Here is a 115,343-nt window from a genome sequence, read left to right on the forward strand (position 1 = left end):
CCAATCCGGTCGCCCAGGCGAAGCTGATTACCGAAGTGCACCGGGAAGCGGGCGTGAGCCCGGATAGCATCGATTACGTCGAGGCCCATGGCCCGGGAACCCCGCTCGGCGACCCGATCGAGATTTCCGGCCTGAAGCAGGCTTTCGCTACCTTGGCTGAGGAAAACGGCGTCGCCTACAAGGGCGAGAGCTGTGGCATCGGCTCGGTCAAGACCAACATCGGCCATCTGGAAGGCGCGGCCGGTGTGGCCGGCATCGTCAAGGTTCTGGCGGCCCTGAAACACAATCGCTTGCCTGCCAATGTGGGCTTCGGAGAGCTGAACCGGCTGATCGACCTGTCCGGGACGCCGTTCCGCATCCAGTCGGAAACGACCGAGTGGCGGCACCGGGACGGTCATCCGAGGCGGGCCTGCGTCAGTTCCTTCGGTTTCGGCGGCAGCAACGGCCACGTCGTACTGGAGGAGCCGCCGATCCGGAAGCCCGTCGCGGCCGACGGGGAAAAGTCCCTCCAGGTGGTTCCCCTGTCTGCGGCGAACGAGGCGCGTCTGTCCGAATATGCAGCCACGCTCCTGCGTTTCGTCGAACAGGCCGATGGGGACAACATCTCTCTGGCCGATCTCGCCCGCACCTGTCAGGCCGCGCGCGAACCGCTCGAGGCCCGCTGTGCCTTCGTGGTCCAGACCCTCGAAGGCCTCGCCGACGCACTACGCGCCTGTCTGATCGGCGACAGCCTTACCGGTTGTCTTTTCCCGATAGGCATTGACGATACCGATAGTCATAAGCCGGCTAAGGAAGCGAATCTCGCCCGCCGCTGGATCACCGGCGAAGACGTCGACTGGCCGACCGGCGGCAAGGCCGAAGGAAGCCGGATCCATGCTCCGGTTTATCCTTTCGAGCGGGAACGTCACTGGATGGATCTGTCGCTCGGGGCCAAGGACCAGGAGCCGGTTCCCCATCCGCTCCTGCACCGGAACACATCCCGGTTTGACGGCTGCAGCTTCAAGACCCGCCTGACCGGCGACGAATTCGTTCTCTACGATCACCATGTCGGCGACAACCAGGTGCTGCCCGGCGTGGCTTGCCTGGAAATGGCGCGCGCGGCGGCCGATGTCACCGGCGGCCTGCAATCGCCCGCCTTTGCGATCGACGATGTGGTCTGGAGCAAGCCGATCCGGATAATAGACCGGCGCGCGGTCAACGTTGAAACCAGGTTGCAGCGCCGCGAGCCTGACCGGGTCGGATTCTCGATCCGGACGGCTGACGAACCTGGCGACCGGGCATCCAATGTGCCGAACGCACAAGGGACACTCTTCGCCTTGCCGGAAGCTCCGGCAACGTCTGTGAACCTGGACGAGCTGAAAGCCCGCATGTCCGGACGGGTGGAGCCGCAGACCTGTTACGACCGGCTTCGGACCAGCGGTGTCGATCACGGGCCTTCCTTCCGCGCGTTGGCGCAGGTCCATCGCGGTGAAGGCGAGGCCTTGGCCAAGTTGAAATTGCCGCGCCGCCTGCTTGCCTCGCTGGACGCCATGCCGCTGCATCCGGTGCTGCTCGACGCGGCCATTCAAGCCTGGGTCGCGGTCGGCGACGACACGCCGTCCGGCGCGGCCGTGCCCTTCTCCTGCCGGCACATCGAAGTCCTTGGCGCCTGCGAGCCAGTCATGTGGGCGCATGTGCGCCTGACCTCGGGTGCAGCCCCGGATGCGCCGATGCGCCATCTCGATATCGACCTCTACGACAGGCACGGTATCAAAAAGGCCGCCTTTCACGATCTCGCCTTACGGGTTTTGAAGCCGGGTGTAGACGTCGCGGTCGAAACGACGGAGGACGGTGCAGAGCCGTCCATGTCTTTGGTCGTCACCGACGGCGAATGGCAGGAAGCGCCGCTTCAACTCAAGGCCGGCGACGCAACCGGGCAAACCCGCATCCTGCTCGCAGGTGCGTCTGCCGAAACCGCGGCGATCCTCGGCGAGCGCACCGGCTGGAGTGTCGACCTTCTCCCGGATGTTTCGGAAAGCGGGATCGCCGAGGCTGCGGAAACCCTGTTCATCGCTGTCCACGGAATCGTCGCCGATATCCTGCGCTCGCGCCCTGCAGAACCCGTGCGTATTCTCGTTATGGCAACGGACATGGTTCCGGTTCCCGCCATTGCGCCTCTTGCCGGGCTTTTAAAAACAGCGGCAATCGAGAATCCGAAAATCAGCGGCCGGGTCATCACGCTGGCCGGCGACGGCTCAGCGGACCGGCTGAGCTCCATCGCCCTGGCCGAAGCCCGCGCAAGCGACACGCTGACCGAACTGCGCTACAGCACGGCCGGCATGCGTCAGGCCTGGATGCCCGTTTCGCAAACGTCCTTGGCCGAACCGGAACCCTTCGCCATCGATCCGGACGGCGTCTACTGGATAACCGGCGGTCTGGGCGGCCTCGGCCTGATCTTCGCCGACTGGCTGGTCGCCAAAGGAGCGCGCAAACTGGTGCTGACCGGGCGGCGGGAGACCCCGGACCGTGACGGGCAGATCCGGCTGGAAGCCTTGCGCGGAAAAGGCGCGGATGTCGCCTACCTCGCCTGCGACATCGCAAAGCCGGAAGAGGTGGAAGACGCCGCCCGGATCACACGGGACCAGGGGCCGCTGATGGGCATCATCCATACGGCGGGCGTTCTGGACGACGGCTATATCCTGACCCAGGAGGCGGTAAAGGCGGCCGGCGTGTTCGCGCCGAAGGTCGCCGGTACGGTCAATCTGGACCGGGCGACGCAGGACCTGCCGCTCGACTTCTTCGTGCTGTGCTCGTCGATCGCCTCTGTCTTCGGCAACGCCGGGCAGGGCGCCTATGCCGCCGCCAATGCCTTCATGGATGCCTTTGCCGAAATCCGCAGCGCGGAGGTCGCCGCGGGCAAGCGCAAGGGCAGGACGATCGCCGTCGCCTGGCCGCTGTGGAGCGAAGGCGGCATGTCGGTCGACATGGCGACGCTCGAGGCCATGAAACGCCGCCTCGGCCTGACGCCGCTGCCGACCGAGGCGGGGCTCGCAGCACTGGAGACCGTTCTCACCGGCAACGGCTCGCCGCGCAGCACCGTGCTGCACGGCGATCTGGACCGGATCGACGAGGTGCTCGCCGGATTTGGGCAAAGCCCAGACGTTGAAGAGGCGGACGCTCCACAGGATCGGGTCGCCGAACCGGCCAAAGCTGCCGCGATCGACGATGCCGCGCTGAGGCGAAAGACCGTCGGCTACGTCCGCGATATCCTGGCCGATGTTCTGGAGATGGATGCCGCCCGCATCCGCGCCAACCGCAAGCTGGAGGAATACGGACTCGACTCCATCGCCATCGTCGAGAGCACCAACCGGCTGGAGGAGGCGCTCGGGCCGCTATCGAAGACCCTGTTCTTCGAATATGTCGATCTCGAAGGCGTGGCGGAACATCTGGTCGCCGAACACAGGCCGGCGCTTCTGAGCCTCTTTGCCGAGGACGAGCCTGCCGCTGTTGCAGAGGAAACATCTCCGCCCCCGGTCCAAAAGGCCGCTGCCATGGAAGCCCGCCCGGCGGACGTGGTGGTGTCCGCGCCGGTGCGGGAAGAAAGCAGCCAACGGCCTGCCGAACCGGCACGGGACGACCGGCACGACATTGCCATCGTCGGCCTGTCGCTTCATGTCTCGAAGGCCGACGATCAGGACGCCTTCTGGAAAATGCTGTCGGAGGGGATCGACGGCTTCGAACCGGTCCCGGCCGAGCGCTGGGACAATAGCGCGCTGCATCACGGCGAACGGGACGTGCTCGGCAAGACCGTGGTCAAGACCGGCGCCTTCCTGAACGATATCGACAAGTTCGACCCACGCTATTTCCGCATCTCCCAGGCCGAAGCCGAACTGATGTCGCCGGAGGTGCGGCTGTTCCTGCAGGCAAGCGTCGAGGCCTTCGAGGACGCCGGCTATTCCCGCGAGACCATGGCCCGGCGCTATGGCGGCGACGTGGCGGTGATCGTCGGCTCGATGACCAACGAGTACGACCTCTACGGCTTCCAGAACATGTTGATGCGCGGCTCGCTGGCAAGCGGCAGCTACACCGGCACCGTGCCGAACATGGTCTCCTATTATTACGGCTTCACCGGCCCGTCCTATTTCCTCGACACCATGTGCTCCGCCGCTTCCACCTGTGTGCATGAAGCGGTGCACATGCTGCGCGCGGGCCGCTGCAAAATGGCCCTTGCCGGCGGGGTCAGCCTGCTTCTTCATCCGCAGAAACTGATCGCCACCTCCCAGGAGCATTTCACCACCAAGTCCGCCGATGTCATCCGCGGCTACGGTCTCGGTGCGGAAGGCACGATCCTGGGTGAGGGCGTTGGCGCCCTGGTGCTGAAGCCGCTCGTCGATGCGGAGCGCGATGGCGACCACATCTACGGCGTGATCACCGGATCGGGCATCAGCAACGCGGGCGTACGCAACGGCTTCACCGTGCCCAATCCGAACCAGCAGGCGGTCGCCATCGAGCGGGCGCTGGACGATGCGGGCATCAGCCCGAAGACCATCGGCTATATCGAGGGCCACGGCTCCGGCACCGCGCTGGGCGACCCGATCGAGGTCAAGGCTCTGACCCAGGTGTTCCGCAAGCACACCGACGCTGTGCAGACCTGCCCGATCGGAACGGTCAAGAGCAATGTGGCCCATCTGCTTGGCGCTTCGGGTCTGGCCGGCATCGTCAAGGTGCTCGCCCAGTTGAAGCACGGCCAGCTTGCCCCGTCGCTCCATGCCGAAACGCTCAATCCGGATATCCCGTTCGCGACCTCGCCCTTCTATGTCCAGCGCGAGCTGTCCCCCTGGACACGGCTGAAGGACGAGGCCGGTCGGGAGTTGCCGCGGCGCGCCGGCGTGACCTCCATCGGCGCCGGGGGCATGAACTCCCATATCATCATAGAGGAATACCGGGCGCTCGCCCGTCCTGCCGAGCGGAAGGAACCAGAACTGCTGGTGTTCTCCGCACTCACCCCCGACCGTCTGCGCGCGGTTCTGCAAAGGTTCAGTGCGCATCTGCAAGGACATCCGGACGACCGGCTTGCCGACATCGCTTACACGCTCCAGACCGGCCGGAACGAACTCACCTGCCGACTGGCGCTGGTCGCTGGGGACAGGCAGGCGGCGCTTGCCGCCATCGACGCTTTCCTGACGAGCGGCGAATGCGCGCCGGGCATGGTCTACGTGCCTTCGATCCTGGACTGCGATCCGCCGGAGGATCGCGATGCGCTGCTTGCCGATTGCGAAGCCCGTCGCCTGGAGCCGGTCGCCTCCGCCTGGTGCGCCGGTGCATCGGTCGACTGGGATGTGGTCAACAAGGGCCGCGACCTGCGCCGGGTGTCGCTGCCCGCCTATCCGTTCGAGAAGATCCGCTGCTGGTACCAGGAGGAACCGGACGCACCATCGGTGGTCAATCCGATCGGCGCCCGCTCGAAACTCCATCCCTTCATCGGCCTCAACCGCTCCGATGTGACCGGCCTGCGCTACACCACGGCGATCCACCTGACGGAACTGCGCGACTACGTCTACACCACTGGCGGACGGGAAACCGTTCTGCCGACCGTGGCCGCCGAAATCGTCGCCGCCGCCGCGCGTGTTGCAGGCGTGGCGGTGCATCCCGTCGTCGGAGATTTGCAGATTGCCGCAAGCCCCGACTGGCCGGAGGTCCGGGAACTCGAAATCGCGGTGGAGCCGGGAGCGTCAGGCAGCGCCGTTCGCGTTGAGATTGTCTCGCAGGTTGATGAACGGACGCCGTGGCTCGGGGCAACCGTCGTCGAAGCGGCGGGACGGGCAGAGCGGATCATCGATCCGGACGCCTTGCGTCGCGAGGCTAGGGAGGTTCTGGACAGCAAGGCCGTCTACGAAACTTTGAAAGCCCGGCGGCTTGCCTTCGGGCCCTATCTGGAAAGCATCGATCAGGCTCGGCGTCTGGCCGATGGCGGAGTTCTGTGCAGCCTGCGTTCCGATCCGCCGCAGCAGGATTTCTTCAAGAAAAATACCCTCTGTTCAGCACCGGCGTTGGGCGCGGCATACGAAGCCCTGCTGCTCGCGGCCCCGGATCTTGCCGACCACACGATCCACGCCATCCAAAGCGCGGAGCTTGCGAATGGCGACATATCAGACGTCCTTTGCCGGCCTGAGGCAGACGGCCGGTTCAGCCTGAAGTTCCTCGACAGCGCCGGCCGGATCGTGGCGGACATGTCTGGTGTTGCGTTTGGCGGGCAGGCTATTGCGCGACCCGCCGAATCTCGTGCCGACGACACGTCGGCCTCTCATGACCTGTCCGCGCAGCTCCAACAGGACCTCCGCGAAATGGCGGCGACGATCCTGAAATTCTCCCCGTCCGATCTGGGCGCGCGCGAAGCCTTCCACGACCTCGGCTTCGATTCCATTTCGCTGACCCGCTACGCCAACGACATCAGCGCAGCCTTCGGCATCGACCTGTCGCCGGCGATCTTTTTCGAATGCGAGCATATCGAGGCCCTGGCCGAGCATCTAGTGAAACGCCACGGTGTCGTACCGGAGGCGCCAAAGACAGAGGCCGCTCCGTCTCCGGCAATACCGGCTCAGGCTGCGGCGAATGTGGTGTCCTCGCCACTTCAGCCTGCCCCCGTCGAAGCTCCGGCGCCAAAGCGAAGCGGCGGTCCCGCAGACGACCGGATCGCAATCATCGGCATGGCCGGACGGTTCCCGCAAAGCCCCGACGTGGAGAGCTTCTTCGACAATCTGCTCGCCGGACGGGACCTGACCTCCGACCTGCCGCTGGAGCGCTACTCGCCGGCCTATGTCGAGCGCCTCCGCAAGGCCGGGTTTACCGGCCACGGCGGTTTCCTGGAGGATGTCGACCGGTTCGATGCCGCCTTCTTCAAGGTCTCGCCGGTCGAGGCGGAGCGAATGGACCCGCAGCAGCGCCTGCTGCTGGAAACCTCCTGGCGCGCGCTGGAGGATGCCGGCTACACACCGGAGGAGCTGCCGCGGAGGACCGGCGTCTTCGTCGGCATCACCTCGCTCGATTATGCCGAACTGTGGCGTGCCGAAGGACTGGCGGCGGATGGGTATGTCGCCACCGGCAATTCGCTCGCCATGGCCGCGAACCGCCTGTCGCACCAGTTCAATCTCAACGGCCCGAGCCAGGCGATAGACACCGCCTGTTCCAGCTCGCTGGTCGCCCTCCTGCGCGCCCGCGACGCGCTGCGCGCCGGCCAGTGTTCGGCGGCCCTGGTCGGCGGCGTCAACCTGTGCCTGTCGCTGGATGGTTTCGAGGGGCCTCATCAGGCAGGCATGCTGTCGCCGACCGGCCATTGTCACACCTTCGGCGATGCAGCCGACGGCTATGCCCGCGGCGAAGGCGTGGCGGTTCTGCTCTTGAAGCGCCTGGCGGACGCGGAACGCGACGGCGACCGGATCCTGGGCGTGATCGCAGGCGGTGCGGAAAACCACGGCGGCCGCTCCGGCGCGCTGACCGCGCCCAATGCCAAGGCCCAGGCGCAACTGATCGTCGATGCCATGAGCGGCATCGACCCAAGCACGGTCAGCTATATCGAGGCCCATGGTACGGGCACCGAACTGGGCGATCCGGTCGAAATCAACGGCCTGCGCCGGGCCTATGCGGAATTGACTGGATCCGAACGGGTGTCCGCGCCGACCATCGGGCTTGGCACCGTCAAGTCCAGCATCGGCCATCTGGAGGCTGCTGCCGGGCTGGCCGGTGTCATCAAGATCCTGATGGCCATGCGCCGCAACGAACTGCCGCCGACCCTGAACAGCATACCGCTCAATCCGCATATCGATCTGGACGGCAGTCCGTTCCGGGTCGTGACCGCACGCGAACCCTGGCCGGCGGGTAATGCGGCAGCCCCGCGCCGCGCGGGCGTCAGCAGCTTCGGCTTCGGCGGCACCAACGCCCATGTGGTCCTGGAAAGCTACGATGCACCCAGCGGCCGGTCCCGGCACCCGCTTGCGCCGCACGGCTGCGCACCGACCCGATTCTGGCTGCCGACCGTCAAACCGGCGCAGATCGAACGGGACAGGATGCTATTCGCAATGGACTGGGTTCCGGCTGAAGCAAGCGGTTCGCCCTTTGCCGGACGCCGGCTTGCCGTCGGCTGCGGCGTGCGGATTGCCGAAGGTCAGGACGCGGAGATCGTCCACCTCACTCCGACAGGGCATGGGATCGGCGAGCGCTATTCGGATGCGGCCCGCCAGCTTATGGAACTGCTGCAAGGGGAAATGGCGTCCGCGAACCGCGACGACCTTCTGATCCAGCTCGCCGTTCCCGCAGACGGCGACGGCGCGCTTTATGCCGGCCTGTTCGGCATGCTGATGACTGCCTCACAGGAAGAGCCGCGCATCAAAATTCAGATGCTCGAGGTTCCGTCAGCCGCTGCCGCAGAAACTGTGGCGGAATGGCTGTTGGCCGAAACCGGGGCGCCGGGCGGGACCCACAGCCGCTATGAGAACGGACAACGTTTTATCCGCACCTGGCGGGAACTGCCTGACAGCGCGCCACAACACCGCTGGCGCGACGGCGGTGTCTATCTGATCGCCGGCGGCATGGGCGGCCTTGGCCGTCTCGTCGCCGAGGATATCGCCCGGACCGCAAAGAGCGCCGTTCTTGTGCTGAGCGGGTCGAAACCGATGGATGGCGACCGGTCTGAGTTTCTGAAGAGCCTGCCCGCCCTCGGAGCGGTGACCGCCTATCGTCAGGTCGACATGGGTGATGCGGCGGCGGTCAAGGCATTGGTCAGACACATCGTCGAAGTGCATGGCGGTCTCAACGGCGTGATCCATTGTGCAGGCACCCTGCGGGACGGTTTTTTAGCCGGCAAAACGAATGCGGATTTGCAGGCGGTGCTCGCACCGAAGGTTGCCGGCGCGCTCGCCCTGCGCGAGGCCTGTGCGGGGCTCGAGCTCGAAGACTTCGTCCTGTTCTCCTCCCTTGCCGGACCGTTCGGCAATCCGGGGCAGGCCGACTATGCGGCAGCCAACGGCTTTCTCGACGCCCTGGCCCGAACCTCCGGCGGCACCATCAAAGCCGTCAACTGGCCGCTTTGGCAAGACGGTGGCATGCGTGTCGACGCGGCAACCGAAGAGGCGCTTTTCCGCAGGATGGGTCAGCGACCGTTGAAGACCGCGGCCGGTCTTGAGGCGCTGCATCTGTGCCTTGGTGCTCGCGCCTCGCAGATTGCCGTGGTCGCGGGCGAGGAAACCCGGATCCGGAATTTCTTTGCATCAAGGCAGGCGGAGACTGCCAAGAACCCGCAGGTCCAGCCTTCGTCGATCGAGACAGCAAACGTAACGGTTCCTTCCGCAGCACTCACAGCCCGGACCCGGTCGAAGCTGAGCGGGTTGTTCGCCCGCATCAGCGGCTTGGCCGCAGAAGCCATCGACCCGCAGGCGCCGCTGGAAGACTACGGCATCGATTCCCTGATGATCACCCGGCTCAACAACGAGCTGGGCGACATTTTCCAGGATCTGCCCAAGACCCTGTTCTTTCGCCATCGCACCCTTGCGGCCGTGAGCGATTACCTGGTCGAGACCCAGCCGTCGGCTTGCTTGGAGTGGACCGGGGTATCCGAAACCGCTGCCGCGCCGGTCGAACAAAAGCTCGCTCCAGCCTCCGTCGTCGGTGCGCCAGCACAACAATCCCCGCACCCGGCACAGGACGAACCCATCGCCATCATCGGTATCAGCGGTACCTACCCGGACGCGCCGGATCTCGATGCCTTCTGGGACAACCTGCTCGCCGGCCATGATGCGGTCCGCGAGATCCCGGAAGACCGCTGGTCTCTGGACGGTTTCTTAGAACCGGATCCGGACGAGGCGGTGGCGCAGGGCAAGAGCTACTCCAAGTGGGGCGCGTTCCTGGACGGCTTTGCCGAGTTCGATCCCCTGTTCTTCAAGCTGTCGCCAAGGGACGCGGCGGCAATGGATCCGCAGGAACGGCTGTTCCTGACAAGCGCCTGGCAGGCGCTGGAAGATGCCGGCTATACCCGCGACCGCCTCAAGGCAGCCGCGGGAACTGAGCACGGCGGTGCGCGGGTCGGCGTCTTTGCCGGGGTCACCAAGACAGGCTACGCGCTCTATGGTCCGTTCATGACCGAGGGCGGCGCGCGGGCACGGCCGTCGACCTCATTCGCCGGCATGGCCAACCGGGTGTCCCATATCCTCGATTTGTCCGGCCCGAGCATGCCCGTCGACACCATGTGTTCCTCGTCGCTGACGGCGATCCACGAGGCCTGCGAGCATCTGCGTGCCGGAAGCTGCACCATGGCGATTGCCGGCGGCGTCAATCTCTATCTGCATCCGGCAAACTATGCGGAGCTGAGCGCGGCCCATATGCTGAGCCCGTCCGGCCAATGCCGCAGCTTCGGCGAGGGGGCTGACGGCTTCGTGCCCGGCGAAGGCGTCGGCTGTGTCCTGCTCAAACCGCTGTCGCGCGCGGTTGCCGACGGCGACCGGATCCATGCGCTGATCAGGGCCAGCGCGGTCAATCACGGCGGGCGCACAAATGGTTATACGGTGCCCAGTCCGGCGGCCCAGCGGGACGTGGTGCGCGCGGCCCTCGACCGTGCCGGTCTGAGCGCCCGCGACCTCGGCTGCATCGAGGCCCACGGTACGGGCACCGATCTCGGCGATCCGATCGAGGTCGATGGCCTGACCCAGGCCTTTGCGGCCGATACGACCGACACCGGCTTCTGCGCGCTCGGCTCGGTGAAATCCTCGATTGGCCATCTGGAAGCGGCCGCCGGCATCGCCGGGCTGACCAAGGCCGTCCTGCAGATGAAACATCGCATGCTGGTGCCGAGCCTGCATGCGGAACGGACAAATCCGAATATCGATCTGTCGAAATCCCCGTTCACCCTGCAACGCGACGCGGCCCCGTGGGTCTCTGCCGAACCGCGCCGGGCGGGGATATCGTCCTTCGGCGCCGGCGGCGCCAATGCGCATGTGATCGTGGAGGAATGGAACGAGCCGGAGGCCGGTGGCAAGACCGGCGCGACCGGAACCGGACCGCAAGCGATCATCTTGTCGGCCCGCGATGGTGATCGCCTCAAGGACGCTGCCGAACGGCTGCTGGCCTATCTGCGCAAGACCGGAACGGCGGAGCAGACGGACCGCGCGCCGGATCTTTCCGCAGTCACGACGGACCTGTGCACGAAGCTCGGAAACCTATTGGATGTCGATCCCGCCGACATCGATCCGGAAGAAAGTTTCGACGCGCTCGGGGTCGACGCGTCTCACGCCTCAGCCCTGACAAGATGGATCGGCAGTTCGTTTGGGTCTTCGCTGAGCCTTTCCGATATCGAGCTGGCCGGCTCGGTCAAGGGACTGGCGTCGCTTCTCTGTTCGCACGGCGGACAGGGCGCACTGCCGACTGGTGCGCTTGATCTCGCCGACATCGCCTACACGCTTCAGGTCGGCCGCGAGGCGATGGACTGCCGGCTCGGCATTCTTGCAAGCGACACGGGCGAGTTGGCGGATATCCTGCAAGCCTGGATTGCCGGTCAGGACCGGGACCTGCCGGTCTTCGTCAGTCAGCCCCATGGCAAACGCGGCGTGCTGTCTTCCTTAAGCGACGACGAGGTCATCGCCGAAGTCGTCGCCAGGGCTTGGGAGACGAACCGTCTCGAAACCGTGCTCCGGCTCTGGGTCGAAGGTGTCGACATTGCCTGGTACGCGCTGCCACGTAAGCAACCTGCGCAGATCGGTTCTCTGCCTACCTATCCGTTCGAGCGGACCCGGTATTGGATCCCGGCCGACCTGCGCGGCGGGCTCCGGACCAATGCAGAAAGCACAGGACTCCGGCAAGCGGTCGAGACCCCTGCCGGCGATCCCGCGTTGTTGGCCGAACAGAACACGCTGGAAACGGCGGTCGCCCGTGTCCTTCGGGCGGTTCTGAGCGAGATCCCGGAGACCGAGGTCATCTCGACCTTCTGGCCGTGGCTGGAAGCGGCGAAGGCGCTGCTCGGCACGCAAGACCGCGACTACGCCGTGACGAGCGAAGGAGCCGGGGCAGCGTGGCAGGCGCAAAAACAGGCCGGCCGTTCGCTGGCGCAGATGGAGCTTGCGGAAACAGCGCTCAAGGCCTTGCCGGAGATCCTGACCGGCCGCCGCCGCGCGACGGACGTGCTCTTCCCCGACGGCCGCCAGACGCTGGTCGAGGCGGTCTACAAGGAAAATGCCGTTGCCGCCCGCTTCAGCCGGACCGTGGCGGAAGCCGCGGCACAGGTCGTCGCTGACTGGAAGCCGGCACACGACAAGCTGCGCATTCTGGAAATCGGCGCCGGCACCGGCGGCACCAGCGAGCCGGTCTTCGAGGCGTTGCGCGCTCATGCCGGCCGGATCGACGAATACGCCTATACGGACGTTTCGCGGGCCTTCCTGATCCATGCGGAACGTTCATACGCCGACAAAATACCCGGCCTGACGACCGCGCTGTTCGATGTCGAAAAGCCGCTCGCGGACCAGAAGATCGAGCCGAGCCGCTATGATCTGGTCATCGCCGCCAACGTCCTGCATGCGACCGCGGACATCGGGCGGACGCTGGCGCGGGTGCGCGAGACCATGGCACCGGGCGGCATCTTGCTGATGAACGAGACCAGCAAGCCGACCCTCTTTACCCATGTGACCTTCGGCCTGCTGGAAGGCTGGTGGCGGTTCACCGATCCGGACCGCCGCATCCCGGGAACACCGTCACTGACGCCGGCAAGCTGGCGCGGCGTGCTCGAACAGACCGGCTTCGCCTGGGTCGCGGGCTCGTCCGGACCGGAACTGGCGCTCGGCCAGCAGATCATCGCCGCGCGCGCCGCAGGCCCTGCGGTAACGGAAGCGGTTTCGCCCATGACAGAGGCGGTCAAGGCGGCCGCGAATGATGCGGGCCCGGTTGTCACCGAAGTGCCGGCCCGTCCGTCTTCGGATACGCCCCTTCGCACGATCCTGCTGACAGCCCTTGCCGAAACGCTCAATGTCCCGCCGTCGGCCATCGACGTGGAGCGAAGCTTTGCCGATTACGGGCTGGATTCGATCCTTGGCGCCGAACTCGTCCATCGCCTGCGCAAGGCGCTTGGCATCGATCTCGACCAGACCGCCCTGTTCGATTTCACCAATGTCGTCCGGCTGGAAGGCTACCTGTCGGCTGAATTCCCCCAAGCTGTTTCCGGTGTGCAGGTCACACCGGAGGAACCGCCGACCGCGCCGCCAAAGACATCGTCCGAACCGCGCCCGCAGCCGCAGCCTTCCCGCCATGGCAACCGCCGCGAACCCATCGCCATCGTCGGCGCCAGCGGCCGTTTCGCCAAATCGGAAACCATCGATGAACTCTGGGCCCATCTGGCGGCAGGCGACGATCTGGTGGAGCCGGTCAGCCGGTTCGACCTGGCGCCGTTCTATGAAGATGCGGAACCGGGCAGCTATGGCCGCCATGGCAGTTTCCTGGACGGCATCGACCGGTTCGATCCGGTCTTCTTCGGGATCTCCGGCCTCGAGGCCACCTACATGGACCCGCAGCAGCGGCTGTTCCTGGAGGAGGCCTGGAAGACGCTGGAAAATGCCGGCCATGCGGGAGACGACATGATCGGCCGCCGCTGCGGCGTCTTCGTCGGCTGCGCCCATGGCGACTATCAGGACCTCTTCACCGAACAGCCGCCGGGCCAGGCCTTCTGGGGCAACACCACCTCGCTGATCCCGGCGCGGATATCCTACTGGCTGGATCTGAAAGGCCCGGCCGTCGCGGTCGATACCGCCTGTTCCAGTTCCCTCGTCGCACTGCATCTGGCCTGCCAGGCGATCCGCAACGGCGAGTGCGTGATGGCGCTCGCAGGCGGCGTCTTCGTGCAGTGTTCGCCGCGGTTCTTCCGCTATGCCAATGCGGCGCAGATGCTGTCGCCCTCCGGTCATTGCGCCGCCTTTGGTGCGGATGCCGACGGTATCGTGCCCGGCGAGGCGGTGGGCGCCGTGCTGCTCCGGCCGCTGGCCGATGCCCTTGCCGACGGCGACACCGTGCTCGGGGTAGTTGCCGCCTCCGGCACCAATCAGGACGGCACCACCAACGGCATCACCGCGCCAAGTGCGGCCTCGCAGGAGCGCCTGATTCGGCAGGTCTATGACGACTTCGGCGTCGACCCGGCAAGCATCGACTATGTCGAGGCCCACGGCACCGGCACGGTGCTCGGCGATCCGATCGAACATGCCGCGCTTGTCCGCGCCTTTGCGGACGCGGATCTGAACGGACATGAGATTTTCCTCGGCTCGGTGAAGTCGAACATCGGCCATGCCACCACGGCGGCGGGCATCGCCGGTCTCGCCAAGGTGCTTTCGAGCCTGAACCATGAAACCATCCCGCCGACGCTGCATTTTGCCGGCGGCAATCCGGCCATCGACTTCACCAAGGGCCCGTTCCGGGTCAATGACGCCCCGGTTTCATGGCCGGCCCGGCCTGACACCAGGCGGCGGGCGGCGATCAGCTCCTTCGGCTTCAGCGGCACCAATGCCCATGTCGTCATCGAGGAAGCGCCGGAGACAGTGTCCGTTCGCGAACCGGCACGCGGCCAGTTGTTCGTCCTTTCGGCCCGCACGCCGGAGCAACTGAAGACCCAGGCCGACCATCTCTTGGCTCATCTGGAGGCAAATCCCGAGCTGCTGCCGGAAGATGTTGCCTTCACGCTGATCGCGGGCCGCCGGGCCTTCGCGCATCGGCTTGCCCTGGTTGCCGGGGATCTGCGCGCGTTGATCACGGGTCTGAAGGCCTGGCTTTCGGGTGAAACGGGTTCCGGGGTCGAAACGGGTGAAGCCGGTCCGTCGGTCGAAGCGGCCGGACGGCAAATTTCCGAAGCTGTGACCGTCGCCGACGAAGGCCAAAGAGCGGACCAGCTGCGCGCCCTTGGCCGCAAATTCCTGGCGGGCGGTCGTCTCGATCTACGGGATCTTATCTCCGAACCCCGCCGCCGTGTGCCTCTGCCGACCTATCCCTTTGCCGGCAAGAGCTATTGGGTGGGCGCAACAAAACCGATCGTGGATCAGCGCCTCGAACCTAAGCCCGAAACCCTGGCTCCCGTTGCGCCGCAGGATGTTCGCACCGCACCGCGTGTGCGTCTTTCTGCCCCTGCTGCCATGGCCGCTGCCGTCACTTCGGACGACGTGGTGCGGTCGCCGAGGGTGACCCTGCCGCCCATCGGAAGGGCCGAGACACCGGCGGAGCCCGCCGGCGATGTGACACGCGGTACGGACCGGGATGGTGTCCGGCGTTTGGACCTCACCGGAGCGTGGGGCAAGCCGCTAGCATCCAGGCTCACGGAAGAACTGGAAGCGGCTAGCCGGGACGAAACCGTTCGCGCGGTCGTCCTGACCGGCGATACGCCGTGGCAGGCCGATGGGCGGACCGTCGAAGGTTTTGACCCGGAAGCGATCCTGAACTGTGCCGTTCCCGTCATCGCCTCCGTTCGCTCGAAGGCATCGGGGCAGGCGGCAGCAACGGCGCTGTTGTCCGATTTCCTGGTGACGGCCGAAGCAACGCATTTCGAGGATGTGCCTGCATCCGCATCAGAACTCGCCGGGGTCCTCCGTGACCGCCGCCTGGGCAAAGACCGGGACGGCATCCTGCGTGTCCCGGTGGGCCAGGAAGACGAAGCGGCCCTGCGCCTTGCCGGGGAAATCGCAAACGGACCGCGCGAGGCGCTTGGTCTCCTGAAAACACACATGCGCCGCGAGTTGCCGGTCCTGCTCGCCGATCTGCCGAAAAAAGAACTGCAGCTGGATTTTGCCGGCGGACCTCAGCCCTTTGCCGGAACTTCGCGAAAGGTCCCGCTCAAGACCGGCGTCATGGAGCTTGAACTCTTCGACGACGGCGTCGTGCTTCTCAGGATGATCGAGCGCGACGGCCGCAACATGTTCACTCCCGCCTTCATGGACGGGCTGGAGGAAGCCTTCGCGAGGATCGCGGGACTGCCGGAGGCGAAGGTCATCGTTCTGACCGGTCACGACACCTGGTTTGCCTGCGGTGGCACGGCGGACGGCCTGGCCGATCTGCAGCAGGGCGGCAGCCGGTTTACCGACCGGCGCATCTACTCGCTGCCGCTTGAATGCGGCCTGCCGGTGATTGCCGCCATGCAGGGCCACGGCATCGGCGCCGGCTGGTCGCTCGGCATGTATTGCGACCGCGCCATCTTTGCCGCCGAGGGCATCTATCACAGCAATTATCTCTGGTACGGGTTCACGCCGGGTGCCGGTGCGACCCTGATCTTCCCCCATCGGCTCGGCGACGATCTCGGCCGGGAGGTGCTGTTCACCGCCCGCGAATACCGGGGCCGGGAGCTTGGCGAACGCTCGGAGCGCATAACGGTCAGGCCTGCGCGGGAGGTTCTCGGAACGGCCCTGCGCGCGGCCCACGCCCTGGCCCGCCGACCTCGTGCCGAGCTCCTGGCATTGAAGGCGGACCTCGCCGCGCCGCTGCGGGCCAAACTTGACGCTGTCCTTCAGCGGGAACTGGCGATGCACGAGACAACCTTCATCGGAAACGACAGCGTCCGTGCCCGCATCGCGGAGAAATTCGGGGAGGCCGATCGGATGACGGAAACCACCGGACCTGCGAAGGCGCCTGCCATCGATGCTTCTGCCCTGCGCGCGGACCTCATCGCGTCCCTTGCCGAAGACCTGATGATCGATGTCGCCGACATCCGCGACGGCGACAGCTTCCTCGACCTCGGCCTGGATTCCATTCTCGCCGTAACCTGGATCCGCAAGCTCAACACGACCTACGGCATCGAGCTGCCTGCGACCGCCGTCTACGCCCACCCGACTGTCGGCGCCCTTATTGCCCATGTGGCGGAGCTCGTTGGAGAGCGGCCTGTTGCGGAAACGGCCGCGCCCGCACCGGTGCAGTCCGAGCCGGTTCAAGCGTTGGCCCTGCCGAGAGTAGCCGCCACCAGCGACCATCGCCAGAAGTTGCGCGAAGAGATCGTGTCCTCCCTCGCCGAGGACCTGATGATCGAGACGAGTGAGATTGCCGACGGCTCCGGTTTCCTGGATCTCGGTCTCGATTCCATCCTGGCGCTGACCTGGATCCGGAAACTCAACACCCGCTACGGCATCGACCTGCCTGCCACCGCCGTCTATGCCCATCCCACCGTCGGCGGCCTGGTGGATCATGTCGCGACGCTGGTGCCGGCGGCGGCAGCGCCAGCGATAGAGGCCGAGCCTGTTGCCGCCGAAGCCGTTCAAAGCCCGGCGGCCGTTCCGGCCGTTTCGGCCACAGCCTCGACCCAACCAGCGGAAGACCGCCGCCCGTCCACGGACGCCATCGCCATCATCGGCGCGTCCGGCAAGTTCCCCAAGGCGCGGGACCTTGGCGAATTCTGGGAGAACATCCGCTCCGGCCGCGACTGTATCGACGAGGTGCCGCCCTCCCGGTGGGATATCGACAAGTACTACGATCCGGACCCGCAGGCGCCGAGCAAGAGCTATTGCAAGTGGATGGGCGCGCTCGACGGCGCCGGGGAGTTCGACGCCCGGTTCTTCAACATCACGCCGCTCGAGGCGGAGCTGATGGATCCGCAGCAGCGCCTGTTCCTGGAGACCGCGTGGCATGCCATCGAGGATGCCGCGATCGATCCGGCAAGCCTTTCCGGCAGCCGTTGCGGCGTCTATGTGTCCTCCGGCCCGAGCGGCTACGAGGACCTGATCAGCGAGCGCAACACCTACAGCCTGCTCGGCAGCTCCGGCTCGATCCTGGCGGCGCGCATCTCCTATTTGCTCGACCTGCGCGGCCCCTGTCTTTCCATCGATACAGCCTGTTCCAGTTCGCTCGTCGCCCTGGCCGAGGCCTGCGAAAGCCTTGTGTCCGGAGCCTGCGACATGGCGCTCGCCGGCGGGGCCTGTGTGCTGGTGGGACCGAACATGTTCATCGACACCGCCAAGGTCAGCATGCTTTCCGCCGACGGCCGCTGCTTCTCCTTCGACGAACGGGCCAACGGTTTCGTACCGGGTGAAGGCGTCGGTGCGGTCCTTTTGAAGCGCCTGGCCGATGCGGAGCGGGACGGGGATCCGATCCACGCGGTGATCAGGGGCTGGGGCGTCAACCAGGACGGCCGCACCAACGGCATCACCGCGCCGAACCCGAAGGCCCAGACCGCCCTTCTGAAAGACGTCTACGAACGCTTCGGGATCGACCCGGCGACCATTGGCCTGATCGAATGCCACGGCACCGGAACCCCGCTCGGCGATCCGATCGAGGTCGAGGGTCTGACCGATGCCTTCGAGGGCGTTCCGGCGGGCGACCGCTGCGCCATCGGCTCGGTGAAGAGCAACATCGGCCACCTGCTAGCCTCCGCCGGCATCGCCGGTGTGCTGAAGGCCATGCTGGCGCTGGAACACCGGCAGGTGCCGCCGTCGATAAACGTGGAAACCCTGAACAGCCATATTCCGTTCGAGCGCACGCCCTTTGCCGTCAGCCGATCCCTGCGTGACTGGGACGGACTTTCCGGTACCCCGCGCCGCGCCGGTGTCAGCGCCTTCGGCTTCAGCGGCACCAATGCCCATGTGGTTCTGGAGGAATATGGGACGGAACCGGTCGCGGCAGATCATGGCACGCCGAAGATCTTCGTCCTGTCGGCCCGCAACCGGGATCGCCTGACCGACTATGCCGGCGACATGGAGCGGTTCATCACCGCCAGACCGGATCTGGATCTGGATGCGCTGGCGCACACGCTGCAGACCGGCCGCTCGCAGTTCAGCGAGCGTCTGGCCTTCACATTCACCGGCCGCGACGACCTCCTGCGCAAGCTGGCGTCGGTCGTTGCCGGCACGCCGCTCGAGGGAGTGTACCTGTCTGGTGGCGATGCGGACGCCGCCGCGCTTTTCGGCTCGGACGACGATGCCAGGGCGCTCGTTGAAAAGTGGCTCCGGTCAGGAGAGGCGACCGGCCTCAACAAGGTGGCAGAACTCTGGGCCAAGGGGCTGGTGGTCGACTGGCCGGAGAATTCCGCAGCCGGGCTGCATCTGCCCGGCTATCCGTTCGAGAGGACCAGTTATTGGGTGGAACCGGCCGAAGACGCGGAGCCGTCCGGCGGTACTGAACTTCGCCCGGTGCAAGGCCCCCTTCTGGGCAAGGCGCCGCAGGAAGGCGAGATCGGCCAGGTCGCGGTGCGCATCAACGGCGACGAGCCGTTCCTGACGACCCACACAAGTGGGACGGAGCGGCTGATGGCGGGGCTGTTCCTGCCCGAGATCGCGCGTAATGCACTGGAGCGTCTCTCCGGCAAGCCCGTGCGCAACCTGCAGCATCTTCTCTGGGGCAGACCGGTGCCGGTCAACGGCAAGCCGCGCGACCTCACGGTGATCGGCCTATCCGACAGCGAAGGCCTGCTTTACCAAGTTGAAGCCGACGGCGAGGAGGGACGGCCCTGGCACCTCGGTACCGTCGGAGCAGAGCCCGACAGCCTTGGCGAGCGCAAGTCCCTTGAGGTTGCCAGTCCGCTTCCGGGTGTGGACATTACGCCAGCGTTCCGGGACTTCGCTGAGCTCTGTGCGATCCATTCCGGTCCACCGTCTGCCGAAATGGCGACGGTGAGCGAAGTGCGCCGTGAGGGAGATGCCCTGCTGGCACGGCTGGTCCTGCCGCGCGGATCGGCGGACGACCGGCAGGGCCTGCTGTTCGACCCGTTCGTGCTGGATGCGGTCTGGCGGCTGCTGACGTTCCGCGTCGGCGGATGGGTCGCGGATGCGGGGGCGGGCAATGCGCTCGCCTTCCCGCTGAGTATCGAGCGAATGACCGGCTTTTCCTCGCTCGAGGATAAGGTGATTGTCAGGATCGATGGCGGGTCTGATTCTGTAGGCCTCAGGGTGGAACTCTATGGTGCCGACGGCCGGGAGTGTCTGCGCCTGGAAGGGGTCAGGTTGACGAGACTGGAGCAAAGCACGGACATTCGGATCGGGGAGGAGGCGCAGCCATGAGCAGCTTGCCGCAGAAGGTGGCGATTATCGGCGGCGGCCCGACCGGCATCGGCGTGGCGCGCGAACTGATCGAAGGCGGCATCACGGTCGACCTCTACGAGGCGGAGTCCGATTTCGGCGGCGTGTGGAACGGCGATGCGCCTTGCGGGCGGGCCTACGAATCCCTCCACCTGATCTCGCCGAAGTTCAACACCCAGGTTCCCGATTTCCCGATGCCGGAGGACTATCCGGCCTATCCGAACCACCGTCAGATGCTGGCCTATATCCGCTCCTACGCGAAGGCCTTCGGGGTCTACGAGCGGGCGCATTTCAACGCAGGCGTCGAGACGCTGACACCGGAAGGCGACGGCTGGCGGCTGAAAACCAGTGCCGGGGACAACGAGGTCTATCCGCTGGTGATCGTCTGCAACGGCCTGCAGCGGGTGCCGCGCTATCCCGAACCGCCCTATCCGGGGAAGTTCGATGGCGAGGTCATGCATGTTCGTGACTACAAGTCGGCGGAGCAGCTCAAGGGCAAGCGCGTGCTGGTGGTCGGTGGCGGCAATTCCGGCTGCGATATCGCAGTCGATGCGATCCGCACGGCGGCTTCCGTCCTGCACAGCACAAGGCGCGGCTACTATTACCAGCCGAAATTCATCGACGGAAAGCCGACCCCGCAATGGATGATGGAGCTTGGCAACAAGTTCGCCACCAAGGAGGAAACCCTCGCCTATATCGAGGAGGTGTTCCGGCTCGCCGGCTATGACGGCGCCGATTACGGCCTGCCGCGCCCGGACTATCCGCTCGACGGCGCGCACCCGGTGATGAACTCGCTGCTGCTCTATCACATCGGTCACGGCGATATCACGCCGAAGGGCGATATTGCCGGCTTTGAGGGCAAGACGGTGCGGTTCAAGGACGGAAGTACGGCCGAGGTCGATCTGGTGCTTTATGCGACCGGCTACAGCCGCGACTTTCCCTTCCTCGACAGGACCCTGCTGGAATGGAAGGGCGATATTCCCGACCTCTTCCTGCATTCCACGCCGCGCAACCTCGACAACATCCTCTTCATGGGCTTCATCAACGCCGCCGGCGGCCTGGGTGACGGCCTGAAGACCCAGGGGCTGTTCGTCCTGAACTACGCACGGGCGCTCTTCGGCAAGACCCGGGGGCTGCAGCGCTTCCTCGCCGCCAAGAAGGCCGACACTCCGGATCTCGGCCAGACCTATTTCATCGACAGCTACCGCCACCAGTGGGAAGCCGATCTCTGGAAGCTGCTTGGCCACATGCGCCGCTACCGGGACATGCTCGCCGACACCGCACCTGCGCAACAGGAGGAGCCGGCCGAATGAGCTCTGGCCCCCGCGACGACCTGCGCGCCCGCATGGCGCAGCTTCTCGACCGGGAACTGGTCGAGCGGGCCCGCGCGCATCTGTCGGCGCAGGCGCAGCAGGCGGGGGCACAGGCAACGCCGGAAGAACCGAAAACGGAATTGAGCACGCAGGACCGCTTGGCCCGCGACGTCTGGCAGATCGCCGCAAAAGCCCTGCGCATGCCGGAGGATCAACTCGACCCTGAGGAGAACCTCGCCAATCTCGGCATCGATTCCATCGCCATCACCGAGGTGATGGTGCAGATTTCCCGTCACTTCGGCATATCCGTCGCCCCGACGACCTTTTTCGAGGCCAGGCATCTCGACGATCTGAGCGCGATCCTGTTCGACCGCCATGGCAAGGCCATTGCCGGACATTACGACCGGCTGGCTGCAGAAGAGGCTCCGGAACCGGCGCCGGTTGAAGCCGCAAGCGGTCCGACCGAAACCGGGGGACAGGAAGAAAGCTGGACCGCCCGCCATCGGGCCGCTGCCCTCCGGCGCCCGGCGAAGGCTTCATCGGTCAAACCGGTCACAAGCACTGAGCCAAAGTTTTCCGATGAGCCCGGTAAAGCCGTGCCGATCGCCATCCTGTCGATGGAAGGCATGTTCCCGCAAAGCCCGGACCTGGAAACCTTCGAGGCCCATCTGGCGGCGGGCGACGACTGCATCGAGGAAGTCCCGGCCGACCGTTGGGACTGGCGCGCGGTCTTCGGTGACCCGAAGAAGGGCGCCTTCACGGATGTGAAATACGGCGGCTTCGTGCCGCAGGTCGACCGGTTCGACGCCGCCTTTTTCAACATCTCGCCGCGCGAAGCGGAGTTGATGGATCCGCAGCATCGCCTGTTCATGGAGTGCGTCTGGAGCCTGGTCGAAAAGGGCGGCTACGCGCCCGGTTCGCTCGCCGGTAAAAACATCGGCCTGTTCCTCGGCATCAACCTGCTCGACTATACGGACATGGTGAACCGGGCCGGCATCATGGAGGCCCAGCAGCTGACCGGCCTCGGTCATGCCTTCTGTCCGAACCGCCTGTCCTTCCTGCTCGACATTCACGGGCCGAGCGAGGTGATCGACACCGCCTGTTCCAGTTCGCTGGTGGCGATCCACCGGGCGGTGATGAGCATCCGCCACGAAGGCTGCGAGATGGCCATTGCCGGCGGGTCGAACCTGATGCTGTCGCCGACCCAGCATATCATGTTCTCCAAGGTCGGCATGATCGCTCCGGACGGCCGCTGCAAGACATTCTCGAAAGACGCCAACGGTTATGCCCGCGCCGACGGGGTCGGTGCCGTGCTGCTCAAGCGGCTAGATCTCGCGGAGCGGGACGGCGATCCAATCCTCGGCGTGATCCGTGGGTCTGTGGAACACCACGGCGGCGGCGCCACCTCGCTGACCGCTCCGAACCCGAAGGCCCAGGCGCGCCTGATCGTCGAGGCACACCGGCAGGCCGGCACCGATCCGCGCAGCATCGGCCTGATCGAATGTCACGGCACCGGCACACCGCTGGGCGATCCAATCGAGATCGAGGGGCTGAAACTCGCCTTCGACGATCTTTACCGCGACCGCGATCTGGAATCGCCCGGGGAACCGTCAATCGGCCTCGGCTCGGTCAAATCCAACATCGGTCACGCGGAAACGGCGGCAGGCGTCGCGGGCCTGATCAAGGTGCTGCTCGCGATGAAGAGCGGTACCCGCTACCGGACCCTCCATTGCGCCGAGCCCAACCCGCTGCTGGAACTCGCCGGCAGCCCATTCCATCTGCTCCAGCAGGCAACGCCCTGGCAGCGGCCGGTGGTCGATGGCTCCGAACACCCCCGTCGGGCCGGTCTCAGTTCCTTCGGCGCCGGCGGCGCCAATGTGCATCTGGTGATCGAAGAATACCGGCAGGCGCGGAAGAGCGACGCTGTCGTTCCGGACCATCCTGTGGTCGTGCCCGTGTCGGCGAAGGCCGACGAAGCTCTCAGGGATGCAGTCGCCCGCTTGCGGAAAGCCGCCGCCACGGCCGATCTCGCCGAACTGGCCTATACGCTGCAGGTCGGCCGGGACGCCATGCGCTGCCGGGCGGCTTTCGTTGCCAGGGACGGGGATGATCTTCTGCGCAAGTTGGATGCATTCCTTGCTGGCGACAGGGCCGTTGCCGCCACCGGCGAGATCCCGCCGGGCCGCCGGGAGAAGTCGGACACGCTCGATCCTTCGGCCAAGGCCGCCGCTGCCGTTGCCGAGCACTGGGCCGGAGGCGGCCACGTCGACTGGCTCAGGCTTTACGGCGACAACCGCCCGCATCGCATCGCCCTGCCGGGCTATGCCTTCCAGCGCAAACGTTTCTGGCTGCCGGAAGAGGCAAAGCCGGTACAGGCGCAGACGGCCTTGGTACCATCACCTGAGGATGAAGGCCGGTATGGGCTGAGACTTACGGGACAAGAGACCTTCCTGGCCGATCACAGGGTCGGCGGAACGCCGGTTCTGCCGGGCATTGCCTATCTGGAACTCGCCCGGTCCGCCGCCGAACAGGACGGCATGGTCCATCCCGAACTCCGTCAGGTCGTCTGGATGACGCCGCTCAAGGTAGAGCAGCCTGTCACGGTGACTTGCGAATTGACTCGTCTGGATGATGGCGGTGCCCGGGCGGAAATCGTCACCCGGACGGAAGAAGGCGACCGGGTCGTTCACGCGCAAATGCGGATTGCGGCGGGCGCGGAACCGGCTGGCCGAACGGTGGATCTCGAAGCCCTCCGGAACGCGGCGGCGCGCCACCCGCCGGCATCCGAAATCTATGCCGCCTTCGACGCGATGGGCCTCGGCTACGGGCCAGGCCACCGGGTCATTTCGGATCTCGCGGTCGGCTCAGAGGTCCTTGCCCGGCTCGAGCTGCCGGAAGCCCTTCGGCCTGCGCTTGCCGACTATGGACTTCATCCGAGCCTGATGGATGGCGCCCTGCAATCCGCCATCGGCCTGGCATTGGATGCTGCGGGCGGCGCGCCCAAAATCGCGGCCCTGCCGTTCTCCGTCGACGCGGTCGAGATCCTCGGCCCGTGCGAAGCGACCATGTGGGCCCATGTCCGGGGCGGCCCGGCAACCGGGTCCGGCCTGCGCAAGATGGATATCGATCTGATTGCGAATGACGGCAGTGTGCGCGTCGCCCTGCGCGGCTTCACGACCCGGGCGATTGAAAAGGCGGACGATGCGGATCTGCTCTGCTTCGAACCGGTCTGGCGCCCGCTCGCCGGCGCCAATGCAGCGACAGACGGCAGTCGGCGGATTGTTCTTCTGACCGCCGGAACAGGCGACGCCGATGCCTTGGGCGGAAGACTGCCCGACTGGGATTGCCGGCAACTGGATGACCGGCCTGACCTCCCGCTGGAACAGCGTTATACGAGCCTTGCCGGTCAAGTCCTGACCATCGCCCAGGAGGAATTGAACAAGGGTTCGGTCTCGCTTCAACTCGTCCTGTCGGAAGGAGACGGGTCGGAAACGCTCAGTGGCCTCGGCGCCATGCTGCGCAGCCTCCACCGCGAGCATCCGAAGACCGGCGGTCAGGTCCTCACCATCGACGCGGAAACGGATGCGGACACGCTTGTCCGGCTCCTGCGCGACGCTGCGGCGGCCCCGGCCGGGGCACATCTGAAGGCGAACGGTGGCTGCCTGTCGATGGAAGTTTGGGAAGAGGTCGCGACGCCTCCTGAAACACCTTCCGCTCCCTGGCGTGTCGGCGGTGTCTATCTGATCACCGGCGGCACCGGAAAGCTCGGCCGGCATCTGGCCCGCGACATTCTGGAAAAGGCCCCGGGCGCGACAGTCATCCTCGCCAGCCGTAACGATCCGGACTCTGAAATTACGGCTTGGCTCGAGGCCGAACCGCGCCTGCATCACTCGCGCGTCGATCTGACCGACGAAAGCGCCGTTGCGGAGTTGGTCGAAGCGATCCGACAGGATCATGGCAAGCTTGATGGCGTCATCCACGCAGCCGGTGTGGTGCAGGATGACGCCTTTGTCCGAAAGACGCCGGACCAGGTCGCAGCCGTCTTCGCGCCCAAGGTGACGGGCGCGGTGGCGCTGGACAGGGCCATCGGCGATGCACCGCTCGATTTCCTTGTCTTCTATTCGTCGATCTCCGGCGTCACCGGCAATACCGGTCAGGCGGACTACGCCGCCGCCAATGCCTTCCTCGACGGCTTCGCCGAAGCGCGCGAAGCCCGGTGCCGGAAGGGTCTGTGCCACGGCAGCACGCGTTCCATTGCCTGGCCCCTCTGGCAGGACGGCGGCATGGGGCTCGATCCGGCCCAGCAGGATCTCATGCGCCGGACCACCGGGCTGGTCCCTCTGCAGACCGAGCAGGGCATCGAGGCGCTTTATGCGGCCTTGGAAGGGACCTCGTCCCGGCGTCTGGTCACGGTCGGCAACCCCGAACGGATCCGCCGCTTCATCGGCAGCTTGCAGGAACAGGACGCTGCGCCCGCGCAACCAGCCACTACTTCACCGGTCAAATCCGCGCCTGCACCATCCGCCGACCTGCGCCGTCTCGTGCTGGCAAGCCTTGTCGACGAAGCCAGTGTCCAGCTCAAGGTCTCGGCCGACGATCTCGACCCGGATGTGGAACTCACCGAATACGGTTTCGATTCCATCGGCTTCACCCAGTTCGCCAATCGGTTGAACGACCGCTTCGACCTGGATCTGACCCCGACCCTGTTCTTCGAGTATCCGACCCTCGATGGCCTGGCAGGTCATCTGAGCGAGGAAGAAACCGGCGCCATGGCCGCAACGCTGGGCGCGGATCTACCGGTCGAACCGGAGCTGGCAGAGCCAACCCTATCGCCTGAATCGGGGCCGGAACCGCCGGTCCGCCGCGCCATTGTCGGACCGGGACCGACTGCGCCCGTTGCGAAACGGCCGGCAGACGATCTCATCGCCATCATCGGCATGAGCGGACAGTTTCCCGGCGCGCCGGATGTGGATGCCTTCTGGCAGGTGCTGAAGGACGGCCGTGACTGCATTTCCGAGGTACCGGCGGAGCGCTGGGACTGGCGCGCCTATTGGGGCGATCCGCTATCGGAGCCGGGCAAAGGCAATGCCAAGTGGGGCGGCTTCATCGATGGCATCGCCGCCTTCGATGCGCCGTTCTTCGGCATCTCGGCGCCGGAAGCGCGGATGATGGATCCGCAGCAGCGGCTCCTGCTCACCCAGGCCTGGCGGGTGATGGAAGATGCCGGCTACGCGCCCTCGGCGCTCGCCGGTTCCAAGACCGGGGTCTTCATCGGCACGGCGGACACCGGTTACAGTCGGCTGATTTCCCAGGCCGGTGTCGGCATCGAAGGCTATTCGATGACGGCGCTCGCCCCGTCGCTCGGCCCGAACCGCATCAGCTATGTATACGATTTCCACGGTCCGAGCGTGGCCGTCGAGACCGCCTGTTCCAGCGCCTTGATCGCCGTTCACCGGGCCGTCGAGGCGATCCGCTCCGGCCATTGCTCCGTTGCGATTGCCGGCGGCATCAATGCGCTGCTGCTGCCGGAAGCCTTCGTCGGCTTCTCCAAGGCGGGCATGCTGTCGCCGGAAGGGCACTGCAAGCCGTTCTCTGCCCAAGCGGACGGCTACACGCGTGGCGAAGGCGTCGGCCTGGTATTCCTTAAATCCCTTGCCGATGCCGAGCGTGACGGCGACCGGATCCTGGCCGTCATCCGCGCCAGCGCGGAAAACCACGGTGGCCATGCGGCCTCTCTGACCGCCCCCAATCCCAAGGCCCAGGCGGAACTGTTGCGCACCGCCTATGCCCGCTCCGGCATCGATCCGCGCACGGTCGGCTATATCGAAGCTCATGGCACGGGCACGCCGCTGGGCGATCCGATCGAGGTCGAGGCCCTGACCAGTGCCTTTACGGATCTTGCCCGCGAGGCGGAAGCGACCTTCGGTCCCGCTCTGGCGCAAAGCTGCGCCATCGGTTCGGTGAAATCCAATATCGGCCATCTTGAACTCGCCGCCGGCATTGCCGGGCTGATCAAAGTCCTCCTACAGATGCGCCATGGCGAAATCGCCAGGACGCTCCATTGCGAAGACCTCAATCCCTATCTGAAGCTGGCCGGCAGCCCGTTCCATGTTGCGCAACACGAATCTGTCTGGTCCCACCTGATCGATGCGGACGGCAATATCCTGCCGCGCCGCGCCGGCGTCAGCAGTTTCGGCTTCGGCGGCAGCAATGCCCATGTGGTGCTGGAGGAATATCCGGCTCCGGGGGACCAGGCATCCGCTTCCGAATCGTCGACCGATCCGGAACTGATCGTTCTGTCTGCAAAGTCGGAAGCGCAACTCAAGGAAATGGCAGACCGGCTCGCGACGTTCCTGTCGGGACCCGGTGAGGCGGCAAGCCTGTGCGATATCGCCCATACGCTCCAGATCGCCCGCGACCCGATGGAATTCCGCCTCGGCTTTGTCGCGCAAACCAAAACGCAATTGCTGGAGCGTCTCAACGCCTGGCTGGCAGGGGAGACGGCCAAAGGCATCCAGACCGGCCGGGTGAAGACCAACCGCAAGACCATGTCAGTGCTTGAAAGCGACGGACCGTTGCGCGAAGCGGCCGCCGGACTTGCCGACAGGGGCCGGGCGGAGGATCTCCTGGCGCTCTGGGCCGGCGGCTTCAACGTCGATTGGCAATCGGTGCGAAACGGTCGTCCGGGAAAACGGATTTCCTTGCCCGGCTATCCTTTCGCCAGAACGGAATTCTGGGTCGGCAAGGGGCGGCAGGCCGCAGCCGAAAAAACGGCCGCTCCGACTTCCTCTACGTTTGAGCTCGACGGCGCGGAAAGTTTCCTGCGCGATCATCTGGTCGATGGCGTCCAGGTTCTGCCGGGCGTGATGTCCTTTGAGCTAGTGTATCAGGCGCTCGCACGCACCGGTGCGGGATCGGAGCGATTCGAACTTATCGGGCACACTTGGACCAGCCCGGTCTCCGTGACCGCCGGACCCGAACGGCTCGAAATCTCGCTGCAGGCGGAACCGGCCGGCAAATTCCGGTACTCCATTTCCGCCAACGGGCCGACGGGAACGCGTGCGCATGCGCAGGGCATCGTCCGTGCACTCGGGGAGGAAGTAGCGCCGAATATCGACCTTGACGCCGTCCGGGCTTCGGCGCCCCGCGCGCTTGATGTGACGGACATCTATCGTCGCTTCGAGAGCCTGGGACTGCGCTACGGCCCGGCGCAGCGCGCCATCACCGGCCTGTGGCAGGGGCCCGGTGTTGCCGTCGCCCGGCTGGAGCTTCCGGCCGAAGCCGACCGGGACCCTGAACTGAACCCGTCCATTCTCGATGGCGCCTTGCAGGCGTTGATCGGGCTGGAAGGGAGCCAGTCTAGCGGGCCGGCTTTGCCTTATTCGGTGCGCCGGGTTGCCGTCCATGGCAGGACCATTGAGCGGATGTGGGCCGTCGTTCGGGCCGGAGACAAGGGTGCGTCCATCGATGTCTGCGATGACGACGGCACGGTCGTGGTCCGGCTGGAGGATTTCGCGGTCCGCGCCGTCGAGCAGTCCGGCAAGCCTGAACCTGTGAGCCAGGCCACAGAGGTCGTCACCGCCGTAAGCGATGAGGCGAGACATTCCGCAACACTTCGGCTTGTCACCGGCATTGCCGCACGCACGCTGGAGGTGGACCCTTCGGAACTCGACGTTGAAGCCGAACTTGGCGATTTTGGCTTCGACTCGGTGACGATGACTGCCTTTGCCTCGCGGATCAACGCGGAGCTCGGCCTGTCACTGACGCCGGCCGATTTCTTTGAATATGCGACCCTGGAACGGCTCGCGCGCCACATCGCCGTCGACCTGTCGGAGGAACAACTGGGCATCGCGAGCGATGCTGAAAATGCGGGCGAGGCGGAAAAAGAAGCGGCCGTGCTAGCCACTCCTGCGCAAGTCCCCGAAACAGGTTTTGGCGCTGATCGGCGGACCGCGCGTGAAGACGACGATCCTGTCGTCATTGTCGGCCAGAGCTGCTGCTTCCCGATGGCAGAAGACGTGGATGCCTTCTGGACCAATCTGATTTCCGGCCGCGACTGCATCACCCGCATCCCGGCCGACCGTTGGGACTGGCGGGAGATCGACGGCGACCCGAGGCAGAACCCGGGCAAGACGAACATCCACTGGGGCGGCTTCATCGACCGGGTGTTCGAATTCGACCCGCTGTTCTTCGCCATCTCGCCGCGCGAAGCCAAACTGATGGACCCGCAGCAGCGGCTGATGCTGATGCATGCCTGGAAGGTGATCGAGGACGCGGGCCATTCGCCGAAGAGCCTTGCCGGACAGAAGGTCGGTGTCTTCGTCGGCACGTCCTCCAGCGGATATTGCGAGAGGATCGGCGAGGATACCGGCGGCGAGGGCTATGTCGCGACCGGGTCCGTGCCGTCCGTCGGTCCGAACCGGATCAGCTATTTCCTGGATCTGCATGGGCCGAGCGAACCGGTGGAGACGGCCTGTTCCAGTTCGCTCGTCGCTCTGCACCGGGCGGTCCAGGCTATCCGGGCCGGCGACTGCGACATGGCGCTGGTCGGCGGCGTCAATACGATCATCACGCCCGACGCCCATATCAATTTCGCCAGGGCCGGGATGCTGTCGCCGGACGGCCGCTGCAAGACGTTTTCGTCTGAGGCCAACGGCTATGTGCGCGGCGAAGGCGTCGGCATGTTGTTTCTCCGCCGCCTGTCGGATGCCGAACGCGATGGCGACCCGATCTTAGGGCTGGTGCGTGGAACGGCGATCAATCACGGCGGCCACGCCAATTCCTTGACCGCGCCGAACACCGAAGCCCAGGCGGACCTCCTGCGCACCGCCTATTTACGGGCCGGGATCGACCCGCGCTCGGTCGGCTATATCGAGGCCCATGGAACCGGAACCGCCCTAGGCGATCCGGTCGAGATCAATGCCCTGAAATCGGCCTTCCGGTCGCTTCCGGAAATGGAAGGCCGTCTTGACGGTGACGGCTGCCTGCTTGGCTCGGTAAAGACCAATATAGGACATCTGGAACTGGCCGCCGGCGTCGCCGGAGTGATCAAGGTGCTGAAACAGATCGAGCATCGGCAACTGGCGCCGAGCCTGCACTGCGAGACCATCAATCCCTATATCGATCTGAGCGACAGCCCGTTCGAGATCGTTCGCAGCGTGCGTGATTGGACCCCGGTCCGGGACGAAACCGGCAATCCGCTGCCGCTCCGCGCCGGCATCAGCAGTTTCGGCTTCGGCGGCGTCAATGCCCATGTGGTGCTGGAGGAGTACCGGCCGGCGAAGGTTGTCGCGCCTGCGCAGTCGGAACCCGGCGGTCCTGCCGTTGTCGTGCTCTCCGCTCGTGATCCGCGCAGCCTCAAGAGGAGTGCCCGCAATCTGCTGGACCAGCTCGAGACCGGCCAGGTCGTGAACCGGGATCTGGGCGATCTGGCCTTCACGCTGCAGACCGGCCGTGCCGAACTGGCCGAACGGCTGGCAATCGTCGCCTCAACCGTTGACGAGCTTGCCGAGCGCCTGAAGACCTTCCTGGACGATCGCGCCGCACCGGGTATCTGCCGCGGCCATGCCAGATCGGGCAAGGATACGGCGAACGCACCTGTCGGCGACGCGGGGCCACACGGGATCGCGGAACAATGGGTCACCGGCGGCAAGGTCGATTGGGAAAGTCTCAATACCGGTCCCCATCGGCGTCTGAGATTGCCGACCTATCCGTTCGCGCGCGATGTCTATCGTATCGATGGGTCAAGCCGACCGAAGGTAATGGCGCATCACATGGCGACACCGCGATCAGTCGTCGTGTCCGGGGTCGGTGACAACGAGGCACACGAAGATTTCCGGGTGCATCTGAGCGCCGACGCCTTTTACCTGCGCGACCACCGGATCCGTGGAAGGCGGATCCTGCCCGGAGCCATGAGCCTCGAAATCGCCCGCGCGGCGGCCTCGGCGAAAATCCAGGCAAATGGCCTGCCGCTGGTTCTCTCCAACGTGACATGGCGCAGGCCGGTGGAACTGGACAGCGGTGAGATGGATCTCCGCGTCGTGCTGAGCGAAGCCGGCGAACAGGCCTGGTCGTTCCGGCTGTTTTCCGATGACGATGCGCAGACCGATTACATGCGGGGAAACATCGGTTTCGCCGATGCGGCCGGCCCGTCGCCGCACATGGATCTGGAGACCCTGAAACAGTCCTGCCCGACGGAACACGACCCGGACTGGCTCTATGCCTCCTATGCCGCGCTCGGCATCGACTACGGCCCGGCCTTCCGGGCGGTTGCCGAACTGAAGTCCGGTGGCGACGGTGTCCTTGCGCGCCTGCAACTGCCCCGGGCAGCAGTTGCAGAGGGTGGGGACTTTGTCCTGCATCCGAGTCTGATCGATGCCGCCTTTCATGCCGCGCTCGTTTCCTTCTCAGGTGAAGGCGCGACAGGCCCGGCGCTTCCCTTCGGCATCGACCGGATGGATATCCTCGGGCCGACAGCAAAGACCATGTGGGCGCATCTGCGCACCGTGTCGTCTGCCAACGGCATCCACAAACTGGATATCGATCTTGCCGATGACAGCGGCCGGGTCTGCGTCCGGATCGCGGGCTTTTCCCTACGCCTGCTGCCGCAGGCGTCCGGGGATCGGCCGCTGCGCACGGAAAAAACACCGGAGGCGGTTCCCTTCAGGAACGCCGCAGAGCGGTATTTTATCCATCTGGTCGCGCGCGAAACGGAGATCGACGCCTCTGCCATCTCCCTGTCGGCACCACTCGAGGACTACGGCATCGACTCGGTCCTGATCATGCAGCTGACCGACGTTCTGGAGCGCGATTTCGGGCCGCTGTCGAAGACCCTGTTCTTCGAACACCAGACCCTTGGCGCCCTGTGCGATTATTTCCTTGAACAGCACGCCGAACGATTGAGCGCCATTGTCGGCCCGGCGGAACAGGCCCCTGTACAGGCCATCCCGGCTGAGGCGCGCGCAGGAACAAGGCGCGGTCCGGTTGCAGCCGATGAACCGATTGCGATCATCGGCGTTGCGGGCCGCTATCCCGGTGCGCGGAACCTGCCCGAATTCTGGCAGAACCTGGCGGCCGGCCGCGACAGCGTCACCGAGGTGCCGGCCGGCAGATGGGACCACAGCCGCTTTTACGATCCGGTCCGGCAGCCGGGCAAGACCACCTGCAAATGGGGCGGGTTCGTTGAAGGCCACGACCGGTTCGATCCGATGTTCTTCAACATCGCGCCTCGCGAAGCACAGCTGATGGATCCGCAGGAACGCCTGTTCCTGCAATGTGCCTGGGAAACCTTGGAGGACGCCGGCTATACGCGGGCAACCGTGGCGCCTGACAGGGAAGGACTTCCCGGCGGCGATGTCGGCGTCTTCGTCGGTGTCATGTGGGAGGAATACCAGCTCTACGGGCCGGAACGTCAGGCGCAGGGTCAGCCGCTTGCGATCGGCACCAGCCCGGCCGGGGTTGCCAATCGGGTGTCCTATTTCTGCAATTTCCACGGGCCGAGCATGACGGTCGACAGCATGTGCTCGTCTTCCCTGACGGCGATCCATCTTGCCTGCGACAGCCTGCGCTCGGGCAGTTGCGCGATCGCGCTGGCCGGCGGGGTGAACCTGACGCCCCATCCGAACAAGTATCTGACGCTGGCGCAGGGCCGGTTCCTGTCCACCACGGGGCGCTGCGGCAGTTTCGGCGAGGGCGGCGACGGTTACGTGCCGGCGGAAGGCGTCGGGGCTGTGCTGCTCAAGCCCCTGAGCCGGGCGGAGGCCGACGGCGACCGCATCTACGGCGTGATCCTCGGCTCGGCGCTTAATCACGGCGGCAAGACCAACGGCTACACGGTTCCCAATCCGGCAGCCCAGACGGCAGTTATCGAAAAGGCCATGGAACGCGCCGGAGTTTCTCCGGAGGACGTCAGCTACGTCGAGGCCCACGGCACCGGAACAACCCTGGGCGATCCGATCGAGATCGCGGCGCTGACGAAGGCCTGGCGCAAACAGGGCGAAGGCGAAACTGCCTGCGCCATCGGTTCGGTGAAGTCCAATATCGGTCACGGTGAAAGTGCCGCAGGAATTGCCGGTCTGACGAAAATCCTGCTGCAGCTGCAGCACGGACAGCTCGTCCCGTCGCTCCATGCCGAGACGCTCAATCCGAATATTCCCTTCGAGACCTCGCCCTTCCGGGTCCAGCGCCGGCTGGAAGCCTGGCCGCAGCCGGTCTCCGGCGACAGGCCGCTGCCGAGGATCGCGGGCCTGTCGTCCTTCGGTGCGGGCGGTTCGAACGCGCACATCGTGATTGCCGAGCACCTCGACCAGGCGCGGCCGGCCGTTCCCGCCGGTCCTGCGATCTATCCCTTCTCGGCCCGCGACCCGGAACGGCTGCGGGTTCTGCTCGCGAACTTCCGTTCGGCTCTCGATGATTTGAGTGAAGCAGACCTGCCGTCGATTGCCTTCACGCTGCAGGAGGGCCGGGAGGCATTCGAGGAACGTCTGGCAATCGTCGCAAAAGACAAGGCGGATCTGGCGGCGAAGCTGGAGCAGGCTCTTTCCGGGCAGAACGGTGCTGATGGCATTTTCCGGTCACGTGCCACACCTGGCCAACCTGCCGCAGACCTTTCTTTCCCGCTGGCCGCCATTGCTGAAAAGTGGGTCCGGGGCGCACCGGTTGATTGGCCGGCGTTACGGTCGGGGCCAAGGCCGGCACCGATCAGCCTGCCGACCTATCCCTTTGCCGAAGACTATTGCTGGCTGCCGGAAATGGAGGCAACGGCAAATCCCCCGAAACCGGAGATGAAGCCGGAGCCGGTTCCGCTGCCGCTTATGTTTGCGCCGGTCTGGCGTGAGCAGGCGTCCGGGTCAGGTATAATTTCGCCGGCTAAGGAGTGTGTTGTTGTCCTGTGCGGCTCTCTCGCTTCAAAACCCGGCCTCGCAGGTCATCTGGAAGGGCCCGATACCGAGGTTGTTGCGTTCGAAGCGCCGGCCGGCCCGGTCGACAGTCGTTATGAATTCCATGCCGTACGACTGATGAAATTGCTGCAGGACCTCGCCCGGAAACGACCCCAACAGGCCGTCGTGCAGGTTGTCGTTTCCGCAGATGGCGATGACAGCCTCCTGGAAGGTCTCGGAGGCCTGTTGCGCTGTGCGGCGATGGAACACCGGACCCTGTCCTGCCAGCTTGTCGCGGTGGAAGACGATCACGATCTCGCGGTTCGTCTTTCGGTGGACGCTACCTGCGCCGGTGAACAGAATACGATCCGTTACCGGCAGGGCCGCCGTCTGGTTCGGTCATGGAGCGAGGTCTCCGTAAAGACGGGAACAGGTCGCTCGCCCTGGAAGCAGGATGGCGTCTATCTCCTGACCGGCGGTGCCGGCGGCATCGGTCTTCATGTAGCAGAAGCGATTGCCGCAAGCGGCGTGCGGCCTTCGCTCTGGTTGACCGGACGGTCTCATCTCAAGCCGGACGTCGAACAGCGCCTGAGAGAAATCGAGGCGTTGGGGGCGACGGTTCACTACCGGCGCGTCGATGTGACGAGCAGGGATGCCGTGACGGATCTCCTGAGCGAGATCGACGTCATCGACGGACGCCTGGACGGCGTCTTCCATGGCGCCGGCATCACCCGCGACGGCCTGCTTGCGACCAAGGACGAGGCGACGCTGCGCGAGGTTCTGGCGCCCAAGGTGACCGGCACGCACATTCTGGATGAGGCGCTTGGCAACCGGCCGCTCGATTTCCTGGTGCTGGTCGCTTCAGCGGCAGGCGCGCTTGGCAATCCGGGCCAGTCCGACTACGCAGCGGCCAATGCCTTCCTCGACCGTTTCGCAGGCCTGCGTAACGCACGGGTTGCTGGTGGCGCGTGTCATGGCCGGACGATTGCCATCGACTGGCCCTATTGGCGCGACGGCGGCATGCATATGGATGCCCGCACCATCGAGACCATGGACCGGGAGGCAGGCGTCCGTCCGCTGGAAACAGGTCCCGCAATTGCAGCTCTGACTGCGGTCCTGTCCGCGTTGGACGAGGACCAGGTTCTAGTTCTGGAAGGCGACCATGATCGCCTACGTCGCCTGATAGCGCCGCCACAGCCTGTCGCCGCCAAGCCGCAGCCGGCACTGGCCGAAGCAAGGACAGAGGACGTCCGGCGCTCCGAACCGGTCGAGGCGTCCGGTGCGCGTGAAGAGGTCGTTGCACAGATCAAGGCCTGCTTTTCGACCTGTCTCGGAATTCCTGCCGACAAGTTGGCGCCGGACGACACCATCGACCGGTTCGGCGTGGATTCCGTGTCCTCGCTGGAGATTGTCGAGGCGCTTGAAGCGGCGTTCGGCCCGCTGCCGCAAACGATCCTGTTCGAGTTCCAGACCATCAACCGCCTTGCCGATGAACTGATGACGCGGCAAGCCCCGGAGCCCGTCGCGAAGGAAGACCCGCTCGCACCGGTATCGCCGCCGCCAACCTTCGCGTCGGAAAAGGCCGAAGAACCGGAGCCCGTTGCCGACAGGAACGACCGCGACATCGCGATCATCGCCGTCGCCGGCCGGTATCCGGGCGCGGACACGATTGAGGCCTTCGGAGACCTTCTCCGGGAAGGCCGCGACTGCGTCACCGAAATCCCGGCAGACCGCATCGACCTGCTGCCGCGCTATTCGCCGCGCAAGGGCGAGCCCGGCGCCAGCTACTGCAAATGGGGCGGTTTCCTTTCCGATGTCGATTGCTTCGACTCGGAGTTCTTCGGTTACTCGCCGCGTGCCGCCGATCTGGCCGATCCCCAGGAACGGCTGTTCCTTGAAACCGCCTGGCATCTGTTCGAGCGGGCAGGGCATACGCGCCCCTATCTGGCCGAGCACTACGACAAGCGCGTCGGCGTGTTCGTCGGCTCCATGTACCAGCAATATCCCGGTCTGGCCGCTGATCCCGACAGCCGGGCACTGCTGGCCTTGTCGTCTTATTCCGGCATCGCCAACCGGACGTCTTTCTTCTTCGACCTGCAGGGGCCGAGCGTTGCCGTCGACAGCATGTGTTCCTCCGGCCTGCAGGCGGTTCATCAGGCCTGCCAGAGCCTGCGGGCCGGCGAATGCCGGCTTGCGGTGGCAGGCGGGGTCAACCTCTCGATCCACCCGGCCAAATACGAGGCGTTGAGCCGTGGCGGTCTTGTCGGCAGCAGTTCGACAAGCCGCGCCCTGTCCGGTGGCGACGGTTATCTGCCGGCCGAAGGTGTCGGGGCGGTGCTCCTGAAACCGCTCGGCGATGCGCTTCGGGACGGAGATCGCGTGCTCGCGGTGATCAAGGGCAGCCTTGCCAATCACGCCGGTCATTCCGCCGGCTATGCCGTCCCCAATGCGGATGCGCAGGTCCGTTTGCTCGAGGATGCCTTTCAGTCCGCCGGCGTCGAGCCGTACACCATCGGCTATGCCGAAGTGGCGGCCAACGGCACGCAGGTCGGCGATGCGATCGAACTGCGTGCGCTCGGCCGGGTCTATGCGGACCGGCCGGGAGAGGAACCGCTTGCCGTCGGTTCGGTCAAGAGCAACATGGGCCACGCGGAAGCCGCCTCCGGTCTGGCGCAGCTCACCAAGGTGCTGTTGCAATTCGAGCGAAGGGAACTGTTCCCGTCCTTCGGCACATCCGCTACGGAGACCGCCCATCTGCTTCAGGGAACACCGTTCCGGCCGCAGACCGTGCTGGAGCCCTGGAGCTTACCGGTCGCCGGCGACAAGGCGCTGCCCCGCCGGGCAACGGTCAGTTCCTTCGGGGCGGGCGGGTCGAATGTGTTTCTCATTCTGGAGGAAGCCCCACCGGTCCCGGCGCAGCAATCGTCGGCGGAACGGCGGCCGCGCCTGTTCCCGGTTTCCGCCCGAACCGAAGACCGGCTGGCCGAGTTGCGCAAGGCTCTGGCCGCTTATGTGCGGCAGGCGGAGAACCTCGACATGGCAGCCCTGTCGCGCACGCTGCGGTTTGGCCGGGAGGCGTTTGCCTGCAGTATCGACATCGTCGCAACGGATCGGGACGAACTGGCAGCAAAGCTTGAAGATCTGAGCTACCGGGAGACCCCGTCCCCTGCGATGGCATCTGTTGATGAAGACGAAACGCGCACGGGTCCGATGCTGGTCCTGCCCGGGTATCCGTTTGCTCAAGAACGACACTGGCTGCCGAAGGGATACGCCCCGGAAGGTTTAGCGCAAGCGCTGCCGGAGGCGGCTCGGGCATCCGAAACGGTCCAGGATACGGAACGTTCTAAATCCGCGCTTCAGCTTATCTCCCGGACACTTGCCGCCGAACTGGGGTGCCCGGCGCATGAGCTCGATCCGCAGATGTCCTTCGAGGATCTCGGCGTCGATTCCATGGTCCGCATGCGGCTGATCTATGCGGTCGAGGAAGCCTTCGGCCGGGTTCTGTCGCAAAAACTGCTGGAAGCCCATGCGACGCCGCAGGCACTGACCCGTTTTCTGGAGACGGAAACGGATGACTCCGTATCGGCGCCCGCGCAGGTGGAGCCGAAAGCGCCCGTTGCCGGTCCCTATCGCTGCCCCCTCGGTGAGGCGCAGAAGGGACTGTGGGTGCTGCAATCCCTTTACCCCGAAAGCGGCGAGTACAATGTCCCGCTGGCCTTCCGGGTGAAGTCCGCCGACGGTTCGGCCCTTGCAAAGGCACTGGACCGGCTGGTGGCCGAATATCCGATCCTCGGCACCCGGATTGTCGAGGAGGACGGCGATCCGGTGCTTTACGCCAGGCCGGAAGGCGTGGAACTTCAGTCGCTCGTCATGCCCAAGGAGGTCGAGACCGCCGGCTTCCTGCGCCAGCGCGTCCTCCTGCCGTTCGATCTCGCAACAGGTGTCTTCCGGGTCGAGCATCTGTCCGGCGGCAAGCTGGGGCCGGACGAGAGCATCGTCCTGCTGAATGCCCATCATATGGTCACCGACGGCATATCCTCCGCGGTGATCACGCGCCGGTTCTGGTCAGCTTACGAGCGTTTCTGCCGGTCGGAGCAGGTCCCAGCAAAGAGCGACAGTGCGGACTATGCCGACTTTGCCGCCTGGGAGGCAGCGTTTGCAGCCTCGGACGAAGGACAGGCACAAAAGCACTACTGGCTGGAGAAACTGGCTGATCCTGCGCCTGTCCTGAAACTGCCGGCAAAGACGAGGTCCAGCGGCGCATCCGCATCGAACGGACAGGATCTGGAAATCCGGCTGCCCGAGGATCTCACCTCAAGGCTTCGCGACTTGGCGAAAAACGAGGGCGTCAGTCCGGCCTCGATCTATCTCACCGCCTTCGCCACGCTCCTTTACCGCTATACCGGCGAGGAAGATCTCGTCGTCGGTGTGCCGACGCTCCGTCGTCCATCGCGTCGTTTCGAGGAAACCGTCGGCTATTGCGCCAACATGATCGCATTGCGCCTTGCCGTCGATCCGGATCTCTCCTTCGGCCCGTTCTCGAAGGATATTCATGCGGCGCTTGGCGAAGGACTTGGCAACAGCGACATCCCGTTCACGACCGTCGCCCGCGAACACGGTGGGACGGCGACCGGGGAACCTCCCTATCAGGTGAGTTTCGCCTATCAGAATTTCGTCCTCGATGCGGCGGAGCTGGATCTCTTCGCGCGCGAAGACGTGACCCTCCTTTCCGAGATCCGGCAGACCGGCGGCGCGCAACTCGGCATCGAGGTTCAGGACGACCCGAAAGGGGCGTCGGTCATTGCCGGCTATGACGGCGACCGCTTTGACCGCGGCACCATCGAACGCATGCTTGCCCATTTCCGACAGCTTCTGGAAGCTGCAGTAACCGAGGCTGAAGCGCCCGTTTCCGCGCTGCCGATGCTGACCAGGCCGGAACTCGATCGGGCGCTGCATCACTGGGCCAGGGGAGAACGCCTTCACGCTTCCGGGCAGCTTGCCCACGATCGGGTCTTTGCCGCAGCGCAGGACCACCCGTCGGCCACAGCGATTTTCACCGGCGGCAAACGCCTCAGCTACCGGGACCTTGTCCTCCGGTCGAAGCAGATCGCCCTTGCGCTGACGGAACACGGGGTCAGCACCGGTGACCGGGTCGCCGTTCTTCTGGAACGGGAGCCGGACGGCATCGCAGCGCTGCTTGCTGTGATCGCCACCGGCGCCGTCTGGGTGCCGCTCGATCCGGATCATCCGGACGAGCGTCTCGCCTATATCCTGCGCGATGCCGAGGTCGCACTGGTCCTGAGCCGAGGGGCCCTGGCAAACCGTCTGCGCGACCTCAAGGATCGGCCGGCGGATGTCATCGATCTGGACAGGGCGCGTTACTGGATGCGCAGCCGGTTTGCCCGGTTCCCGGAAGCTGAGATCGATCCGGATCATCCTGCCTATATCATCTACACCTCAGGCTCCACGGGCATCCCTAAAGGGGTCGTCGTTTCCCATGGTGCGCTTGCCGCCCATTGCCAGGTGATCATCGGCGAGTACGGCCTTTCGGCAGGCGACGCGGTGCTGCAATTCGCGCCGACCGCGGTCGATACCGCGATTGAACAGATCCTGCCGCCGCTGTCCGTCGGTGCCCGGCCGGTGCTGCGGTCTCCCGATCTGCAGACGGCGGATGAATTTCGTCGTTTCCTGAGTGAGGCGGGGATCACCGTCGCCGACCTGCCGCCTGTCTACCTGCATGAATTGCTGCGATCATGGGACCGCAGCGGCGCCGATCTGTCCGGTTTGTCCCTGCGGCTCATGATCGTCGGCGGAGAGGCGTTGACGCCGGAGGTGGCCGCGGCCTGGCACCGGAGCAGGCTTTCGGGGAAACGACTGGTCAACGCCTATGGGCCGACGGAGGCGACGGTCACCGCGCTGGTTCACACGGTGAAGCCCTCCGACGGTGACGACACCATTCCGATCGGCCGGCCGTTGCCGGGAACGGAGATCTACATTCTCGATCCGTGTGGAAACCCGGTGCCGGACGGTGTGATCGGCGAACTTTGTATCGGCGGGGGACGCCTCGCGCTTGGCTATCACCAGCGCACGGATCTTACCGAAGACCGCTTCCGCATTCATCGCCTCGGACAGAAGGAGATCCGCCTTTACGCCACCGGCGACCTTGCCTGTTTCCGTCCCAACAGCGGCGGTGTGGTCGAGTTTCACGGCCGGGTCGACGATCAGGTGAAGATCCGTGGTCACCGTATCGAACTCGGCGAGGTGGAAGCAGCACTTGCCGCCTGCGGAGTGGCGGAATGTGCTGTCCTGGTCGAGCGCAACAAGGCGGGCGATCCGGTGCTGACTGCCTGTCTCGGTGGAGAGGCGGAACCGTTCGACGATGCCTTTCTGCGCAAACAGCTTGCCAACCGGCTGCCCCCGCATATGGTGCCTTCGGTCTGGGTCCGGTTGGGTAAGCTGCCGAAAACCGCCAGCGGCAAGATCGATCGGCGCGCCCTGCAGCGTGCGGAACGCGAAGAAAAGACGGCGCGCGACGAAAGCCGGCCACCACGAGACCGGATCGAGCAGCATCTTCTGGATGTCTGGATGGAGGTGCTTGGCAGGGACTCTCAAAACGGAACGGTCGGCATCGAGGAAGACTTCGCGGACGCCGGCGGTCACAGCCTGCTTGCGGTCCGTCTCCTGAACCGGATCGAACAGACATTCGGCTGCAAATTGTCCGTGACCGATCTGGCGCAGGCCGGAACGATCGCAATGCAGGCGCGGTTGCTCCGCCAGCGGGGAATCTCGGGGGGCATCTCCGAAGACGGCGCAGCAGGGAAAGCGGTGGACGCGAAAGACGCCTCGCTGCTCGTTTCTCTGAAACAACCCGCGCCTGGAGGCGAGGGGGAGAGCCGCCCACCGGTGTTCCTGGTCCATCCGATCGGCGGAACACTCACCTGCTATCAGGCCCTGGTCGGCGAACTGAACCTGGCTCGCCCGGTCTACGGTATCCGGGCGGAAGGATTGGAGCCGGGAGAAGCCTGCCGCAAATGCGCCATCGAGGATCTCGCCGCCCGCTATTGTGGTGTCATTCGGGAGGTCCAGCCGCATGGTCCCTACACCCTTTGCGGCTGGTCCTTCGGCGGAAACGTCGCCTGGGAAATGGCCCGGCAGTTTGTCGGGCGGGGGGAAGAGATCGCCTTCGTCGGCCTGATCGACAGCTATGCGCCGGAAGAGGTTGCGCGCCTGGAGGATGCGTCCGGCCTGGCCGATGCCGATTTCGGCAGCCGGTGCGGACAGGCCTTCCTCCGGGACCTGTTCGGTGCAGACGTTTCGGTGACGGGAGACGAAGACATCCTCGAACGGGTTATGACCCTGCCGCAACTGGAAGCCGTCCTGCCCGGTGCGACGCGGGATCAGCTTCAGCGCCTCTATGGTGTCTTCGCCGTCAATTATAAGGCCTTTTTGGACCATGTTCCCGGGACGGGCGATGTGCCGGTCACCCTCGTGCGCGCAACGGTACCGGGCGCGGTGGAGAGTGCCGGGCACTGGAAGGAAATTGCCGGAGCGTCCCTGGTCGTTCGCCCGGTGGAGGCCGATCACCACAGCCTTCTCCGGCCTCCTCATCTCCAGGAATGGGTTTCGGATTTTTGCAGGGACATCGAGAGGACGGACAGGCCGGATAATCGAGAGAGCGATTCGTCGGCGAAGGCGGGTGGAAATGCTTGAAATCGATTTGGGCAAAGCGGGTTACGCACTGGAATGCCGCTATGTCCCGCCGTATAGTCCGGGTTCGCCCGGGGTTCTGGAGAGGTGAGTCGGCCGAATGGCTTATGACGACGAATTCGACGACTACGAAGAGGTGCTGCGAGGTGAACGCCGGCGTCGCATTCAGCTCTATTTGCTGATTTTCCTCATTGGCCTCGGGGTCGGCCTCGCCCTGCTCTGGAACCGGGTCGTCATCACCGTCCAGTCCGGTGAGGCGGGCGTCCTTTACCGCTGGGTGTCGGGCACGGAGATGAACCGGATCTACGGCGAAGGGCTGCATGTCATCTGGCCCTGGAACCGGATGTATATCTACAATGTCCGCCTGCAGACCAAGGAACGCAACTATACGATGCTGACCCAGGGCGGTCTGCCGATCGATCTGCAGATCGCGGTCCGTTACCGGCCGGATCTCCGGCTGCTGCCGCTGCTCCATGTGACCGTCGGCCCGGAATATCTGGACAAGGTCGTCTTTCCCGAAACCGAAGCGGTTCTGCGCCGTGCCGTCGGCCAGTACACGCCCGAGCAGGTCTACACCAGCAAGCGCGGCTTTCTGGAATCCATCGTCGTCAGCAGCCTGACCAACGTCGAGAACCGCTATGTGATCGTTGACGACGTGCTGGTCAGAAGCGTTGAACTGCCGCCCGCGGTCCGGTTGGCGGTGGAGCGGAAGCTGACCCTGTCGGAAGAGGAAAAGGCCTACAAGTACCGCATCGGGATCGAGAAAATGGAGGCGACGCGCAAGGAGATCGAGGCCAATGGGATCAAGAAATATCAGGACATCATCAAGCAGAGCCTCACGGAGGATCTGCTGCGCTGGCAGGGTGTTCAGGCCACGAAGGATCTGGCCACGTCGCCCAACTCTAAGACCGTAATCATCGGTTCCGGCAAGGACGGGCTGCCGCTGATCCTCGGAAGCGACCGATAACGCGATGGCCGGAGAAGAACCCATAGCTTCCGAAGAGAGAGGGGAGCGGCGCCTCAGGCGGAAAGGCGTGATCGCAGGCCTGCTCCTGCTGGCATTCGGCCTGGCGCTGTTCACGGTTTCCGAGGTCAGCGGCAGAAGCGCGATCGTCTCGGGCCTGATCAAACGTGTTGCCGCCCTGATAGAACCGGAGCCGGATGACAGCCTGAGGCTTGTTGCCGTCTTTTCCAGGGATGTTACCGACAGCACATTCGTCAACGGTGCCCGGATGGCGGTCGCACGGGTCAACGCGGATGGCGGGATCCTGGGCCGGGAATTGAAACTGGACCTAGTTCCGGAATCCGGCTTCACCGAAAAGACCGCATTGGAAACGACCGTCTCCAATACCCTGAAATTGTCCGGGGATGTCGCCCGCACGAAGAATCTCCTCGGGGTCATCGGTCATGAGTGGTCGGATACCGCGGTGACGGCGAGTTCCATCTACGGCCGCAATGACATTCTTTATGTGGCAACCCATGCAACCGCGGCTGCCCTGACCAACCACGGCTTCAAAACCGTCTTCGCCCTGCAGCCGGATAATGCCTCCAATGCGCAGATGATTGCCAATTATGCGATGAGACAGGGCATGCGACGGTTCATCGTGCTGTCGGACAAGTCGGACTACGGCAAGGAATGTGCGAGTTTCTTTTCCGCAGCCATCACCAGCAACGGTGCCGACCTTGTCTACCGCGGGTACCTGTCGAGCGGCACCCAGTCGATCGACCAGCTCCTGATGTTCATTCTCGACAACAATCTTTTCAAACGATCCGACTTCGACGCCTTTTTCATTGTCTCGTCCTCGATTCCCGAGACGGTCGAGTTCATCAAGCGTGCGCGTTATCTCGGGCTCGATGGACCGATCCTCGGAATGGAGTACATGTTTTCAGCCTCCATCGAGAAGGCCGTTGGCAAGGAGGACATGAAGGGGGTTACCGGCGTGTCGCTTTACGATCGCGACGCCCTTTCGGAAACTGCTCTCAAGTTCGTCTCGGAGTTTCGCGACACTTATGAGCATGTACCGGACCTCGATGCGGCGCTTGGTTATGACGCGGTGACGCTCGTTCGGGATGCGACCAAGCGCGCGGAAACCCTCGATGCGAAAAAACTGTCCGATACGCTGAAGGTGGCGCGCTACAAGACGCCTTTTGCCGGAGTAACCGGACCGATCGCATTCGACCGGAACGGCCTGATAACCGATACCAAGGTGTTCATCGTTCGCCATGACGGTAAGGAATTCCATACGGTCGGCAGCTATGAGATCCCGGCAAATTGGGATAACCTCAACGAAAGCGCCCAGCAGAAAACAGGCAGCGAAAACGCCCCGCCCTCCGAGCCAGGCTCGACGGAACAGGAGAAGACCGGCCAATGACCATATTAGTGAATCCCTGGATATTCCTGATCTGGGTGGTTGCCAGCTGGATCATCGGAATGCTGGGCCGGGACACCCGCTTCGGCTTTGCGGGGAACTTCCTGGTCTCGTTTCTGTTCAGTCCGCTGGTTGGGATCATTGTGTTGCTGGCATCGGACCGCTGGCGTCGTCCCCCGCCGAAACGGCGCAGCCGTTCCTGACGACAGGCATTGCACCCATCGGGAAATGATCTGCTTAAGGACATAAAAATACCGCCGGTGCATGAGCACGGCGGTATTTCATTTTGACGAATTGGCTGCCGACTTTACCGAAAGGCAGTATTCAGGGCTTCAAGCCTGATCAGGACGCCACTTCTTCCGCGACGGTCTCGGCTTCGGATTTGGCCTTGTTCTTGACCTTGCGGGCCAGTTCCTTGCCTTTTTCGAACTGCTCCTTGTAGAACTCCCGCATCTTGCCGGCGTTGAAGTCCATCAGGGTGCCGCCGTTCTCGTAATGGGAGACAATCGACCGGCCGACCGCAAAGGTGGACGCACCTGCCACCACGGGAAGCGAGACCATTCCGACCATCCAGCCGATGCCCGGGATCATCTTGGTTGCGCTTGCGGCAACCACGTAGCCCGCGCCGAAACCGAGCACGCCGCCGGCCAGCGCGTAAATCACCTTGCGGCCAAGACGTTCGGAGAACGGCTTGCCGTAAAGCTGCGACAGCTTCTGGATCATCCGGAGCTGGATGGCCACCACTGCGGCGATGTCGAAGAACGCGACCGGCACGATGCTGGCTGCGACCGACGCAATCACATAATCCTTGATGAGGTTGTCAGCCGTGAGATCACGGGTGACGTCGAATTCCGCATCTTCCTCGACGCCTGCAGCTTCCGTTTCCGGTTCCACCGGCTCGTCCGCCTTGCTTGCGGTAGTCTTGGTCGCCATCGAAAATCTCCTGAGTTTCCTTAAGGCCCCGCCACGGGAGCCCTGTCGGATTGAGGGTGGCCTAAATTCCCCAACGGCATATAGCTCGGCAATGACGGTACCCTTTCAAAAGGTAAATGAAAAGGGTTAGCGTCGGCGAAACGTCATTTTTGCTGGGGCGCCAAGTATTTCCGCATGGAATAAAGAACAAAGCCGCACCGTGGAAACGGGTCGTCTTTCCGGGAAAGCACAAGCATCCCGCGGAAGTTTTACCCCGAAACCCTCAGGCCGGAACAGCGTCCGCGCCATCGAGGCCGGCCTGCAGGCGGGTCAGGTAAACATCGCCGATCACGCGGATGAAGATCACTGCCGACGCCGATGTGATCGCCATGTTCAGGATTTGCGAGCCCGGCGCCATTCTGAGCACCGCCGTCGTCGTGATGCTTGCCAGGCCCGGCGCGGCAAGACCGGTCAGCATCGCCAGCGCCAGCCGTTTGCCCTGGTCCTCGGAAAGGGACCGGCCGTAGAGGCGGGTCAGCTTGCGCAGCATGCGTTCCGCGATCACCGCGATGGCGGCCAGATCGACAAAGGGCATGGGCACCAGTCCGGCAAGGGCCGCGAAATTGGCGTGCCGTTCGATGATCAGCCGCCCTGTGGCTTCGCGGAAGGCGGCCTTGCTCGGGCGTTCGCTTCGAACCATGAGGGACCCTCCGACCGGTTCAGCTTTTGCAGGCGTCGAGGCGGCCGGTTCGGGCATCTTCTCCGGTTTCGCGGCCTGTTCGGACGCAGCCGCGGACACGGACGGGCCTTGCCGTGGTCCCGCATCGCTCCGCCGCGGGGGGCTGGACCGCCGCTTCGGCTGTTCGGCATCGAGAGCCTGGCTTGCCGCCTTGCGCAGATCGTCAAGGGTCCGGTTGGAGGTTCTGGGCAGTCGCTTGCTCATGCTGTGAGCGCCTTTTTGGTGGCAAGCAGCGCTTCGGCTTCCGTGGCGATTGCCGAAATGTCCTGCGATGCCGGGCCGTCGGGCATGGTCAGGCTCGGGGTTGCCCCGAACAGCCCGGCTTCCGCATAGGCGACCCGGTTCGGCATGTCGTTGGCGAGAAGGGGAAAGCCGCCTTCCTCCAGTTCCGCGCGCACGTGGCGGGAAATCACGCTGCCGCGAATGGTCTGGGTCAGCACACAGCGGAAGGTCGGAGCCCAGCCTTTCACGCCGCTCATCAGCACCTTGACCGTATCCATCATGCGGTCGACGTCGAGGGGCGAGGCCTTGACCGGGATCAGAACCAGATCGGCCACCGCAAGGGCTGCGACCGTGATGTCGCTGTCGAAGCCCGGCGTGTCGACGACGGTCACACCGTGGGTGCCGCTTTGGTGCTTGATGGTGTTCCAGACACTGGCATCCGCCTGTTCGAGAAGCTCGACGCCGCCGAGTGCCTGATCCCGTTCGGCAAGCCTCATGACGGATTTCTGCGGGTCGGCATCGATCAGAAGCGGCTTGTAGCCCTTGAGATGCCAGTGGACCGCAAGGCAGCAGGCGAGCGTGGTCTTGCCGCTTCCGCCTTTCAGGGACGCAATGGTGACAACAGATCCGCTCATGTGCCGCAACCCCCGCTGATTTCAGGCTCAGAGAGCGAAATGTTAACAAAAAAGAAACGGAAAGCCATGGCGTTGCGTAAACGCGAAGGACTTACGCACCTTTATCGGGCCCGTACTCCCTAATGCGGCCTCGAGAGATACGCCTCGATCCGTTGGGCAGCGTTGGCCCTGATGTTTTCAAAGAACAGGGAGTAATCGTAGCTGTGATAGACCCCGGCCGGGAAAAACGGGCTCGCAAGCAGGCTCGGATCCTTCGGCGTGACCACCAGCCCGCCGTCGGCAATCTGAGCGGACGTGAAATGGGGCAGGGTCTTGGACGATTGGTCCTTGTTGAAGAAGGTCGAGCCCCGGTTGAGGCTGGCGGGAGCAAGAGCCGTGTCCCGGGTCCATGTCAGCGGATTGACGACAACGGCGCCCGGCAGGATCATCGGAGCGTCTTTCTGGTGTCCGGCGGCAACGGAATTGTAGCTGATGAAACAGCCGGTCTGATGCGGCTCGTCACAGATGGTGATCTTCGGATTGGCCTTCAGGTCGTCGTCCGTGATCGACCAGCCGATCGCATAGGCCGCGATCATGCGGTCCTCGTGTCCGATCGTGCCCCAGTGGTCCAGGGCGAGCTGGGTCAGCACATAGGAGCCCTGGCTGTGGGCGGCGATGATGAACGGGCGTCCGTTGTTATGGTGATCCAGATAATATTTCAGCGCCCTGCGGACATCCTCCTCGCCATAGGCGACGATCTTGTCTCGTTCCTTGTCGGGCAGGTTGAAGCCGGAAAGGTTCATCTGCCGGTAGAGCGGCGCATAAAGATTGGCCAGCCCCGAAAAGGAATGGGCTTCGGTCGCAACGGTTTCCTGCGCGCCCGCGATCAGGTCCTTGCGGGTGATGTCCATCAACCAGGCGGACTCGTCGTAAAGCACGGTCGGATAGATCCAGACTATATCGACGGCGAATTGGTCGGGATCTTTCGGTCTGGCGAGCCAGCTTGCATCATGTTCGTAATCGGGCGCCGGCGGCACGTCCGCCGTTGTGAACGGAGGCAATTCCGCCGTGCCGGCAAACGCGGTTTGACTCTCCCACTGCGGAAGGCCGGTGAACAGGAAGCCGGCGAGAAGCAAAATCGCCGGAAGAGGAAGTCTCTGGAACTGTAAGCGTTTCCCGACGAATCTGTGCATGGCTTTCCTGGAGGTTCTGCATGACGCTACGTGATGAGTCGCATCAAGCTACTCCAGAGGGATCATGTAGAGCAACGCCTGCGCGCGTTTTCGTCCGTTATCTCTTAAGGTCGAATTCAATTAAAAAACGGCCCGGAAAACCGGGCCGCCGGAATTTGATAACAAAGCCCTATTTTGTCATCCCGGACGAAGCGTTAGCGGAGATCCGGGACCGGCGAGCTACAAGCAGTGTCAGGCCAACCCATTCGTAGTCGTCAGGCCTCTGCCTCTCCGGTCCCGGGTCTCACTGGCGTTCGCCCGGGATGACGGTGGAGAGGGTTTTTACGGTGCGATACGGCCCGGAAAACCGGGCCGCTTCAAGCGTTGTTTCTACATCGACGAGCGTCCGCTCAGGCGTTATCCATTTCTTCCGCCTTCGCGCCGCCGGCGACCGAGTATTTGATCGGCACCTTGCGGGTCTTCATGAATTCCTCCAGCGTCTCGCCGCGCATGCTGGCATAGACTTCCGGGTTGGAGACGCCGACCACGGCGGCCATCTTTTCCAGAACGAAGAAGCTGACGCCCTTGCGGATCATTTCGATCCATTTGCGTTCCGAAATCAGGCTGCGTTCTTCCGCCGTCAGCTTGTACTGGTCCGCCAGGGCGTCGAAGTCGTTCAGGAACCGTTCGCGGTGCTCGGGAATGACCAGCCGGTGCAGGAAGTCGTTGATGCGGAAGCATTTCAGGCTGCGGTCGAGTGTGAACGGATAGGTGCCTTGCAGGGTTTCCGCCCCGGCAAGCTCGTAGCCCATGTGTGCGCGGTAAGCTTCCAGGTCTGCCTTGTCCGGCGTGTCGCCCTCGTCCTCGAAGACAACCGTTGCGATGTTGGTGACGGACGGGGCGTAGGTCATGGAATGGACCTTCGTCACCTTGTCCGACAGGGCGCCGCGCATGACCAGCCACATAATGACCTCGGCCCCTTCCATGCCGCCGAGCACCGCATAGTCGGCAAGGCGTTTTTCGACCAGCTTTTCCGGCGCGGTTTCAAGAAGGTTCAGGAACTCCTGGTCCCAGTCCTCGTTGACGAAGCCGGCGCGTTCGCCGTGGACCTGGTGCGACAGGCCGCCGGTCGCGACGATCGCCACGCGCAGGCTGTCGTCCGGGAAACTCTGGATCGCCTTGCGCAGGGACTTGCCGAGCTTGTAGCAGCGGCGGGCGTTCGGGATCGGAAACTGCAGGACGCCGACCTGAAGCGGGACGATGCTGCCGCCCCATGTGCCGGTCTCGTCGCCCATCATCGACAGCGGCGACAGGCAGCCGTGGTCGAGCGGCTTGCCCTGGAAGAAGGACATGTCGAATTCGTCGGCCACAAGGGCGGCCGCCACATGCTGTGCCAGTGCCGCATGGCCCTTCGCCGGCGGCACGTTACGCGGTCCGCCGCCTTCATCGGCCGGGTAATAGGTATCGTCAACGCCGAGCGCGAAAGCCGAATAGTGGTCGAAGAAAAACGAGGTGATGTGATCGTTGTAGATCATGAACAGGACATCGATGTCCTTGCGTTTCACCCAGTCGCGCACCTCGGCGAAACCCTCGAAGATCGGCGCCCAGGCCGGGTCGTTCTGCTTGTTGGTGTCCCTGGCGAAGCCGATGGTCGGTGAATGGGAGGCGCCGATGCCTCCGACGATTTTTGCCATGTCCTCAAATCCTCTAGTGCCTCGGAGAAACGCCGTCCGGCCGGGCACGCGCGGCGCCGCAGGGCTGCGCCGGAGCCGGCATGTCTCCTCCATCTGATCGGCAGAAACGATACGGGATTTTGAAAATTGGACAATCCGTGAGATATAGACACAACGTTTCTAATTTTGGACAATGCGAGACGACATGAAGTGGACGATCGATGATGTGCCGGTCTTCGTTGCGGTGATCGACCACAATGGCTTCACCGCCGCCGCCCGGGCGCTCGACATGCCCAAGTCTACGGTCAGCAAGGCCGTCAGCCGGCTTGAAGAGGCACTTGGCCTGCGCCTCCTGGACCGGAACTCGCGCAGCCTGCGGATCACCGCGGAAGGCGAGACCTTTTACCGGCAGGCGCTGCTGATCATGGAACAGGTCAGGGAAACCGATGCGGCCATGGCGGGCCTGAATGCCGTGCCCTCGGGCCGGCTCATCGTCTCCCTGCCGCCGGCCTTCTGCCAGGAAATCGTTTCGCCGAATCTGGCCGCCTTTCACCGGGACTATCCGCAAGTCGATCTCGAACTGGTCATCACCAGCCACGGGACCGATATTCTGCGCGATCAGATCGATATCGCGGTGGTGGTTGGCCCCCAGGAGGATTCGGATCTGATTTGCAGGACGCTTTTTGCCGGACCTCTGATCTGGGTGGCAAGCCCGGACTATCTGAGCCAGTGCACCCTTGGCGACAGCCCGGACGACCTTCTCAAGCACATTCGGATCTGCGAAACCCGCTACGGGTTGCGGCGGGTGCCCTTTCATCTGAACGGCCAGGCCGATCATTTCGATTTGGCGCGTGGCATCACCCATGTGAACGACCCGCTGTCCGTGCGCAAGGCCATCGTCTGCGGCGCAGGCGTTTCGCTCCTGCCGGAACTTTATTGCCGCCAGCAATTGCGCGACGGCAGTCTTGTGGAGGTTTTCAGGAATATCTCCCTCGACCTGTCTGCCTCGAAACTTTCCGTGGTCTATCCGAGCAGACGGCTGATGTCGCCCAAGGCACGTGTTTTGCTCGAATTCCTTGACCGGATCTGCAAGGCCTGACCGGTCGAGCGGATATTTTCGCCGGTTTTGCCTTCCGATTTGATTGAGCGCATGGTCTTATCCCGCCGGTGCGACAAGGATGGCGGCATGCAGAGCCCGATTACAGAAAATGCCGATGCGCGGCCGGCGGCGACCGGCGGGAGCGCAAAGACAACCCTCTCGGCCCGCAGCCTGTCAAAGGTCTATGGCTCTGGAGCACTTGCGATCCGTGCTCTGAGCGATGTCGACCTTGACCTTTACGAGGGCGAACTGGTCGTTCTTCTCGGGGCTTCGGGCAGCGGCAAATCCACCCTGTTGAATATCATCGGCGGACTGGACCGGCCGAGCTCGGGCCAGGTGTTTTTCGACGGCACCGAAATCACAGCCTACGATGACGCGGCGCTGACCCGCTACCGGCGCGATCATGTCGGTTTCGTCTTCCAGTTCTACAATCTCGTGCCCAGCCTGACGGCGGAGGAAAACGTCGCGCTGGTCACGGAAATCGCTGTCGATCCCATGTCGCCGGCGGACGCCCTGCGTTTGGTCGGGTTGGGCGAGCGGCTGACCCATTTCCCGGCCCAGCTCTCCGGCGGCGAACAGCAGCGCGTGGCGATCGCCCGCGCCATTGCCAAGCGGCCGCGGGTCCTTCTGTGTGACGAGCCCACCGGCGCCCTCGACAGCCAGACCGGCGTCATCGTTCTGGAAGCGGTGGAACGGATCAACCGGGAACTGGGCACGACCACGGCGCTGATCACCCACAACGTCGGCATTGCGGCGATGGCCGATCGGGTGATCCGCCTTGCCGACGGCGCCATCCAGGACGTCAGCGTCAATCCGGACAAGGTCGCCGCTTCCGGGATCCGGTGGTAGAGGACGACAGGCACTGCCATGCACCCGCTGGACCGGAAACTGTTGCGCGATCTCTGGCACCTGAAGGGTCAGGTGCTGGCGATTGCCGTGGTGATTGCCACCGGTGTCGGGGTGATGGTGCAGTCGCTGGGCGCGATCCAGTCCCTTCAGGCAACGGCCGATGCCTATTACGAGCGTTACCGGTTCGCAGACGTCTTCTGCCACCTGAAACGCGCGCCCAAGTCGCTGGTCCCGAGGATCGCCGACATCCCCGGCGTGCAGACCGTCGAGACGCGGATCGTCGAATATGCAACGCTGGACATTGCCGGCTTCGAGGAACCGGCGACCGCGCTTCTGTCCTCCCTGCCGGAGCGGGGTAAGCCGCTGCTCAATCAGCTCGTCCTGCAGAGCGGGCGACTGGTCGATCCGGCCAAGCCGGAGGAAGTGGTCGTCAACGAGAAGTTCGCGGCGGCTCAGGACCTGACCCTGGGCGATACCGTCAAGGCCGTGATCAACACCCAGAAACGGACCCTGCGCATCGTCGGTATCGCTCTGTCGCCCGAACATACCTATGCCATCGGCCCGGGGGCGCTGATGCCGGACGACAAGCGCTACGCCATCTTCTGGATGGGGGAACGTGCGCTTGCCGGCGCCTTCGATCTGGACGGCGCCTTCAACGACGTTACCCTGACGCTTCTGCCTCATACGCCTCCTGAAGGCGTCATTCAGCGCCTCGACCGGATCCTGGCGCCCTATGGCGGTAGCGGCGCCTTTGCCCGCAAGGACCAGATTTCCAACTGGTTCCTGATGAGCGAAATCGACCAGCTGTCCACCATGGCCCGGCTGCTGCCGTCGATCTTCCTGATCGTGGCGGCCTTCCTCACCAACATGGTGGTCGACCGGCTGATCGCGACCGAACGCGGGGTGATCGGTCTTCTGAAGGCCTTCGGCTACTCGGATCTGGAGGTCGGCTGGCATTACATGAAACTGGTCATGGTGATCGCCCTGATCGGCGTGGTGATGGGATCGTTCCTGGGCGCGGGACTGGGCCAGTGGATCACCTCCATCTATGCGCAGATGTACAGCTTCCCCTTCCTGCTGTTCCGCCCGCTGCCCGACAGTTTCCTGATCGCGGGCGGCCTGAGCCTGCTCGCGGCCATGGTCGGCACGGCAAGCGCGGTCCGCCGTGCCGTCCGCCTCGCACCCGCCGAAGCCATGCGCCCGCCGGCGCCGCCGTCCTTCTCCCGCTCCTATCTGGCCGGGACCGGACTTGCCCGGCTTCTGGACCAGCCGACCCGGATGATCTTCCGTCAGGTGTTCCGCTGGCCTTTGCGCTCAGGGATGACCGTGATCGGCATCGGCATGTCCGTCGCCGTCCTGATCATCGCGCTGCAGTGGCTCGATTCCATCAACCGGCTCATCGACGTCTACTTCGTTGCCTCCCAACGGCAGGACGTAACGGTCAGCCTGACCGAAATCCAGCCGCAGTCGGTGCTCCGGGATTTTGAAAATCTGCCCGGCGTTCTGGCGGTGGAAGGTCAGCGCAATCTGGATGTGCGCGCCCATCTGGGACCACGGAACAAGCGCCTGCAGATTTCCGGCCTGCCGGCCAAGCAGGGGCTTTATCTCGTCTATGACGATGCGGGCGGCGCCATCGACCTGCCGCCGGACGGTCTCGTGATTTCGACCAAGTTGGCCGAGATCCTGGGCGCGAAGACCGGCGATCGCATCGAGCTGGAGGTTCTGGAAGGCCAGAGGCCGGTCGTCGAGGTGCCGGTGGTGCGTGTCTTCAACACCTATATCGGCTATCCGGCCTATATGCGTGCTGAGGCGATCAACCGGATGATGCGCGAGACCAATGTCGTCAATACCGTGCATCTGCGTATCGATCCGAACAGGCAGGCGGCGCTTTTCGCCAGGCTCAAGGATACGCCGCATGTCTCGTCGGTCACGCTGCGCCAGGCGGCAATCGATATCTTCAACGAAACCATGGCCAAGACTGTCCTGGTTTTCATCGGCATGTTTGCCGGCTTCGCCTCGGCTTTGGCCATTGGTGTGGTCTACAATTCCGCGCGCATCGCCTTGTCCGAACGCGGGAGGGAACTTGCCACCCTGCGGGTGATCGGGTTCACCCGCTTCGAGATTTCCTACATCCTGCTCGGGCAGAGCCTGCTTCTGACGGTGATGGCGCTGCCCGTCGGCTGCCTGATCGGCAACTGGCTGGCACTGGGCATGGCGAAGTCCTTCGATACCGAGCTTTACCGGATACCGGCGGTTATCGAGCCGTCTTCCTTCGGCTATGCCATGCTGGTAACCCTTGGCGCCGCCGCAATATCGGCCCTGATGGTGCGTCGCCGCCTCGACCGGCTGGACCTGATTGCAGTTTTGAAGACGCGAGAGTGACGGAAAAGAACCATGAGCATCACCTTTCGCCGCATGATTATCTGGGGCCTTCTTTTATTGGCGGTCGCGCTGGGTGTGGCCTATGCCCTGTGGCCGCGCCCTGTGGCCGTGGATCTCCATGTCCTGACACGCGGTCCCCTGACGGTCAGCGTCGACGAGGAAGGCGAGACCCGGATCGAGGATATCTACGAGGTCAGCACGCCTGTGACCGGTCGGCTGTTGCGGATCGACAAGGAGGCCGGCGATGAGGTCAAGGCGAAAGTCGACGTCATCGCCGAATTGCAGCCGATCGATCCGGAATTCCTGGACCAGCGCACGGAAGCGGAAATGCGCGCCTCCGTCCAGGCGGCAAGGGCCGCGCGCGACCTGGCCGAGGCGAACATATCAAGAGCGCGCGCCGAGCTCGAATTCGCCAAGGCCGACCTTGCCCGGGCGCAGGAACTGGCGGGCCGGGAGACCGTTTCCAAGCGTCAGCTGGACCAGGCGAAGCTTGCCTTCGATACCAAGAAGGCCGAACTGGCAACGGCCGAAGCCACCCTGGATATGAGGATCCATGAGCTGGAGCGTGCCCGGAGCCAACTGATCTCGCCGGCCGAACTTGTCAATCAGCGGGACGCCTGTGCCTGTATTCCGATTTACGCGCCCGTCGACGGCAAGGTCCTGCGCGTGCTGAAGAAAAGCGAAGGCGTGTTGCAGGCCGGAACGACGATTGCCGAGGTTGGTGATCCGCGAAACCTTGAAATCGTCGTCGATCTTCTGTCCGCGGATGCGGTCAAGGTCGCGCCGGGGCTGAAGGTGGCCATCGACGACTGGGGCGGCGACACGCCGCTGAACGGCGTGGTCCGCCGGGTCGAACCCTTCGGCTTCACCAAGATCTCGGCGCTGGGCATCGAGGAACAGCGGGTCAACGTGGTGATCGACCTGACAGACCTGCCGGAGGCCTATGCCAGGCTCGCCCACGGTTTTCGCGTCGAAGTCTCGATCATCCTGTGGCAGGGCAGCGATGTCCTGACCCTTCCGTTGACGGCCTTGTTCCGCGAGGGCGAAGACTGGGCGGTGTTTGCGGTCGAGGACGGACGCGCCAGGATCCGCAAGATCAAGGTCGGGCACGCCAACGGCCTCACGGTCGAGATATCCGACGGCCTGAAGGCGGGCGATACGGTGGTGCTTCATCCGGGCAACAACGTGGAAGACGGCGTCGCTGTAACCGCACGCTGAAGCTCCTGTTGCGTCACTTTTGTTGGTCGCGGTCTCATAGCCTGCACAGGGCTTGGGCACCGGCTGGCCAACTTGCCACAGTTTCGGATGAATTGCCGATTTTGCGTGAAATGCGGCGTCATCAGGCGTAGTGTCCCGACAGCACGGGCTGCCCGGCTCGTTGGTTGAACCAATCCACAATACCGTTTGATACTCCTTGAGGATGACGATGACCCATCTGCCCAATTCCATTGAAGCGCGCGATATCGCCTACCAGCTTCACGCCTACACGGACGCGCGCAAGCACGAAGACATCGGTCCGATGGTGATCGAGAAGGGCGAGGGGATCTACGTCGAGGACAACAGCGGCAAGCGCTATATCGAGGCCATGGCCGGTCTGTGGAGCGTGGCGCTGGGCTTTGGTGAAAAGCGTCTGGTGGAGGCAGCAACCCGCCAGATGGAGAAGCTGCCCTTCTACCACACCTTCTCCCACAAGACCCACGGACCGTCGGTGGAACTTGCCGAAATGCTGGTGAACATGGCGCCGGTACCCATGTCCAAGGTCTATTTCACCAACTCCGGTTCGGAAGCCAACGACACCGCAATCAAGCTGATCTGGTACCGCTCCAACGCGCTCGGCCAGCCGGAGCGGAAGAAGATCATCTCCCGCGTCCGCGGTTACCACGGGGTGACGGTCGCCTCCGCAAGCCTCACCGGCCTGCCGAACAACCACCGCTCCTTCGATCTGCCGATCGCCAACATCCTGCACACCACCAGCCCGCACTACCGCACCATGAAAAAGGACGGCGAGGACGAGGCAACCTTCGCCAAGCGCTGCGCCCAGGATCTGGAAGACCTGATCCTGGCGGAAGGCCCGGAAACGATCGCGGCCTTCTTCGCCGAACCGGTGATGGGCGCCGGCGGCGTCGTCATCCCGCCGGACGGCTACTGGGAAGCGGTCCAGCCGGTCCTGAAGAAATACGACATCCTGTTCGTCGCCGACGAGGTCATCTGCGGCTTTGGCCGGACCGGCGAAATGTTCGGCACCAAGACCTACAATCTTGAGCCGGACATGATGACCCTGTCGAAGCAGCTGTCCTCGTCCTATCTGCCGATCTCCGCGCTCATGGTGAACGAGAAGGTCTACGGTCCGGTGGCCGACGAAAGCCACAAGATCGGCGTCTGGGGCCACGGCTACACCGCCAGCGGCCATCCGGTTGCCGCCGCAGTCGCGCTTGAAAACCTGAAGATCATCGAAGAGCGGGACATCCTGTCCCACATCAAGTCGGTGAGCCCGAAGTTCCTCTCCCGTCTGAATTCCTTCAACGATCATCCGCTGGTGGTCGAGACCCGCGGGATCGGCCTGATCGGCGCCATCGAACTCGGCCATGAGGAACTGTCCAAGACGCCGGGCGCGCTGGGTGCCAGGGCCAATGCGGAATTCCACGCCAACGGTCTGATTTCGCGCAACATGATCGACGCGCTCGCCTTCTGCCCGCCGCTGATCATCTCCGAAAAGCAGATCGACGAAATGTTCGATATTGCCGAGGCGTCGCTGGAAAACATGTCCAAGGCGCTCTGACCATGTGGTCCGTGGTCGGCACCATCAGCGGCACGTCAGCCGATGGCATCGACCTTGCCGAAATCGAAACGGACGGCCGCTCGGTCGCCCGTTTCGGGGCTTCAGCAACGGCAGACTATGCCTATGAAACCCGCGCGGCCGTTCTGGAAGCAATCGCGCGCGGGCCGGGGGATCGCTCGGACTGGCCGGAAATCGCACGGCTCGTCACCCGGGACCATGCGGACGCGATCCGCGCCTTCATTGCCGAACACGGGCTTGGCGTGGACCTCGTTGTTTTCCACGGGCAGACCGTCTGGCATGACCCCAAACAGGGTGAGACGATCCAGCTCGGCGACCCGCAGGGATTGGCCGACGTTCTCGGGATCCCGGTGGTCGGTGATCTGCGGCTGGCCGACATGGCCGCAGGCGGGGAGGGGGCGCCGCTGGTGCCCGTCTACCATCAGGCCCTGTCGCTGGGTCTTCCCCAGCCGCTTTGTTTCCTCAACATCGGCGGTGTCTCCAATCTGACCTATGTCGACGGCAGTACGCTGATCGCTTTCGATATCGGGCCGGGAAATGCGCTGCTCGACGACTGGATCCGCCGGCACCAGGCCGGAGATCATGACCGCAATGGCGAGATTTCGGGGAAAGGCAAGGTGGACCAGAGCTGGCTTGAAAAAGCGCTCTCCCATCCCTTCTTCGATCGGCCGGGCCCGAAGTCCCTCGACCGGAACGCCTTCGCGCTCGACCTGGGTCCGCAAACGTCCCTGCAGGACGGCGCGGCCACGCTGGCTGCCTTCACCGCAGCGGCGGTCGCCAGATCCGTCGCCCTGCTGCCGTCCGATCCGAAGCTCTGGATCGTCTGTGGCGGCGGGCGGCTGAACCCGACCCTGATGCGCGAGCTTGACGAGCGGCTTGCCGGTGAAGTGGTACCGTCGGACCGTTTCGACATCGATGGCGATGCGCTGGAGGCCCAGGCTATGGCGTTTCTCGGCGCGCGCCTGAAAGCGGGCCTTCCGACCAGCTATCCGGAAACCACCGGCGCGCGCGAACCTGTTGTCGGCGGCAGGCTTTTTGCGCCAAAGTCCCAATCTGTCTGAAAAGGGATTCGGGCCGCCTGAAAAGGGATTCGGGTTGGAGGAGCGCAGAAACGTGGTAACACCCGTCGTCATGAATGGATCTGAAATCTATCGCAGGCTGATCGGCCTGATCGAGGACCGCGTGCTCAAGCCGGGCGACCGGTTGCGGGAGGCCGAACTGGCGGAGGAATTCGGCGTCAGCCGCACGCCGATCCGCGAAGGCCTGAAGCGTCTGGAAGCACAGGGGCTTGCCGTCCATGAACCGAACCGGGGCATGGTCATTCCGACCCTCGATCACGGACAGATCAACGAGGTCTATTACATGCGCGAGGTGCTGGAGGGCACGGCCGCCGGCCTGGCCGCCAAACACGCCTCCAAGCCGGAAGTGGAAATCCTGCAGGATCTGGTCAAGGCGGACCGCAAGCGCATCGAGGATCAGGACAGCCTCGTCCGCTCCAACCGCGAGTTCCACCGCCGCCTGTGTCTCGCCTCGCACAACCGCTATCTGGTCGACCTGATCGACCACCTGCGCCTGTCGCTCATCCTGATGGCGGGCACGACGCTGGACACGCCGGAACGCCGCGAAACCGCGGTCGAGGAACACGCGGCCATCGTCGATGCCATTGCCGCAGGCGACAGCGAGGCCGCCACGGCCGCCGCCAAGCGCCACATCGCCCACGCCCACAAGACGCGTCTGAAGCAGAACTAGAGAAACGCGCCTTAGGCCTCTCCGCTCAGCACTCGACGACATTCACGGCGAGCCCGCCGGTGGAGGTTTCCTTGTATTTGTCGCCCATGTCGATGCCGGTCTGGCGCATGGTCTCTATGCAGCCGTCCAGGGGAACGAAGTGGCTGCCGTCGCCGCGAAGCGCCAGGGACGCGGCGGTGACCGCCTTCACGGCGCCAAGCGCGTTGCGCTCGATGCAGGGCACCTGAACAAGCCCTCCAACGGGATCGCAGGTCATGCCGAGGTGATGCTCCAGGGCGATTTCGGCGGCGTTTTCCACCTGTTCGTTGCTGCCGCCGAGGGCGGCGCACAGGCCGGCGGCGGCCATGGCCGAGGCGGAGCCGACCTCACCCTGGCAACCGACTTCAGCGCCGGAGATCGAGGCATTGGCCTTGATGATGCCGCCGATGGCGGCCGCCGTCAGCAGGAAGGTGCGAATGCCTTCCTGGTCCGCGTGCGGGCAATGGTCGAGATAGTAGCGGGTGACGGCGGGGATGACGCCGGCGGCCCCGTTGGTCGGCGCAGTGACGACACGTCCACCACTGGCGTTTTCCTCATTGACCGCCATGGCATAAACCCCGAGCCAGTCCATCACCGTGTGCTCGTAAGGCTGATTGGTGCGGCCTTCGCGGATGAGCTTCTGGTAGATCTCACCGGCCCGGCGCTTCACTTTCAGACCGCCCGGCAGGATTCCGTGTCCGGAGATGCCCCGGTTGATGCAGGCGTCCATGGCGGACCAGACCCGGTCCAGCCCCGCATTCACTTCCTCGGGTGAGGCTTCCGCGCATTCGTTCGCAAGCTTCATCTCCGCAATGCTGCACCCGGCCCGCTTGCCCATTTCCAGCATCTGTTTTGCCGATGCGAACGGGTAGGGGACGTCCTGGTTCTTCAACTCGTCCCGGGCGTTACGGGTGTTGCGCATCTCCGCTTCGGTGACCACGAAACCGCCACCGATAGAGTAGTAGACGAATTCGTCGATCATCTCGCCGTCCACCCCGAGAAGACGAAAGGTCATGCCGTTGGAATGGGCATCGAGCGGCGGGCCGTAATCGAAGATGACGTCCGTCTCCGGATCGAAATCAAGCGGCGGCAGGCCGTCGGGGTTCAGCTTTTTCTCCAAGGCCAGCTTTTCCAGCATCGGCGCGACCGCGTCCGGATCGAGCGTGTCCGGCGTAGCGCCCATGAGGCCCAGGCACACCGCGTGATCGGTGGCGTGGCCTTTGCCGGTAAAGGCCAGCGATCCATGCAGGGTGACGGTGATCCGCCTGGCCCTGGCTTCCACCTGCGGCAGGTCGGCAAGGCGGTCCAGATACCGCCGGACCGCGACCATGGGGCCGACCGTGTGAGAGCTGGACGGGCCGATGCCGATTTTGAAGATGTCGAAGACGCTGATGAACATACACGACCATTTCACGCAGAAACGTTCCTGCAATCATGGCCCGGTTTCGATCCGGCGTCACCCGCGAAGAGCGGACATTTCTTGTCCGCAGGCGACATCGGTCGCAAGAGCGGGGGCATCGGGCCGGTTATTTGGTGAGAATGAGTTTGCCTAGCTTGGTGATGGTCAGGCGGTAGGTTTCCGAATTGTGCTGAATTTTCAGCTCCCGCCGGCCCTTGAAAAGGGTTCTGGTATCCAGCATGTCCGACCCCGGTTGGCTGGTGGCATCGGACGCCCTGCGGGGGGAAGGAAGCGAGAGCTTTTCACGGCGAGGTTTCGTGGTCTGCATCGAAAATACCCGATATTTCAAAAGTTTAGAACGGTTCTAAAGTTGAGTAAATTACTCAGCTTTATACTTGACACAGATACTCAAGTTTAAGTATGAAGGCAATGCCTGATTTGCGGCGAAGCGGAATTCGCGTCCTCTGCTAGTCGCTCAGGTCGGCTGAACAAGCCGAAATGTCCGGCAAGCCAACCGCCCTCTCCTCTCCCTCAGCGGTAAGCCAGCCAGGACATTTCAGTTCAAAGCGGGAAGGTCGGCTCATGCGGCCGCGACAAGACGCAAAAAAACCCGCCGCATCGTGTGCGGCAGGTGACCTCAAAACAATCCGGAAATTGGAAAGCCCTAGTTGGCGGCAGCCATCGGCTGGGCGACTTCGATCTTGAGCAGATCGCGCATGCTCATCCGGTCTTCGGCCAGGTCGGCGATCGTCTTGGTGTCGAGCACGTCCATGAAGGCTTCGAGGGCTTCATGTAGCAGGCCGTTGAAACCGCACGACAGGATCAGCGGACAGTCCTTGCGCCCGCTGTCGAAACACTCGGCCAGCAGGAAGCTTTCTTCCGCCGCGCGGACAACCTCGCCGACGGTTATTTCGGATGCCGGCCGGGCCAGCATGACACCGCCGTTCCGCCCGCGGATGGTCTTGATCAGATCCGCGTCGACCAGCACCTTCATGATCTTGAACAGGTGCGTCTCCGACATGTCGAAGCTGGCCGCAATATCGGCAACCTTGCTCGGCTTGTCGTTGTTGACCGCGCAGTACATAAGGGCGCGAACGGCATAGTTGGTTTGTTGAGTCAGGCGCATGACAATAGATATGGTCACTCAGTTCGGGATCGTCAACGATTATATTTGAGTGTGAGACGCTACTTTTAGCCTAAAGTCCCGAAATTTCGAATATTCCGTCTTCTTATGACGTCCTTTGCAATAACCGGCGTCTAGGGTTGGTCCGGCAGGTTGTCCTTCATGAAAATGTCGATGCCGATGGTCTCCTGGTCGTCGAGAATGGGCGTGCCGTCGCAAAGCGCCTTCAGGATCCGGGTCGCGCTGCGCACTTCGTGCCCTGCGTTCTGGGCAATGAGCGCATCCATTGTCCCGCTGATGAGTGCGGCACGGGTGTAGGGCGTCAGCTCATGGCCGACGAAGGTGATGTCCCCGGCTCGATTGCTCTTTTCCAGGGCCGCGATCACACCGCGGTTACCGGCGCCGATGTTGTAGAGGCCGGCGAGATCCGGATGTTCCAACAGGAGCTTGCCGACGGTATCCTCGTTCTTGCCGTTATCGTCGCGTCCCTCGCGGACCTTCAGAATATTCAGGTGCGGAAATGCGTCTGAAAGCACTTGCGTGAAGCCGCCATGCCGTTCCGCATGATCGCGCAACCCGAGAGATCCGGCAATCACGGCGATCTTGCCCGGTGTCCCGGGAAGAAACCGGCCCATGAGCCGCCCAGCGGCGCGTCCGGCCGCCATATTGTCGATGCCGATGAAACGGCGGCGCATGGAGGCGGGATGGTCGGACACCAGCGTAACCACGTGAACGCCCCGGTCCTGCAGCCGGTCGATGGCGGCGCGCACTTCCGGAAAGGCAGGCGCGACCACGGCAACGCCATCGCAGACCGACTTGTCCAGGATCGCCAGCGTTCCGGCAACCCGGTGCGCGTCGAATGCGTCGATCGGCTCGATGTGAATGTCGACCCGTTCGCGGGCAAGCGTTTCGGTATGCTTGCGCGCTTCCCGGCAGAGGTCTTCCATGAAGGCGTTCGGGCCGTCAGGGATCAGGAACTGGAACCGGTAATTGCGCTTCTTGGCGAGATTGGCGGCGAAGATGTCCCGGGAATAGTTCAACGCGTCGGCAGCGGCCTGCACCTTTTCGATGGTGATTTTGCGCACGCCGGAACGACCGTTCATGACACGGTCGACGGTGGCAAGGCTGACACCGGCCTTTGCCGCCACATCGTGGATGGTTACCCGCCTCATGAATGCTCCCAACTACACGCCGTTTTTTGCCGAGTATAACGGCATCTGAGGAACGGTCATCTTTTTATTGTGCAGAGCAGCATTTTGCTAGACGGCCTGTCCTGCTGCATGCCCCGAGGACCAGGCCCACTGGAAATTGAAGCCGCCGAGGTGCCCGGTGACGTCGATGACTTCGCCGATGAAATGAAGCCCCGGAACCTTTGCCGCTTCGAAAGTCTTCGACGACAGCTCTTTCGTATCGACGCCGCCGAGCGTGACTTCCGCGGTGCGGTAACCTTCCGTTCCCGCCGGCACCAGTTGCCAGCGGTTGAGGAGATCTCCTGCCCGGCGAAGCGCCTTGTCGGAGCAATCCGCCAGCCGGCCGGAGAGCTTGAACTCGGCCGCCAGTTCGTCGGCCAGGCGTTTCGGCAGGAGGGCTGCGAGCGCCGTTTTCAGATCCTGCTTCGGCGTGTCTGTCCGAGCCGCCCGCAGGGTTTCGAAGACGTCCCGGTCAGGGGCGAGGTTTACGGTGATCGGTTTGCCTTCCTGCCAGTAGGAGGAAATCTGCAGGATCGACGGGCCAGACAGCCCCCGATGGGTGAAGAGCAGACCTTCGCGGAACAGGGTCTTCTGGAAGGACACGACGGCATCGACGGAAACGCCGGCGAGCTTGGCGCAAAGCGCCTTGTTGGCGTCGGAAAAGGTCAGCGGCACGAGGGCAGGGCGCGGCTGGACCACGTTCAGTCCGAAGCGTTTGGCCACGTCATAGCCGAAGCCTGTCGCACCCATCTTCGGGATCGACGGTCCGCCGGTGGCGATCACCAGCGATGTCGCCCGGATGGTTTCCGCGCTGGTCTCGATGGAAAACCTGTCGTCGGGCTTCCTAATGCCGGTAACGCTAGTTTCCAGCTTCAGCGTCGCGCCAGCTCTGCCGAGTTCTGAAAGCAGCAGCTCGATAATATCTTTGGCGCTGTCGTTGCAGAAAAGCTGACCAAGGGTCTTTTCGTGCCAGCCGATACGGTGCCGCTCGACGAGGGCCAGGAAATCGTGCTGCGTGTAGCGCTTGAGGGCGGAGACGCAGAAGCGCGGATTCAGCGACAGAAAGTTCCGCGGCTCGCAGTGAAGATTGGTGAAGTTGCAACGGCCGCCGCCCGAAATCCGGATTTTTTCGGCCGGTTTTTTCGCATGGTCGATGACGAGCGTGCGGCGTCCGCGTTTTGCTGCCTCGATGGCGCACATGAGCCCGGCCGCACCGGCCCCGATTATCAGGACATCCAGATCTCGCATGAGGACGGCTTATAACCACCCGATGCGGGAAAGGCTGTAAAATTTTCGACAGGGGTGCGAGGGATAGTTGGCGTAAGGTGACAAATAACTTGTCGAGACGCGCCATATTGTTTGACATCCGAACAGGCGCGGGGCTAGCGTCCCTATACCACTGCAGTCTGATCCGCCGCCGGGGGAGCGTATGGCCAAGTCACCTGGAAAGATTTACGCGCAATTGCTCGTAAACACCCGGGCGCAGGCGGAAGCCCTTGGCTTTGACTGGTTCAGGATGGCAAGGGAGATCGGGTTCGACCCGAAGGTCACCGATGATCCCGAAGGGGCGGGGCCCTCGGAAGTCTACCTGGAAATTCACGAGTATCTCGCCAGAAAAACCGGCAACGACGCCATGGGCGTGATCCTCGGGTCCCAGGTGAAGATGGGGTCGATGAAGGTTTTCGACTACGTCGCCCTCACTGCGCCCACGATTGCCCAGTCGCTTGAGAACTGGCGACGATTCGAGCGCATCCTCTCAAACATCACGCAGATTTCGCTCAATGACGAGGACGGAAAACGCTATCTGTCCTGGCACATCAGCAATCTCTACGGTCCGCATGTTCAGGTGACGGCAAAGGCAATGTCGTTTTCGGCAAGCCGCCTCCGGCACATGCTGGGCGGAAGGGAAGTGGATTTGACCTTCGAATTCACGCAAGGCACGCCCCGCCAGATCGAAACCTATTACCGGATCCTGGGAAGAAACATCCAGTTCGGCTGTGAGCAGGACCGGATCGGCATTCCGCTCGAGGTGATGGATGTTGCGCCTCTGGGGTCGGAGGAGCATCTCTATGCGCTGATCGAGAAGACGGCGCTTGCCCGGCTCGCCAGCAACCAGATTGAAGACAATGATCTGGACAATATTTCCCGTGCAATCAACGAAGCCTTGAAGGAGGGCGATCCGTCTCTCGAAGCCGTCGCCCGAAAAATGGCCATGTCGAAACGGGCGTTGCAACGGAGAATGGAAGAAAACGGCCTGACCTTCCGCCAGGCCGTCGACCGGGTGCGCAAGGCCCTGGCCGAGCAGTATCTCATGGACGGCAAGTTGCAGCTGAGCGAGATCGCCTATCTGCTCGGCTATTCCGAATTGAGCACGTTTTCACGGGCGGCGAAGACCTGGTTCGGGGTGTCGCCGAAAGCCTACCGGCGCGGGGAAACACCATCCACGCCTGACGATCACCGACCTGCGGCCCTTCGTGCGGGATAGTCTCGCCAGTCGTGACCTGGGCATTTCAGCCTAGAACGCCGCTTCCACCCCACCCATTTCCACATAGACGCTCTTGATCTGGCTGTAATGCTCTATGGCAGCGTGGCCGTTTTCGCGACCCATGCCGGATTTCTTGTAGCCGCCGAAGGGCATCTCGATCGGCGTCAGATTGTAGGTGTTGATCCAGCAGGTGCCGGCCTGCAGGGCATCGATCACCCGGTGGGCCCGCTGGATGTCCTTCGTGAACACACCGGCGGCCAGGCCGAACTCCGTGTCGTTGGCACGCGCGATCACCTCCGCCTCGTCGGTGAAGTCGAGCACGCACATGACCGGTCCGAAGATCTCTTCGCGCGCGATCCGCATGCCGTCGCTCACGTCGGCAAAGACGGTGGGTTCGACGAAAAGCCCGTCGGGCAAGGCCGGTACATCGGCCCGCCTGCCGCCGCAGACCAGCCGGGCGCCTTCTTCCTGGCCGAGCATCATGTAGCCCAGCACCTTGTCCAGCTGCGGTTTGGAGACCAGCGGCCCGATGCTGGTCGTCTCGTCGAGCGGATCGCCGAGAACCGCATTGGCCGTCCGCTCGGCCAGCCGCGACAGGAACCTGTCCTTGATTGCCGTATGCACGAAGACGCGTGTGCCATTGGAACAGATCTGGCCGCTGGAATAGAAGTTGGCGTTGATCGCGGCCGAGACCGCATTGTCGAGATCGGCATCGTCGAAAATGATCAGCGGCGACTTGCCACCGAGTTCCAGCGTCGTCTTTTTCAGGTGCTCACCGGCAAGGGCCGCGACCTTGGCGCCGGTGGGAACCGAGCCGGTCAGCGACACTTTGGCGACAGCCGGATGCGAGACGAGCTGCGTTCCGACATCGCCGTAGCCCTGCACCACGTTAAAGACCCCGTCCGGAAGGCCCGCCTCTGTCAGAATTTCGGCAAGTTTCAAGGCGGAGAGCGGCGTGACTTCGGACGGCTTGAAGATCATGGCATTGCCGCAGACCAGGGCGGGCGCGGCCTTCCAGCAGGCGATCTGGATCGGATAGTTCCAGGCGCCGATGCCGATGCAGATCCCGAGCGGTTCCCGCTTCGTGTAGGCGAAAGAGCCGCCCAGATCGATATGCTCGCCGGTCAATGTGGCGGCTAGTCCGCCGAAATACTCAAGGCAGTCGGCGCCGGACGCCGCATCGGCAATGAGCGTTTCCTGCAAGGGTTTGCCGGTGTCGAGCGTCTCAAGGATCGAAAGCTCGCGGTTGCGCTCGCGGATCAGGTCCGCCGCCCTGCGCAGCACGCGCCCGCGTTCTGCGGGAGCCGTGGCCGCCCAGACTTTCTGCCCCTCAACGGCAGCACTGACGGCTGCTTCGACCGTTTTTTCGTCGGCGCCATGAAGCGACGCGATCGCTTCTCCGGTTGCCGGATAGATCGACGGGAAGGGATGCCCGTCCGGGCTCTCGACATAGCGTCCGCCGATATAGTGAGAGGCTTTGGGCTGTGCGCGCATCTGCGTCCTCTTGCGTTCTATCGCTGGTGTGTTTTCCATTCCGGATGGATCCAGGGTTCCGCATTGGAAGCGGGCAGAGGATCCTTGCCGAGAATGTGATCGGCCGCCTTCTCGCCCACCATGATCGACGGGGCGTTCAGGTTTCCGTTGGTGATCTGGGGGAAGATCGAACTGTCGGCAACCCGAAGTCCGTCCACACCGATCACCCGGCATTCCGTATCGACGACGGCCATCGGATCGCTCGCCTGTCCCATCCGGCAGGTGCCGCAGGGATGATAGGCGCTTTCCACGTGTTCGCGGATGAAATCATTTAACTCATCGTCGCTTTGAACGGCGGCACCCGGCTGGATTTCCTTGCCCCGGTAGGGGGCGAAGGCGTCCTGGGCGAAGATTTCCCGGGTCAGGCGGATGCAGGTTCTAAAATCCTGCCAGTCGCTTGCCTCGGACATGTAGTTGAACAGGATCGACGGTTTGGCCAGCGGATCGGCGGAGGTCAGCCGGACCCGGCCACGCGACCTCGAACGCATCGGGCCCACATGGGCCTGGTATCCGTGACCCTCCGCCGCCGCCTTGCCATCGTAGCGCACGGCGAAGGGGAGGAAGTGGAACTGTATGTCCGGATAGTCGACGCCCGCCTTGGAGCGGATGAAGGCGCAGGATTCGAACTGGTTGGAGGCGCCGAGCCCCTTGCCGGTAAACAGCCACTGGGCGCCGATCAGGGCCTTGGAGACCAGGTTCCAGTGCTTGTAAAGCGTGATCGGCTGGATGCAGGCCTGCTGGATATAGAGTTCCAGATGGTCCTGCAGGTTTTCGCCGACACCGGGGCGGTCGGCGATCACGTCGATCCCGTGTTCGCCGAGTTGGGCGGCAGGTCCGATGCCGGATTGCAGCAGCAGCTTGGGCGAGTTGATCGCGGAGGCGGATACGATCACTTCGCGCCGGCAGGTGACCGTGCCGACGGTCGTGCCCTTCTGGTATTCGACGCCCGTTGCCCGTTTGCCGTCAAACAGGATCCTGCGGGCCAAGGTGCCGGTCATCAGGGTAACGTTCCGCCGCTTCAGCGCCGGTTTCAGGTAGGCGTTCGCGGCGGACCAGCGCCGGCCCTTGCGGACCGTCATCTCCATGTCGCCGAAGCCTTCCTGTTTCTGACCGTTGTAGTCGGGCGTGGTCTCGTAGCCGGCTTCCGCGCCGGCCTGGACGAAGGCGTCGAACAGCGGGTTCCATTTCGTCCCCCGGGTCACGTGCAAGGGTCCATGCGTGCCGCGCCAGTCGGAACTGACCCCATGAGCATGTTCCAGGCGCTTGTAATAGGGCAGTACGTTCTTGAAGCTCCAGCCCACCGCACCCAGTTCCTCCCAGGTGTCGAAGTCGCGCGCGTGGCCGCGCACATAGACCATGCCGTTGATCGACGAGGATCCGCCGATGACCTTGCCGCGCGGTGTTGCAAGCCGGCGTCCGTCCAGATGGGGCTCGGGATCGCTTTCGTAGCCCCAGTCGTAGCGGGCCATGTTCATCGGATAGGACAGGGCCGCCGGCATCTGGATGAACGGCCCGGCATCGCTTCCGCCGTATTCCAGCACCAGGACGGAAACGGAAGGATCTTCCGACAGCCGGTAGGCGAGGGCGCAACCGGCCGACCCGGCGCCGACAATGACGAAGTCGAACGTGTCGCTCATCGGGAGGTTCCACTTGCCCCTGAGAGGTTTGGCCGGAGGGCGGAAATCTGTGTCTCGACGTAGTCTTCCACCATGCGGATTGCGGAGACCGGGTCCGGAGCGCCATCCTTCAGCGCTCGCCGGATCCAGACGCCGTCGATCATCGAGGCGGTGCCCTCGGCGACCCGTTTGGCATCCCTGGCGGGCATGAAGGCCTTGAGGTTGAAGGTCAGGTTCGAGGCAAGCCGGGCGGCATAGATCCGCAACAGGCGCCGGCTCGTCTCCGTCGTCTGGGCTTGAACGTAGAAAGCGAGCCAGGCGGCAATGACCGCCTCGCGGAACTGCTCGGGTGCGAAATTGCCCGTGATGATGGCCGAGATGCGCTCGCGCGGCGTTTCCGCCTTGGCAAGGCGCGAGCGGATCTGCTCGCCGAGGTCATTGAGAAGATGGCGCATGGTGGCCGCCAGCAGCTGGTCCTTGGAGCCGAAATAATGGTGGGCGAGGCCGCCGGAGACACCGGCACGGCGGGCGATCTGGGCGATGGTGACATCGCAGAATCCGTTTTCGTGGATGGCATCCACGGTTGCCGCAATCAGGCTGCGCCGGCGCTCTTCTTCCATACCGATCTTGGGCATCTGCGATCTCCCGTATGATCCGTGCTTAATTTTAATTGAACAACCAATCAATGAAAACTTGTAAAAAATAATGGATGATGTTTCATTTGTCGCAATTCGAAGGAGCAAGCGCGGGAAAACGCGCACATTCGAAAACAGACCATTGTTTCCGGCGGGCATCTTGCTGTCCAATAGCGGAAACTGGGCATGCAAAAAGGGGATCAAACCATGAAAAAAATTGTTGCATTTCTTGGAGGTCTTGCGCTGTCGGCCATGGTTGCAGGCACGGCATTTGCCGCAGAGCCTGACAGCTGCAAGACCGTTCGCTTCTCCGATGTCGGCTGGACCGACATCACCGCGACCACGGCGGCCACGACGACCATCCTGAAGGCGCTCGGCTATGACACCGAAATCAAGATCCTGTCCGTGCCGGTGACCTATGCGTCCCTGAAGAACAAGGACATCGACGTCTTCCTCGGCAACTGGATGCCGACCATGGAAGGCGATATCGCGGCCTATCGCGATGACGGCTCGGTGGAGACCGTCGGCGTCAACCTGGAAGGTGCCAAGTACACGCTCGCCGTGCCGAAATACACTTTTGACAAGGGCCTGAAAACGTTCGCCGATATTGCCAAGTTCAAGGACAGCCTGGACGGCAAGATCTACGGCATCGAGCCCGGCAACGACGGCAACCGCCTGATCATCGGCATGATTGATCAGGACGCCTTCGGCCTGAAGGGCTTCGAGGTGGTCGAATCCTCCGAGCAGGGCATGCTGGCCCAGGTGGCCCGCGCCACCAAGCGCGACGAGGACATCGTCTTCCTCGGCTGGGAACCGCATCCGATGAACGCCAATTTCGACATGGCCTATCTGGGGGGCGGCGACGACTATTTCGGTCCGAACTACGGCGGCGCGACCGTCTACACCAATGTGCGGGCCGGATACACCGAGGAATGCCCGAATGTCGGCAAGCTGCTGAAGAACCTGAAGTTCTCGCTTGCCATGGAAAACGAGATCATGGGGGCGATCCTGGACGACAGCGAAGAGCCGGCCGATGCGGCCGCTGCGTGGCTCAAGGACCATCCGGCAACTTTCGAAGCCTGGCTTGATGGCGTCACCACCCGGGACGGTGGCGATGCATTCGCAGCCGTCAAAGGCGCTCTCGGCCTTTAAGCCGAACGTCGACGCCGGAGGCTGACTGTCTCCGGCGTTTTTCGTATTTCGATTTAAACTGACATGGCACGGGCGGGGACATCTCATTGGAATGGCTGACCGACCATAAAATCCCGATCGGAAAGGTGGCCAAAGCCATCGTCGATTGGCTGACCGACAACGCTGACTGGTTCTTCGATGGCATATCCTATGTGCTCGAAACCATGATCGACGGGATCCTGTGGGTGTTGCAGACGCCCCATCCGCTCTTCGTCGTCGCCTTCGCGACCGGCCTTGCCTGGTTCGTCCGCCGCAACATCTCCTTCCCGCTGTTCGTTCTGGCGTCCCTGCTCTTGATCATCAATCAGGGCTACTGGGAAGAAACCACGGAAACTCTGGCGCTGGTGATCGGCGCGTCGGTCGTATGCATGGCGGTTGGTGTGCCGGTCGGCGTGGCGGCGGCGCACCGTCCAAGACTTTATGCCGCCCTCCGGCCGATCCTGGACCTGATGCAGACGATCCCGACCTTCGTCTATCTGATCCCGGCGCTGATCCTGTTCGGGCTCGGCATGGTGCCCGGCCTGATCGCAACCGTGATCTTCGCCATTCCTGCACCGATCCGCCTGACCCAGCTTGGTGTCTCGTCCACGCCCACCCAGCTCCTCGAAGCCGGCCAGGCCTTCGGCGCGACCAAGTCCCAGCTTCTTTGGAAGGTGGAATTGCCCTATGCGCTGCCACAGATCATGGCCGGCCTGACCCAGACGATCATGCTGTCGCTCTCCATGGTCGTGATTGCAGCCCTGGTCGGAGCGGACGGTCTTGGCGTGCCGACGCTTCGGGCGCTGAACACGGTCAATATCGCCAAGGGGTTTGAGGTCGGTGTCGCCATCGTCCTGGTCGCTATCGTGCTCGACCGGTTCTTCCGCTCAGGGCCCGGCGAAGGAGGACGCTCATGACGGCGCCGGTCGTTTCCTTCAAGAATGTCGATATCGTCTTCGGCGACAAGCCGCAGACCGCCCTGCCAATGATCGATTCCGGCAGGAGCCGGGCGGAAATCCAGGCAGAAACCGGGCAGATCCTCGGTGTGGCCGGTGCGACGTTCGATATCAACGAAGGCGAGGTGATCGTCCTCATGGGCCTGTCCGGATCGGGCAAGTCGACCCTGCTGCGGGCGGTCAACGGCCTCAATCCGGTGATCCGGGGCGAGGTACAGGTTCGCGACGGCGACAAGACCATCAATCCGGCTGCCTGTTCGGAAGAGGAACTGCGCCGGTTGCGCCGGCACCGCATCGCCATGGTGTTTCAGCAATTCGCGCTTCTGCCCTGGCGAACGGTGGCGGAAAACGTCGGCTTCGGTCTTGAACTGTCCGGAATGGGCCAGGCGGAACGGCGGGCAAAGGTCTCGCATCAGCTGGACCTCGTCGGCCTTCAAGGGTGGGGCGACAAGCAGGTGCACGAGTTGTCCGGCGGCATGCAGCAGCGGGTCGGCCTGGCGCGGGCTTTTGCCACCGAGGCACCGGTCCTGTTGATGGACGAACCCTTTTCCGCCCTCGATCCGCTGATCCGCGACCGTCTGCAGGACGAGCTTCTGGATTTTCAGGCAAGCCTCAATCGCACGATCATCTTCGTCAGTCACGACCTGGACGAAGCCGCCAAGATCGGTTCCCGGATCGCCATCATGGAAGGCGGCCGGGTCATTCAGCTCGGCACGCCGCAGGAGATCGTCAAGAAACCGGCCAACGACTATGTCGCCGATTTCGTCGGTCACATGAATCCGCTCAATGTGCTTCGGGCCAGGGACATCATGTCCGCCTGCGACCGGACTACTGTTCCGGAAGGTGCTGTGACCTGTCTGTCCGCGACCCCCTTGCGCGATGTCATCAAGCTGAAGCGCCAGTCGGAAACCGAAATCCTGGTCGCCGAGCAGGGCCGGGTGCTGGGCCGGATCGGCGAGGGCGAATTGCTCGACAGTATGATTTGAGCAACCGGACCCGTCGCGCTCGTCAAACCTGCGCCAGCGCGGCTTATTGCCCGGCCGGGCCCGGTTCGTCGGCCGCGTCCTCCTCGCCCGGCAGGTTCACCCGTTCGACCGCATAGACGAAGATCGGCTGGGACTTGCCCTTCACGTTGATCGGGGCCAGCGGTGCGAAGCCGAATTCGGTCATGTGCTTGATGTCGTCGTAAACCGCGTCTGAAATCATGGTTTCTTTCGGCGCGGCAGCGGAGCACAGGCGTGCGGCGAGGTTCACGTGGTCGCCGAGAACCGTGTAGTCCATCCGCTCCGGGCTGCCCATGGCGCCGACGACGACGTCGCCCACATCGATGCCGATGCCGATATCGAGTTCCCAGTCCGGGTTTTTCTTGGAGGAGGCCTCCATGATGTCCTGGATCTCGGACGCGCAGCGCACCGCATCCGCGCTCATGTCAGGGCCGTGGAACACGGCCATGATCTGGTCGCCGACGAACTTGTCGATGTCGCCGTTGTTGCGGGCAACCGCCGCGCCCTGATAGGCGAAATAATGGTTCAGAACATCGACGACCACCTCCGGTTCGCGGCTTTCGGAAAAGGCCGTGTAGCCGCGAATATCGGCAAACAGGATCGCCGCCCGCTTGCGGGAACCGCCAAGCTTCACACTGCCGTCGCTGGAATCCTGGATGGCGTCGATGGTGCCGTGGGATACGAATTTCGCCAGCTGGAACCGCTCGTTGATCTGCACGATCATCTCATTGATGCGCCCGGCAAGTTCGCCGATTTCGTCCCGGCTCTTCACGCCGACGACCCGTGCCTGGAAATTGCCCTTCCCGACCTCGACGGCCGCCTGGCCGATTTTCAGGATCGGCCGGGAAATTCCGAGCGAGAAGAAGATCGCCCCCAGCCCGGCAACGACCAGTCCCGCGCCCACCCAGATGAGCAGGTTCCGGGTCATGACGTCGATGGTGTAATAGGCTGCCGCCTCGCTCTTTTCAGCGATCACCGCCCAGTCGAACGGACTGGGGAAGGAAAAGGCACCCAGCATGACCTCGCCGTCCGGACGGGCATAGGGTTTGATACTGATCACCCGGGTCTGCAGGGCAAGCAGGCTGGTTGCCTCGTTGACGATGTCGGAGTCGGTCAGGTCGTCCTCTCCTGAGGCAAAGATAGGCTGGCCGCGTTTGTCGACGATCGTAATGGTGCCGATCTTGGTGAAGGCGTGGGCGTCTATGAAGTCCTTGATCCGGCTGATGTCGATCCGAGCGGACAGGGTCGCCGACCGGCCGTTCAGCGGATTCTGCAGCGGCAGAATAATGGAGGCGAGCCAGATGCCCGTTCCCTCAAGATGCTGGACCTGGCGGGCAAGACCATGGTTGCCTTTACGGTAGTCTTCGATCGTCGCCGGACTGAGTCTTAAGGCGGCCTTGGGCTCGAGCCCGGCCTCGCTGAGTTTCTTCGAAAAGCCCTCCCGCGTGACCAGAAGCGGCCGTTGGCTGCCTTCCACCGTAATCTGCAGGGCGACGATATCCGGCAGTTCGGCGATGCCGAGGGTCAGGAGCGCGATCTTGGCGTCGACGCTGAGCTTTTCATTGTCGACACCGTTGGCGATCAGCGACAGGGGGGCGGCCCAGGCGTTGCTGTAGACGCTGTTGATTTCCGTGGTGACCTGGCGGGCGGTTTCCGTCAGCTGGTCATTGGCCGAACTCTTCAGCTCATCGCGCGCGATGCGAATCAGGGTCTGACCCGCAATCAGCAACGGCAGAACCGCAATCACCGCGGCAAATATCAGGAGCTTCTTGCGAAGTGTCAGTCGCATGCCAACGGGTCCCCACCACAGGGGCGGGACCCAAACGGAAGCTCAGGGCTGGTTCCCTAGTAGGCTTCTCTTTCCCGCACCTTCACCCTGATCGTATCAGATGCCGTGCCGCAGGAAAGGCCGGAACCGTCGGAAACCGTCAGCTTGACCTCGTAATCGCCCGGCGCCGAGAAGCTGTGCGCCACCCGTTCACCCGACTGCTGGCCGTCCGGACCGAAGCCCCAGGTGTGGGACAGATCCGTCCCGTCCGCATCGTAGGACCGCCAGGCGCTGAAGACCTCCGCGTCGTTCGCACCGCCGGTGAAGACTTCCCGGTCGGGGCCCGCATCGGCCGCCGGCGGCGTGTTGACGACGACGGTCATCCTGTCTTCGCGAGCATTACAGGACGAGCCGGAATCGTCGATCACCTTCAGTGTGACATCATAGGTGCCGGGGCTGGCGTAGGTATGTTCCGGGGTCATGCCGACCGCGGTATCGCCATCGCCGAAGTCCCACTCGACCCTGGAAATCCTTCCGTCCGGATCGCTGGACGCTCTGGCGTCGAAGGCGACGGCCACGCCCGGGCAGGCGGCGAGATTGCGACCTGCAACCGCAATGGGCGGCTGATTGACCAGGATGACCTTGGAGGCCTGCCGCTGGCTGGAGGTGCGTCCCTTGCCGTCGTCGACCAGCACCGAGACATTGTAGCGCCCGGGAGAAACGAAGCGCTTGATGACTTTTTCCGCGTCGGCGGTGGTGCCGTCTCCAAACGACCAGCTGAACGCGCTGATCGGCGCGTCCCGGCTGGTGGAGCGCGCTGCGGAAAGGGTGACCTGCTCGCCGACGCAGACCGCATCAGGCGCATCGAGCACCGCTGTCGCGCCATCGCTGACGATCACGGTCACCGTATCGGTCGCGCTGGAATTGGAAAGGCCTGCCGTATCGGTCACCGTCAGCTTGACCTCGTAGCGTCCGGGCTCGGCGTAGCGGTGGCGAATGGCGACGCCTTCCGCCGTCGTGCCGTCGCCCAGGTCCCAGACGTGGCTGGCGATGGCGCCTTCCTGGTCGCTGGAACTGGAGCCGTCGAGTTCGAACTCCTCGTTGATGCCGACAACGATGTCTTCACCGGCATCGGCGACCGGTGCCGCGTTGACCGTGATCAGGTGATAGCCGGTGATCATGTGGCAGTCGTTGGACTGGGCCGTGCTGTCGACCGTCAGCGCCACCCGGTAGGTGCCGGCCTTTTCAAAGATGTGTTTCTGCAGGGCGCCGTCGGCCAGGGTGCCGTCGCCGAAGTCCCAGGACCAGCCGGTGACCGTGCCGCCGTCCAGATAGGAACGCGAGCCGTCGAAGCTGATCGGTTCACCGACAGGAACGGCGGATGCAGCGTCGATCAGCGGCACGGGAGCGGCGATCACCTCCACATTGACCTCGTCAGTGGCGCGGATGTCGCACTGTCCGACCCGGTCGCCCTCGATGGTGAGCTGCGCCCGGTAGGTTCCGGCCCGCCGGTAGGTGTGTTTCGGCTTGTCGCCACCGCTCGATCCGCCATCGCCGAAGTCCCACTGGAACCGGTTGACGACACCGTCCGCGTCCCACGACTTGGACCCGTCGAAGGTCGCTTCCGTATTGGCGCAGATCCGGATGTCCGGGCCGGCATCCGCGACCGGCGCCTGATCGACGGTGACAGCGATCTGGTCACGCGCGGTGGCATTGCCGAGGCCGGAATCGTCGGTCACAGCCAGCGTGACCGAATAGACGCCGCCGCGCCGGTAGGTCTTGGTCGGATTGACGATCTCGGAACCGGAGCCGTCGCCGAAGTCCCAGGCGTATTTCAGGACACCGCCATCCGGATCGGACGACTTGCTGCCGTCCAGGACCAGAATATCGCCGGTGCACAGGCGCTGGTTCTCCCCGGCAACGGCGACAGGAGCATGGTTGATCGTGACGGTGAGCGCGTCCCGGTTTGTGCCGTTGGCAAGCCCGGTACCGTCGCTGACGGTCAGGATGACCGGGAAACTGCCGCCGGTGGCAAAGGTGTGCGCGACCTGCGCGCCGGTCGCCGTGGTGCCGTCCCCGAAGTCCCAAGAGTAACTGAGGCCGTCGCCGTCCGGATCCGACGATGCGCCGGCGTCGAAGATCACCAGGCTCTTGGCGGTGAAGACGTCCTGTCCGGCATCCGCCGTCGGCTGATGGTTGACGCGGATGGTGACCTCATCCTCCGCCAGGCTGTTGTCCGCGCCGCTGTCGTCCGACACCGTCAAACGGGCGGTGTAGGTGCCCGGTTCATCGAACTTGATCTCGTGGGTTTTCGCATAGACAGGCTCGTCCAACCCGGCAATGTCCCAGCGGAAGTCGGTGACAGTCCCGTCGCTGTCGCTCGACCGGCCAGCATCGAGGGTGAACAACTGGCCCGGGGCCACCCGGATATCGTCGCCGGCATCGGCGACCGGCGGGGCGTTGATGATGACCTCCGCCTCGTCATAGTCCACGGCCCTGACCTGGCCGGTATTGTCGGTCACTTTCAGCCGGACGAAATACCGACCCGGCTTTTCGAACGCATGGGTCGCGATTTCGCCGGTTTCCAGGGTGCCGTCCTTGAAGTCCCATTCGTAAGCCGCGATGTCTCCGTCCGGGTCGATGGAGCGGTTGCCCTGGAACGTCAGCTCTTCGCCGGGCGCGCCGATCAGATCGGGGCCCGCATCCGCGATCGGCGGCGTGTTGATCACAACCTGCATGGTATCGGAGGCTGTGTTGCGGATGGTGCCGGACGCGTCGGTGACCGTCAGGCGAACATCATAGGTTCCGGGCGTCTTGTAGACATGGGCGGGCGCCGCGCCGCTGCCGGTCGTGCCGTCGCCGAAATCCCAGCTGTAGCTCGCGATGCTGTCATCGGCATCAGACGAACCCGATCCGTCGAAATGGACCGCGCTTGCCGTCACAAGCTGATCGTTGCCGGCCACTGCCACCGGCGGTGCATTGACGCGTACCGACAGCGTGTCCGACCGTCCTCGGGTCTTTGTGCCGGAATCGTCGGTCACCGAGAGGCGGACCTGATAGGTGCCCGGCTTGGCGAAGGCATAGGTGATTTTTTCGCCGTTCGCGCTGGCGCCGTCGCCCAGATCCCAATGGTAGGAAATCAGCTTTCCGTCCGGATCGCGGGAGCGGCTGCCGTCGAACGTGATCACCTCGCCGGTGGCAACGCTCAGATCGTCGCCCGCGACCGGGACCGGCGGCGCGTTGACGACCACCTGGGCCGTATCGGTGGCCTTGCTGTTGCTGACGCCGGCGTCGTCCTGAACGGTCAGCTCGACATTGTAGGTGCCCGGCGTCGTGAAAGCGTGCTCGACGCTCGCCCCGTCCAGGGCGTTGCCGTCGCCAAAGTCCCAACGATAGGAAACGATCTTGCCGTCGGTGTCGTAGCTTCTGCCCGCGTCGAAGCTCAACTGCGCACCGACGTCGGTGCGCCGGTCCGCTCCGGCCTCGGCGACCGGCTGCGCATTGACCCGGATCGGAATTTCGATGGTGCCGTTGTCGCACGGATGCCCGGAATTGTCGGTGACCGTGAGAGAGACGAGATAGTCGCCGGGTTGGTCGAAGACACGTGCCACCTTCGAACCCTGCGCCGTGAACCCGTCGTTGAAATGCCAGTCGAAGCGGGCGATATCCGCCGCTTCGCTCGACGAGGTGTCGGCATTGAACAGAACGCTCTCACCGGTTCCAACGATCGCAGGCGCATTGATCCGGGCGACCGGCGGATGCTTGACGAAAACATCCAGCGTCTTGGCGCTGCCGTTGCCGATCTGGCCGGAATCGTCGCGGACTTCGAGCCGTTCCTTGAAATGCCCGGTCGTGTCGTAATCCTTCACCACGGCCGGGCCGTCCATGACCGTGTCGTCGGAGAAGATCCACTTGAACGACAGGCGATTACCGTCCGGATCCCGGGTCTGCGAGGCGTCGAAGGCAACGGCGCGGCAGCCGTCGAGGAAGGTGGCCGTGGCGCTGATCTCCGGCCGGCGGTTCGGGATCCAGTTGAACGGCGGCAGGTCGAGCGGCAGGAACCTGTCCGCCTTCACCGTGATGTAGAAGGTGGCGTCATTGGGAATTTCCGATCCGCCCTGCAGGGTGATTGCCGCCGGCTGGCCCTGTTCGTCGGGCTGCAGCTTGACGGTTTCGCTGCGCCACTGGTCCTGGCCGGACGGCTTCAGCGGCACGGAGCGGAAGGCGGTGGTCAGGTTCAGCTTGCCATAGGCCGCATCGAAATTGTCGATGGAAAGCTCGGTTTCCCGGTCCGGCACCTGGAACCGCAATTCGGTCAGGGTCGTCGTGTTGGGGACCCGGATTGTCGGCGCATAGGAGAAGAGCTTGACGCCTTCAGGCGGCACGGCGCGACGGTCCCGCAGGCTGATGGCGACCCCGTAGAGATTGCCGTCGTTGCCGCTCGTGCCCTCCACGTTGAGGCGGAAGATCCGCTTGTCGCCGCGCTTTTCCCCCTCAGAGGGAGAAAACAGCGCCATCGTGGTCCACTGGCCGTCGGTGCGCGCGTCGTCGGTGTAGGCCTTTTCCGCGAGCAGTGTACCGCCGGCGATTTCCACCGGTTCGCCGTCGTCACCGATCGTGCGGTCGCCGGCGAAGGCGCCGTCGCCGCCGAAAAGCGCGAAGCGGGTCTCGGAATTGGCCGGCCCGTACAGAAGGTCGTGATCGCCGCCGCTTTCCGGGTCGAACAGGCGCAGATAGACCCGGTCCTCCAGCGTGTCGGGAAGTTCGATATAGATGATCTGCCGATGGGTGGGATCGCCCTCGCGGGTCGGGGCGTCGGCGCCGTAGGTGACCAGGAGCGGCACGTCGATCGGCTTCGCCTGTTGTGCGGCAGCCGGCGCGACCGTCGCTAGCAGAACGGCAGTGGCAAAAGCCTTTTTCTTCCTGCAGATATTCCTAAAGCGGCGCGCTTCGACTGAAAACATTCCCGCGACTATCCCCGTCATTTCAACCGGACCCGGATCCGGTTTCCGGCATCGTCCTGCAGCTCGATGCCTGCAAGACGAACCCCCGAAATATCAGCCGAGGCGACCGCCACTGCGCCCCTGTAACTTCTGCTGAGCTTGTTGTAGCGCAAGAAGCCGTCCACTTCAGTTCCATTCGACAACAAGGTAAATGGCGCGGCTTTCGCCAGACCGCTTGCGTCCTCCGCCTTGACTTCGACTGTCACCCGGCCGCCGCTGCCGGGTTTGATCGTATGGCTCACATAGCTCGGCGGGCTCTGGTCGAGTGTCACGGTCCAGGTTTCGACCGTGACGTTGCCGGCCAGATCGCCCGCCGACATCTCGATGGTGTTTTCACCCTCTTTCAGGGTGATGACCTCATCGAAGCGTGTGTCCTTGAGCGGAATGACCCGCCCGTTGAGCTTCACCGTTTGGCTGTCGGTCACCGTACCGCGCAGCGCCAGGAACTCCGTCGAGGTAAGGCGGGGCAGGGGCATGTCGAGGTCGATCGTGGGCGGGTCCCGGTCGATGCTGACCATGAAATTGTCCCGGCTGGAAAATCCCGACGCGCTGGTCACGTTGACCTGGAAGTCGCTTTCGTCGGCGCTGAGCGGAAGCGTGAAAGCGAAGGCGCCGTCGCCGTCGGTCGATGCGCTGGCGCGGATGCCGCCGTCCGCACCGAGCACCTGCAATTTCGCGTTCTTTTCCGTTAGTCCGGACAGGGAAATCTCGCTGCCGTTTGCGACGAAGTGCCTGGCCGACAGCCGCGGGATCGCGGCATTGAAGGTGATTTTCGCCGTCGCATCCGGCATATGAACCACTTCCCGCGCCACTTTTGTTTCATTGCCGGCGGCATCCCGGGACAGGACCGTCAGCATGTTCATGCCCGGCTTCAGCGGAACAGTGAGAGTGTAGTGCCCCAGTTCGTCGACCGTGGCCGCGGCCCCGTTGACCGAAACGTGCGCGCCCGGCTCGCTTTCGCCCCTCACCTCGACGGAGGCTTCGCGGTAGATGTCACTGCTCACCGGTGCATCGAGCCGCAGGTAGGGCGGTGCGTTGTCGATCCGCATGTCGAACCGGTGAGAGAGGCTGCGCGGTCCCGGCAGACCGAACTGGTCGAGGGCCGAAATCCGCCAGTAGTAGATGCCGGTATCCAGGTTCTTCAGGGTGAACGCGGTATCGGGCAGGGCCGATACGGAGTCCACCATGTGATTGAAGTTCGCATCGCGGGCGACCTCCAGCCAGTAACCGGCGGCGTCCTTTACCGGGCTCCAGGAGAGATCAGCCATCCGGTTATAGACCTCACCGTCGTCTGCGGGGGCCAGCAGGTCCGGTGAGCTCAGGAGTTCGACCTTTTTACGCGGGGCTTCACCGGAACGGATGACCACACCCTCATTGCGGCCGAGATCGACCCGGTCGCCCCGGGCAGCGATTTCGACGCGCCGGTCATCGTAGTTGGTGAACTTTGCGCCGCTGACGTCCTGACGGACCCAGAAATCGCCGGAGTCGATCTGAGCGTTCACGTCCGGCACGTCGACCTGCAGCGTCTTTCTATCGGAATCGCCGCCGAGCAAGGCATAGAAGTCGCCCTCGACCAGAGAGACTTTGGCGTCTTCCCGCTTCTTCAGCGGGTCGACGCGCATGCGTTGGATAACGGCATGGGAATTGGCGTTGAGCCGAAGCCGGCCTGTATCCCGAAAGGTGATCTGGGCGGTGGAGCGCGACAGCGTGCGCACCTTTTCCTCTTCGATCAGAACCGCATTGATCTCACGATCCTCCCAGCCGAGTTCTTCCGGGCGCTGGCCTTCGACCCAGCCCTGCCGGTCGCTGAGGCGCGCCTCGGCTGCCTGGTCCCGATTTTTCTCCGCCAGGGCATAGGCCTTGGAAGCCAGGCCTTCAGCGGCAACGGCAAGTTCCAGGGTTTTGCGCCATTCGCCGGCCTTCTGCTCGGTCAAGGCGTCATCGTGCAAGCGGATGGCCTTGTCGATCTCGTCGAAGGCGAAGACCTGCGCACCGGCGGCGTTCGCATCCTGAATCCGGGCGTTGGAACTGTCGAGCGCGGTGCGTGCTGCGGCAACTTCTGTCGTCGGAACGGTCAGGCCTTGTCCGGGCAGCAGGTCGGTAATCCGGTCGACGCCGCTCGCCTTCAGGATGGAAGGCCAGAGATCCGCGTCGCCGAGATAGGTTTTGGCGATCTGGCGCAGATCGGCAGCCGGGTCATAGGGAATGGTAATGGCGGCCAGGGCGGGGGGCGCAAGCAACAAGGAGGGCAGAAAGACGAGCGCAATTGTCACCGCGGTTCTTCTCAGAAAACGCGAATGCTTGAATTTTCTCCCTGGAAACCCACTACCCCACCCCATGTAAAATCCTGGATCTAGGCAATTTTCCGTAGTCAATCATAGCAGAACTCTTCCGCTGCGGCATCTGCTGGAGCGTAATATTTAGAATTGGTTAATCACGATGGATCCGGATATTTGACGGATCGTAAAAATTACGAATGGCGATACGTCTCCCGAAAATAGGGCAGCCATGTGACCGGGTTCCCGAAAGCCGAAAAGAGAGGTCAAAACGGTTTGAAAAAATTGAAAGATCCGGTCCGCTACTTATGGTTTTGTGACAAGGCCTTCAAGGTTGGCTAATACGGTAAGACCCGTTTGTAACAAAGAGATCGAGGCTTTCATTCCGAAATGCAGGACGCTGCGAACCCGTTCCGTCACCATCCGAACCTTGCGACCAAGATTATTCCGGCGAACGAGTCCCGTTTCCGCACGCTGGACCTGAGCCATATGGATCGCCAGATGCGCTCGCTGGGGATGCCGGAAAACTGGCGCAGAAGCGATGAAAACCGGGAAGCCTCAAGATTGGAGACGCTTGACGGTCGCTGGGGAGAGGACATGTGGGTCTTTGCCTATGGGTCCTTGATGTGGGATCCGGCATTCCATTTTACGGAGGTGCGCCGCGCGCGTCTGGAGGGGTACCACCGCCGCTTCTGTCTGCTGTCCGAGGTCGGCCGCGGGACGCCCGAGCGACCCGGCCTGATGGCCGGGCTCGATACCGGCGGCATCTGCAACGGGCTGGTGTTCCGGCTGGCCGCGGAAACCCTGGAAGAGGAAAGCAGATACCTGTGGCGCCGGGAAATGATCCTGCGGTCCTACAAGCCGGAGTTCCTGACGCTTGAGACCGCCCACGGACCGGTTGAAGCCATGGCCTTCCTGGTCAATCGGGACAATCCCCTCCTGCTGCCGCCCATGAGCCTGGAGGAAACCGCAAGGCGGATCGCCGCCGCCGAGGGCTATCTCGGTCCGAACATCGACTACCTGGAAAATCTCGCCGACTATTTCGAACTGCTCGGCCTGGAAGACAACGAGCTTTTCCGGCTTCGGGATCTCGCAAGAACCTTCCGCAGCGGTTGAGGAGGCCGCCCGCCTTCCAGGAACGCGGGCGGTTTGTATTCAGCGCTTCACTTGAGAGAGGGCGAAAATCACGTCGCGACCGCTCTTGTCATTGGCACTGGCGACCTCAAGCAGGGTCTGGTCCGGAGAGGTGACGGTCAGGCCCTGGCTCTTGAGTGCGTCCATCATGTCTTCCGGTGTCTTGCCGTAAAGCGCGGCAACGGCGGTGACCGGCGCGTTCTGGACAGCGCCGGCGACGGCGACCAGAGGGTTGCCGCCCGTGCTCCCGCTGGAGGACGGTATGGCAAAGGGGATCGAAACGGCCACGGACAGGGCAAGCGCGATCGCCATCGGCCAGCGCTTGAAATAGTTCAGGAACGGCCGCCAGTTTTTCCAGATATGGGCGATAAACGGCACGATCAGAACCATGCTCAGCCATTCGTGCATGCCGTGGAATGCGGCTCCGCCGACATGAAAGAACAGGGCGATACCGGACACCAGGGAAACCATGAACAGTCCGGTGATCAACGGGGTGGCATAACGGGAAACAAAGGAGGGCATTGGTGCAGGACTCCAGGGAGGATACGTCTTGGGAGGCCTTGAACATAGTCCATGTTTCTCGGTGTGTCCGTTGAGATAGATCAATAATTACAATCTGTTACACTTTGGGAATGGTCGGTTACAGATCCGGTGGCATAGGTTCCGGGCAAGTGAGTGCAGAGCCGGAAGCGGCCACATGAGTTTATTTACTGCAGATTAACCACGTCTTGGGGAAAGCGTCCGGTTTCAGTGGATGTCCGGCATGCTTAAGGCAATCGAAACAGGTCTGCGGACATTCTCATTCTTTACGCTTCGTAAACGTCGCCGGAAATGGCAGGCCAAAGGATGCACCTCGACACACTCACGTTCATGGTATCAAACACCCTGTTCACGGCCTTTGCCAGCCTGTGTCTGTTCGGAGCGTGGTTTCAGTTCAATCGGGTTCCGGCACTTTTATGGTGGGCCGTTGCCCACGGCGTGAATACCGTTGGCCTCACCCTGCTGATCTTCGGATTTGCCTATCACAATCCGTCCCTTCCCGCGCTGGCTGGAATTCCGCTTACTTTTGCGCCGGCGTTGGTCTGGGCAGGCGTGCAGTCTTTCTATGGCCGGCGTGTTCCCGTGGCGGCTCTGGTCGCGGGAATGAGTGCGTTCATTGCCATCTCTCTCCTTCCCGGCGACATCGATCATCGGAAGTGGTCGGTCGCAGTCCAGTTCGGCGTCTGGACGGTCTATCTCTTGCTGGCGGTCGCGAGCCTGTGGTCGAATGGTGAGGAAATGCTCCCCGGACGGCGTGCGTTGATGGTTCTCCTGTCCGTACATGCGGTCATATTCCTCGGCGGCTTCTATGAACAGCTTACCGGTACCTTCGACGCTACCGCGCCGCCGGATCTCCTGACCTGGTTCGGGATTATCCACTTCGAGAGTATCTTCTATGCCGGCGGCACCGCCGTCGTCGTGATCCTGATGACCAGGGATCGCAGGGAGCAGAAGATCCTGGAAACCGCGAAAACCGACAGCCTGACCGGCGCGGTGAACCGGCAGGCATTTTTCGAAGATGCCGAACGGCTTCTTGAACGGTGCCGAAAGGACGGCTCGCCCTATTCCATGGTGATGTTCGATCTGGATCACTTCAAGAATATCAACGACACCCGGGGCCATCAGGCGGGCGACAGGATCCTGGCGTCCTTTGCGAACACCGTCCAGACCGCCTTGCGCCCGAATGACCTTTTCGGCCGCTATGGCGGAGAGGAGTTTCTGGTGGTCCTGCCGGATGCCTCGGTCGAAACGGCTTATGTCGTTGCCGAACGGGTGCGCAAGGCCTTCGCGGAGAACCACAGGTTCTTCAATGGTTCACCGCTGAACGCCACCGTCAGTGCGGGGGTGGCATCGATATCGACGACCAGCGATATGAACGAAATCGTCGCGTCGGTCGATCGGGCCATGTATGCGGCCAAGCACAATGGCCGGAACCGCGTCGAATGCGCGATAAACCACGACACGGTCGGTCCGTGCCGCAACATCGTGAAAATAGCCTGAGGCCGCGTCGCCGCGGCCTCCGCTATCAATACTCTCAGACTTCGCCCGAAAGCGCCTTGTCGAAAATTTCCAGCGCGCCTTCCCTGGTGAGTTCCACCGGATTGCCGCCGGCGGTCGGGTCGACCACGGCCATTTCCGCGATCAGTTCCCGCTTCTCCCCATCCACATTGATGCCGGCCAGCGTGTGCGGCACGCCCAGGTCTTCGCGCAGCTTCAGGATCGCGTCGAGGACGCCCTGGTAGCCGCCCTTGAAACCGAGGAACCCGGCCAGCCGCTCGAATTTCTGTTCGATGGCCGGCTTGTTGTATTGCAGCACATAGGGCGTGAACACCGCATTGGTCATGCCGTGGTGGGTGTCGTAGATCGCGCCGACCGGGTGGGACAGCGAATGGATCGCGCCGAGGCCCTTCTGGAAGGCGACCGCGCCCATGGCGGCGGCACTCATCATGTGGCCGCGGGCTTCCAGGTCCGACCCGTCCGCGACGACCTTCGGCAGGTTTTCGAAGACGAGCCGCATGCCTTCCAGCGCGATGCCTTCGGACATCGGGTGATAGAACGGCGAGGAATAGGCTTCCAGGCAGTGGGCAAGCGCGTCCATGCCTGTGCCCACGGTGATCATGCGCGGCATGCCCACGGTCAACTCCGGGTCGCAGATCACGGTCGCCGGCAGCATCTTCGGGTGGAAGATGATCTTCTTGGTGTGGGTTTCCTCGTTGGAGATCACACCGGCGCGGCCGACCTCGGAGCCGGTTCCGGCCGTGGTCGGTACGGCAACGATCGGCGCGATGCCGGCTTCATCGGCCCGCTTCCAGTAGTCGCCGATATCCTCGAAGTCCCAGACCGGGCGGGTCTGGCCGGACATGAAGGCAATCACCTTGCCGGCATCGAGACCGGAGCCGCCGCCGAAGGCGATCACGCCGTCATGAGCGCCGTCCTTGAAGGCGGCCACACCGGCCGCAATGTTGCTGCCGAGCGGGTTCGGCTTCACATCGGAAAAGACGGCGGCCTCAAGGCCTGCCTCTTTCAGGCTGGCGATGGCGTCGGCGACCATCGGCAGGCCGGCGAGGCCCGGATCGGTCACCAGCAGCGGATTGCGCATGCCGGCGGCCATCACCGCTTTGGGAAGTTCCTTGATGCGGCCCGCGCCGAAACGCACGGACGTGGGATAGGACCAGTTGGCGGAAGGAAGTGAGCTCATGTTGGTCTCTTTGAGTTAAGAGGGAAAACAATTCGGGCGCCGGAATGGGCTCCGGACGCCAATTTCGGGATGTGAAGACCGAGCGGTGCCGCAAACGCCCTTCTCCCCCCTTGAGGGGGAGATGTCGGCAAATGCCGACAGAGGGGGGTGAACGGCGTCTCGGTAACTCGGGAAGTTTGAAGATGCGGAAAGGCGGCTACCCCCTCTGTCTCCTGACGGAGGCATCTCCCCCTCAAGGGGGGAGAAGGGAGATTGACGAGAGCCTGTTGATCCAGACGGCCAGTCACGCCGCATCCTTTCGGTCTAGTGCTCGATCCGGAAGTGATAGGACTTGGGCCGGGTCAGGTTGTGGAAGCCGACTTCCGAAAGGGCGGCGCCCTTGCCGGTGTCCTTGACCCCGGTCCAGACAAGGCCCGGGTCGACATAGTCGCAGCGGTTCATGAACACCGTGCCGGTCTCGACCTTGTCGCCGATCTCGGCGGCCGCCTCGGCGTCTTCCGTCCAGATCGAGGCGGTCAGGCCATAGGGGCTGTCATTCATGAACTGCAGGGCTTCCGCGTCGTCCTTGACCTTCATGATACCGACGACCGGGCCGAAGCTTTCCTCGCGCATCACCGACATCTGGTGGTTGACGTCGGTCAGCACCTGCGGCGCCAGATAGGGCGTGCCTTCCTTGTTCGCCGGGAAGGCGGACATGTCGATATGGGCCTTGGCGCCCTTGCGCAGGGCTTCGTCGGTCTGTTCGCGCACCCAGGCGGCAAAGCGCGCCTGCGCCATCGGCCCGAGGGTGGTTTCCTCGTCCAGCGGATTGCCGAGCTTGTACTGGCTGGTCAGATCGACGAAGCCATCCACGAAACGGTCGTAGAGGCTTTCCTGGACATAGATGCGTTCGATGCCGCAGCAGCACTGGCCGGCATTGTAGAAGGCGCCGTCGACCAGGTTGCCGATGGCGTAGTCGAGATCCGCGTCGGCGCGGACATAGGCCGGATCCTTGCCGCCGAGTTCCAGGCCGAGCGTCGCGAAGGTACCCGCGGCCGCCTTCTCGATCGCCCGTCCACCGGCAACGGAGCCGGTGAAGTTGATGTGGTCGATCAGGCCGGAACCGAGCAGCTTTTCCGTGCCCGCGTGGGTCAGCACGATATTCTGCAGCACGCCCTTGGGCAGGCCGGCCATCTCGAAGGCCTTGGCAAGCCGCTCGCCGACCAGAAGCGTCTGGGCGGCATGTTTCAGGATCACCACGTTGCCGGCCATGAGTGCTGGCATGATGGTGTTGATCGCCGTCATGAACGGATAGTTCCACGGCGCGATCACCATGACGATACCGAGCGGAACATGCTTCAGATAGCGGGTGAAGCCCGGCTTGTGGGCGGGGATATGGTCGGCAAGTGCGGCTTCCGCGATATCGGCCATGTAGCGGGTACGCTCATCGACGCCGCCGTATTCGCCGCCGAAGCGAACCGGGCGGCCCATCTGCCAGGCGAGTTCGGGAACGATCTCGTCGTTCATCGCCTTCAGCGCGTCCAGCGCCTTCAGGCAATATCCGACCCGCTCGGCAATGGGCGTGTTGGCCCAGTCGATCTGGGCCGTGCGGGCAAGCGAGACCACTTTCTCCACTTGGGGCTCGTCCAGTGCGGGACGTTCCGCATAGACCGAGCCGTCGACGGGAGAGACGAGCTTGATGACTTCAGACATGATGCACCTCTAAAAACCGCAAACATTGCGGCTATGGCAGTTCAAGAGTTTGGGCCGCTTACCCGGGCCTCGGGGCCGGGGTCAGGCGCGTTCGAAGCCCCGGGCGATCTCGTAGTCGGTCACGACGCGGTCGAATTCCTCGATCTCCCATTCCGCCGCCCGGGCGTAGTGGTCGACGACTTCGTCGGAAAAGGCTTCGCGCAGCATCTTCGACTTGCGCAGCGTGTCGCGTGCGTCGCGCAGGGTCCCCGGGATCTCCCGCGCGCGCTTTGCCTCGTAGATGTCGCCGGAGACGGGTGGGTCGAGGTCCAGTTTTTCCTCGATCCCCCGGATGCCGGCGGCAAGCTGGGCGGCCAGCGCAAGATAGGGATTGAGGTCGGATCCGCCGATCCGGCACTCAATCCGGACTGCCTTGGTGCCATCGCCGCAAAGCCGGAACCCGGCCGTGCGGTTGTCGACGGACCACACGGTCTTGGTCGGTGCGAAGGTGCCCTTCTGGAACCGCTTGTAGCTGTTGATATAGGGTGCCAGGAAATAGGTGTAGTCGGGCGCGTATTTGATCAGTCCGGCCACATACTGGCGCATCAGTTCGGACATGCCGTAGTCGCCGGAAGGATCCTGGAAGGCGTTCTCGTTCTTCTCGTTCCAGATCGACTGGTGAATGTGGGTGGAACTGCCGACCTTGTCGGCGCGCCACTTGGCAAGAAAGCTGGCGGAACGTCCGTTGGCCCAGGCGATTTCCTTCACCGCATGCTTGGCGATGGTGTGATAGTCGGCGCAGTTCATCGCTTCCGAATAGCGGATATTGAGTTCTTCCTGGCCCGTCTCGGCTTCGCCCTTGGTGTTTTCGACCGGAATGCCCGCCTTGTAGAGGTGATTGCGCACCGGGCGCATCACGGCCTCTTCCTTGGTGGTCTGCAGGATGTGGTAGTCCTCGTTGTAGCCGGATATCGGCTCCAGATCGCGGAAGCCGGACTTGCGCATGTCGTCGAAGCTTTTCTCGAACAGGAAGAATTCCAGTTCGGTCGCGCATTTGGCCGTGTATCCGAGCTCCTTCAGCCGGGCGATCTGCCTCTTCAGCATCGTGCGCGGTGCGTGGGGCACTTCCTCATGCGTGTGGTGATCGAGGAGATCGCACAGGACCATGGCCGTGCCTTCCAGCCACGGCACCAGCCGCAGGGTCGAAAGGTCGGGCTTCATCACGTAGTCGCCGTAGCCGCCGGCCCAGCTCGTCGCGGCGTAGCCTTCGACCGTATACATCTCCAGGTCGGTCGCCAGCAGGTAGTTGCAGCAATGGGTTTCTTCCCACGCACTGTCGATGAAGTGCTGCGCATGGAACCGCTTGCCCATCAGCCGGCCCTGCATGTCGACGATACACGTGAGGACGGTGTCGATTTCGTCCTTGGAAACCGCAGCCTTGAGCGCATCGAATGTCAGATTGCCAGCCATTTGGATCTTTGTCCGTTCTGAAGATAAGACTTGTCTTTATGTCAGGGAACCGGTCCGGAGCAATGCCCCGGACCGGCAGTTTTGAGGAAGGCTTAGCCGTAGCGGTAAGGCCGGCCGGCCTTCTGCATGTCGGCGTTGTACTTCTTGAAGATCTCGACGACCTTTGCCTTGGTTTCGGACTCCGCGGCGATTTCGTCCCAGAACTTCACCGCGGCTTCTTCGACCGTCGCCCATTCGGCATCCGGAATGGAGGTCAGTTCCATCTTGGTGCCGTTGACGCGAAGCGAGGCCTCGCCGCCCCAATACCACCACTGGCGATAGTAGTGCGAAGAATCCATCGCGAGCTGGAGCAGGGTCTTCAGGTGATCAGGCAGCTCGTTCCAGCGCTCCATGTTGGCAAAGAACGATCCGGCCCACGCGCCCGAGATGTTGTTGGTCAGGAAGTAGTTGGTCACATCCGCCCAGCCGACGGTGTAGTCCTCGGTAATGCCCGACCATGCGATGCCGTCGAGCTCGCCGGTCTGCACGGCGACCTCGATGTCTTCCCAGGGCAGGGTGACCGGCACGACGCCGAACTGGGCCATGAAGCGGCCGGCCGTCGGGAAGGTGAAGACGCGCTTGCCCTTGAGGTCGGCGAGGGAGCGGATCGGGTCCTTGGTCGCGAAGTGGCACGGATCCCATGCGCCGGCGGAAATGTGCTTCACGCCGACCTTTGAGTATTCCGCGTCCCAGATTTCGTTCAGGCCGTACTGGTTGAACAGCACCGGCACGTCGAGCGAGTAGCGCGAGGCGAACGGGAAGTAGCCGCCGAAGACGGTGACCTCGGTCGGGGAGGCCATGGAGTCGTCGTCGGACTGAACGGCGTCGATGGTGCCGGACTGCATGGCGCGGAACAGTTCGCCGGTCGGAACCAGCTGGTCGGCCGTGTAGAGCTCAATCACCATTTCGCCGTTGGCGGCCTTGTTGAAGGCATCGATCGACGGCTTGATCACGTGTTCGGCAAGGGCCGGTCCCGCATAGGTCTGCAGGCGCCACTTGATCGGTTCCTGACCGAGAACCGCCGGGGCGGCAAGCGTGGAGGCTCCGGCGGCAGTAACCGTTCCGAGGCCGGCTTTTTTAAGAAAATCGCGTCTATTCGTCATTTTCAGATACTCCCCTTTCGAGTGATCCTTTGTGGCTCTTCTTGCCTTCTGGCGATTGATTATCGAAGCGCCTGTTACAAATTCGATATTCCAAGTTATTGTTATTGTTGGCTAATTCGCACTAATGATTGTACACGTAGTTTGGCAGCATCAGCGCGATTTGCGGAAACACCATGACCAGCACCAGCGCCAGGACCATCACCAGAACGAAAGGCGTGATCGAGGAGTAGATGTCGCGCATGCTGATTTCCGGTGGAGCCATGGCGCGCATCAGGAACAGATTGTACCCGAATGGCGGTGTCATGTAGGCAATCTGGGTGGTGATCGTGTAGAGCACCCCGTACCAGATGAGGTCGAAGCCGAGCGCGCTGACCAGCGGCACGTAGAGCGGTGCGACGATCACCAGCATGGCGGTGTCGTCGAGGAAGGTGCCCATGATCAGGAACGACAGCTGCATCAGCACCAGGATCATCCAGGGCTCCAGGCCGAGTTGTTCGGTGAACAGGTTCTCGATCGCCTTGACCGCGCCCAGTCCGTCGAACACGGCGCCGAAGCCAAGGGCCGCCAGGATGATCCACATGAACATGCAGGAGATGCCAAGCGTATGCCTCAGGCAGGTGATCAGGATCTCCCAGGTCATCCGGCGCTTGACGATGGCGGCCAGGAACGCGGTCAGGGCGCCGATGGCGGAGCTTTCGACCAGGCTCGTCCAGCCGTTGACGAAGGGAACCATCATTGTTGCGAAGATGACGACCGGCAGGATCCCGGAGGCCAGAAGCCTGTATTTCTCGCCCTTGGAGGCTTCGCGTTCTTCCTGTGACAGCGGCGGGCCGAGTTCGGGCTGGAGCCTGCAGCGGATGGCGATGTAGATGACGAACAGGCCAGCCATCATCAGACCCGGCAGAACACCGGCCAGCCAGAGCTGGCCGACCGGAGCCCGGGCGATCATCGCATAAAGCACGAGGACCACGGAGGGCGGCACGAGAATGCCGAGAGATGACCCGGCCTGGATCACCCCCGATACCATGCGTTTGTCGTAGCCGCGTTTGAGGAGTTCCGGCAGGGCGATCGTCGCGCCGATGGCCATGCCGGCGACCGACAGGCCGTTCATGGCGGAGATCAGGACCATGAGAAAAATCGTGCCGATGGCGAGCCCGCCGGGAACCGGTCCCATCCAGATGTGGAACATCTTGTAAAGGTCGTCGGCAATCCGGGACTCCGACAGGACATAGCCCATGAAGATGAACATCGGCAGCGTCAGCAGCGGATACCATTTCATCAGCTTCATGGCGGCCGAGAAGGGGATATCCTCCCCGCCGGTCCCCCACAGGGCGAGGGCGGCAATGGCCGCTATGCCGCCGATGGCACCGAAGACGCGCTGCCCGGTGAGCAGCATCACCATCATCGACGAGAACATGAGAAGAGCGATCATCTCATAGGACATCAGATCTCTTCTCCCTTGATGCGGGCGATGTCTTTTATCAGTTCCGAAATGGTTTGCAGGAGCATCAGGATGAAGCCGAAAAGCATGATGAATTTCACCGGCCAAAGATAAGGTCGCCAGGCGGTCGGGCTGCGTTCGATGTAGCCCATGACCTCCTTGGCCGCATCAGGTCCGCCAGTGACAAAGGCGACGATCAGGTCCTTGAAGAATGTGAAGCCGTCCTTGCCGAAATAGCCCAGCGAATAGGCGGTCGAATTGACGGCGCCGACCAGCAAAACCCCGAGATAAAAGATCAGCAAAAACACGGTGAAGGCGTCGAACCAGGCTTTCTTCTTCAGCGACCAGTCCGCATAGAACAGATCCATGCGGACATTGGCGCCGAGCTGGATCGAGTAGGGGCCGCCGAGAACGTAATAGGCAACCATGGCGAACTGGGCGACTTCCAGTGTCCAGAGCGAGGGCTGGAAGAAGGTCTTGGAGATCGATGACCAAAGCAGGATCCCGGCCATCCCGAAGACGCCCCACATCATGATCCTGCCGAGACCGCTGTTGAAGCCATCCACGATGCGGATATACGCGCGTGCGGCTCTAGGCATTCATGCCCCCTGCGTTTTCCAGCGAAACGTTTTTCAAGGCGTCCGTCAGCACACCGGCGAGAAGCTGCGCCCAGGCCTTTTCCGCATCGGGAGTTTTTACCTTGTCGTTCCGGATCTCGATCATCAGCGGCACCAGGCCCCGGTTTTCTCCGTGCCGGGTGAGCGTGTAGTAGACGCCGTCGGCCGGTGAATACGGGTCGTTGTCGCCGACCTGCCAGCCCGATCTTTTCTTCAAAAGGGCGAGGGCAGGGTCCGCGAGGCGCCGGTCCCTGTCCGAGATCAGGCCGATTTCGCAGTCGCGATGGACGCCCTTGTAGACCGGCGTGAAGGTGTGAACCGAGACAAGCGCCGTCGGCCGGCCGAGACGGTGCCGCTCATCCAGCACCGAGTCGATCGCGGTGTGAAACGGTGCGTGCGCCAGCGCGATCCGGCGCGCGCGTTCGTCCGGGCTAAGGTTCTGGTTGCCCGGAATGACGGTCTGTTCGCTGATTTCCGGTATCAGGTCGACCGCCGACTGGTCCCGGTTGCAGTCCACCAGCAGGCGGGACAGCGTCGAATGGATCAGGGGGGCGTCAAGGAGGCGGCTGAGTTCCTGGGAAACGCCGAGTGCGCCCGGATCCCATGCGATATGAGCCTCTCGATCCGCATCCGACAACCCCAGGCCGCCAAAGACGGGAGGCATCCGGTTACTGGCATGGTCGCACACCAGCACGAATGGTCCGGCGCCGTCGGGATTGTCCACGACGACCGGCGCATCCTCACCTTCGACCGGCAGAACCATTGCCATCAATCAAGTCCCCTCGTGAGGTTTACGCGACTGTTAACGTTTGTATTTTTTGTTACAGGATTGCGTCAACAGTCAAACCTTGTATTATTTGATACACACTTTGCGGTGAAGTCAAATGGAAATCTTGGGCACGCGGAGTGGGAGGGACATCATGATACCATCCCTGCTGGACGAGATCCGCGAGCGGCTTGACGAGTTCACGGCGACGGAGCGCAAGGCCGCTCACGCGCTGCTGGCAAATTACCCGATGCAGGGTCTTGGAACCGTGGCCCAGTTCGCCCAGGCCGCCGGGGTCAGTTCACCCACGATCTTGCGGTTCGTCGCCCGGCTGGGGTTTCCGGGCTTTGCCGATTTTCAGGCGCGTTTGCGCACGGAGCTGGAAAACCAGCTGAACTCGCCGCTCGCCCGTAGCACCGTCATGGAAACGGATGCCTCCATCGACGGAGATCCGCTGATGGACAAGCTGGTCGACAATGTACGCGAAACCTTCGCGCATCTGCCGCGCAGCGAGTTGCAGAGCCTGATCCGGATCCTGGCCGACGAAAAGCGCACCGTCTATCTGCTCGGCGGACGGTTCACCGATGCGCTGGCCCGCTATACGGCCGCGCACCTGAGGATCGTTCGCCCCGGCGTGGTTCATGTGGCAGGTCAACAGGGCAACTGGCTCGACCAGCTGATCGGCATGGGGCCGAAGGACGTGCTGGTCGTCTTCGATATCCGCCGCTACCAGGCGGAAATCGTCCGCTTCGCGGAAGCCGCGGCCCGCCAGGGCGTGACCGTCGGCCTGATCACGGACAGCTGGCAGTCGCCGATCGGCCGCGTCGCGGCCCATGTTCTTCCCGCCCGCGTGGCGGTGCCGTCGCCCTGGGATTCCAGCACGGCGCTGATGGCGATTGCGGAGCTTCTGATTGCGGGTGTGACCCAGGAAAATGCCGAACGCAGCCAGACGCGCATGAAGGCGCTTGAGGATCTGCGCAACGCCTATGATCCGAAGCGCGCCGGCGATGATCTCTTGTAGACTGTCATGAAAACAAAAACGCCGGCGCAATTGCGCCGGCGTTTCGTCAATCCCTCAGGATCGAAAACCCATCGGGTTCGAAATATTTGGCCGATCAGGCCATTTCGAGCTGGGCAGCCTGCTTGCCGCGGCCGCGACGGTCGTCTTCGGTCACATAGGTGACCTTGGCGCCTTCTTCCGGTGCCGGGATGCCGGCCTGTTCGAAGGCGGTGATGTGAACGAACACGTCCTTGCCGCCGTTTTCAGGCGTGATGAAGCCGAAGCCACGGTCGTAGTTGAAGAATTTGATGGTGCCGTTTTCGCGCATTTGGAAACCTTTCCGTTAAGTGGTGCGAGCCCCCTAGCCATGCCGCAAGGCTCACAAAAACGAGCAGTCAGCTAGAAACGGAAAAGCGTCGAAATTCAGAGCAGGATGGCGGGTTGCCGCCATGTCCTACCGAAAACAGTCTTTACCGGGTCTATTTCGTGTCCCGATCGGCAATTCAATTGCCGATGATCGAAATGTAAGGCGACCGGCGCGTTATTACAAGCACCTGGTGTCCGAATTCCGCTGCGGAAACCCGGCAGGCGGGCCGGATTCAATTCCCCTGAGGGGAGATGCATTCGATATGAAGCGTATGTTTTTATAAGGAGAGGGGAAGAAGACGTAAATAAAGGATCCTTGTGATCGCTGTCACAGATTCAATTGAGAAATTTTTTTAAAGTCAAAATCATTGATGGAAGGTCCCATCCTTGAGATGGAGTGAAGGGAATATAGCGAAAAAATATTGGAGTATGAAAATGTTCAGTAAGATTGTTAAAACAACTACGATCGCTGCTGCAATTGCGGCTTCAGTTCTTGTGTCCGTCGGCGCGTCCACGGCTTCTGCCGGTGGTGGCTATCACGGTCATAAAGGTCACCATGGTCACCGTTGGCATCATGGGCATCGCTGGTACCCTGGCATCTACGTCGGTCCGTTCGTTGGCGGCCCGCGGTATGGCGCTCGGGTCTACTACCGCCCGGCCCCCTGGACCCCGCAATGGTACCGGTACTGCTCGTCCAAATACCGGTCGTTCAACCCGAGCACCGGCTATTTCGTGACCTATTCCGGCCATCGCAAGTTCTGCCGCTAACCGGCGTCGGTCACTTCAAGCAACAGCCTTTGCCCCTGGCGCCGGTCGCTTTGACCGCGCCGGGGGCAAGTCTTTTGGACGCAGCGCAGGTGACGGCTGTGCGGCCCGGTTGCCCACGCCCGGTTTCCTGTCCCGATGCTCCTGCCGCGGGAATTAACCGTCCGCTAACCCTGCCATCAATTTCCGGGACTTTTTTCAGAAGCCGCCGGCTTGTGACACCCATCACAGCCTGTGGGCGCATCCTCGCCTAAAGTCATCTTCATCGACGGAGACACCGTCCAACGCATGAAAGCAGGAACGCAAAGACAGCGTTCAAGACACAGACCTACAGAGGAGCAATACCATGTTCAAGAAAGTTGCAGCTACCACCCTGGCCGTCGCCGTTATCGCAACGTCCGCAATGACCGTTTCCGTGCAGACCGCGGATGCCAAGAACGGCCGCAATGGCGCCTTTGCCGCCGGTGCCGTTATCGGCCTGGCAACAGGTGCGATCGTAGGGTCGCAGTACCAACGCCGGTACTATGCGCCGCCGCCGGCCTACTATCCCGCTCCGGCACCGGTCTATTATGCTCATCCGGAGCCGTGGACGCCCGCATGGTACCGCTATTGTTCGTCCAAGTACCGGTCGTTCAACCCCAACACCGGCTACTTCGTGACCTACTCCGGTTACCGGAAGTTCTGCCGCTAGACAGAGCCAGCCAAGCACGGGCGCAAACCGGCTTGCCCCCGGCGACGGTCGAAAAGACCGCGCCGGGGATTTTTTATTCCGGTGCCATGCGCTTCGCTGCCCGCATGATGGTCTCGAGCTGATTGAGAAAGCGGGACCGATCGGCCTTTGTAAACGGCGGCCCGCCTTCGCGGATCTCTCCGGCTTCGCGCAGATGGGTGTTGAGGTCCCGCATGGCCAGCCGCATGCCGATGCCGTCCTCCCGAAACGGCTTGCCGCTCGGCGAAATCACCAGCGCGCCGGCCTTGACGCAACGCGCGGCGAGCGGAACGTCGGCCGTCACAACCACATCTCCCGTGCCGGCCCGCTCGGCAATCCAGTTGTCCGCTTCGTCGGGGCCTTCGGGAACGATGACCCGTTCGACAAGATCGCTCTCCGGCAGCCGCATCCAGCTGTTGCTCACGATCCTGATCCTGGCTCCGTGGCGCTCGCCCACGCGGACCGATTCGTCCTTTACCGGGCAGGCATCGGCGTCGATATAAAGGGTAGTCATGCGGTCCTTGTCTCTTTCCCGGTTTTCAAAAACGCCAGAATGCCTGTGGAGGCCCGTTCAGACATGGAGAAACAAGCCTGGAGCAGATAGCCGCCGGTTGGTGCTTCCCAATCCAGCATTTCGCCGGCAGCAAAGACACCCGGCAGTTTCTTCAGCATCAGGTTTTCGCCGACCTCGCCAAGCGCGATTCCGCCCGCGGAGGATATCGCCCGGTCGATGTCATAGGGCGCGCTGACGGCAATGGGGACCGATTTGATCAGCCGGGCCACCGCTTCCGGATCGTCAGGTATCGGGCCGGGTTCCCTGAGGAGGGCTATCTCGGCGGCGGACAATCCGGCCGCCTTACGCAAAAAGTTCGACAGGGACTGTTTTCCCCGTCCCGCCGACAGTCGTTCGACAAGTTTCTCAATGGGTGTCTGCGGCTTCAGGTCTGCCTCGAGAGCTGCTTTGCCGGAGGTCTCGAGCGCGTCCCTGATGTCGGCGGACAAGGCATAGACCGCCCCGCCTTCAATCCCCTGTTCGGACAGCAAAGCCTCCCCGAGGACGGTCCGGTCGCCAAGACTCAGGCGAATGCGCTTGAGCGGCGTGCCGGCAAATCGGTCGGCGAGATGAGAACTCCAGGACACCCGGAAGCCGCAATTGGCCGGCCTGAAGGGGGTGACTTCGATGCCGTGTTTCTCCATGGCCGGAACCCAGGCCGCATTCGAGCCGAGGCGCGGCCAGCTCGCGCCGCCAAGAGCCAGCAGGGTGGTTCTGGCACGGATCTCGTGGACGGCGCCGGTCTCGCTGATGAACTGACTTGTGCCGTCCTTTGCGATACCGGACCAGGTCCATCGGGTCCGAAGGGCGGCTTTGTTCCCCTCTAGCCGTTTGAGCAGGGCACGCAGAAGCGGCGAGGCTTTCATCTTTTTCGGAAACACGCGTCCGCTGGTACCGATGAACGTGTCTTCTCCCAGGTCCAGACACCAGCGCTTCAGGCCCTCGGGGGAAAAGGCATCCAGCATCGGCGCCAGGAAGGGCTCTGCCTCCCGGTAACGATGTTTGAAATCATCGAGGTCCTCACTGTGAGTGAGATTGAGGCCACCGCGTCCCGCCATCAGGAATTTGCGGGCCGGAGAAGGCATTCTCTCCACCACGAGCACGGAATGACCTTCGGCCGATATCCGGTCAGCCGCAAACAGACCGGTCGGGCCGGCGCCGACGATAAGCACATCCAACATGCGCGCCTTATAACCGAAATCGCGCCGAAACAAAGCGAAAGGTAATTTCCGGTGCAGTGATTTTAATTAAAGTTTATTGTTATAATTACGAAGGAATAACTTGTTTAAAAATATTGAAAACACAATTTTTTAGTAATTCTTTCCGTATAGAAAGATAGAGAAAATATAAATCGAACTTAAGCTGTCTTAAGTCGTCCTCGCGGTGCTTACACCGGCCTTGTGTCGGAAAGCGCCCGAATCCGGAGCGACAGCTTGGGAGGTCGCGGATGGAACGCAGAAGCGTTGATAAGATACTGGTTGTCGATACCGACGCCAAGGTCTTGGAGGCTTTCGTCCGCCTGTTTCAGGACAAGGGCCAGGTCATCACCTTTTCCGAAACGGAAGGTGCCCTCAAATGGCTCAAGGAAAACGGCGGCGTTTCGGTGATCGTCACGGCTCTCAATGTTTCGGGTCGGGGCGGTTCGGCGTTTCTTCAAGCTTCCGAGGCGTTCGCGCCCCATGCGTCGCGCATCATCCTGACCACGGAGACGTCGGTCGACCGCCTGAAGGAGGCGGTCAATGAGCGCCACATTTTCATGTTTCTCAACAAGCCGTGTTCCGCAACCGAACTGACGGCGGCCGTCGATGGCGCACTGGCTCACCATGCCCAGCTCACCTATGAGCGCCACATGCTGGAAAAAACCCTGTCGGGTTCGGTCAAGCTCCTGATCGAGATGCTTGCCCTGTTTCACACCGAAGCCTTTCGGCGCACGCCGATCATGCGTGCGCAGGCGTTGAAGATCGCAAAGAGACTGTCGATCAAGCGAACCTGGGAGCTTGAAATGGCGGTGATGTTCTCGCCGCTGGGCGAAGCGCTGTTGCCGCGGGAAATCCTGGGGCGCTACCGGGCGGCGAAAACCCTGACCGATCAGGAACGGCGCGTTCTGGCTTCCGCACCCGCCCAGACCAAGCAGCTTCTGAAGAACATTCCCCAGTTGGAGAAGGTCGCGGAAGTTCTGTATCTTTCCGGGCGCGGTTTCGACGGGTCGGGCTTTCCCGAAGACGGGCCGACCGCCAAGGACATTCCGCTGAATTCGCGCATCATCAAGGTGCTGACCGATCTCTGGTACGCCAGTCCGGAAACCGGTGTGGATGCGGCGGCCTTCGAGGCGCTGGCGATCAATCACAAACAGTACGATCCGCATCTGCTTCAGATCGCCAAGGCCTGCCTGCTCGACGAATTGGACGCGCCGCAGGAGCGCAAGATCTCGGCTTGTTACATCCGGGCGCTGAAGCCGGGAGATATCCTGATCGACGATGCCCTGACAGAAGGCACTCACGAACTTGTTCTGTCGAGCGGGCACGAATTGACGGAGACGACGATCCGCAGGCTGGAACAGTTCGACAAGATCTCGGGTGTGCGCCAGCCGATCCGGGTGCACCGTGCGGTCAAGCTGGAAGAGCCCCCCAAAGCGGTGAATGCCTGAGGCGGTTCACCGGCCGGAGCGATCCGACCTTTCGACCAACTCGGCCTCGTAGTCCTTGGCAACGCGCAAAAACCGCGCATGGGCGTAATTGACCGACAGGATCAGTCCCCACCAGCCGTAGCGCCAGTAACGACGAAGCGCATAGGCCTTGAAGAAGGCGACCGGGAACTCGCTCAGGAGCCGCCATCGGGAAAGCCTGCGGCCGCGGCCGCGCATCTCGGCGACCTGCATGTTCGAATAGCGGTTGTATTTTCCGACCTGAAAATCCAGAGACCGGATCGACCGGTGCGCAATGATCCCGTCCAGTGACCGAATGACCGACCCCGGATCCGGGCGCACCGTGTCATGCACCGTGGAGGCTGAAAACCGCCCCTTTGCGCGGTTGTAGAGCCTGATCTGGTGATAGCCGTAGGCCCAGGGAGCCGGCGCGTCTTCGTGGGCATAGACGTCGCGGATCATGATCCGCCATCCGTCCGCATCGCGGTAAGAGCCATTCGCAAACTTCGCCCGGATTTCCTCCGCCAGATCCGGGGTGACCTCTTCGTCCGCGTCCAGGTTCAAAAGCCAGTCGTTCCGGCACTGGTCTTCGCCGAACCGTTTCTGGGGCCCGTAACCCGGCCAGTCATTTTGGACCACGCGCGCGCCCAGGCCTTGCGCGACACCGACCGTATCGTCGGTTGAGCCGCTATCGACGACGATGACTTCGTCCACCCAGCCGGAAACACTTGCAATCGTACGTCCGATCCGGTCGCCTTCGTCTTTCGCAATGATGAAGACGGAGAGGGGAAGGGGAGACGTCATCGGGGAAGAGATCCCTGTTTTCTGTCGGGCGCGTTGAACTGTTTAAAGGCGGCAGTATCGTCCGGGGGCCCGGTTGGAAACTCCGGCAGCGTCTCTTTAGAATCCCGGGGCCGAATTTGAAAGCGGTAATCACCGCGCCGGACCGATGGTTTGCGGCCGAACGACGTAAGGGCGTGACGTCCGGGTAGGCAGGTGAGGTCCGAGAACTGTTCGAGTGACGCAAGGAAAAATGGCCGACCTCTAAGAGAGGCCGGCCTGAACTCTGAAAAGTCGCAAAGAAAATTCTTTTTGCAACGACGCAAATATGAACGGTCTGCATGACAGTGTTGTGAAGACACTGTTAACGCCCTGCAGGGCAGCCGGCAATCGGGCGGCAGAAGGTCCGCGGAGCACGGGTTGTGATGTCTATTTTGTGAGTTAATATATTGAAAAATAAAGAGAAAAATAAATAAAATGACCTTTTGGTAACTTGGCTCTTGTCAAGTCCCTCTCAAGATGGAAATCTCTGCCCTGATTGATGCAACGCAGCATGGACGTTTTCCAAAACCGGTATCATGCTGCAATGAGCTTTTGTGAGCCATGTTGTCCGTCGACAACGAAACGGGAGGATATACGATGACCGCAGCCATTGTGGGTTGGGCGCATTTGCCGTTTGGAAGACACAGTGAAGAGACCGTCGAAAGCCTGATCGTCAAGGCGGCGACGGATGCCATTCACGATGCCGGAATTGCCCCGGACGATGTCGATGAAATCCTGCTCGGTCATTTCAACGCCGGCTTTTCCGCCCAGGACTTCACCGCTTCCCTGGTGCTGCAGGCGGATCCGGCGCTGCGCTTCAAGCGCGCCACCCGTGTCGAAAACGCCTGTGCGACCGGCTCCGCCGCCGTCCACCAGGGTGTGCGCGCCATCGCCAGCGGCGATGCCCGCTTCGTTCTGGTCGTCGGTGTCGAGCAGATGACCACGACACCCGGCCCGGAAATCGGCAAGAACCTGCTGAGGGCTTCCTACCTGAAAGAGGAAGGCGACATACCGGCCGGCTTTGCCGGTGTCTTCGGCAAGATCGCCGATTCTTATTTCCAGAAATACGGCGATCAGTCGGATGCGCTCGCCAAAATCGCAGCGAAGAACCACAAGAACGGCGTCAACAACCCTTATGCCCAGATGCGCAAGGATCTCGGCTTCGAATTCTGCCGCGCGGAGAGCGAGAAGAACCCCTTCGTTGCCGGTCCGCTGAAGCGCACGGACTGTTCGCTCGTGTCCGATGGCGCCGCGGCACTCGTCCTGACCGATCCGGCAACCGCACTCGGCATGAAGAAGGCGGTTGCTTTCCGTGCGATGGCCCATGTGCAGGACTTCCTGCCCATGTCCAAGCGCGACATCCTCAAGTTCGAAGGCTGTTCCAAGGCCTGGGGGCAGGCGCTCGGCGATGCAGGTCTCTCGCTTGAGGATCTGTCCTTCGTCGAGACCCATGACTGCTTCACCATTGCCGAGCTCATCGAGTATGAGGCGATGGGCCTGACCAGGGAAGGCGAAGGCGCCCGCGCCATTCTGGAAGGCTGGACGGAGATGGACGGCAGGCTGCCGGTCAATCCCTCCGGCGGTCTCAAGGCAAAGGGTCACCCGATCGGCGCGACCGGTGTGTCGATGCATGTGCTCACCGCCATGCAGCTGCTTGGCGAGGCCGGCGACATCCAGGTGAAGAACGCCGAAATCGGCGGTATCTTCAACATGGGCGGCGCTGCCGTCGCCAACTACGTTTCTGTCCTTCAGGCGATGAAATAAAGCTCGGCCTGGCCGGTCTTCGTCCGGCGGAAAACGGCAATACCGCTAAAAGAAACGCCGGGCATTTGCCCGGCGTGTGAGGTTGATGACAAACCCTGATTTCGTCATCCCGGACGCAGCGTGAGCGGAGATCCGGGACCGGCGAGCCACGGCTTCGGTTGTATAATCTCTTGAAGTCGTGAGGCTTTTGCCTCGCCGGCCCCGGCTCGCGCTTCGCTTGGCCGGGGTGACAACGGAGAGGGGAGAGTTTTGTCAGTAGTCTGAAACGCCGGGCATTTGCCCGGCGTTTTCCGTTGAAGGTCTGTTGTCAGTTCGCCGCTTCGGCCGCCGCCCGGTAGAAGTCCGGGTCGGTCAGTTCGGGCGGTGAAACGGTCGGGCCGTCCGCCGTTCCGGTATAGGTATCGGAAATACCGTAGACGAAAATGCCGCCGGCTGCGCGTGGAACGATGGCCACCCGCTCCACCAGATCGGTGTCGCCCGAAGTGCAGTGGGCGTAGCTGGTGAAGAGCTGCTTGCCCGCTTCGCTCGTTTGTTCCGTGCCCGACTGGAAGCTGCCTTCGCAGCTTTTCGCGGAATCGGCGATGATCTGGGCCATCAGATCCTGTTCGCTGGCGTAGCCGCCCGGTTCGAAGATATGGGCGACGACAGTGCGGCCATCTTTCTTTGCGACCGCATACAGCCCTTTCAGGCTGTCTTCCCGGTCCTGGTCGGGGATCAGCTTCAGTCCCGAAAGACCGGCCTGGGTCATCAGATTGAACAGGGCCTGGGTGGCTTCGACCTGTAGCGCCGGATTTGCCGGCGCGGTTTGCGAGCCCCCCGGTTGGGCCCCTCCCGGTTGAGATGGAGCGGACGTACCGGGAGCGGGTGCTGAAGGGGTGGAGGCAACACCGAAGCGGGCGGAGTTGATCTCCACGCAGCGGCCAAGCCGAGCCATCAGCTTAGACGTGCCGGTCAGGCGGAATTCATAGGTGTTGCTTCCGTCGAAGACCTGCAGCAGCCGCCCGCGTCGAAATCGGCGGACCAGATAGCCGTTTGCCGGCATCTGTATCCGCACCATGGTCGCGGTTTTGACCTCTCCGGTCGCCTGTTGCCACGCGCCGCGATCGATCCGGTATTGCAGCGGGATGGTCTGGCCGACCGTCATGTTCCAGCTGCTGGAAGAAAAACCGATGAACCAGTTGTAATTGCCGTCGACCTGGACGGACATGGCGATGCCGCTGCGGTATTGGGCCGAGGCCACGCAGGAGCTGAACCGGTTGTTGGCATCATCGACATAGGCATCGCCGAGCCATCCACCCAGACGGAAACGGTCGACGCTCCGCGCCTCGGCCGGATTGGAAAGCAGCCCGCAGCAGATTGCGACGATACCGGCCGCGACAATCGACTCTCGTAACATATTCCAGTGTCCCCCTGTGGCGGATATCGGAGAAACGACCTGCCGCCTTCATATCTTACCGCTATGCACTATGCCCCGAAATCGTTTCGATCCGGTTTGAATTTTCGAAAACCTTTTCCCCGCTGCGCTCAGCCTTTGAAATGCAATGCCCCGCGTTTGCGTCTCCGAATGACTAGATTCAGTCCATGGATGCGATTGTCCGGGAGAGTTTCCCCATGAACGGGACCGACACTGAAAAGAAGAAACGGCGCCTCGATGTGTTTCCGGCCTTTTTCAAGGTCCGGGACCAGCGGGTGATCGTCGTCGGCCATGGCGCGGAAGCCGCTGCCAAGGTTCGTCTGCTTGGCGAAACCAATGCCCGGATCGAGGTCGTTTCACGCGAGATTGAACCGGTCCTGCTACAGGCGATCGAAAGCGTCGGCGCGGAGCACGTCGATACCGATTTCCACCCCGGACTTCTGGAAGGCGCCGCGCTTGTCTTTACCGCACGCGAGGACGAAGCCCTCGACCGGGCCGTGGTTGAGGCCGCACGGGCGGCCGGCGTGCCGGTCAATGCGGTCGACCGGCCGGATCTCTGCGACTTCTATACCGGCGCCCTGGTCAATCGAGCCCCTGTCGCCGTCGCCATCACCTCAACCGGCGTCGGGCCGGTCCTGGCGCGCCATATCCGGGCGCGGATCGAGGCCATGCTCCCGCGTGCGACCGGCGATCTGGCGCAATTGGCGGAAAGTTTCCGCGAGACGGTCTCAAGGGTTATCCGGGATGGTGCGGCGCGCCGGCGGTTCTGGGCGCGGTTTTTTGCCGGACCGGTTGCGGCCCATGTTCATTCCGGCCGGAACGATCTGGCGCGTGTCGAAACCCAACGCCTGCTGAACGGCCATGCGGACGAGACCGGCTTCGTCTGGCTGGTCGGCGCCGGGCCGGGGGCGGAAGACCTACTGACTTTGCGTGCGCAACGTCTCCTGCAGGAAGCCGATGTCATCGTTTACGACGCGCTGGTCCCGGCATCCGTCGTCGCCATGGGGCGCAGGGATGCGGAGCGGATCTCGGTCGGCAAGCGCAAGGGTGCGCATTCGGTGCCGCAGGCAGACACAAACCGGCTTCTGGTCGAGCTTGCTCGGCAGGGCCGTAAGGTCGTCCGGCTCAAGTCCGGCGATCCGCTCGTCTTCGGCCGGGCCGGCGAGGAAATGGCAGCACTCAAGGAAGCCGGGATCGGCTTCGAGGTGGTTCCCGGCGTGACCGCTGCCTTTGCCGCTGCCGCCTCCGCGCAGCTGCCGCTGACCCTGCGCGGTGTGGCGTCGACGCTGGTGTTTGCGACCGGACACAACACGCGTTCCGAAACCTTACCCGACTGGGCCGGTCTTGCGCTCAAGGGCGCGACGGTCGCCGTCTACATGGGCCGCAGTGTTGCCGCTTCCGTATCGGCCAGGCTGATTGCCGCCGGAATGAAACCCGCAACGCCCGTCGCCATTATCGAAAACGCCGCTCAGGCCGGCGAGCGCCAGTTCTCCGGCGTTCTTTCAGACCTGAGTCTTCTGTCCGGCCGCGACGATGTCGGCGGTCCGGTCCTGATCATCATCGGCGATGCCGTCGGACACGCGGGGCTTGAAAATGCCGAGCCCCTGGCCGTGTCCGCGGTCTTGCGCGAAGCCGCCGCCTGAGGAGTTGAAGTCCATGAAAGTCGTTACCGCAAACCGCCTGCTCAATGGCGAAGTCGTCTGGTTCGGAGCGGAGGAAACCTGGGTCGGAGACCTGTCTCGGGCAAAAGTCCTGGAGACGAAGGACGACCTCGCAGCCGCCATGGCCGCCGCTCAGCGGTCCATCGCCGACCGGGACGTCGTCGAGGCCTATGAGGTGGACGTTCTCCTGGAAGACGGTTGTCTGACGCCAAAGCGCCTGCGGGAGCGGATCCGCGCGGCGGGGCCGACCATCCTGCCTGAGTTCGGCAAACAGACACGGGCCGCGACGGCCTGACATCGGCCCACCGGATTGACCAAAGGCCGCGCCGGCTGACCGGCAGCGCCTGAATGGAGAAAGACATGTACCGCTACGATGAGTTCGACCACGGTTTCGTCACCGAGCGCACCGACCAGTTTCGCGATCAGGTTCGTCGCCGTCTGGCCGGCGAGCTGACCGAAGAAGAGTTCAAGCCGCTGCGCCTGATGAACGGGCTTTATCTGCAGCTTCACGCCTACATGCTGCGGGTCGCCATTCCCTATGGCACGCTGAACGGCCGCCAGATGCGCAAGCTCGCCCATATCGCGCGCACCTATGACAAGGGCTATGGCCACTTCACCACGCGCCAGAACATCCAGTTCAACTGGCCGAAGCTGTCGGACGTGCCGGCCATCCTGGAAGAGCTGGCCGAAGTGGAGATGCACGCCATCCAGACGTCGGGCAACTGCATCCGCAACGTGACTGCGGACCATTTCGCAGGCGCCGCTGCAGACGAAATCGCCGACCCGCGCCCTTATGCGGAAATTCTGCGCCAGTGGTCGTCGTTGCACCCGGAATTTTCCTTCCTGCCGCGCAAGTTCAAGATCGCCATCACCGGCGCGCCGAACGACCGCGCCGCCGTTCAGGTCCATGATATCGGCCTGCAGCTGACGCGAAACGAGGCGGGCGAGGTCGGCTTCACCGTCTTCGTCGGCGGCGGTCTCGGCCGTACGCCGATGATCGGCCGCAAGGTGCGCGATTTCCTGCCCGAGGAAGACCTGCTTGCCTATTCGGAAGCGGTGCTGAGGGTCTATAACCGCTACGGCCGCCGGGACAACAAGTACAAGGCGCGCATCAAGATCCTCGTCCATGAGACGGGGCTCGAAGAACTCAAGGCCGATATCGAGGCGGAATTCGAAAAGATCCGCTTCGGCGTCCTGCGCCTGCCTGACGAGGAAGTGCGCCGGATCGAGGCCTATTTCGCGCCTCCGCCGCTGCAGGTCCTGCCGACCGTTTCCGAAGCGGTCGAGGCACGCAAGGCGGCGGATGCGGCTTTCGCCCAGTTCGTCGCCCACAACCTCAATCCGCACCGGGTGCCGGGCCATGTCAGCGTGACCATCTCCATGAAGCCGATCGGCGGCATTCCGGGCGATGCTTCCGATGGGCAGATGGAGGTCATCGCCGATCTGGCCGAGCGCTATGGCCAGGACGAAATCCGCATCAGCCACGAGCAGAACGTCATCCTGCCCCATGTGCGCCTGGACGATCTGCCCGCGCTCTTCGACAAGCTGGTCGAGCATGGCCTGGCCGAAGGCAATGCGGGCCTGATCACCGATATCATTGCCTGCCCCGGCATGGACTATTGCGCCCTGGCGACAGCCCGCTCGATCCCGGTCGCGCAGGAAATTTCCGAACGCTTCGGCAGCGCGGAACGCCAGGCGGAAATCGGCGAACTGAAGATCAAGATTTCCGGCTGCATCAACGCCTGCGGCCATCACCATGTCGGCCATATCGGCATTCTCGGCCTGGAGAAGAAGGGCGAGGAATTCTACCAGATCACCCTGGGCGGTTCGGCCAACGAAAACACGTCGATCGGCGAGATCGTCGGGCGCGGGTTCTCCTCGGAGACCGTGGTCGATGCGATCGAGACGCTGGTGGACACCTATCTGTCGCTGCGCTCCGGCAAGGAAGAAACCTTTCTGGAGGCCTACAGGCGGCTCGGCGAAGACCCCTTCAAGGAAGCGCTTTATGGCACTGCTTAATCGCCTGACATCCGCCGTGGATCCGGAACTGGCGCTTGACGCCGAAGTCCGGGCCCTCAACGCCCAGTACGAAGGCGCGGACGCGCAGACCGTGCTGCGCGCGGCCGTGCGGGAGCAATATCCAGGAGAGATTGCCCTGGTGTCGAGTTTCGGCGCGGATTCCGCGGTGCTGCTGCACATGGTCGCCGAAATCGATCCGGCAACACCGGTGATCTTCGTCGATACCGGCAAGCTGTTTCCGGCCACGCTCCGCTACCGGGACGACCTCGTCGACCGGTTGGGGCTGACCGACGTCCGTTCGCAGAAACCGGCTTCCGAGGATCTGGCAGAGAAGGATGCGGGCGGTATGCTCTGGATGAGCGATACGGACGCCTGCTGCCACATCCGCAAGGTCCTGCCTCTGGACGTGGCGCTGGACGGATTTTCCTCATGGATTTCTGGGCGTAAACGCTTTCAGAGTTCTTCTCGGGCGAGCCTCGGTTTGTTTGAGGCCGATGACGGCCGAATAAAAGTCAACCCGCTCGCGGACTGGAGCCCAGGCGACGTGCTGGACTACGCCAGGGACCATGACCTGCCGCCGCATCCGCTGGTCGCCCAGGGTTATCCCTCCATCGGGTGCCTGCCCTGCACCGACAAGGTCAAGCCGGGAGAGGATCCGCGTGCGGGCCGCTGGCGCGGCCAGGACAAGACCGAATGCGGGATCCATCTTCCCACCCATGGCCGTGAAATCGACGGCAGCGGCATCTGATTTGGGGACGAAAGAGAATATGACGACCATTTACGCCAACGGCGCTTTCATTGACGAAAGCCGGAACCCCATCGAAAGCGCGGACGATCTGCCGGTCGACGGGAATGTCACGGTTCCTCTGGAGTTGTTTCTGGAGGCTCCGGAGACGTATCTGCAACGCGGCGAAAACACCGCCGTCCTGATTGCCGCGGGCGAGAAGGCCGAAGCGCTCCGGCCGCATCTGGAGCGGCTTTCGCTCGTGATCGTCGCCTTTCCGAAGTTTACCGACGGCCGCGGATTTTCCGCCGCCCGAATCCTGCGGGAGGAACTTGGCTACCGCGGCGACATCCGTGCGGCCGGAGATTACATCCTCGACCAGGTTCCCCTGATGCGCCGCTGCGGTATCTCCAGTTTCGAGATTTCCAAGCCGGAAGTCGTGAAGGCGCTGAAGGACGGCGAATGGCCGGAAGTGACCCGCTACCTGCAGCCTGTCGGCACGGTGGAAGAGATACCGGCCGGGACCCGCCCCTGGGCACGGCGGTCGCTGCGGCAAACGGCACAGGCCGCCGAGTAACCGGCCCTTAATTCCCCGGATGTGACAAGTAGGATGCGCTGCACCATCCGGGAGACTTCCATGAACGATTCGCCGGCAAGACCTGCCTCAACTGAAGTCGATATTCTGTCCCGCCGGCGCGTCTATGACGGGTTTTGCAAGGTCGACCTGATCGAAGCAGCCTATACCCGTCTCGACGGGACACCCGGCAGAATTACCCGCGAACTGCACCATCATGGCAACGCGGTCGGGGTCTTGCCCGTCGACCGGAGCCGCAAGACGGTGCTTCTGGTCCGGCAACTGCGGATCCCGCCTCTCGTGGAACACGACACCGGATTTCCGCTGGAGGTCTGCGCCGGATTGATTGATCCGGGCGAGACCGCTGCCGAGGCGGCTGCGCGCGAAATGGAAGAAGAGCTCGGGTTCCGTCCGCGCAGCCTGCAGCCCATAGGCGCGATCCTGCCGAGCCCCGGAATGCTCGGCGAAAAGCTGGACCTTTTCCTGGCCGACTACAGTCATACCGACAACGGCGGTTTCGGTGGCGGGCTTGCCGACGAAGGCGAGGATATCGAGATCCTGGAATTCACCTGCCGGGATCTGGTCGACTTGTTGCGCAAGGGCGATCTGCAGGACGCCAAGACCGTCGTGCTGGTGCAGCGGCTGATGCTCGACGAACCGGAGCTGTTTGCCTGAGGGGCGCCTGAACGCGCCGCCAGAAGACGCCCCCCCCCAAGTAGACGCCCCTTGACGGCCACATTGCGCCGATACTGGAAAACAACCGGAAATTTTAACGGACTCCAGTGATGCGCAAATTTGTTCTGATTGGATTGGGTCTGATTGTTGCGGCGGCCGTTTTGGCGGCCGCTGCCATGTATCTCTACGCCGGCTCTTATGGATTGAACGCCGTCCTGAACCGTGGCGGGAGCTTTTGGGCCGACGTGAGCGCGGACGATCCCAAACTGTCTCAGTCCATGCGGATAGCGCTGAAAGGGAGCGCCCCGGAAGCCACATCCGGTACTTTCGAATGGCGGGCCGCCGGCCGCGGCTTCGATGTTGCCGAGTTGCCGGTCTTCGTCGACAGGACGGAAGTCGACCGGCTTATGCTGGCACGCATCGATCCCGCCCATTTCGAATTCAAGGTGCTGACCTCTCCCCCGGGCGACCGCGAACTGGACGACTGGATGCAGAAGACCGGCGCGGATCTTGTCGTCAACGGCAGCTACTACGACCGATACGGAAATCCGGATACGCCCGTTGTGAGCGCCGGCGTTCAACTGGGGCCGAAGGACTATACCGCGACGCATGGCGCCTTCGTCGTCGAGGGCGGCAAGGCGGAAATAAGGGACCTGAAGGAAACCGACTGGCGCTCGGTGTTGAAGACGGCGGATGAGGGCCTTGTCTCCTACCCTCTGCTGGTCTCGACCGATCCGGACAGACAGACGAAGTCCAACCCGAAATGGCTGGCAAACCGCAGCTTTATCGCGCAGGACAGCAAGGGAAGGATCATCATCGGGACGACGAAGGAGGCGTATTTCTCGCTTCAGCGTCTCGCGTCTTTCCTGAAGGCGGCGCCTCTGGACCTGGCGTTTGCGCTCAACCTCGACGGCGGTCCGGTGGCCTGTCAGGGGATCGACCGACCCGGCTACATGCGCAATGTCTGCGGAGACTGGGAGACCGCAACGGAAGACGATCAGATGCAGCTTCTGCAGCGTGGGATCGGCAACCGGCGCTGGGGATTGCCGATCGTCCTTGCGGTATTCGAAAAGCAGTAAGCCGACAAAATCGGAGACGGATGAGCCGGAGCTGTTAGCCGGATTGCACCTGTGCCGTTCATTGACTAACGTCTCCTCCAAATCGGGAGGAATGAAATCGATGACTGGAAGACTGGAAGGCAAGGTTGCCGTCGTTACGGGCGCAGGCTCGGGCTTTGGAGAGGGCATCGCCAGGAAGTATGCCGCGGAAGGCGCGAAGGTGGTCGTCGCCGATCTGAACGAAGGCGCGGCGGCGCGGGTGGCTCGGGAAATCGGCAGTGCGGCAATCGCGGTCACGGCGGATGTCACGCAGAAATCCGGCGTGACGGCCATGGTCTCGGATGCAATCGACGTCTTCGGGCGCCTCGATATTCTCGTCAACAATGCCGGCTATACCCATCGCAATTGCGGCCTGCTCGATGTCAGCGAAGACGATTTCGACAAGGTCATGGCCGTGAACGCCAAGGCGATTTATCTCGCCACCCTGCAGGTCGTGCCGATTATGGAAAAACAGGGCGGCGGGGTGATCATCAACACCGCGTCAACCGCCGGCCTCAGGCCGCGCCCGGGGCTGACCTGGTACAATGCCTCCAAGGGCTTCGCCATCATCGCCACCAAGTCGATGGCGGTGGAACTGGCACCGAAGAAGATCCGGGTCAACGCGCTCTGTCCGGTCGCGGGCGAGACCGGCATGCTGGACCGTTTCATGGGCGAGGACACGCCGGAACGCCGCGCCGCCTTCAGGGCGACCATTCCGCTCGGCCGCCTGTCGACGCCGGAAGACATCGCCAACGCCGCCCTTTACCTCGCCTCCGACGAAGCCGAGTTCATCACCGGCGTCGCTCTGGAAATCGACGGAGGTCGGTGCGTCTGATCAGCTGAAGAAAAATGGGCGGAACCTATGGCTCCGCCCGAATTTGACAGTCCTCGGGAACGATTTAACGTGCCGCTTGCACCCGTCTCCCCCTCAAGGGGGGAGACTGGCGTTCGCCGAGCCTGTGTCATCACTTTGCACGACAGAGGCGCCCGGTGAGGCTGCCCTCTAACTTTAAAAGGCCTCAGACCTTCCCCTGCCGCTTCAGTTCCACGTAGGTATCGTCAAGCGTCTTGCGGGCGATGGCGACGAGTTGATCCGCCTCGTCGTGGGAGAGCACCAGCGGCGGGGAAATGATCATGCTGTCGCGCACCGCGCGCATGACCATGCCGTTGTTGAAGGAGATGTCGCGGCAGAGGGTGCCGACGGTTCCCTCGTTGGCGAATTTCTTTGCCCGGTCGCCCTTTACAGGCACCAGTTCCAGTGCGCCCATCAGGCCTTTCATGCGGGCTTCGCCGACCAGCGGATGGTCGCCGAGCGCCGTCCAGCGCTTTTGCAGGTAGGGGCCGATGTCGTCGGCGACATAGTCCACCAGCTTTTCCTGCTGCATGATTTCCAGGTTGGCGAGCGCTGCGGCGGCACAGGCCGGGTGACCGGAATAGGTGTAGCCGTGGTAGAATTCGCCGCCCTTGTCGATCAGGCCTTCAGCGACCCGATCGGAGACCAGCACGCCGCCCATGGGCAGGTAGCCCGAAGTGAGGCCCTTGGCGATCGGCATCAGGTCCGGCTTGAGGTCGTAGGTGTCGGAGCCGAACCAGGTGCCGAGCCGGCCGAAGCCGCAGATCACCTCGTCGACGACCAGCAGGATGTCCCGCTCCGCCAGGATCTTCTTGATTTCCGGCCAGTAGGTGTCCGGCGGAATGATGACGCCGCCGGCCCCCTGGATCGGTTCGGCGATGAAGGCGGCGACCTTGTCCTCGCCGATCTCGTCGATCTTCTCGGCCAGCTTGCGGGCCACCTGAACGCCGAACTCCTCCGGGCTCATGTCACCGCCCTCGCCGAACCAGTAGGGCTGGTCGATGTGGTGGACGCCCGGAACCGGCAGGTCGCCCTGGCCGTGCATGGCCTTCATGCCGCCGAGGCTGGTGCCGGCCAGCGTCGAGCCGTGATAGCCGTTCCAGCGGCCGATGATGGCTTTCTTCTCCGGCTTGCCCATCTGGTCCCAGTAGTAGCGGGCCATGCGGAAGACAGTGTCGTTCGCCTCCGAACCCGACGAGCAGTAGAACACCCGGTTCATGTGTGCCGGCGCCAGTTCGGCGAGCTTTTCGGAAAGCGCGACCGCGGGCGGATGGGTCGTCTTGAAGAAGGTGTTGTAATAGGACAGCTCGCTCATCTGGCGATGGACGGCATCGGCGATCTCCTGCCGGCCGTGGCCGACCTGCACGCACCACAGTCCCGCCATGCCGTCGAGGATCCGGTTGCCGTCGGAATCCGTCAGCCAGACGCCGTCCGCATGGGTAATGATCCGGCTGCCTTCCGCGTTCAGCGCCTTGGTATCCGTGAACGGATGGATGTGGTGCGCAGCATCGGCTGCCCGCAAGGCGGCGGTCGGATAGATATTGGATACAGCCGTCATTGGTAACTCCGTTGGCGAAAGACTTGGGATGATCCGAAAGGCTTCGGATCAGACGTTGAGCAGGAGGTATTCCCGCTCCCAGGGACTGATGACTGACATGAAGGTCTCGAATTCTTCATGTTTGATCGCGCGGTAGGTGGCGACGAATTTCTCGCCGAAGACCTCGATGATGTCGGAATTGTTCTCAAACAAGGCCAGGGCTTCGGGGAGGCCCCGCGGCAGGGCTTTTTGCAAGTGCCCGCAGCTGGTGGTTTGCGGTGCGTCCGGTTTCAGTCCCTTGACGATGCCCAGGTAACCGCAGGTAAGCGAGGCCGCGATGGCGAGATAGGGGTTCGCATCCGATCCCGGCACCCGGTTTTCAAGGCGTCTGGCCTGGGCGTCCGAGTAGGGCACACGCAAACCGACCGTCCGGTTGTCATAGCCCCAGTAGACATTCACCGGTGACGTCGAATTGCGGGCAAAGCGCCGGTAGGAATTGACGAACGGCGCCATGATGCAGGTGACATAGGGCAGATATTTCTGGTGCCCGGCAATGAAGGAGAGGAACTCCGGCGTTTCCTCTGCGTTTTCGCCTGCGAAAATGTTCTTGCCTGTTTCCTTGTCGATCACCGACTGGTGGATATGCATGGCCGAGCCGGGCTGGTTCGACATCGGCTTGGACATGAAGGTCGCATACATGTCGTGGCGCAGTGCCGCCTCGCGGATCGTGCGCTTGAACAGGAACACCTGGTCGGCGAGTTCGAGAGGATTGCCGTGGCGCAGGTTGATCTCCATCTGCGCGGCGCCCTCTTCGTGGATGAGGGTGTCGATCTCAAGTCCCTGCTGTTCCGACAGGTCGTAGATGTCGTCGATGAGATCGTCGTATTCGTTGAGCGCGGAAATCGAATAGGACTGACGGCCGACTTCAGGTCGTCCGGAGCGGCCGGTCGGCGGTTCGAGCGGATAGTCCGGGTCGGTATTGGGCTTGACCAGGTAGAACTCGATTTCCGGCGCGATCACCGGCTCCCAGCCCTTTTCGGCGTAGAGCGCCAGGACGCGCTTGAGCACATTGCGCGGGGCGGTTTCCACCGGCGCGCCTTCCCGTGTGTAAGCATCGTGAATGAGCTGCGCGGTCGGATCCGTTTCCCAGGGCACCGAGGTGAGGGTCGCGTAATCGGGGCGGAAATAAAGGTCGCCGTCGATCGGATTGTGTTGAAAGCGCTCGTCGTCTTCCGGATAGCTGCCTGAAATCGTCTGGGCGAAGATCGACGCGGGCATGGTCATGACCGAACCGGAGAAGAATTTTTCCGAGGGCATCATTTTGCCGCGGGCAACGCCTGCGAGATCGGGGACCACGCATTCGATGTCCTGGATGTTGCGCTGCCGCAGCCAGGTGCGAGCCGCCTCCATGTCGACGACGCCGCGCAGGCTGTCATTGTTGGAGTTTTCAGGGTCGTTGGTCTCTTTGCTCACTTCAGGGCTCACATCAGGCTCCAGGGTTTCAGCGCAGGAATTTGAAGCGGATGTCACCGCTTCGGTGGCGGCATCAGCTTACCCGCGGGGCCGCGGTTTTGGCACCGGTTCGACTGTCCTGCGTTCTGATTATTTTGTGATCACAAATTTCACAAGTCAATGGACAAGATTGCACGGGGAGGAAAGAAGGAGGCTATTCGGACGTCAACCCGTCCCGTCCGAGCATGCCCATTCCCTCCTTGATGTCGCTCGCAATTGCCCTGCGCAGAGCGGCAGCATCCCGGTCCCGTATCGCCTTGGTGGCCTCCTTGTGCCAGTCGATCAGATTGGCCGTGCCCACCCGGCCGTAGACCATGCGCATGAACGGAGCGAACTGGAGCCAGAGGCTCTCGGCGAGCGGCAGCAGGATTTCGGAAGGCGAGGACGCGTAGATCCGGAAATGAAACAGGTGGTTGAGACGCATATAGGCTTCCGCATCACCGGTGCCGATCGATGCATCGATTTCCAGATCGATATCCTCCAGCGTTTTCGCATCCCGTTGTGTCAGGTGGGGCATGGCCATTTCGGCCAGTTCGGGTTCCAGAAGAAGGCGCGCCTTGAGGATTTCGTCGAACCGGGCCGCGGTCATCTCCGGTACCTGGACCCGGCCGTTGGGGCGCACGATCAGAGCGTTCTCGGCAGCCAGTCTTTGCAGGACCTCGCGCACGGGCATTGGGCTGACGCCCAGCTCCTGGGCAAGACCGCGCAAGGTCACGGCCTTGCCCGGGATGAACCGTCCCGTCAGCAACGCCGTCCGGACAGCATGGTCGACCTGATCGCGGGTGGCGCCCCGCCCTGAGCGGGGAGCGGAATTGCCTGTCGGAAGGTTTGTTCTGACCTCCTGGCCCAATGCGGTTGTCCTCTTTTTCGTCACGCCCTGGCGCGAAATTGCACAGCCGCCCCAAGATGGCGGTCTTGACAGGCTTTCGTGAAAGTGATCACATTTTTAGGTAAAGCGCAAATGGCCGGCTGAAAAGGATACGCGTGCCTGAATGGTAGAAATGCCCCACCAAGTGCTGGAGCACCCGGCGGAACCCGGCTGGAAAGCCGGTGTCCATGAGTTCCTTGACGAGCATCCGGACCTGGACACCGTGGAAGTCGTTCTTCCGGACACGAATGGAGTTCTGCGCGGCAAATGGCTGCCCGGTGCGGCGGTCCGGAAAGTTTTCGATGACGGCGTCGCCTTTCCGTTTTCCCTTTATGGACTCGACGTCTGGGGCCGGGAGGTGGAATCGACCGGCATGCATCTGGAGACCGGCGACAAGGACGGGGTCTGCTGGCCGATCCCCGAAACCCTGAAGCTGGTGCCCTGGGCGGAGCGCAAGACGGCACAGGTTCTCCTGTCCATGTACGACCGGGACGGCGAACCGTTTCTCGCCGACCCCCGCCATGTGCTCAAGCGCATGGTCGACAAGCTGGCCGATTTCGGTGTCACGGCGACCTGCGCCTACGAGCTGGAATTCTATCTGTTTGAGGAAAGCGACGGCGACTGGACCGAACAGCCGAAGCCGCTGTTTTCCACCCACCGCGGTCCGGCCCGTCAGAACATGTACGCCCTGTCGGATCTCGAAGCGCTGCTGCCGGTGGTCGACGACCTGCGACGGGCGGCCGATCTGCAGGGCATTCCCGCCGATGCGGCGGTGTCCGAAGCCGCTCCGGGACAGTTCGAACTCAATCTGCATCACCGCCGGGACCCGCTTCTCGCAGCCGACGATGCGGTGCTGCTGCGCAGGCTGGTGGCCGGGGTCGCACGCAAGCACGAATTGAAGGCCTCCTTCATGGCCAAGCCGTTCGTGGAATGGCCGGGCAACGGCATGCATGTTCATGTCTCCATGGAAAACAAGGACGGAAACCTTTTCGCATGCCCTGAAAAGGGCGCGGACCGGCTGGGATATGCCATCAACGGGTTGCTCGAGACCATGCCGGAAGCCCTGCTTCTGTTCACCTCGACCTTCAACGGCTTTCGCCGGATGCAGCCCGGTTCCTATGCGCCGACGTCGATCTGTTGGGGCTATGACAACCGCTCCGTCGCCCTTCGGGTTCCCGCCAGCAGCCCGGAAGCGGCGCGGGTGGAGCACCGCATCGCCGGTGCCGATGCCAACCCCTATCTGGTGCTGACCGGAATTCTGGCGGGCATGCTGGAGGGGCTCAAGGCCGAGATCGCGCCGCCGCCGCCGGTCATGGGCAATGCCTACGAGAAGAAGCACAAACGCCTGACGCCCTGGATGGACGAGGCCATCGATGCCTTCGAGGCGTCCGAGCGCATGAAGGAAGCGGTCGGGCCGGAAATGCACAAGGTGCTGACGGAAATCAAAAGGGAAGAACTGAACGAATTCGGCCGCGAAATTTCGCCGCTGGAGCGCCAGACATATCTGTGAGCAAATATGCCTCTGGACAAAAAACGGCATGTCTGCGGATAGTGGGATTTAGGGAACTGATCCCGGTGTTTGCCGATTTGCGGGTTGCGGTGGGATCACCGGACAAACAACATCCTGACTCTCGGACGGTGTAAACGTTGGAACGTGAGCGCCGGAAGGGACGTCGGACA

65 protein-coding genes (1 of these 65 only partly in view) are annotated in these 115,343 nt (G+C 63.0%); 33 read left to right on the top strand and 32 right to left on the bottom strand.

All coding sequences use genetic code 11. From position 1 onward, the window contains the following. The 6 genes from ACN0SO_RS05975 to ACN0SO_RS06000 all read left to right on the top strand — a co-directional run. On the top strand, positions 1–19,958 hold the 3' portion of the coding sequence (locus ACN0SO_RS05975) for an SDR family NAD(P)-dependent oxidoreductase (RefSeq protein ID WP_417675559.1). It extends 847 nt beyond the left edge of the window; only the last 19,958 of its 20,805 coding nucleotides appear in the window; the start codon falls outside the window, past its left edge; it ends in the stop codon at positions 19,956–19,958. Further along, positions 19,955–21,289, top strand: a complete 1,335-nt coding sequence (locus tag ACN0SO_RS05980; RefSeq protein ID WP_417675561.1) for a flavin-containing monooxygenase — start codon at positions 19,955–19,957, stop codon at positions 21,287–21,289. The genes ACN0SO_RS05975 and ACN0SO_RS05980 overlap by 4 nt, the downstream gene beginning before the upstream one ends. Beyond that, positions 21,286–41,877: an amino acid adenylation domain-containing protein gene (locus tag ACN0SO_RS05985; RefSeq protein WP_417675563.1), complete on the top strand. Its 20,592-nt coding sequence runs from the start codon at positions 21,286–21,288 to the stop codon at positions 41,875–41,877. Before ACN0SO_RS05980 ends, ACN0SO_RS05985 begins: the two co-directional genes overlap by 4 nt. A 97-nt stretch (positions 41,878–41,974) precedes the next feature. After that, on the top strand, positions 41,975–42,841 hold the full coding sequence (locus ACN0SO_RS05990; protein WP_417675565.1) for a prohibitin family protein: 867 nt from the start codon (positions 41,975–41,977) through the stop codon (positions 42,839–42,841). Positions 42,842–42,908: 67 nt separating this feature from the next. Then, positions 42,909–44,246: an ABC transporter substrate-binding protein gene (locus tag ACN0SO_RS05995; protein ID WP_417675567.1), complete on the top strand. Its 1,338-nt coding sequence runs from the start codon at positions 42,909–42,911 to the stop codon at positions 44,244–44,246. Then, positions 44,243–44,446, top strand: coding sequence for a hypothetical protein (locus ACN0SO_RS06000; protein ID WP_417675569.1), 204 nt, complete (start codon positions 44,243–44,245; stop codon positions 44,444–44,446). Before ACN0SO_RS05995 ends, ACN0SO_RS06000 begins: the two co-directional genes overlap by 4 nt. 139 nt (positions 44,447–44,585) lie before the next feature. On the opposite strand, the gene ACN0SO_RS06005 is transcribed toward ACN0SO_RS06000, so the two are convergent. From ACN0SO_RS06005 to ACN0SO_RS06025, 5 genes are all read right to left on the bottom strand, one after another. Continuing rightward, entirely contained in the window at positions 44,586–45,176 is a 591-nt protein-coding gene (locus tag ACN0SO_RS06005) for a YcjF family protein (RefSeq protein ID WP_417675571.1), read from the bottom strand. Positions 45,177–45,438: 262 nt separating this feature from the next. Next, positions 45,439–46,098: a DUF697 domain-containing protein gene (locus tag ACN0SO_RS06010; RefSeq protein ID WP_417675573.1), complete on the bottom strand. Its 660-nt coding sequence runs from the start codon at positions 46,096–46,098 to the stop codon at positions 45,439–45,441. Beyond that, a complete protein-coding gene (locus ACN0SO_RS06015; protein ID WP_417675575.1) occupies positions 46,095–46,751 on the bottom strand; it encodes an AAA family ATPase in 657 nt (218 codons plus the stop codon). Before ACN0SO_RS06015 ends, ACN0SO_RS06010 begins: the two co-directional genes overlap by 4 nt. A 119-nt stretch (positions 46,752–46,870) precedes the next feature. Then, positions 46,871–47,923: a DUF3089 domain-containing protein gene (locus ACN0SO_RS06020; RefSeq protein ID WP_417675577.1), complete on the bottom strand. Its 1,053-nt coding sequence runs from the start codon at positions 47,921–47,923 to the stop codon at positions 46,871–46,873. A 389-nt stretch (positions 47,924–48,312) separates the two neighbouring features. Beyond that, entirely contained in the window at positions 48,313–49,596 is a 1,284-nt protein-coding gene (locus ACN0SO_RS06025; protein WP_417675579.1) for a gallate dioxygenase, read from the bottom strand. A gap of 184 nt (positions 49,597–49,780) precedes the next feature. Between ACN0SO_RS06025 and ACN0SO_RS06030 the strand changes: the two genes are divergently transcribed. The 7 genes from ACN0SO_RS06030 to ACN0SO_RS06060 all read left to right on the top strand — a co-directional run bounded on the left by ACN0SO_RS06030 (position 49,781) and on the right by ACN0SO_RS06060 (position 58,451). Beyond that, a complete protein-coding gene (locus ACN0SO_RS06030) occupies positions 49,781–50,674 on the top strand; it encodes a LysR family transcriptional regulator (protein ID WP_417675581.1) in 894 nt (297 codons plus the stop codon). An 87-nt stretch (positions 50,675–50,761) separates the two neighbouring features. Next, a complete protein-coding gene (locus tag ACN0SO_RS06035; RefSeq protein ID WP_417675583.1) occupies positions 50,762–51,523 on the top strand; it encodes an ABC transporter ATP-binding protein in 762 nt (253 codons plus the stop codon). Between the two features lie 813 nt (positions 51,524–52,336). Continuing rightward, complete coding sequence (locus ACN0SO_RS06040; RefSeq protein ID WP_417676395.1) at positions 52,337–53,905, top strand: ABC transporter permease; 1,569 nt, start codon at positions 52,337–52,339, stop codon at positions 53,903–53,905. A gap of 12 nt (positions 53,906–53,917) precedes the next feature. Beyond that, complete coding sequence (locus tag ACN0SO_RS06045) at positions 53,918–55,123, top strand: efflux RND transporter periplasmic adaptor subunit (protein ID WP_417675585.1); 1,206 nt, start codon at positions 53,918–53,920, stop codon at positions 55,121–55,123. A 208-nt stretch (positions 55,124–55,331) separates the two neighbouring features. Then, positions 55,332–56,684, top strand: a complete 1,353-nt coding sequence (locus ACN0SO_RS06050; RefSeq protein ID WP_417675587.1) for an aspartate aminotransferase family protein — start codon at positions 55,332–55,334, stop codon at positions 56,682–56,684. Positions 56,685–56,686: 2 nt separating this feature from the next. After that, complete coding sequence (locus ACN0SO_RS06055) at positions 56,687–57,763, top strand: anhydro-N-acetylmuramic acid kinase (RefSeq protein ID WP_417675589.1); 1,077 nt, start codon at positions 56,687–56,689, stop codon at positions 57,761–57,763. A 70-nt stretch (positions 57,764–57,833) separates the two neighbouring features. Next, positions 57,834–58,451, top strand: coding sequence for a GntR family transcriptional regulator (locus ACN0SO_RS06060; RefSeq protein WP_346910604.1), 618 nt, complete (start codon positions 57,834–57,836; stop codon positions 58,449–58,451). Positions 58,452–58,476: 25 nt separating this feature from the next. Here ACN0SO_RS06060 and ACN0SO_RS06065 read toward each other — a convergent pair whose 3' ends face one another. The 5 genes from ACN0SO_RS06065 to ACN0SO_RS06085 all read right to left on the bottom strand — a co-directional run bounded on the left by ACN0SO_RS06065 (position 58,477) and on the right by ACN0SO_RS06085 (position 63,429). After that, positions 58,477–59,868: an L-serine ammonia-lyase gene (locus ACN0SO_RS06065; protein WP_417675591.1), complete on the bottom strand. Its 1,392-nt coding sequence runs from the start codon at positions 59,866–59,868 to the stop codon at positions 58,477–58,479. Between the two features lie 127 nt (positions 59,869–59,995). Then, complete coding sequence (gene hemP, locus ACN0SO_RS06070; protein ID WP_346910518.1) at positions 59,996–60,109, bottom strand: hemin uptake protein HemP; 114 nt, start codon at positions 60,107–60,109, stop codon at positions 59,996–59,998. 423 nt (positions 60,110–60,532) lie between these two features. Next, on the bottom strand, positions 60,533–60,994 hold the full coding sequence (gene rirA, locus ACN0SO_RS06075; RefSeq protein ID WP_417676397.1) for an iron-responsive transcriptional regulator RirA: 462 nt from the start codon (positions 60,992–60,994) through the stop codon (positions 60,533–60,535). Between the two features lie 131 nt (positions 60,995–61,125). Continuing rightward, the gene (locus ACN0SO_RS06080; RefSeq protein WP_417675593.1) at positions 61,126–62,163 is read right to left on the bottom strand and encodes a LacI family DNA-binding transcriptional regulator; all 1,038 of its coding nucleotides are present in this window, start codon (positions 62,161–62,163) and stop codon (positions 61,126–61,128) included. A gap of 87 nt (positions 62,164–62,250) precedes the next feature. Then, on the bottom strand, positions 62,251–63,429 hold the full coding sequence (locus ACN0SO_RS06085) for an NAD(P)/FAD-dependent oxidoreductase (protein WP_417675595.1): 1,179 nt from the start codon (positions 63,427–63,429) through the stop codon (positions 62,251–62,253). A 181-nt stretch (positions 63,430–63,610) separates the two neighbouring features. Here ACN0SO_RS06085 and ACN0SO_RS06090 point away from each other — a divergent pair, with 181 nt between their 5' ends. Further along, positions 63,611–64,666 (top strand): AraC family transcriptional regulator ligand-binding domain-containing protein, encoded by a 1,056-nt coding sequence (locus tag ACN0SO_RS06090; RefSeq protein ID WP_417675597.1) that lies wholly within the window; start codon positions 63,611–63,613, stop codon positions 64,664–64,666. A gap of 30 nt (positions 64,667–64,696) precedes the next feature. On the opposite strand, the gene betB is transcribed toward ACN0SO_RS06090, so the two are convergent. The 3 genes from betB to betI are packed head-to-tail and all read right to left on the bottom strand — an operon-like array spanning position 64,697 to position 68,450. After that, entirely contained in the window at positions 64,697–66,160 is a 1,464-nt protein-coding gene (betB, locus tag ACN0SO_RS06095; protein ID WP_417675599.1) for a betaine-aldehyde dehydrogenase, read from the bottom strand. A 17-nt stretch (positions 66,161–66,177) separates the two neighbouring features. Continuing rightward, the gene (gene betA, locus ACN0SO_RS06100; protein ID WP_417675601.1) at positions 66,178–67,836 is read right to left on the bottom strand and encodes a choline dehydrogenase; all 1,659 of its coding nucleotides are present in this window, start codon (positions 67,834–67,836) and stop codon (positions 66,178–66,180) included. Further along, positions 67,833–68,450, bottom strand: coding sequence for a transcriptional regulator BetI (betI, locus tag ACN0SO_RS06105; RefSeq protein ID WP_417675603.1), 618 nt, complete (start codon positions 68,448–68,450; stop codon positions 67,833–67,835). The genes betA and betI overlap by 4 nt, the downstream gene beginning before the upstream one ends. A 207-nt stretch (positions 68,451–68,657) precedes the next feature. On the opposite strand from betI, the gene ACN0SO_RS06110 reads away from it, so the two are divergent. The 3 genes from ACN0SO_RS06110 to choV all read left to right on the top strand — a co-directional run bounded on the left by ACN0SO_RS06110 (position 68,658) and on the right by choV (position 71,562). After that, positions 68,658–69,602 (top strand): choline ABC transporter substrate-binding protein, encoded by a 945-nt coding sequence (locus ACN0SO_RS06110; RefSeq protein WP_417675605.1) that lies wholly within the window; start codon positions 68,658–68,660, stop codon positions 69,600–69,602. Between the two features lie 86 nt (positions 69,603–69,688). Beyond that, a complete protein-coding gene (gene choW / locus ACN0SO_RS06115) occupies positions 69,689–70,537 on the top strand; it encodes a choline ABC transporter permease subunit (protein ID WP_417675607.1) in 849 nt (282 codons plus the stop codon). Then, positions 70,534–71,562 carry a choline ABC transporter ATP-binding protein gene (gene choV, locus ACN0SO_RS06120; protein ID WP_417675609.1) on the top strand — a complete coding sequence of 343 codons (1,029 nt, stop codon included), beginning with the start codon at positions 70,534–70,536 and terminating at the stop codon, positions 71,560–71,562. The genes choW and choV overlap by 4 nt, the downstream gene beginning before the upstream one ends. A gap of 43 nt (positions 71,563–71,605) precedes the next feature. Here choV and ACN0SO_RS06125 read toward each other — a convergent pair whose 3' ends face one another. The 3 genes from ACN0SO_RS06125 to ACN0SO_RS06135 are packed head-to-tail and all read right to left on the bottom strand — an operon-like array spanning position 71,606 to position 80,624. After that, a complete protein-coding gene (locus ACN0SO_RS06125) occupies positions 71,606–73,369 on the bottom strand; it encodes an adenylate/guanylate cyclase domain-containing protein (RefSeq protein WP_417675611.1) in 1,764 nt (587 codons plus the stop codon). Positions 73,370–73,425: 56 nt separating this feature from the next. Beyond that, positions 73,426–78,312 carry a PKD domain-containing protein gene (locus ACN0SO_RS06130; RefSeq protein ID WP_417675613.1) on the bottom strand — a complete coding sequence of 1,629 codons (4,887 nt, stop codon included), beginning with the start codon at positions 78,310–78,312 and terminating at the stop codon, positions 73,426–73,428. Positions 78,313–78,329: 17 nt separating this feature from the next. Next, positions 78,330–80,624 (bottom strand): FecR domain-containing protein, encoded by a 2,295-nt coding sequence (locus ACN0SO_RS06135; RefSeq protein ID WP_417675615.1) that lies wholly within the window; start codon positions 80,622–80,624, stop codon positions 78,330–78,332. A gap of 393 nt (positions 80,625–81,017) precedes the next feature. On the opposite strand from ACN0SO_RS06135, the gene ACN0SO_RS06140 reads away from it, so the two are divergent. Further along, positions 81,018–81,743, top strand: coding sequence for a gamma-glutamylcyclotransferase (locus ACN0SO_RS06140; RefSeq protein ID WP_417675617.1), 726 nt, complete (start codon positions 81,018–81,020; stop codon positions 81,741–81,743). A gap of 39 nt (positions 81,744–81,782) precedes the next feature. Here ACN0SO_RS06140 and ACN0SO_RS06145 read toward each other — a convergent pair whose 3' ends face one another. Continuing rightward, a complete protein-coding gene (locus ACN0SO_RS06145; protein ID WP_417675619.1) occupies positions 81,783–82,283 on the bottom strand; it encodes a DUF4405 domain-containing protein in 501 nt (166 codons plus the stop codon). 324 nt (positions 82,284–82,607) lie between these two features. On the opposite strand from ACN0SO_RS06145, the gene ACN0SO_RS06150 reads away from it, so the two are divergent. After that, positions 82,608–83,801 (top strand): GGDEF domain-containing protein, encoded by a 1,194-nt coding sequence (locus tag ACN0SO_RS06150; RefSeq protein WP_417675621.1) that lies wholly within the window; start codon positions 82,608–82,610, stop codon positions 83,799–83,801. 34 nt (positions 83,802–83,835) lie between these two features. Here ACN0SO_RS06150 and ACN0SO_RS06155 read toward each other — a convergent pair whose 3' ends face one another. The 7 genes from ACN0SO_RS06155 to ACN0SO_RS06185 form a co-directional block, all read right to left on the bottom strand. Then, positions 83,836–84,999 carry an iron-containing alcohol dehydrogenase gene (locus tag ACN0SO_RS06155; RefSeq protein ID WP_417675623.1) on the bottom strand — a complete coding sequence of 388 codons (1,164 nt, stop codon included), beginning with the start codon at positions 84,997–84,999 and terminating at the stop codon, positions 83,836–83,838. Positions 85,000–85,302: 303 nt separating this feature from the next. Further along, entirely contained in the window at positions 85,303–86,691 is a 1,389-nt protein-coding gene (locus ACN0SO_RS06160; protein WP_417675625.1) for an aldehyde dehydrogenase family protein, read from the bottom strand. Positions 86,692–86,772: 81 nt separating this feature from the next. Beyond that, the gene (locus ACN0SO_RS06165) at positions 86,773–88,140 is read right to left on the bottom strand and encodes a glutamine synthetase family protein (RefSeq protein WP_417675627.1); all 1,368 of its coding nucleotides are present in this window, start codon (positions 88,138–88,140) and stop codon (positions 86,773–86,775) included. A gap of 92 nt (positions 88,141–88,232) precedes the next feature. Next, positions 88,233–89,282, bottom strand: coding sequence for a TRAP transporter substrate-binding protein DctP (gene dctP / locus ACN0SO_RS06170; RefSeq protein ID WP_417675629.1), 1,050 nt, complete (start codon positions 89,280–89,282; stop codon positions 88,233–88,235). A 121-nt stretch (positions 89,283–89,403) separates the two neighbouring features. Beyond that, positions 89,404–90,726 (bottom strand): TRAP transporter large permease, encoded by a 1,323-nt coding sequence (locus ACN0SO_RS06175; protein ID WP_417675631.1) that lies wholly within the window; start codon positions 90,724–90,726, stop codon positions 89,404–89,406. Further along, on the bottom strand, positions 90,726–91,322 hold the full coding sequence (locus tag ACN0SO_RS06180) for a TRAP transporter small permease subunit (protein WP_417675633.1): 597 nt from the start codon (positions 91,320–91,322) through the stop codon (positions 90,726–90,728). The genes ACN0SO_RS06175 and ACN0SO_RS06180 overlap by 1 nt, the downstream gene beginning before the upstream one ends. Next, on the bottom strand, positions 91,315–92,109 hold the full coding sequence (locus ACN0SO_RS06185) for an N-formylglutamate amidohydrolase (RefSeq protein ID WP_417675635.1): 795 nt from the start codon (positions 92,107–92,109) through the stop codon (positions 91,315–91,317). Before ACN0SO_RS06185 ends, ACN0SO_RS06180 begins: the two co-directional genes overlap by 8 nt. Before the next feature lie 151 nt (positions 92,110–92,260). Between ACN0SO_RS06185 and ACN0SO_RS06190 the strand changes: the two genes are divergently transcribed. Next, on the top strand, positions 92,261–93,127 hold the full coding sequence (locus ACN0SO_RS06190) for a MurR/RpiR family transcriptional regulator (protein ID WP_417675637.1): 867 nt from the start codon (positions 92,261–92,263) through the stop codon (positions 93,125–93,127). A 94-nt stretch (positions 93,128–93,221) separates the two neighbouring features. On the opposite strand, the gene ACN0SO_RS06195 is transcribed toward ACN0SO_RS06190, so the two are convergent. Continuing rightward, complete coding sequence (locus tag ACN0SO_RS06195; RefSeq protein WP_346900084.1) at positions 93,222–93,434, bottom strand: cold-shock protein; 213 nt, start codon at positions 93,432–93,434, stop codon at positions 93,222–93,224. Between the two features lie 533 nt (positions 93,435–93,967). On the opposite strand from ACN0SO_RS06195, the gene ACN0SO_RS06200 reads away from it, so the two are divergent. Continuing rightward, the gene (locus tag ACN0SO_RS06200; RefSeq protein WP_417675639.1) at positions 93,968–94,240 is read left to right on the top strand and encodes a BA14K family protein; all 273 of its coding nucleotides are present in this window, start codon (positions 93,968–93,970) and stop codon (positions 94,238–94,240) included. A 343-nt stretch (positions 94,241–94,583) separates the two neighbouring features. After that, positions 94,584–94,928, top strand: coding sequence for a BA14K family protein (locus tag ACN0SO_RS06205; RefSeq protein ID WP_417675641.1), 345 nt, complete (start codon positions 94,584–94,586; stop codon positions 94,926–94,928). A 73-nt stretch (positions 94,929–95,001) separates the two neighbouring features. Here ACN0SO_RS06205 and ACN0SO_RS06210 read toward each other — a convergent pair whose 3' ends face one another. Together ACN0SO_RS06210 and ACN0SO_RS06215 are read right to left on the bottom strand one after the other, a co-directional pair. Then, positions 95,002–95,460, bottom strand: coding sequence for a YaiI/YqxD family protein (locus tag ACN0SO_RS06210; RefSeq protein ID WP_417675643.1), 459 nt, complete (start codon positions 95,458–95,460; stop codon positions 95,002–95,004). Further along, positions 95,457–96,680: a TIGR03862 family flavoprotein gene (locus tag ACN0SO_RS06215; protein ID WP_417675645.1), complete on the bottom strand. Its 1,224-nt coding sequence runs from the start codon at positions 96,678–96,680 to the stop codon at positions 95,457–95,459. The genes ACN0SO_RS06210 and ACN0SO_RS06215 overlap by 4 nt, the downstream gene beginning before the upstream one ends. Positions 96,681–96,946: 266 nt before the next feature. Here ACN0SO_RS06215 and ACN0SO_RS06220 point away from each other — a divergent pair, with 266 nt between their 5' ends. Continuing rightward, positions 96,947–98,146 carry an HD domain-containing phosphohydrolase gene (locus ACN0SO_RS06220; RefSeq protein ID WP_417675647.1) on the top strand — a complete coding sequence of 400 codons (1,200 nt, stop codon included), beginning with the start codon at positions 96,947–96,949 and terminating at the stop codon, positions 98,144–98,146. Positions 98,147–98,152: 6 nt separating this feature from the next. Here the strand turns inward: ACN0SO_RS06220 and ACN0SO_RS06225 are convergent, their stop codons facing one another. Further along, positions 98,153–98,947, bottom strand: a complete 795-nt coding sequence (locus ACN0SO_RS06225) for a glycosyltransferase family 2 protein (protein WP_417675649.1) — start codon at positions 98,945–98,947, stop codon at positions 98,153–98,155. Positions 98,948–99,562: 615 nt separating this feature from the next. On the opposite strand from ACN0SO_RS06225, the gene ACN0SO_RS06230 reads away from it, so the two are divergent. Further along, positions 99,563–100,729, top strand: coding sequence for an acetyl-CoA acetyltransferase (locus tag ACN0SO_RS06230; RefSeq protein WP_417675651.1), 1,167 nt, complete (start codon positions 99,563–99,565; stop codon positions 100,727–100,729). 307 nt (positions 100,730–101,036) lie between these two features. Here ACN0SO_RS06230 and ACN0SO_RS06235 read toward each other — a convergent pair whose 3' ends face one another. Then, the gene (locus tag ACN0SO_RS06235; RefSeq protein WP_417675653.1) at positions 101,037–102,125 is read right to left on the bottom strand and encodes a hypothetical protein; all 1,089 of its coding nucleotides are present in this window, start codon (positions 102,123–102,125) and stop codon (positions 101,037–101,039) included. Positions 102,126–102,340: 215 nt separating this feature from the next. On the opposite strand from ACN0SO_RS06235, the gene cysG reads away from it, so the two are divergent. The 8 genes from cysG (at position 102,341) to ACN0SO_RS06275 (ending at position 109,728) form a co-directional block, all read left to right on the top strand. Continuing rightward, on the top strand, positions 102,341–103,786 hold the full coding sequence (cysG, locus tag ACN0SO_RS06240) for a siroheme synthase CysG (protein WP_417675655.1): 1,446 nt from the start codon (positions 102,341–102,343) through the stop codon (positions 103,784–103,786). Between the two features lie 13 nt (positions 103,787–103,799). Then, a complete protein-coding gene (locus tag ACN0SO_RS06245) occupies positions 103,800–104,099 on the top strand; it encodes a DUF2849 domain-containing protein (protein WP_417675657.1) in 300 nt (99 codons plus the stop codon). A 65-nt stretch (positions 104,100–104,164) separates the two neighbouring features. Further along, positions 104,165–105,823 carry a nitrite/sulfite reductase gene (locus tag ACN0SO_RS06250; protein ID WP_417675659.1) on the top strand — a complete coding sequence of 553 codons (1,659 nt, stop codon included), beginning with the start codon at positions 104,165–104,167 and terminating at the stop codon, positions 105,821–105,823. Beyond that, complete coding sequence (locus ACN0SO_RS06255; RefSeq protein WP_417675661.1) at positions 105,810–106,571, top strand: phosphoadenylyl-sulfate reductase; 762 nt, start codon at positions 105,810–105,812, stop codon at positions 106,569–106,571. The genes ACN0SO_RS06250 and ACN0SO_RS06255 overlap by 14 nt, the downstream gene beginning before the upstream one ends. A 19-nt stretch (positions 106,572–106,590) precedes the next feature. After that, positions 106,591–107,124, top strand: coding sequence for a DUF934 domain-containing protein (locus ACN0SO_RS06260; protein ID WP_417675663.1), 534 nt, complete (start codon positions 106,591–106,593; stop codon positions 107,122–107,124). 60 nt (positions 107,125–107,184) lie between these two features. Beyond that, positions 107,185–107,796, top strand: a complete 612-nt coding sequence (locus tag ACN0SO_RS06265) for an NUDIX domain-containing protein (RefSeq protein WP_417675665.1) — start codon at positions 107,185–107,187, stop codon at positions 107,794–107,796. Between the two features lie 110 nt (positions 107,797–107,906). Then, complete coding sequence (locus ACN0SO_RS06270) at positions 107,907–108,875, top strand: phosphodiester glycosidase family protein (protein ID WP_417675667.1); 969 nt, start codon at positions 107,907–107,909, stop codon at positions 108,873–108,875. A gap of 91 nt (positions 108,876–108,966) precedes the next feature. Next, positions 108,967–109,728 (top strand): SDR family oxidoreductase, encoded by a 762-nt coding sequence (locus ACN0SO_RS06275; protein ID WP_417675669.1) that lies wholly within the window; start codon positions 108,967–108,969, stop codon positions 109,726–109,728. Positions 109,729–109,912: 184 nt separating this feature from the next. Here ACN0SO_RS06275 and ACN0SO_RS06280 read toward each other — a convergent pair whose 3' ends face one another. The 3 genes from ACN0SO_RS06280 to ACN0SO_RS06290 all read right to left on the bottom strand — a co-directional run bounded on the left by ACN0SO_RS06280 (position 109,913) and on the right by ACN0SO_RS06290 (position 113,645). Further along, positions 109,913–111,304, bottom strand: a complete 1,392-nt coding sequence (locus tag ACN0SO_RS06280) for an aspartate aminotransferase family protein (RefSeq protein ID WP_417675671.1) — start codon at positions 111,302–111,304, stop codon at positions 109,913–109,915. A 48-nt stretch (positions 111,305–111,352) separates the two neighbouring features. Beyond that, positions 111,353–112,756, bottom strand: a complete 1,404-nt coding sequence (locus ACN0SO_RS06285; protein WP_417675673.1) for a glutamine synthetase family protein — start codon at positions 112,754–112,756, stop codon at positions 111,353–111,355. A 193-nt stretch (positions 112,757–112,949) separates the two neighbouring features. Next, positions 112,950–113,645: a GntR family transcriptional regulator gene (locus ACN0SO_RS06290; protein WP_417675675.1), complete on the bottom strand. Its 696-nt coding sequence runs from the start codon at positions 113,643–113,645 to the stop codon at positions 112,950–112,952. Between the two features lie 151 nt (positions 113,646–113,796). On the opposite strand from ACN0SO_RS06290, the gene ACN0SO_RS06295 reads away from it, so the two are divergent. Next, positions 113,797–115,173, top strand: coding sequence for a glutamine synthetase family protein (locus tag ACN0SO_RS06295; protein WP_417675677.1), 1,377 nt, complete (start codon positions 113,797–113,799; stop codon positions 115,171–115,173). Positions 115,174–115,343 lie beyond the last annotated feature (170 nt).

The organism is Roseibium sp., from assembly GCF_048260565.1.
GTDB lineage: Bacteria > Pseudomonadota > Alphaproteobacteria > Rhizobiales > Stappiaceae > Roseibium.

Excerpts from the sequence above, each read along its gene's own strand:
- ACN0SO_RS06205 (WP_417675641.1), top strand. The coding sequence starts at position 94,584 with ATGTTCAAGAAAGTTGCAGCTACCACCCTGGCCGTCGCCGTTATCGCA.
- betI (WP_417675603.1), bottom strand. The coding sequence starts at position 68,450 with ATGCCCAAGATCGGTATGGAAGAAGAGCGCCGGCGCAGCCTGATTGCG.
- ACN0SO_RS06140 (WP_417675617.1), top strand. The coding sequence starts at position 81,018 with ATGCAGGACGCTGCGAACCCGTTCCGTCACCATCCGAACCTTGCGACC.
- ACN0SO_RS06080 (WP_417675593.1), bottom strand. The coding sequence starts at position 62,163 with ATGAGGCGGGTAACCATCCACGATGTGGCGGCAAAGGCCGGTGTCAGC.
- ACN0SO_RS06190 (WP_417675637.1), top strand. The coding sequence starts at position 92,261 with ATGATACCATCCCTGCTGGACGAGATCCGCGAGCGGCTTGACGAGTTC.
- ACN0SO_RS06025 (WP_417675579.1), bottom strand. The coding sequence starts at position 49,596 with ATGGCAAAAATCGTCGGAGGCATCGGCGCCTCCCATTCACCGACCATC.
- ACN0SO_RS06065 (WP_417675591.1), bottom strand. The coding sequence starts at position 59,868 with ATGTTCATCAGCGTCTTCGACATCTTCAAAATCGGCATCGGCCCGTCC.
- ACN0SO_RS06030 (WP_417675581.1), top strand. The coding sequence starts at position 49,781 with ATGAAGTGGACGATCGATGATGTGCCGGTCTTCGTTGCGGTGATCGAC.
- ACN0SO_RS06130 (WP_417675613.1), bottom strand. The coding sequence starts at position 78,312 with ATGTTTTCAGTCGAAGCGCGCCGCTTTAGGAATATCTGCAGGAAGAAA.
- ACN0SO_RS06265 (WP_417675665.1), top strand. The coding sequence starts at position 107,185 with ATGAACGATTCGCCGGCAAGACCTGCCTCAACTGAAGTCGATATTCTG.
- ACN0SO_RS06160 (WP_417675625.1), bottom strand. The coding sequence starts at position 86,691 with ATGTCTGAAGTCATCAAGCTCGTCTCTCCCGTCGACGGCTCGGTCTAT.
- ACN0SO_RS06125 (WP_417675611.1), bottom strand. The coding sequence starts at position 73,369 with ATGCGACTGACACTTCGCAAGAAGCTCCTGATATTTGCCGCGGTGATT.
- ACN0SO_RS06260 (WP_417675663.1), top strand. The coding sequence starts at position 106,591 with ATGACGACCATTTACGCCAACGGCGCTTTCATTGACGAAAGCCGGAAC.
- ACN0SO_RS05985 (WP_417675563.1), top strand. The coding sequence starts at position 21,286 with ATGAGCTCTGGCCCCCGCGACGACCTGCGCGCCCGCATGGCGCAGCTT.
- rirA (WP_417676397.1), bottom strand. The coding sequence starts at position 60,994 with ATGCGCCTGACTCAACAAACCAACTATGCCGTTCGCGCCCTTATGTAC.
- ACN0SO_RS06040 (WP_417676395.1), top strand. The coding sequence starts at position 52,337 with ATGGCCCGGCTGCTGCCGTCGATCTTCCTGATCGTGGCGGCCTTCCTC.
- ACN0SO_RS06185 (WP_417675635.1), bottom strand. The coding sequence starts at position 92,109 with ATGGCAATGGTTCTGCCGGTCGAAGGTGAGGATGCGCCGGTCGTCGTG.
- ACN0SO_RS06045 (WP_417675585.1), top strand. The coding sequence starts at position 53,918 with ATGAGCATCACCTTTCGCCGCATGATTATCTGGGGCCTTCTTTTATTG.
- ACN0SO_RS06210 (WP_417675643.1), bottom strand. The coding sequence starts at position 95,460 with ATGACTACCCTTTATATCGACGCCGATGCCTGCCCGGTAAAGGACGAA.
- ACN0SO_RS06270 (WP_417675667.1), top strand. The coding sequence starts at position 107,907 with ATGCGCAAATTTGTTCTGATTGGATTGGGTCTGATTGTTGCGGCGGCC.
- ACN0SO_RS06230 (WP_417675651.1), top strand. The coding sequence starts at position 99,563 with ATGACCGCAGCCATTGTGGGTTGGGCGCATTTGCCGTTTGGAAGACAC.
- ACN0SO_RS06250 (WP_417675659.1), top strand. The coding sequence starts at position 104,165 with ATGTACCGCTACGATGAGTTCGACCACGGTTTCGTCACCGAGCGCACC.
- hemP (WP_346910518.1), bottom strand. The coding sequence starts at position 60,109 with ATGCTGGATACCAGAACCCTTTTCAAGGGCCGGCGGGAGCTGAAAATT.
- betA (WP_417675601.1), bottom strand. The coding sequence starts at position 67,836 with ATGAGCGACACGTTCGACTTCGTCATTGTCGGCGCCGGGTCGGCCGGT.
- ACN0SO_RS05980 (WP_417675561.1), top strand. The coding sequence starts at position 19,955 with ATGAGCAGCTTGCCGCAGAAGGTGGCGATTATCGGCGGCGGCCCGACC.
- ACN0SO_RS06060 (WP_346910604.1), top strand. The coding sequence starts at position 57,834 with ATGAATGGATCTGAAATCTATCGCAGGCTGATCGGCCTGATCGAGGAC.
- ACN0SO_RS06245 (WP_417675657.1), top strand. The coding sequence starts at position 103,800 with ATGAAAGTCGTTACCGCAAACCGCCTGCTCAATGGCGAAGTCGTCTGG.
- ACN0SO_RS06165 (WP_417675627.1), bottom strand. The coding sequence starts at position 88,140 with ATGGCTGGCAATCTGACATTCGATGCGCTCAAGGCTGCGGTTTCCAAG.
- ACN0SO_RS06255 (WP_417675661.1), top strand. The coding sequence starts at position 105,810 with ATGGCACTGCTTAATCGCCTGACATCCGCCGTGGATCCGGAACTGGCG.
- ACN0SO_RS06055 (WP_417675589.1), top strand. The coding sequence starts at position 56,687 with ATGTGGTCCGTGGTCGGCACCATCAGCGGCACGTCAGCCGATGGCATC.
- ACN0SO_RS06015 (WP_417675575.1), bottom strand. The coding sequence starts at position 46,751 with ATGAGCGGATCTGTTGTCACCATTGCGTCCCTGAAAGGCGGAAGCGGC.
- cysG (WP_417675655.1), top strand. The coding sequence starts at position 102,341 with ATGAACGGGACCGACACTGAAAAGAAGAAACGGCGCCTCGATGTGTTT.
- ACN0SO_RS06050 (WP_417675587.1), top strand. The coding sequence starts at position 55,332 with ATGACCCATCTGCCCAATTCCATTGAAGCGCGCGATATCGCCTACCAG.
- ACN0SO_RS05990 (WP_417675565.1), top strand. The coding sequence starts at position 41,975 with ATGGCTTATGACGACGAATTCGACGACTACGAAGAGGTGCTGCGAGGT.
- ACN0SO_RS06175 (WP_417675631.1), bottom strand. The coding sequence starts at position 90,726 with ATGTCCTATGAGATGATCGCTCTTCTCATGTTCTCGTCGATGATGGTG.
- betB (WP_417675599.1), bottom strand. The coding sequence starts at position 66,160 with ATGCGCGCACAGCCCAAAGCCTCTCACTATATCGGCGGACGCTATGTC.
- choV (WP_417675609.1), top strand. The coding sequence starts at position 70,534 with ATGACGGCGCCGGTCGTTTCCTTCAAGAATGTCGATATCGTCTTCGGC.
- ACN0SO_RS06035 (WP_417675583.1), top strand. The coding sequence starts at position 50,762 with ATGCAGAGCCCGATTACAGAAAATGCCGATGCGCGGCCGGCGGCGACC.
- ACN0SO_RS06235 (WP_417675653.1), bottom strand. The coding sequence starts at position 102,125 with ATGTTACGAGAGTCGATTGTCGCGGCCGGTATCGTCGCAATCTGCTGC.
- ACN0SO_RS06275 (WP_417675669.1), top strand. The coding sequence starts at position 108,967 with ATGAAATCGATGACTGGAAGACTGGAAGGCAAGGTTGCCGTCGTTACG.
- ACN0SO_RS06145 (WP_417675619.1), bottom strand. The coding sequence starts at position 82,283 with ATGCCCTCCTTTGTTTCCCGTTATGCCACCCCGTTGATCACCGGACTG.
- ACN0SO_RS06215 (WP_417675645.1), bottom strand. The coding sequence starts at position 96,680 with ATGTTGGATGTGCTTATCGTCGGCGCCGGCCCGACCGGTCTGTTTGCG.
- ACN0SO_RS06020 (WP_417675577.1), bottom strand. The coding sequence starts at position 47,923 with ATGCACAGATTCGTCGGGAAACGCTTACAGTTCCAGAGACTTCCTCTT.
- ACN0SO_RS06090 (WP_417675597.1), top strand. The coding sequence starts at position 63,611 with ATGGCCAAGTCACCTGGAAAGATTTACGCGCAATTGCTCGTAAACACC.
- ACN0SO_RS06000 (WP_417675569.1), top strand. The coding sequence starts at position 44,243 with ATGACCATATTAGTGAATCCCTGGATATTCCTGATCTGGGTGGTTGCC.
- ACN0SO_RS06010 (WP_417675573.1), bottom strand. The coding sequence starts at position 46,098 with ATGAGCAAGCGACTGCCCAGAACCTCCAACCGGACCCTTGACGATCTG.
- ACN0SO_RS06280 (WP_417675671.1), bottom strand. The coding sequence starts at position 111,304 with ATGACGGCTGTATCCAATATCTATCCGACCGCCGCCTTGCGGGCAGCC.
- ACN0SO_RS06155 (WP_417675623.1), bottom strand. The coding sequence starts at position 84,999 with ATGAGCTCACTTCCTTCCGCCAACTGGTCCTATCCCACGTCCGTGCGT.
- ACN0SO_RS06085 (WP_417675595.1), bottom strand. The coding sequence starts at position 63,429 with ATGCGAGATCTGGATGTCCTGATAATCGGGGCCGGTGCGGCCGGGCTC.
- ACN0SO_RS06005 (WP_417675571.1), bottom strand. The coding sequence starts at position 45,176 with ATGGCGACCAAGACTACCGCAAGCAAGGCGGACGAGCCGGTGGAACCG.
- ACN0SO_RS06180 (WP_417675633.1), bottom strand. The coding sequence starts at position 91,322 with ATGCCTAGAGCCGCACGCGCGTATATCCGCATCGTGGATGGCTTCAAC.
- dctP (WP_417675629.1), bottom strand. The coding sequence starts at position 89,282 with ATGACGAATAGACGCGATTTTCTTAAAAAAGCCGGCCTCGGAACGGTT.
- ACN0SO_RS06295 (WP_417675677.1), top strand. The coding sequence starts at position 113,797 with ATGCCCCACCAAGTGCTGGAGCACCCGGCGGAACCCGGCTGGAAAGCC.
- ACN0SO_RS06195 (WP_346900084.1), bottom strand. The coding sequence starts at position 93,434 with ATGCGCGAAAACGGCACCATCAAATTCTTCAACTACGACCGTGGCTTC.
- ACN0SO_RS06110 (WP_417675605.1), top strand. The coding sequence starts at position 68,658 with ATGAAAAAAATTGTTGCATTTCTTGGAGGTCTTGCGCTGTCGGCCATG.
- ACN0SO_RS06225 (WP_417675649.1), bottom strand. The coding sequence starts at position 98,947 with ATGACGTCTCCCCTTCCCCTCTCCGTCTTCATCATTGCGAAAGACGAA.
- ACN0SO_RS06150 (WP_417675621.1), top strand. The coding sequence starts at position 82,608 with ATGCACCTCGACACACTCACGTTCATGGTATCAAACACCCTGTTCACG.
- ACN0SO_RS06220 (WP_417675647.1), top strand. The coding sequence starts at position 96,947 with ATGGAACGCAGAAGCGTTGATAAGATACTGGTTGTCGATACCGACGCC.